We start from the raw sequence: 115,343 nt of genomic DNA, 5'->3' as shown, positions 1-115,343 counted from the left end.
CTGTAAACCCCCTTTACATTCCACGCTCTGCTGAAGTGATTATTTTACCAAAAGGGGAGTGCGTGCCATTGAGCGAGTTATGCGAGCAAATTAAAGCGCTCGATACATCACAACATACTATTGCCCCTTATTTACGCGTAAAACTTAAATCAAGTGATACCGACACCACCTTTAGAGAACAAATAGAGCAGGCACTTGAGGGTAAACACGTAAAATTTTGCGGCATTGAGCGGGTACGAGAACAAACCACAACAAGCGATAACAGCGCCGTATTTGAAGATTTAAGCGAAATTGAAATGCTCAACCCATTAAACTTATTAGAACAAGCCTTTGCAAACGACAAAGATATGGCCGGCCAAGCTGTACCAGATGAGCTAAAAACACTGTTAAACGATGTAATAAGTGAGCTGACGGAGCAAGAGCAACTATGAAAATAACCGCAGTTCGTATTCACAACTTAGCCTCAATAGTCGATGCCGAAATCGACTTTACTCAAGCTCCACTGAAAGATGCGGGCTTGTTTGCTATAACCGGCGACACAGGCGCAGGTAAAAGCACCTTTTTAGATGCTATTTGTTTAGCGCTTTATACTAAAACAGCACGCTTAAAAGGCGATAAAGGCAACTTAATTGATTTTAACGGCGACAGCATAAAGCTAAACGATGCGCGTAACTTACTGCGCAGAGGCAAATGGGAAGGCTTTGCTGAAGTTGATTTTGTTGGCCAAGATAAACAATTATACCGCGCACGCTACGTTATTACCCGCACCCACAAAAAAGCAACAGGCAAGTTAAAAGTAGCTGAGCATACGTTACTAACCTTGCCCGATGAAACCCTAATAGCCGATAAAAGCCAAACCATAAAAGAAGTAGAGAACAAAATAGGGCTAAGCTTTGATCAGTTTTCGCGTGCGGTATTGTTAGCACAGCACGAGTTTGCAGCCTTTTTAAAAGCCACAGGCGATGAACGCGCACAACTTTTAGAGTGTTTAACCGGCACCGATAAATTTAGCTTAATAGGTAAACGTATTTTTGAGCGTAATAAAGCGCTAAAAGATCAATATGAATTACTTAATGCAAGCCTTGCAAGCTACACCTTGTTAAGCGATGACGAATTAAGTGCTAAACAAACCCAGCGCGATGAGTTACTTAAAAAAATTGAGCAAACTAAAAAAACGCATGCAGCAACAGAGCAAGACTTAAATTGGTATAAGCAAGCAGCAAGCTTATCGCAGGCACTAGAACACGCAGTAAAGCAGCAACAACACGCGCAACAACAGCTTGATGCCATAGCAAAGCAAAGTGAGCAAGCTAAACAAGCACAAAGCGCCCTTGAAATAAAAGACAACCGCAAACGTCATGAGTACTTAACGGCGCAAAACAAAGCACTTAGTACGCAAATAAGCGATTTAAAAGCGATTGACCATGCTGCGCTTATAAAAGAGCAGGCCGCAACACTTACAACAAAGCAAAGCGAGTTAAAAACAGCGCAAGTGCAAAAGCAAACGGCAGAACCAATTATTGCAAAAGCCCGCGAGCTCGACAGCCAACTTGCTATACACGCACAAACCATTACAAACCTGACTCAGCAAAGCGAAAAAGAGCAGCAGCAACTTAGCGAATTACAAACGCAGTACACGCAAAGCCAACATGCACTTGATGAGGCAAACAAACTCAGCACTGGGCATCAAACGTGGCTAAACGAGCACACGCAGCTTAAACCATTGGCTAATGATTGGAATTATTACCAACATAGCTTTAATACGTATTTAAGTGCCAATGAGCAAATAAAGGCAACCGCTTCGCAAAACCAACAGCTGTTAGAAGAGCAAACTAAACAAGCGGCGCTGTTAGCAGAGCAAACTAAAAAAGTAGAGCTGCAAGAGCAACAACTTGCGCATCAACAAAAAGATCTTAACCAGCTAAGTGAGCAACAACGCCAATTTAATATTGAACAATGCGATAGCAAACTTAAAAATATTGAATATTTAAAAGATCAGCGCTTGCGCTACCAGCAGTTTAATCAAGAAATAAAACACAGCACACAACAACAAGCGGCGGTTGCGGCCAAGCTTGTACACAGTGAGCAAACGCAAACAACATTGCAACAAAGCTTAGCCTCGTGCGAGCAAGCACTTAAACACAGTGAATACGCATTAAACCAAGCTCGCCTGCGTGCCAGCGAAAACGTAGAGCATTTACGCACGCAGCTTACCCCTAACGAGCCATGTGTAGTGTGCGGGGCAAAAGAGCACCCGTATGCAAGCAGCCAAAACCCGCAATTAAATAACCTAATAGCCGATTTTGAAACAAGTTATAACCAAGCTAAGCAGCAACACGATAGCGCCCAAGCTAAGCTGCACCAGCACCAAACTCAACATGCTGTACTTGTCACTGAGCACGCCCAATACAGCCAAGCCATACAGAACGCACAGGCAAAGCAGCTAGAAATTAAAACAACAATGCAAGGGGCACGTACAGAGCTTAACGACTTAACAGCACAGCAGCTTGATGAAACATACGCGCAGCTCAGCAGTCAAAAGTCGCACTATTTTGAATCGCAAAAACAGCAAACAGCCCTGCAAGAAAAAGTAAATCAGCTAATAAATAACTTAAAAGCCGAGCAACATACACAGCAGCAATTGCATAATCAGCATGTTGAATTAACCAATAAGCTTGGCCAAATAAACACTAAACATGCAGAGCTAAATACGCAAGTTAACGAGCTTACTAGCACCCTTAATGCACAGTTTGAGCACAGTGACTTTTGGCAGCAATTGCAAAACAACATGCTTAATATGAGCGATTTAAGCCAGCAGGTTGAGCAGTACCAGCAAACACAAGTTCAGCTTGAACAAAGTCAAAAACAAATAGACAGCGCTAATCAGCAATTACAGCAACTCACACCGTTAATTGCTAAAAGTGAGCAAGCGCTTAAAGTTTTAAAAGACGATTTAGCCAAAGCGCAACAACTGCAAAACACCACACGCACAGAGCGCCTTGCTTTATTTAACAACGAGCCACTAAGTGCCGATGATTACCAAGCAAAACTTAATGCGCAGCTTGAGCAGTGCCAAAAGGCGTTACATACAAGCCAACAAGCCCACGACAGCGCAATTAAAAAACGCGATGAGCACGCTATAACACTCAAAAACATTGAGCAGCGCTTGGCAGAGCAAATTCAAGAGCAAAGCACACTTGAAGAGCGCTACAATGCCTGGTTTAGCGACTTTAAAGTGCAATATAGCGAGGTAAATCACGAACAGATCGCTATTTTACTAACTCTGACTAGTGAGCAAATAAAAGAGCAATTAATGCAGTTTGAGCAGCGTTTAGCAGCACTTACAGACGCAAATGCAGCGCTTAAGCAACAGCAAAAGGCGCAAACAGATCACCAAAATACTAACAAGCCCGAAAAAAGCGAAAGCCAATTAGCAGAGCAAGAAACGTCCTTAGCCAATGAGCAAACTGAGCTACAAAATAGTTTGCTTGGCACTAATACCGCGCTTGAGCAACACAATCAAAACGCCAAAGCACTTAAAGGCAAACACGCTGAACTTGCTACCCTTAAAAAGCAGGTAGAGCAGTGGCACGTGCTTAATAAAGTATTAGGGGATGCAACCGGTAAAACCATGCGTAATTTAGCGCAAACACAAACCCTTAAAATATTGCTGCATTATGCTAACAGCCATTTAAAAACCCTCAATAAACGCTACGAGCTCACTGCCATTGCGCAATCGCTCGATATAGCCATTATTGACCGCGATATGGCCGACGAACAACGCTCGGTTAATACGCTCTCTGGTGGTGAATCATTTTTAGTATCACTAGCACTGGCTTTAGGGCTTGCATCGCTTTCTTCAAACAAAGTGCAAATCAACTCTTTGTTTATTGACGAAGGGTTTGGTACGTTAGATAGCGAAACACTCAGCGTTGCTATGGACGCACTCGACTCATTACAAGCACAAGGCCGTAAAGTAGGGGTTATATCGCATGTGAGTGAAATGAGTGAACGCGTAGCCACGCAAGTACATGTAAGTAAAAAAAGTGGTGGATACTCCACTGTTGAAGTCTTATAAAGGAGTTAAAAAATGCCAACATTCACAGGCGAGCAAGCAACGCATTACAACGACCGCATTACCCGTTTAGTCCCTGGTTATGAGCTATTGCATCAACTTACTAATGCTCAACTTAAAGCAACCCTTAAAGATAACGCACATATTTTAGTCGTAGGCGCAGGCACAGGCAAAGAAATACTCGCCCTTGCCGCGCTTAACCCTACTTGGCAATTTACCGCGCAAGATACCTCAAGTGATATGCTCGCAATTGCTAAACAAGCGTTTGAAGAGCACGGCATAGCAAAGCGCGTTAATGTTATTGAAGGCGAGCTTGATAAGCTATCTACTAAGGCCGATGCGGCGCTATGCCTACTCGTAATGCACTTTTTAAAAGACGACGGCAGCAAAAAGCAGCTTCTAAAAAATATTAAAGCTAATTTAAATAAAGGCGCAAACTTATTTATTAGCGATTTAATGAAACCCGAAACCGACTTTGAGCGCGAAGCACAAATTACTGTGTGTGCCGATTTAGGCTTAAGTGATGCAGGGCAAGCCTACACAGCTCAAAACTTAGACAGTGAATTTTACCCATTTGATAGAATGCGTTTTAGCGAGTTACTTAACGAGTGCAAATACGGTATTCCTAAGCTTTATTTTAAAGCGCTCGGTTTTAGCGGATACGTTGTTTAACTTATCTTGAAGGATGCGGCCTGCACCATTTAACCGTATGTTTATGGCGCGGTATGGTTTTACATTCTTTATTAGAATCGGCACCTGGCTCGCTAACATATTGCGAGCTTGGTGCTACACTGGCACAGCCTACGGCCAATAATATCGCAAATACGGGTATTAATTTTTTCATTTCATCACCTATTAAAATCTGTATTTAAGCGCTTTGCAGTTACTGTTAATGCAGAGCGCTTATTTGTTTAATTTGCCACGTCACTCACCAATATGGCGGGTAGTTATGCATCTACAAAAATAACTTCGCCAGTAATAAAGCCATCAACCGAGCGCTCAAACGCTTTACCTACAAGCTTGCTTGGTACGGGTTGAAAACCTGGCATCATTTCGCCATATACGTCCCACGCTTCTTCAAGCACAGTAGGGTTAACCACATTAATACGCGTGCCACGTGGCATTTCTAGTGATACGCATTTTGCAAACGTATCTATTGCGCCGCTTGTTGTTGCATCGGCAATCGCAAAAGGTATCGGTTTAACGTTTAAAATACCGCTAATTAGCGTAAATGAGCCGCCATCAGCAATGTACTTTTGACCAATACGTACAAGGTTAATTTGCCCCATCATTTTGCTCATAATGGTCGTCATCCACTGCTCTTCGCTCATATCAGCAAAGGTTTCGTATTCGCATAAACCCACTGTATTTACTAGGGCATCAAAGTGGCCTACTTTTTCGTACAAAGCGGTAATTGACGCTTCACTCGTAATATCAACAATATGATCTACATCGCCCGAGCGACCCGCTGTAATTACTTTATGCTTAGATAAACCGGTCAATGCCGCTTGACCCATTTTGCCCAGTGCACCGATTAAAATTACTGTTTTCATTGTTTGCTCCAATCATTCAATTTAGTGTGTGGGGGGCATAGTAAGGGGGTAGCTCGACAATTAGAAACAACCTCTTCATGTAAGTGATACAAAAATAAATGGTAATGTGATACGTTAATAATGCTAAAACAACAAAGGCATTGGCATGAGTAAGTTAGACAGGCTAGATATAAAGCAGCTGCGTATTTTCCAGGCGCTCATTCGCGAAAAAAACGCATCAAAAGCGGCGAGTAAATTAGGCTTAACCCAACAAGCTGTGAGTGAGCAACTCAAAAAGCTGCGTGATGTATTTAACGACCAGCTGTTTTTAAGAAAAACCACCGGCTTTGTGCCAACGCCTTATGCAGAGGAGTTATCGGTAGATATAGACAAGCTGCTAAACGATTTTCAGGTATTATTAGCGCCTAAAATATTTGACCCAAAAACAGTTGATGGTGCGTTTGTAATAGCCGCTACCGACTACGCACAGCAAGTTGTTTTGCCAGCGCTTGTAAAAGAGTTAAGAGAGCAAGCGCCTAATTTAAAATTAATAATAAGAGACTTTGAACTCGATAGCCTGCACGATTTAATGGAAAACGGTAAAGTTGATTTAGCCATTGCCTTCCCCGACTACATCCCAAGTACTTACCCCATTATTAAGTTATTTGAAGAGCAACATATTTGCGTTACTTCAGCTAACTCATCAATAGCAGGCACAAAACCAACCCTTACACAAATAGCCAGTTACCCAAGCATTATAGCCTCACCTTCGCGCCCAAATTTTAAAGGCTCTATTGACGATTGGTTTAAAAGCTTTGATTTAACGCGCAATGTTGTTGTATCGGCACCGTGTTTTTCAATTGTGCCTATGTACCTAGAAACCACCGACTCCATCGCGTTTTTACCCTCACGCGCGGTAAGCTCCGAACTGGTAAAGATAGAGCTACAGCAGCTGCCAGCCCCGTTTGATGTAATAGCGGCGTGGCATCCACGCTACAATAAAAACCCACTGCATAAATGGGTAGTGTCAAAGTTAGTGGTTGAGTAATTTGGATATATTAATTCTGATCAAACGCTTAAGACAAGCTCATCCTAAAACGTAGGTCGGTTAAGCGAAGCGCCACCCGATGCGCTAATATCCACATCACCTAACATGTTGCTGTGCCCGCAAACTCAAGAAATCTCACCAAGTGCTTTCATCGCGGCCTGCGCTTTATCGGTTTGTACAAAAATATGATCGTGATAAAACGCAGCCACTACGTTAGCGCTAATATTATGCTCGGTTAATTTGGCCGATACCGCAGCGGTTAACCCAACAGCCTCAAGGCTTGAATGCACATTAAGGGTAATTAAATTATATTTAGCTTCATAAGTAATACCGGCTTTATTGGCGGTATCTGCATTTAAAATAAGGGTTAGGCCTTCTTCTTCAACGTAACTGGCAAGCGGGTTTAAATGAACGTAGTCGGCAAGGCTGCCAGCTAAACAGCAAAATATATATTCACCTTGTTTAAGCTCGGGGTTCATTGATTTTAATAATGTATTTAGCTCTAAAATTCCCGCCATGTTGAGTCCTTACATTTTTTATTAGATGTTTTAAGCTTGGCAACTAGCTCGCTTAATCGGGCTATTTTAATATTACTTAACTGCCGGTAATCAAAGTACGGGCACACGATAATGTTATTCGTTGTATCAATTGCAAACTCATCGTCTAACCAATTAAATTGCGCATTAAGCTTACCTTGCTGTAATAAGTTTTTAGCATGGGTTCGCCCAGCAATAATATGCAGTTGATTTTTATTTGTGGCGTTAATAATGGGCGCACTAAATAACAGCGCTGTTTTACTGTTTTTTTGCAGTAAAAATGTATCGCGATATGCTTGCCAGCTAGCGGCTTGTTTAGCAAAGCTGTAATACTCACTCGGTAACGCAAACAACACTTTAGCGTATACGTTAAACACTTTACGCCAGCCATTACCGCAGTGCTGGTTGATGGTATTTATTTGCTCGTTTATTACAGGCTCAACACTGTGTAGGGTTGCAAAGTAGGGCATAGGCGGCGCTTTTGCCACATAAACGGCTACGCTAAAGGCTTGCTCACCTAAGCCAATTAGTTGCTCACTCACACTAGCTCGCCTTTTTTTGCGCTAAAATACGGTCGAGGTTATTGGCAAAATTTTGGCGGTCGGTTTGGCTAAGCGGTGGTGGCCCGCCACTCATTTCTACGCCGCTTGAGCGCATGGTATCCATAAAGTCGCGCACGTTTAATAACGAGCGAATATTCTCTGGCGTGTAAAGCTCACCACGTGGGTTAAGTGCTTGGCCACCGTTATCTATAACTTCACTGGCAAGGGGTATATCGCCAGTAATAACTAAATCGCCTTTTTCTACACGCTTTACTATTTCGTCATCGGCCACATCAAACCCGCTCGAAACCTGTACGCGGCTTATAAATTTTGAAGGCGGAATACGCATTGCATGGTTAGCTACTAAAATGGTTGGTGTTTGCGTGCGCTCTGCGGCTCTAAAAAGTATTTCTTTTATTACCACAGGGCATGCGTCGGCATCTACCCATATTTTCATGCTTAAATCTTTTAATTGCTCTAGTATTTAGCTGATCCTATAGCAATTTATTTTAATCGGCTAGCAAACTTTATTGGCTTAGAGCCGTACAAACAACATCACTTTTAAAAAGGAGCTTTCATGAAGGCCATTACGACTATTTTACTCATTACAGGGTTATTTTTACTCACCGCCTGTACAAGTGCACCTGAGGGCATTACTCCGGTTAAAAACTTTGACTTAGAGCAGTACAAAGGTAAGTGGTACGAAATTGCCCGCCTTGATCACTCATTCGAAGAGGGTATGGAGCAAGTAACCGCGACTTACACCGTAAATGACGATGGCACAGTAAAAGTGCTCAACAAAGGTTTTATAACTAAAGAGCAAAAGTGGGATGAAGCACAGGGCTTAGCTAAATTTGTAGAAGGTACTGACACAGGCCATTTTAAAGTCTCGTTTTTTGGCCCATTTTATGGTGCTTACGTTATTTTTGAATTAGACCAAGACGACTACCAATATGCGTTTATTACAAGTTATAACCGCGACTTTTTATGGTTTTTATCGCGTACACCGACCGTTAGTGACAAACTTAAACAACATTTTATAGCTAAAGCCAACAAACTAGGCTTTGCTACAGAGCAAATTATTTGGGTTAAACAGTAGGTTATTTAGCTATGTAAAGGGGCTTTACAGTTGTTGAGCAAATGATTGTTACAGCTGTAATAAAACGATCACCTCACTGTAAGGTAAGTTAAATATGTTAGGGCTATATTAGCTGCACTTGCAACGAGACATGCAAGTGTTGGACATACTGAATATCCCCCTATTGTTGGCAAGCTTTATAGCTTGCCATTTTTTTGCCTAAAATTAAGGGTTTTCTTTGGATCAGGTTTTTACTAACTAAAGTGAATTTACTGCCAGTAATAGCCCTGATAAGCCAATCAGTAACATATTTAAAAAGCTAAATGGCTTAATCAACTTTTCTATAAAATTATAAAAAATCGTTATAATTAATACACTTAGCCCCATAAAGCCAAAAAATAGTAAAGCACCGTATCCCTGCTGCGTAACCACGCAGAACAATAAACTTAGTAAAATACTGATCCAGGCAACTATTAACAGCAAATTACTTTGCAGCTTAGAGGGACGCTTTGTAAACACCGTTTTAAAATGCGCTGGCTTTGCCAAAGCAAAACCATTAAAAGCAAACAAACAGAGGCTAAAGCTAAGTAAATCAATCATGCTTTTTGCCTCTTTTTATTATTGGCTAGGTTATTAGCTGTTTTTTTAGATGCGCTAGAAGCAGTACGTAATTTTTCGGTTTGTACTAAAAACAGTATGCTAAACAGTAAAAATACCGCATCGAAAATAAACAAGGCCCATTGTTTATTAAGTAAGTAGCTCACTATATTGCCCTGTGTGGTGAGCGCATTTATTGCCGGTACACTCAAACAGGCGAGGGCATTTATGGCTGCCATTACACGCCATTGCAGCCTATCGCGCTTTAAAAGTGCCATAACGGCAACCACTAACCACGCTAAAAAGAACGCTGTAACTTCTTTTTCACCACGCCCTGCTACGGTCGGGCTAAGTAATCTATTGGCAATAAAAAAGGCGCAGGTAGCCAGTGGTAAACCCATGATGGTGGCAAGGTTTAAAGCTTCAACTAACTGTAAGCCAAATGAGGCTTTACCCTTATTACGCTCGCGTATGCGTTTAGCCCACATTATGCAGCCAGAGCCAATCATTACGCAGCCTGCAATACCGCCAAGTACGTATAGCCAGCGCAGTAAAGGCGTAGCAAAGCGCCCTGTATGCATAGAGTTAAGTGATTCATAAAGTGCTTTACTACTGCTAAGTTCGTCATCAGTTTGTGCAACTAATTCGCCAGTAGCGCCACTAAACAAAAGCCGTGGAGATTGATCGCGAAGCGCCTTTGCAGGGCTTACCAATACCGTTACTGTTGAAGCGGCCATATTCGGTTTACTAACCTGAACACGCGTAATATCTGCACTAGGCCACTTAGTATAAACTTGATCCAAAATAGTGTTTATAGGGAGCAATTCTGCACTGCCTTGGGCGTTATTAGTCACGTTATTGCTAGGTGTTACATCGTTAAAAAAGCCACGCATACCCTTGTCGTACGTCGTTAACGCAGGGTAGGGGAACAACATAAATATAAGCGTAATAATGCCTGTGTAGGTAATCATTAAATGAAACGGTAGGGCAAGTACCGAGCTTAAATTATGCGCATCTAACCAGCTACGAGTCCCTTTATTGCGCCTAAAGGTAAACATATCTTTAAATATGCGCTTATGAATAACCACGCCGGAAATTATTGCCAGTAGCATAAAAAAGCTGGCAAAACACACTACCCAGCGCCCTGTTATGGCATCTAAATAATAAAGCTGATAATGTAACCGATAAAAAAAGTTACCGCCTTTACTTTCAACAAAAGGAGGCAGCGCTTGCATGGTGTTTGGGTTTAATTGGGTATTTACAAACTGGCTGCGGCGCTGCCCCGGCTCTTTAGGTTTTGCATAGCCATATACCAAATACGGTATTCGCTCTTCGGGCAAGGTAATACGCCAACTAGGGGAATTTGCAGCGTGCTGATTTAAATAATCAAAGCCCTTAATAATTTGCTGCCTTTGCGCGGCTACTCTGTCGGTTTGGGCTTGCACATTGTGTATAGCCGGCTGATTCCACAAGTTTATTTCGTCTCTAAAAAAGCTCGCTGTGCCTGCAAAAAATATTACGTAAATAATCCAACAGGTAAGTAAGCCCACCCAGGTATGTAGCCAGGTCATCGACCTAAAAAAACTGTCTTTCATAGCCAACCCTTCAGTAACGCCAATACAGCAACAAAAAAACATGTACTTAGTAAAATACTGATCCAAACAGTTTTTAACGACTTAACCGAAAACGCATAAATAAACACTGCGGCGTAAATTAAAATACTGATAGACACACACAGTAATACGGCATCTTGCTTAGGAATGGGCAGCAGCACACTTAATAATGAAATACACGCTGAGGTAAACGCATAGCCGCCCACTATGGCAATAATAAAACGCAAAAATACTAACACTCTATAGCTTTGGGCCACCTTTAGAAGCGCAGCTAGGTTAGTTTTGGTAAAAGGTGCTATGTGCAGAGGTGCCTGCATAGTTAACAAATCCCTTATTCAAATACGAGGATAAAAATAAGCCGTTATTATAAAGCTTACAAATACAAAAGATAGCGATTCTCATTTGTATATTCTAGATAATTTAACATTAGTGCCTAGCATGTTAGTAAAATACTGATCTCTGCCGTTTTAGGGTTATTGCTTAGCTAATTACGAAGGTTTACAGTGGTCAATACTGGCAAGCCAATGAGTAAATTTAAAATGAACAACCACGAAAAACTAAATTATGTAGAATTTCCCGCGTGCGATTTAACAGCTACAAAAAGCTTTTTTACTAACGTGTTTAACTGGCAATTTACCGACTATGGCCCAGAGTATACGGCATTTAGCGGCCAAGGGCTTGATGGTGGCTTTTTTAAAGCACCGCTTAAATCACTTACTCAACATGGGGCCGCACTGCTGGTGTTTTACAGTAACGACATTCACGCAACCTTTAAAAAAGTAGCGCAATATGGCGGCAAAATAGTAAAACCTATTTTTGAGTTCCCCGGTGGCTGCCGCTTTCATTTTACCGAGCCCAGTGGTAACGAATTTGCCGTATGGTCAGAAAACAATAAACATATCAGATAATTAGCTGTTATTTTTAGGTGAGATCACGATTTTACCAACTAATAACTAATTTGAGTAAAATAAACCGATTTTTTACCAACTCATTAGGTCTAAATGGCCATTTAGAACAAAATTCAAGCATTTAAGGCCAGATTTATATGGATCCGATCAATTTAATTGAGCAAGTTAGTAAATGCGTGATCTGTGAACCTCATTTACCGTTAGGTGCTCGCCCCGTTATACAATTTAATGCCAATGCGCGTATTTTAATTGCCGGCCAAGCACCGGGCATAAAAGTACACGAAACTGGCAAGCCCTTTAACGACGCCAGCGGAAACCGCCTACGCGATTGGCTTGGGCTAAGTGTTGATGAGTTTTATGATCCGCAAAAAATAGCTATTTTACCTATGGGCTTTTGTTACCCTGGTAAAGGTAAGTCGGGCGACTTACCCCCGCGTAAAGAATGTGTACCTGCTTGGAGAGCGCAATTACTGGCCGCTCTGCCAAATTTAGAGCTTACAATAGTGCTTGGTAAATACGCGCAGGCTTATCATTTACCGCATACTAAAAACAGGCCCTTAACCGAGTTAGTAAAATCGTGGCGTGAGTATTGGCCGGAGCATTTGGTGCTACCACACCCAAGCCCACGCAATAATATTTGGCTTAAAAAGAACCCATGGTTTGCACAAGATGTACTGCCAGAACTTGCTGAGCGCGTTGCTGCAATATTAAATGAAGAACCACAATGAACAGCTATAAATCAAACGGTTACATGCTTGTAAAGGGGCTTTACAGCACCGAAGAGCTAAATAAAATTAAGCTACTAGTTAATGCCTTTCATACAAAGTGGAAGGCTAATAACCGTGAGTTTTATCAATCCCGTGCAATTAATAGCTCAGGCATAACAAATAGTGAGTATTTAACGGCGCAGCAAAACGAAGCCTTATTTAGTTTAATAGCTGATAACAAATTAATTAAGCGTGTAAAACAGGCGATTAGTGAGCCACTGTTTTTAAATACTCAGTTATTTTTTAATCCCGTAAATGTTACACAAAAAAATTATTGGCATCGCGATATGCAATACCATTTAAATGTGCAAGAGCAACAAGCTGCGTTAAACGGGCCCGACGTAGTGCACTGCCGGTTAGCCCTTGAAGACGAACCAGGTATAGAGCTTGTGCCCCACTCGCATAAAAATTGGGATACACCAGAGGAGCTAAATGTACGTTTTGCAAAAAATAATAAGCTGCCAAGCGATAACTTAACTACAGGCAAAGTTATTAAACTTAATGCGGGAGATTTACTGTTGTTTTCAGCCAATATGATTCACCGAGGCTTATACGGCAAAAACCGTTTAGCACTGGATATTATTTTTTGCGAAAATGCACCACAGCTTACTGCCTTTATCAATGCAGCAAACACTCCAAGCTCGGCAATCGCTAATAAAACCGATAACCCACTGGTATTTTTTAACCCGCTTTAAACCCGCTATAACCCCATTTAACACAACACTTTTTCGCTTAACTATAAATATTACTAATAGTGTTGAATAAATAAACATCACTGTTATTTATTTTAAGACTCGTCAGTATGAAATAGACGCAAAATTATCCAATAAAAATAACCTCTATAATGGAGTTGCAGCTATGACAACTGAACACACACAGTCACACACACGTTTAAAACCTAGTTTTTTAAAACAAAAAACACTTACTTTATTTACGCTCAGCGCATTAAGCGTGGGTATGGCACAAGCTGGCGAGCAAAAAGTAAATAAAAGTGAGCTTGAAACCATTACCGTCACCTCGCAAAAGCGGGTGCAATCGCTACAAGATATTCCTACCTCTATTCAAGCGCTTTCTGGCGACTACCTCGAGCAAAACAGTGTTGATGATTTACTCGCCCTAAGCGAAAACCTACCTAACGTGCATATAACCGAAACCTCAAGCAGCAAACGTATTTTTGTACGCGGCATAGGCTCGGGTACTAACTCAGGCTTTGAGCAATCGGTTGCTATGTATAAAGATGGCGTGTATTTGGGGCGCGGGCATCAGGCTAAATTTCCATTTTTAGATATGCAGCGCCTTGAGCTTATAAAAGGCCCGCAGTCGGTTATGTTTGGTAAAAACGCCACAGCAGGTGCCTTTAGTATGGTTTCAAATTCGCCAACCGATGTACTTGAAGGCAACGTATCGGCAGAGTTTGGCTCTGATAACGAAAAGCGTTTTACCGGCGTTATAAATATTCCTATTAACGATGATTTAGCCATTCGTATTGCCGCGTTTGATCATTCTGTTGATGGCTTTTTATATAACCAAGCGCGCCAAAGTGATGAGCAATCTAACGACTCATCAGGTGCACGTTTATCAATAGATTGGCAAATAAACGATGATATAAACGCATTATTTAAATGGGAACACGGTGAGTTTGAATCGCATGGCTCGCGCTACCAATACATTATTGATACTCCCAATCGAGATTTACAAATAGCAAATGACCCTACTAACCCAGGCAATGTAGGGTATCGTTCACTTTTATTAAGCGACAACTCGGGCCTTGATTACACAAGTTCGGTATCGGGCGATGGTCACCCAGGTGGGCTTAATGAGCAAAGTAAAACCACGCTTGATAATGCATCACTTAAATTAACCTATAACTATGGCGAATACGAATTTACCTCTGTAACCACCTATAGCGAGTACGATTGGGACTCAACCTTTGACGCCGACTTTTCAGAAATCCCGCTTATAAAACAAGACTACTTAGAAACCTATAACCAGTTTACGCAAGAGTTTAGAGTAAGCTCGCCAACAGGGCGCACGCTTGAATACGTAGCGGGCATTTTTTACATGAGCAGCGAGCTTGAACACCCAAACGATATTTTATTTGGTGCATCGTTACTTATTCCTGATTTAGTGGGTACATCATTGGGCGTAAATGCGCTGTTTGATCAAGACCAACAAAGCTACTCAGCATTTACCGCCCTTACTTGGAATGTAAACGCGCAATGGCGCGCTAATTTTGGCCTGCGTTATCAAAAAGAAGAAAAAGAAGTAAGCAGCGCACAAAGTGTGTATAGCGTATTTGAGCCAAACACACCGCAAGCCGTACAACAATTTGCTAATGCCGCTGCGCCCACTATTGCAGGGCAGCTTTCGGGCGCGGGGGTACATAACCTTAACGCTAAGCGTGATGAGTCGCACTTATCACCCAATATTAGTGTGCAATATTTAGGGTTTAACAACACCATGTTATTTGCAAGCGCTGGCATAGGCTACAAAGCCGGTGGTTTTGATGGCTCTGGCTTAAATGGCTCACAAGGTAACACGGTTGATGAAAACTCAGGCTTTGAGTTTGACGACGAAAAAGCCACAAACTTTGAATTTGGCATAAAAGCCGAGCCAATTAAAAATACTCTACAAGTAAATGCTACACTGTTTTACACCCTGTACGATGACCTACAAGTATCTGAATTTAATGGTAATGCATTTGTAGTTAAAAATGCCGCCGAAACCAAAGTAAAAGGGATTGAGCTCGATTCGCGCTGGGCAATAAATCAAAGTTGGCAGCTATCGGCAAACCTTGCGGTGCTTGATTTTGAATACGAACAATACGCCAGTGCATCGCCAACGGTTATGCAAAGCGAGCTACTTAGCCAAGCGTTTCAAGATTTAACCGGGCAAACTGGCGCGTTTGCTCCCGATTACTCAGGCAATATAGCGATTGATTACAATACCGAGGTGTTTTCAAACCTTACCTTAAGTAGCAATTTAGCGCTTAACTTTAGTGACGATTACTTTTTAGAGCAAGATCTTGACCCAATAGCCAAGCAAAGTGCTTTTGAAAAGCTAAATTTACGCATAGAACTAGGTAGCAGTGAAGGAGATTGGTCGGTGGCGTTATTGGCTAAAAATTTAACCGATAAACAAACTTTTTCGCAGGCCAATGATGTGCCAGTAATTAGCTACGCACACCGTTTTTTATCAGAGCGTGGGCGCAGTTATCACGCACAATTTAATTACCGCTTTTAAGTTTGTCAGCAGGGATAAGTTGCTGGGCTAAACCTAGCAGCTTTTCTCGCATCCAACTATTTACTAAATCGTCATCAGCTTGTTCGTGCCAATACATGTGCACGGGCATTAACGGCACATCAAACGGCAAGCTAGTTACATGCACAGGCATTTGCTCTTTTAATACCTGCGCGTACGCGTTTGGCATTGTCATTATCATGTCGCTTTGGCTAATCACTTTAGTCGCCGCAAAATAATGTTCACATTTAAGCACTACATTACGGGCAAGTGCATGCTTTGCCAGCGCCATATCAATAATATCTACCTGCGCACCTTTTAACGACACCAACGCGTGCGATGCCTTTGCGTAATTTTGTACGGTTAAGTCATTTAATATTGGGTGATCGTGCCTACAAATTAGCGAAAAATGCTCATTACAAATAAAGGTGTTTTTTATGTGGTTACTGGTAGGGGTAAGTACATCAATGACTATATCGAGCTCTTGGTTTTCGAGTGATTTTTCCATATCAACATGCGACACCTGTCGGCTGTTAATCGTGATATTGGGGGTGTTTGTGAGTAGGTCGCTCATTAGCGGCGGAAAAAATATCGATTCTAAAATATCTCTAAAGCCAAATTTAATTTCGCGCTTAAAGGCGGCTATATCAAAAAGCCGTTCGTTATTTAAGGTTGACTCTAATACCTGCACCGACTCAATAACTTGCGCTATTATTTTTTGGCAAAAAGGTGAGGGCACCATACGCCGACCGTGGCGAATAAATAATGGGTCGTCAAACTTTTCTCTAAGGCGAGAAAGCGCATGGCTAACAGCAGGTTGCGTTAAATGCAGTTTATCCGCTGCAGTGGTAATACTGCCCTCTTGATATACCGTTTTAAGTATTACAAACAGGTTTAAATCTATCTTTCCATGCATAGTATTTATGTTTAACCATTAATTAACATCACTTCTATTTATCTTAAGCGAGACTAAACTAAAGTCAACAGAGTTTAATTTAGGATTATTATGAGCAATACACTAGAGCAGCAAGCCGCAAAAATGACCATAGGCAGCGACAAATTTAAACTTATTATGCCGCCTAAATTTAACACCCTAGAGGAGCAACGCAGCTACGAAAAACAACGCCTAGCCGCAGGCTTTAGAGTATTTGCCATGTACGGTTTTGATGAAGGACTTGCGGGGCACATAACACTTCGCGACTGCATAGAGCCCGATACCTTTTGGGTAAACCCTGTAGGTATGCATTTTGCGCATATTAAAGCGTCAGATCTCATTCGGGTTGATCATAAAGGTAATATTATTGAAGGCAGCACACCGATTAATAACGCCGCGTTTGCTATTCATTCACGCATACATATGGCGCGACCCGACGTAAACGCAGTAGCCCATGCCCATACACGTTATGGCCGTGCGTTTTCAGCATTAGGTGAGTTACTTAAACCAATTTCGCAAGATGCTTGCGTATTTTACGAAAACCACAGCGTATTTGATGTATTTAGCGGCGTAGTGGCCGACAGCGAAGAGGGCGATATGATAGCTAAATCACTGGCTGATCACTGCGCTGTTATTTTGCAAAACCATGGTTTACTTACCGTCGGTTCGTCGGTTGATGCCGCAGTTGCCAATTTTGTATTGCTAGATAGCTGCTGCCAAAGCCAATTATTAGCGCAAGCCGCAGGCGAGCCTAAGCTTATTTCTCACGATGTTGCGCTACACACTAAACAAGCCAATGGCTCAGAGCTAGTTACATGGGGGAATTTTCAGCCCATGTATCAGGTTGTTGCCGCAAAAGATAACAGCTTTTTAGATTAAAACACTGGCAATAGCTTAAGTTTGATAGACTAAAATTTGCGCGGTAATGGCCCACACACCCAAAGCCGCGTTTAAATACTATGCACTCACACGCAAATACACACATTATAAAGATACGTTGAGGGTTTTATGAATATAACAACAATTAAAAACCACGCCGATGTTGGCAATTTAAACCTTGCTGAAATATCACCAGAGCAACTTCCTCGCTCTACTTATCATGCCATTTTACAATCGGCAAAAAACTTTGGTGATGCAACCGCTATTGAATACATTTTAGATGGCGACTGCATTAGCGAAGCGCAAATTCCGTTTGCAAAAAGGCTTATTCATCGCATTTTAATGACCTTTAAAGGTAAAAGCTTTGCTAATCCGCACCGTAAAATGAGTTACAACGCGCTTGCCAATAACGTAACAGGGCTTGGCAATGCATTGCACTCGTTGGGTATTACAAAAACCGAGGTTACCTCGCTGGTATTACCTAACTTCCCTGAAACCTATGTATCGCTTTGGGCAGCAGAGGCCGCAGGCATTGCAAACCCCATAAACCCCTTGCTTGATGAGTCCATAATGAAAGAAATTATGATCTCAGCCAATACCAAAGTAATCATTGCCCTAGGCCCTGTCCCTGGTAGCGATATTTGGCAAAAAGTAATGGCAATTAAAGAGCATATACCCGGCCTAAAAGCGGTCATTAGCTTATTTGGTGACGACATAGCGTGCTCGCAAAATAATAAAGTACCCGTGTATGGGTTTAAAAAATTACTCGCGGCGCAAAGTACGCAAGCAGCTAATTTTACTTTGCCTGAGCAAAGCGATGTGTGCGCGTATTTTCATACGGGTGGTACCACCGGCCTACCAAAACTTGCCAAGCACTTGCACTTAAACCAGCTTACCAATGCAGGGCAGGTTAATTTACTTTCGCCAGTAAACGCAGGCGATACCATGCTAGTAGGTTTGCCCATATTTCATGTAAATGCGGCGGTAGCCACAGGCATAGCCTCGGTAATGAAAGGCTGTAAAATTTTACTCGCAAGCCCTTCTGGCTTTAGAGGTAAAAACATCATTCAAAACTTACTCACCCTAATTAATAATTACGATGTAGCCGTTATGACCGCCGTACCTACGGTTTACGCTGCTATGGTTGAGCAAATTACCTCGCAAAAAATATCGGTGCCACCGCTTAAAATGAAGTTTGCCATTTGTGGGGCCGCGCCGCTTTCATCAGATTTACAAGCCCTGTTTACTAAACTCACAAACACCCCACTGGTAGAGGGTTATGGCTCAACTGAGGGCAGCTCAGTAAGTACGTTAATGCCTGTAAACCCAATTAATAAAGAGGCTTCTGTAGGGCTGCCAATACCTGGTATTACGCTTAAAATTGCCGATATAAACGAGCAAGGTACGCTTGTTAAAATGTGCGATACACTCGATGTCGGCGAAATAATAATAACCGGTAATAACGTATTTCCCGGTTACGTAGAAGATGCGCATAACCAAGGCGCATGGGTAGTTGATGAAAACGGCCAACAGTATTTTAGAACCGGCGATTTAGGAAAAATAGATGAGAGCGGGTATGTATCTTTATGTGGTAGACAAAAAGAGCTAATAATACGTGGCGGGCACAATATAGACCCCAAAATGATAGAAGATGCCGCAACCAGCCACCCCGATGTAACACTTGCAGCCGCCGTGCCACGCCCCGACAGCTACGCAGGCGAAGTACCCGTACTTTACGTAACGCTAAGCCCAAATAGCACGCTTAAGCTTGATGATCTCACCGCGTATGTTAGCGCCAACATACCTGAGCGGGCAGCAATACCAAAAGCTATTTATATAATTGATGAAATACCGCTTACTGCCGTAGGTAAAATTTATAAGCCCGAATTGGTTTGCCTAGAAATAAAACAAACCATTACAGAGGCTCTTAGCGAGCAATTAATCAACAAAACCGTGCAAATAAATGTGTTTGCTGATAAAAAGTTAGGCATAAAAGCCACAATTTTAGTTAATGAAGATGAGTTAAACGCGCTGCAACAACAGATAAAAACGCTGCTAACCCCGTACTCATTTAACTACGAAGTGCTGGCATTAAAAACAACAGAGGCCGCCTAATTTGAACGCATCATTTTTAACAGAAATCATACTCCCACTCGCTCTTGCCCTTATTATGTTTGGCATGGGGCTTGGGCTTACAGTTGGCGACTTTACGCGGCTTTTTAAAAAGCCCTTAGCAATTGCTATGGGCTTACTAGGCCAAATTATTGCCATGCCGCTACTGGCTTTAGGTTTGTGTTATTTACTTAATTTACCCACGCCTATAGCAATAGGGTTAATGATTTTAGCCGCGTGCCCAGGTGGTACTATGTCAAACGTAGTGAGCCAGCTGGCAAAGGCTAATTTAGCGCTTTCGGTAAGCTTAACCGCTGCCTCAACCGCTATTAGCATTATTACCACCCCGTTTATTATTGGCTTTGCCATGCACCAATTTGCGCCGCAAGACGATGCTAACTTTTCTATATTAACTACATCGCTTGGGCTGTTTGTCATTACCTTAGTGCCTGTAGCCATAGGGATAAGCCTGCGCCATTTTAAAAGCGAATTTGCGATTAAAAGCGAGCCGTTTTTTAGGCGTTTTTCGTTATTTTTTATGCTCGCCATGATAGCCGCGCTAGTAATAAAAGAACGCGCCTTACTCATAAACTCGTTTGATGCTGTATTTTGGGCCTGCCTTGCATTAAATATTGGCTCAATGGTCATTGGCTTGCTCATAGCTAAGCTTTCAAACCTTAACCTGACCGATTCGCTTACACTTGGGATTGAGGTGGGGATTCAAAACGCATCGCTGGCTATTTTAATTGCTATAAGCTTTTTAAATAAGCCCGAATACGCAGTAACGGGCGGTGTATATGGCCTTGCCATGTTTATTGGGCCGCTATTATTAATTGCTGGGCTTAAGTTTAAAAACAAACGCTTTGTAAACGCTTAAAAAATAATGCGAAGCGCCAAATTTAGTTCACTAAGTTTGGCGCTTTTTTTATAGCTATTAACGTTTAAAAATAGGCTGTACTTGCCCGCGTAACCATATTAAAGCGTCGTCTTTATCAGTACTTTGATGCCAGTATAAATGCTGATAAATAGCAGGCATAGTAGTGGGCACGGGGCGTGCTATTAGCGTGTCGTCTAGCAATTGACTGGCAACCATTGAAGGTAAAGTAAGTAAAAATGGCGCGTCTTTTATTACCTCTTTCGCGGCAAAATAATTTTGACAACGTATAGCCACCTGCCTATTAAAACTCAATTGCAATAACGCAATATCTTCAATAACAGTGCCGGTTGCTCGATTAGATACCGCAACATGCTTAGCCGCTAAATAATTGTCTATATTGAGTTGGTTTTTAAGCGGGTGGTTTTTTTTCATGAGTACACAAAAGTGATCACTTGAGAGAACAGCGTGGCTAATGGGCGCTTTTATTGGCCGTGCTACATCAATTGCCATATCTATTTGATGATTAGCTAATTGCTTATGCATATCTTCACGGCTTAATTTTACGCTCGCTAAGCTTGCATTGGGAGCATGTTTTGCCAGTGCAAGTTGCAATTTAGGCAAAACAATAGGCTCTATTGCATCGTGCAGGGCTATTTTAAAAGTTTGCGCTGTGGTCGCTAAATTAAAGTCACCGCAGGCTTGTAGCACTTGGCGTAATTTTTCGAGTAAATCTATTAGCTCGGGAGCCATACGTTGGCACGCAGGGGTGGGGAGCATTAATTGCCCTTGGCGCTCAAATAACGGATCGTTTAATACACTGCGCAAACGTTTTATAGCATGGCTAACTGCTGAGGGCGTTATGTACAGCACCTTTGCGGTTTCGCTCATGTTTTTTTCACGGTATAGGCATTCAAATATTTTAAGTAAATTTAAATCTAACTGCTGAATATTTTTAGCTTCAATCATTATTACCCGCTCATACTATGAATGTAATTCACACTTAACTGGTAATATATTTCATTTAATTCATTGGGGCGAATGTTTTATGCTGGGTTAACTAAAAAATAAACAGGCAACCCTAATGAACTTTGAGCCAAGCCAAAAAAGCCAAGACTACTTAAAGCGTGTAACCGCCTTTATGGATGAACACGTATTGCCTATTGAGCAAGCAGTAGTTGCGCATAACCATGCTAAAAATAATTCAAACGATTGGACCACTTGGCAGTTAAGTGAGCACATTGAGCCATTAAAAGCGAAAGCAAAAGCCGCTGGCCTGTGGAACTTATTTTTACCCGATGCAGAACTAGCACAAGGCTTAACCTGCCTAGAGTACGCCCCTATTGCAGAGCAAATGGGTAAATGTTTATTTGCCTCAGAAATATTTAATTGTAACGCCCCCGATACCGGCAATATGGAAGTGCTTTATCATTTTGCAAACGATGAGCAAAAACAACAGTGGTTAACCCCATTATTAAATGGCGATATTCGCTCAGTATTTGCCATGACCGAGCCCGATGTCGCTTCATCAGATGCGACAAACATGCAAGCAACCATAGATGTTGATGGCGACGAGCTTATTTTAAATGGCACAAAGTGGTGGACCACCGGCCTTGGTCATCCTAATGCACAGGTGGCTATTTTTATGGGGCTTTCTAACCCCGAAAACGATAAACACAGCCAGCACTCCATGGTACTTGTGCCGCTAAACACACCCGGTGTAAACATTAAGCGCATGCTAAGTGCCTGTGGCGATTTTGATGCCCCCTACGGCCACGGCGAAATGGAATTTAATAACGTACGCGTACCAAAACAAAATCTTATTTTAGGGTTAGGCAAAGGTTTTGCCATTGCACAAGGGCGCTTAGGGCCTGGGCGAATTCATCATTGTATGCGCGCAATTGGCGCAGCAGAGCGCTGTTTAGAGCTCATGATTAAACGCGGGCTGTCGCGCAGTGCTTTTGGTAAACCCTTACTTAAATTAGGCGGTAATTTAGAACGTGTAGCGCAAGCGCGTATGGCGATAGATCAAGCTCGTTTATTAACCCTGCACGCGGCATGGAAAATAGACACTCAAGGCGTTAAACACGCCATGACCGAAATATCGAGCATAAAAGTAGTCGTGCCTAATATGCTGCAAATGGTCTCAGATATGGCAATACAAGTGTTTGGGGGCGCTGGGGTGTCGAGCGACTTTCCTATTGCCTCGTTTAATGCAATGGGGCGTATTTTACGCCTTGCAGATGGCCCAGACGAAGTACATATGGGCATGGTTTCGCGCCTCGAACTTAACAAATACCGCTAAGGCAACACCATGAAAACACGACTAATAATAACAGGTGGAGCCACAGGGCTGGGTAAAGCATTAGCCCTGAGTTACGCAAGTAATTTGGGCGCCAATTTACAAATTTGTATTGCCGATATAAACGCCGAGCGTGCAGCCACAACCATTAGTGAGCTGCAAGCACTAAAAAGCGATGCTTTTTTTTACGCCTGCGATGTAACCAAGCAAGCAGATGTAAAGGGGCTTTACGACATTATCCAAACCAAGTGGCAGGGCGTAGATATTGTTATAAATAATGCAGGCGTTGCCACGGGCGGCTCGCTTGAGGGCGAATCGCTTGAGCAATGGCAGTGGATTATGGATATTAATTTGCTCTCTATGGTGCGGGTGTGCCAAACGTTTTACCCCGCCTTTGTGCAACAAGGCGGTGGCTACTTTATTAATATAGCCTCACAAGCAGGGCTTACCCCTATTCCGTTTATGAGCAGTTATAACGCTGTAAAAGCGGCGGTTATAGGCTTTAGCGAAACCCTAAAGCTCGAACTCGCCCACGATAATATAGATGTAAGTGTTGTGTGCCCGAGCTTTTTTAAAACCAATCTTGATGAATCCATGCGCACCAGCGAGCCGGCCATGAAAACCATGCTTAACCGTGCCTTTGAGCGCTCCCCCATAAACGCAGAGCAAGTAGCCGATATTATTTATACGCAGTCGCTTAACCGCCCATTTTTAATTTTGACCCATAAATTAGGTAAACAGGCCTTTTTAATGAAAAAACTACTCCCCGTTGAGTGGTACATTAAAAACATGCTGAAAAAAACACGCTCTATGCAACGTTTAAAATCAAAATAATAAAGGCTAGCAATGAACACACAATTATTAGATCAAGCCAAAAACGTACGCCAAGGCGAAGAGCTCGACACAAAAAAAGTAGATGCCTGGCTTAAGCAACACATTACACAATTAACTGGCGAGCCAAGTGTTACTCAATATGCAGGGGGAGCATCAAACTGGACCTACTGCCTAGAGTATCCAGAGCAATCGCTTATTTTGCGCCGAGCACCCAAAGGCACAAAAGCCAGAGGCGCACACGATATGGGCCGCGAGTTTAAATTACAGCAAGCGCTAAAACCAGTTTACAGCTATGTGCCAAATATGGAGGCGTTTTGCGACGATGAAAACATACTCGGCACCGACTTTTACGTTATGGAAAAGCTTACGGGTATTATTCCGCGTAAAAATTTACCACGCGGATTAACCCCCACGCCCGAGCGCACCAAAAAGCTGTGCGAAAACGTACTCGACTGCCTAGTAGAATTACACAAAGTAGATTACAAACAGGCCAATTTAAGTCATTTAGGCAAAGGCGAAGGCTACACCCAGCGCCAAATTAGCGGCTGGAGCGAGCGCTTTACTAAAGCCAAAACTTGGAATGTACCCAGCGGTAAAAAAGTCATTAAGTGGCTTGAAAACAACATGCCAAGTAACGAGCGTATTTGCATAACACATAACGATTTTAGGTTTGATAACGTTGTGCTTGATGCAAACGACTACACCAACGTACTGGGTATTTTAGATTGGGAACTTGCCACCCTTGGCGACCCACTTATGGATTTGGGCAATACATTGGCTTACTGGGTAGAGCCAGAAGATGACTTTTTAGCCCAAGCCACGCGCCGTCAACCCACTCACTTAGAGGGTATGCTAACGCGCAAAGAAGTAGTGGCCTACTACTGTAAAAAAATGAATATAACCGTAGATGACTTTACCTTTTACGAAGTGTACGGGCTATTTAGACTTGCCGGCATTGTGCAGCAAATTTATTACCGCTATCACCATGGGCAAACTAAAAACCCCGCCTTTAAACACTTTTGGGTGTTTGTACATTACCTTTTATGGCGCTGTAAAAAAGCCATTAACAACCAAGGTAAAGTCTAATGTGCATTTTATATTTAGTACGCCACGGGCAGGCCAGTTTTTCGGCTGATAATTACGATACGCTCTCAACAAAAGGGCAACAGCAAGCCACACTACTGGGTGAATATTTAGCACAAAAGCAGCTTAAGCCCGATGCTGTATTTGCAGGCAGTATGCTGCGCCATAATCAAACCGCAGAGCTGAGTTTAGCAAGTGCTAATAATACGCCAGTGGTAATAAACGATGCGCGATTAAACGAGTACGATCACGAACATATTTTAGCCGTTTATAACCCACAGCTTGCCACCCCAAGCCAAGTTCGCGCGGCACTTAGCAAGCAAGCCGAGCCTATGGAATATTTTAAAACGGTATTTATTAGCGCCATACAGCAATGGGTACTCAATCCCGACAGCACTCAATATAACGAAAGCTTTAATGCATTTACTGCGCGTGTACTTGGCGCGCTTGAACAAATAGCCAATGAAAACCACGGTAAAAAGGTACTTATTTATACCTCTGGCGGGCCTATTAGCATTATAACCAGCCATTTAATGGGGCTAAAGCTCGAGCGCTTTATTGATATTAATTGGAGCTTAGTAAACGCAGGCGTAACCAAAGTAGTGGCGCGCGGCAAAGGAAAAAATCAAAAATTAACGATAAGTAGTTTAAATGAGCATCACTTTTTAGAGTGCCACCCACAACAAAAATTAATTACATACACCTAAGGAGCTAATTATGCGCAAAAACATACTAATAACAGGTGCAAGTTCAGGCTTAGGCAAAGGCATGGCAAAAGAGTTTGCAAAACAAGGTTGTAATCTTGCTTTATGTGCTCGGCGCTTTGAGCTATTAGAGCAGCTAAAAAGTGAGCTTGAACAGGTAAACCCAAATATAACCATTAGTATAAAAGTGCTTGATGTTAACGACCACGAGCAAGTATTTAGCGTATTTAACGCCTTTAAAGATGAGCTTAACGGCCTTGATAGAGTGATTATAAATGCTGGTATGGGCAAAGGGGCTTCTATTGGTACGGGTTATTTCAATGCCAACAAACAAACCGCACAAACTAACTTTGTGGCCGCACTTGCGCAGGCTGAGGCCGCAATGGAAATTTTTAGAGCGCAAAACCATGGTCATTTAGTGACTATTTCATCTATTAGTGCTGTACGTGGTTTTAGGCGCGCCATGACCGTTTACGCCGCCACTAAAGCGGCTATTACCTCATTAAGTGAAGGCATACGCATAGATGTAATGCACACGCCTATAAAAGTAAGCTGCGTACACCCAGGTTTTATAAGAAGCGAAATAAACGAAAAAGTAAAAACAGTGCCGTTTATTGTTGATACCGAAACTGGCTGCAAAGCACTGGTAAAAGCAATAAATAAAGAAAAAGCCAACAGCTTTGTGCCAAGCTGGCCGTGGGCATTCCTGCATTGGATTTTACGAATAGCACCGCTGAGTACAATTCGTAAAATGTCGTAAGGTTTTTAAATTTTAGGCATTAAAAAAGGTGGCAAATGCCACCTTTTATGTACGTGTTTACTTAACCTACGTTTAGGTTATTTGTAAAATTATAGTAGTGCAAAAATCTTTTGCAGCTGTGGCATGTACTCGCTCACAAGCTCAAGGTTGTTTTCGCTTACTAGTGGGTCTGTAGATTCTTCAGCCGCGCTTGAAGCCTTACCAAACGAGCCCATTAACGAGCTAGCGTCACTGCTTTTAGCACTTTTAAGGCTTTGCAGGCCACCCATTACTTTATTTGCTGTTTCTTGGTTTTCAGCTGAAAGACCCGATTTAAGGTTTTCGATGTAAGCCATAGATACTTCTGAGCCAACAGATACTAATTCTTCAGGCGAAAAACCGTAACGGTTAGTAATATCGGCAAAGCTTTTATATAAACCTTGCTCTTTAATCATGCTTAATGCGCTATTAGCAAGAGAGCTTTGCTCTTCAACATTTTGATCAGCAGAGCCACCTAGCATGCTTGCTAAATCTAGGTTTTTTAACGAATCTTGGCTGCTAGCCCAGCTAGAAACAGCCGGCAGTGCTTTCATGTAGCTTTGTAATTGACCTTCGCTAATATCTTCAGCAAGGCTTGAAAAACTCATTGCTAATAAGCTAAGTGATAAAATTATTTTTTTCATTGGGCGTTTCCTATTATTTAATTAAAGCCATTAAAAACTAAATGTAAGCGCTTGCCAATACATAACTAAAGTATTAGGTGTATTTAAGCTATAAAGTAGTATAAATACTTTAAAGTTCTATAACTTAAGCTGATTCAGCACAAATATAGTTACAAATGTTATACTGCATTTTTGTCGATAAGAGCTGAACGTAATGTTAACTATTTCAAATACTGTCACTATAGATGAATGGGAACTAGAGCTAACTGCTATACGTTCGCAAGGTGCCGGTGGCCAAAACGTTAACAAAGTAGCCAGCGCCATTCATTTACGCTTTGATATTAACCGCTCAAAGTTACCCGATTTTTACAAAGAACGTCTATTAAAGCTAAACGACTCTCGGATCACCAAAGAGGGCGTGGTGGTAATTAAAGCCCAAAGCTTTCGCACCCAAGAGCTTAACCGAGAAGATGCACTAAAACGTTTAAAAGATTTAATTTTAAGTGCAACCAAGGTAAACAAAGCCCGCCGCGCAACCAAGCCAAGCCGTAACTCGCAGCGCAAGCGCATGGATAAAAAAACCAAACATGGGCAAACCAAAGCCCTGCGCGGTAACATTAAGTTATAACTCACTAAGTTTATATGGCTTTACAGTAAAGTATGCTTAATTTACGCCTACAGCTAATAGTTAACAGTAGGCGTGAGTGGGTTATTCGTAGGTATGATGGCGGGTGGCACTAAAGCGATTTAATATATGGTGCATTACATACACCGCAGATAAACTGGCCACAATAGCCACCGCAACAGAGCTAAAGCGATACATGGCGCTATAAACAAGGTCTTGCCCGGGGCCTAGTGAGTTGCCAAACAAAATACCAAACGTGGTTAACACACCAAATCCTATGCCCGGTGCGCCGCCACCAATAATATGAAAACGGCTAAATACAAACGATAACGTCCACAGTATAAGCACCGGAAATAATAAAAAGTCAGAGTGATTATACAATAACACTTGCGCCAACAGCGCGGCATTACAGCCAATTAATGTACCAATAGCGCGCTGCCAACCGGCCATACCTGCGGCTTTCCAGCACAGCGAAAACAAAATTAATACCGATGAGGCTTGCGCCGATATTGAATCTTGTAAATCGAGGACTTGAAACGCCACAAACGAAAGCGTAGCAACCGTTGCGCATAATAATACCTCATGGCGAATGCTTTCTTTGGCTTTAGCGGGTACCGCCCTCACGGCACGCGCGGTTACATCAGGAAAAACACCATGCATAACAAACGCAATAACAATAGAGAGAACAGTAGCCAAACCATTACTTAAAATAAGCGGGTATACACTACTTGTACCGGTTACATAGCTTGAAAAGTGCAGCTGAATCGACAACCCAACCACGCCTAGTGCGCCAAATAAAAAAGCCGCACCTGAGCTCATTTGATAAAACAAAAAGCAAAACGCTAAAAATACAATAATGGTCATCAGTACCGGAAGGTGCGAAAACAAGCCCTGCATAATTAAAACCATTGGAATACTAATGGCGGCACTGGCTAAAAACTGGCGCACAATGCTTTTATTTAACACCGGCACTAAACCAAGTAGCAACATAGGGTAAACAGTAAAAAATATACCGTATGGCCAGTTCATTAATTTACTAATAGTAAACCCTATGGTGCAGCCACCGGCTATGCGCAGCGCTTGGCGTAAACCGTTTGAGTCTAATTGCGGTGCTTGGCTAACAGCTTGAGTCATACGGCCTCCATTAATAAATGTAGTGTAGCCAGCTAATAAACCTAATTTGAGCCGACGCTAACCATTGCCCGATTGTTGACTCTGGCAATAGTTGCACAGTGGCACGCGCACCACTTGGCATATTAGCAATTAATTTAGCGTTATCTGGCATCACTAAATGAATACGCTGGCGCTGAGCATCGCGCACCCAACGATTACTGGTTTCGGTACTACTAAGCGAGCCATTTGCACTGAGTTGTCCATCGCTTACGCCTGCCTCAAACGTGCTTATATGCGCGTTGTAAACCTCACCTGGGCGGCTATCAAATACCACTCGCGCCAAACTACCTGGTTTCATATTTAGTAATGATTTTTCTCTAAAATCGGCAACAAGGTCGGCCTTATTAGCCACTATAGCTAAAAGCGGGCTACCCGCTACCGCATATGCGCCATCAAGTAGTTGTAAGTTAGAAACCACACCAGCGCTTAGCGCACGCACTTGGGTGTACGATAAGTTAAGCTCGGCTTGTGCTAATTGGTTTGCAGCATGGCGAAGCGCTAAGTTTTGCGCGCCGCTTTCGCCTCGGGCAAGTACGGCTTCTGCCAATTGCGCTTCTAATGAGGCGACATTTGATTTACTTGCTTCAAAGTTAGCTTTAATGCTTTCAAGCTCTTGCTCTGAAATAGAGCGCTGCTTAAATAATGCTTCGCCACGGTTATTTAGTAATTGCTGTTCGTGCAGCTTTGCCTTGGCCGCCGAAATTTGCGCCTCCAGTGCTTTTACATTGGTATCTAAACGTTTGTTTTGTAATTTGGCGTCGTCAAGGGCGAGCTGTGCCTGCTCTAGCGCTAATTTATACGGGCCTGAGTCTATTTCAAACAATACATCTCCAGCCTTTACAATTTGATTATTGTTAACCAATACCTTAGTAACACGGCCACTTATTTGCGGGGCAATTTGCACCACAGGATGATAAACCCGCGCTTGCGGCGTTACCGGCATAAACATGTCGGCAATTAAATAGTAAATAAATATAACAACAAAACCCGCTAACGAAAGCCTTACATAACGAGTAAATTTTTGATCTGGTGTCATTGTGTCTCTTACTCTTTACTTTGATTTTTAATACAGTTTAGTGCGTTTTTTTCCATATTGACGATGCCATAAGCAAGCGCATCGAGTTGCTGTGTGCTTAGCCCGCTATATAGCTGGCTTTTAATATCAATGAGTTTTTCGTTTAGCGACTGTAAAATTGCCCCACCTTGCTCGGTAAAGTAAATTTTTTTACTGCGTTTATCGTGCTCATCAACTTTACGGGTAATTAATAGCTGCTCTTCTAATTGCTTTAATGTGCGAGTAAGCGAGGGCATTTCTATTCCTAAACTCTGCGCAAGCTCAAGCTGCGTTATGCCCTCGCCCAACATATTTATATGGGTTAGCGCCGTCCAGCGCGATTGCGTAAGCCCTAAAGGTTCTACAGCTAAAGTGATGGCCTCGCGGCACAGCCTATGAACCCGCCCCATGTTACCAATAATGGTTAAATCGAGCGTTTCGTGAAAAGGTTTTTGAGTAGTCATAACCACCTCAAATTAGTTAGCATGCTAAGTATTTTAGCATTAGTTAGCGTGCTAAGTAAATATTGAGGGGTGTTGCAAATAAAAAAGCCCCAATACTGGGGCTAAATAAATTTGTGGATTTAAAAATTAAGGAGGTTAGCAGGGGAGTACTGATCGGTAAGCACTTTTGTATTGGCAGGCCAATCTTGCTTGTTTTTGGTACTTTGCATATAGGTACTAATTGCTTTTAAATCTACATCGTATTTTTTTAAACGCGGGTTAAGTGCTTTAATACGCTGATTAATTTGCGCCTCAGTAGGCATAGAGTTTACACCCGCTAAAATAATACGGTTAGAGCGATTAGCACGGCTTACGTTAATAAAATCGCCAAACACGGCGTGGTAAGTTGCCGACTCATGTTCGTATAATTTACTGCTCGAAAACGTATTAGCGGCAATTACACCGCCCTCGGCCAATACGCTTTTCACCTCTTCAAAAAACTCTTTGGTGAGTAAGTGCTCAGGAATATAATCGCCGTTAAACGCATCAAGAATAATCCAATCGTACTTTTGCTTTTTAATGGCTGCGCGCTTTATAAATATACGCCCGTCTTGCACGCTTGAGGTGACCGCATCGTTTTCTATAAAGTTAAAATAGTTACGGGCTACTTTTAAAACGGCGGGATCTATTTCAACATTATGAATTTTAGCTGCAGGGTAAAGCGCATGAGTGACATTAGAAAGCGTACCGCCACCTAGGCCAATAATAAGCACATTTTTAGGGTTGTCGGTTACTAAAAGGCTGGCAAACGTAAGTTTTGTATAATTAAAAACGAGTTTGTCGGGGTTGTTTTTGTACATGCAGCTTTGGCTGGTTTGGCTACTTTTTGTATTAAACTTTAAGCAGCGAAGGTCATGTGTTTCATCAACAATAATATTGCGATATAAAGAACGCTCCTCGTGCACTACATTACTGTGCGCCGCAACCGAAAACAGTACCGCTAAAAATAATAAACAGTTACGCATGGGCAAGCTCCTTATTACCAGCAAGGCTATTAACAGTAATTGCCAGCACACCTAACAGGCCCAAGGTTAACGCAAAGGCACTTATAATGGTGTTTACATCAAACGCCAGTACAAAGTAAAACGAGGTAATAATAGTCCCTAAGGCGCTGCCCAACGTGCTTACAAAATATAAAATACCCGCAACTTGGCCACTTTTATGGCTGTCGGTGACTAATAAACGCACCGAGTAAGGCGAGATCATGCCTAAAATAACGGTAGGAATAAAAAACAACGCCGTAGAGGCAAGTAACGAGCCGTAGCGTGTATCTTCAATGTGGGTAAAAATAAATTCCATTATTGGCTGCGAAAAAAGCGCAATAGGCACCACCATAATACTGGCAGTTAAAAATATTAAGCCATATTTTGTAAGCGATGCATTTTTAGTACTTAGCTTACCGCCGAGTAAATACCCAAAAGAAAGGCTAAGCATAAATACGGTAATGATGCTGCCCCAAATGTGCACACTACTGCCAAAAAAAGGCGCTAAAATACGCCCGCCTAATAGCTCAATACCCATAATGCAAAAGCCACTGCAAAAGGCTAAAAAATAGATTAACGCGTTTGTTTTTATACTCATGTAATTATCGTTATGTAACCTAAAGAGATCTCCATACTAACGTGATGGCGGGGCAGTCGCTAGTGCATTAATTAATCGCTCTGTGATTTTTTAAAAAGTTGTTTTGTTATAAAGTAACACATGTTAAACTTGTTGTTATAATATAACACCTTCGATTTCCCTATTATCATGAAGTATTCTTTAATTTATTTAGCCTGCTTAGGCTTAAGTGCGCAAACAGTGGCGCAAGAGCAAAACGACGAAATTGAAAAAATATCGGTTACTTATAAACAAGCATACCGTGGCGATATTCCTCAAAAGCAAATGCCGCAATCTATTGTAAGTGTTAGTAGTGCTGCGCTTGATCAAAAAGGCATTACTAAATTACAAGACGCGCTCGATTTTTCGGCCAGTATTTCGCGCAAAAATAACAGTGGCGCATTATGGGATAGCTTTTCTATTCGGGGCCTTTCGGGTAACGAAAACATGCCATCGGGCTATTTAATTAATGGCTTTAGCGGTGGGCGTGGTTTTAGCGGCCCGCGTGATGTATCTAACATTGATTACATTGAAGTACTAAAAGGCCCAGGCTCAGCACTTTATGGGCGCTCAGAGCCCGGCGGTACTGTAAATATTGTGACTAAAAAACCTCAGTTTGAGCCGCAAGGTGAGCTAAAACTAAGCTTAGGCAGCGACAGTTTTAATCGCGTTGAAGGCGATTACACAAACGGCATTAACGATACCACCGCGTTTAGAATAAATGGCGCGTGGCAAGATAGCGACAGCTACCGCGATGAGGTGTACACCAATAAAAAGGTAATTACGCCGTCTATTTATCATCAAATAAACGCATCAACCAGTGTGACTTATGAGTTTGAATACGTAGATTTAGCGCAGTTATTTGACCGTGGTGTTGTCGTACTTGATAACGATTTTGACACCGTACCAAGCTCGCGTTATTTAGGTAACCCAAACGATGGCGACACGCAGGTGTATTCGCGCGGGCACCAAATTACTTTAAATCACGATATTAACGATGAATGGTCGTTAGTGGCCGGTGCAAACTACCGTAGCTCTACGTTAACGGGGTTTTCGTCAGATGCTGAGCTTTCACCATCGCGCCAATCGTTATTTGACGATGGCCGCACACTTACTCGCCAGCAGCGTTATCGCGACTACGAAGTAGAAGATTTAAGTGTAAAGTTTGAGCTAAGCGGCAGTGTAGACACAGCTGGTATTACGCATCATTTATTACTAGGAGCCGATGCATACAAGTACGATTTACGCACTGCGCTTTCTCGCTATCGAGGCGGTAACGGCACTTATACCGTTGATATTTTTGAGCCAAATTACGATGTAGAACGCCCAGCAGTAAGCCTGCTTTACGAAAACGACGAAGAGCAAAAAGCATACGGTATTTATGTTCAAGACCAAATGGATATTACCGATAAATTTAAGCTATTAGTGGGCCTAAGGTTTGACAGCGTAGACCAAGATATTTTAGAAACCAACAGCGGCGTGTTTTCAACAAGCTCTGAAAGCCAAGTAAGCCCGCGTGTTGGCGTAGTGTACGAGCTAAATAATGCTCTCACCTTTTACAGCAGTTACTCAGAAGGCTTTTTGCCACTGAGTGGCACAGATGCAAGCGGCGACCCGTTTGGTTTTGAATACAGCGACTCGTTTGAAGTTGGCGCTAAGTTTGAATACTTAGGGATAAACGGTACTGTGGCATTTTTTGATGCGTCTAAAAGTAATATGTTAGTGGCAGACCCTGTAAACGTTGGATTCTCTGCGCCTATTGGTAAAGCCGATAGTAAAGGGTTTGAGCTTGATTTAAATACCTATATTACTGATGCAACGGCGTTTAACTTATCGTACGCCTATATAGATGCCACCACAGCAAACGACATTATTAATGCCGATTGGGGCGTGCCAATTGGAAAAGGCAGCCCGCTGGTAAATGTACCAAAAAATAACTTAAACCTTACGCTTAGCCACCAAACAGCATTAATGGGTAAAGAGCTTGAGCTTGGTGCAAGCTACCAATACACCAGCAGCCGTTTAGGTGATGCCGCCGATTTAAGCTTTAGGCTACCAAGCTACCAATTAGTAGGCGTGTTTGGCAACGTTAACTTAACCGAGCAAACCGAGCTTAATATAAGTGTTAATAACATTTTTGATGAAGATTACGCAGAAAGCAGCTACAACGCTTTATGGGTTTACCCAGGTGCGCCAACTCAATTTAAAATGTCGTTAGCGTATAATTTTTAATAGCTAGCAAATTAAAGTTTTCATCCTAAAGCGTCTTAATGTAGTGGTTAAGGCGCTTTATATTTTTAAGCGCTTTTTTTATAAAGTGTGCATAAGTTTATTAAGCCAACCATCGGCCTTTGATGGTTTGTATATCATTACAATGCTTTCACTGTAGTGACTGTTAACCCCCTTTACAGTTATTTTTGTAAGCCCTAAATCGTCAATCACAAAGTTAGGTAAATACGCCAACGCCAAGCCACTTTGAACCACCTCTATTAATGCACTGTAATCGCTACATCTAAATACAATATTGCGCGGTGCAATATTATCTTGCCAGCCGTCGGAGCCTGTTCCTTGCTCTAAGCCGCACAGGGGTGAAAACAAAGGACATGCAAAAGCCGCCTGCAGTAATTGGTTTTTATTAAGCGTTAAAGAGCCAGTTTGTACTAGCTGATGCGAAGCATGCGCAGCCACACTAAACCCAGTATTAAATACATCAACCGCCACTAAATTAGCGTGTGAGCTGTTATTTAATGCCTCACGAGTTACTAGCGCAATATGCGCAGCGCCTGATGCAACTTGGCTTATGGCTTCACCTTCAAACACATTATTAATACGTACCGAGCAGGGCAGGTTACTAAGGGGTGTAAGCAGCTTTTTAAGGCCACTTTTAAGTAAAATAGCAGGGCCTGCAATAACTGCATTAAATTTATGATTATCGCTTTTAAAACGGCTAGTAAGCTGCTGGTAATTATGAACTAAATCACTACTGTGCTTAACAAACTCTTTGCCTTTATCATTAAGCACTAAGGTTTTGCCCACACGATTAAACAGCTCAGTGGCTAAGTTTGCCTCAACCTTTTTTAGCGTTTTAGACAGCGCCCCTGGGGTAATATTAAAATGCTTAGCGGTTGTATGCAGATTTTGCGAACCCGCCATATGAATTACTTTTTCAATGTCATCTAAATGCATAGCGCCAAATCGTATTGATTAAAAGGAAATAACTAACAACTTATTATCGATTATTTATACATAAAAATCAGCTTATAGTGACGTTATATTTATTTTTGAGCATTAACATGAAACACATACTGCTAATTTTTATTTTATTATCGAGTGCAGCGCACTCAAATACACCTCAACACAAAACCCACAGCTATAATGGCTTTCATGGCATGGCGCTTATATTAGCCGGCGATAAAGTACTTGCCAGCCACATGCCGTTATACGCCCCCCCACACGATTACCAAATAGTGTACGAAGTAACTACCAATGACACCCACCTAAAAATAATCAAAAAAGCACTGAACGAGTCACTAAAAAAACAAACTCAGATCACCATTTTACCAACCAAATTTGATTTAAATTTATTAATAAATAAGCTGACACCCACGTTAAATACCACTGTGTTTAATGGCCATTTTGAGCGCGGAGGTACGGCTTTGTTTTCGACAAAGCTGACTTTTAAAAATCCGTTATATGTAAAAAAGATCGCTATAACACAACCTGAAAAAGAAGAGTTTGATTTAATAAAGGTTTCAGCAGAGCAGGGGGTGGTGATTCATAAAATACAAAGTAAACCAAGCTATGACTCACTCAGTTTAGTAGCACTAACTAACGGAAAATATAATGGCCAGTTAAAATGTGATGCGCCAGTAACCACAGCGCTTGCAAGTAAGCTAAAGGCCTGTTTTAAAAGCGTACCAAGCTATTTAGAAACTCGCGATTTTGCAGTTAATTAAAAAATTATAGCAGCGCTTTAGCTTAAAAAGCGCTGCTATATAAATTACTTAACGTTAAGAGCATATACATTTGCCTGAACGTATTCGCCGTTTAACAATTTTATTTGCGTTAAAATGCGTGAGTACGCATCGCCTTCAAATTCATCGAGCACATGCCAGTGATCTTTTAAATTAGTTGAGCTAAACACATGGCCTTTTATCTCTTGACCTGTTTCGTCTAATACCAGTGCAGGAAAGCCCATTTTGGCGCCCCAGCCCTCGTTAATTAAATTGCCAACCACACTGCCTTGCTCAAACGTACCGCCAATATTGGCAAGAATATGTTCGTTCGGATGCCCTGGGCACAAGGTGCCATATACAAATAACGCTTCTAACACGTAAACTCCTAAATTAGGCTAATGATTATGTTTAGCTAAGCTAAAGCTTAACTAAATATGAAAAAAATCCCGAGTGAAATTTTACTTTTACAATGACACCCATCTTTATTTTTGCACTTTACGCAATAAGCATCTACTTTTTTAATTGGTTCATTAAAAGCTAGGTGCTACATGGCTATTGCAAGAAAACGCCAAATAAGTTTGGCAGATACAAAATATTATCACTGTATTTCGCGCTGTGTACGTCATGCTTATTTATGCGGCGAGGATTCATTAACGGGTAAATCCTACGAACATCGAAGGGGCTGGGTAGAACAAAAGCTATTTAGCCTCGCTAAAATATTTTGTATTGATATATGTGCTTACGCAGTTATGAGCAATCACACCCATATTGTGCTTTATGTTGATGATAAAAAAGCAAATAGGTTAAATGACAAAGCTATATTGCTACGTTGGCATAAGCTATGTAAAGGCACACCCCTTACACAAAAATTTTTACAAGGTGAGGCGCTTAGCAGTACAGAGCGATACTTTTTAAGCCAAACTATTATTCAATACAGAGAAAGGTTATCTAGCATTAGCTGGTTTATGCGCGTTTTAAACGAACATATTGCCCGAAAAGCAAATAAAGAAGACAAATGCACAGGCAGATTTTGGGAAGGGCGGTTTAAATCACAAGCTCTTCTTGATGAGGCAGCCCTTGCAGCTTGCATGGCTTACGTTGATTTAAACCCAATAAGAGCAAAAGTAGCTAAAACCCCCGAGAGCTCAAACTTCACCAGCGTGCAAAAGCGCATTCAGGGCGCTAAAAACGTAAAACAACCCAAACAACTTTTAAAATTTGCAGGTAAACCCTGTAAATTTATGCCTAAAGGTTTACCGTTTGAGCTTAAATGTTACCTCGAATTAGTTGAGCTGACGGGGCGTATTATTCGCAATGATAAACCTGGGTTTATTGAAAACACTCAGCTCACTTTATTAGAAAGAATAAACATAGCACCAGAGAACTGGTTAAAACTCACTAAAGACTTTACCCGCGTATTTCATGGCGCTGTAGGTAAGCCGCAATCACATGTAAATTACTGTGAGCATTTAAATAAAAAGCGACGAGTTAATTTTAGTAATTGCGAAAAGCTACTAGCCTAAAAAAACCTTCTTTCATTTAAAAAACAGCCTAAATGCTGGTTTCAGCGTGCCCTCAATTTAGTTAACTACATAAATAGCAGCACATTTTTAAAATAACCGCAGTATATGCCTTGAGCTTACATATTTTTAAATTAGCCATTTAATTAAGTCGATTTTTTGAAATAATTAAAGTGGGTGTCATGTTAAATAAATTATATTCTTGTGAAGAATTTAAGATGGGTGTCATTTTAATTGAGTTTATATTTCATATAAAACAGCCTCGCTACAAGAATTAAAAGTAAGGCAATTTTGCCAGCAGCTTAATAAACTTTAGCTTGCTAATAAAAGCGGCTTGTAGGGCGGTTAGTGTGTTTAAGCTTGCTCGCTAAAATTGGCTTGGTATTTTTTGGTTAATATCAAAACAATAACGGCCAGTAATAAAGGCACAAACGACGCCCATAAAACGGTGTGCCAACCGTACGCTCTTAATAACCCACCTGATGAAAAAGAGCCTACCGCCATTAAGCCAAACACTATAAAGTCACTAAACTATTGAGCACGGTTTTTTTCTTCTGGCTTGTGCGTTTCTAGCACTAATGCGGATGCCCCTAAAAAGCCAAAATTCCAACCTATGCCTAACAAGATTAATAGCGCGTAAAAGTGATATACACCTTCACCTAAAAAGCCTATAGCTGCTGAAATTGCAGTTAAAATAATACCAAAAACAGAAATACGAGCAGCCCCAAAACGTGCAATGAGCTTACCGGTAAAAAAGCTAGGTGCATACATAGCAATAACATGCCACTGCATTCCTAAGTTTGCTGACTCTTGGCTATGCCCGTGCATATGCATTGCCAAAGGTGCCGATGTCATTAAAAAGTTCATCACCATATACGATGCTGCACCACAAATAACCGCGCTTATAAATCGTGGTTGCAAAGCAATTGTTCTCAATGGTCTTCCTGAATATGCTTGATTTGCTAAAGGCTTAGCCAATTTAACGCCAAACAAAATAACACCAGCGAGAGCCGCGACAATGGCTTGCGTAATAAATGTGGCAGCAAACATTTTGTCTGACCACAGGTGCATGGTATGCGTAACTAACTGCGAGCCAATAACACCTGCAGCTACGCCACCGGCCATTACCATAAAAAGCGCTTGCGGGCGTTTATTTTCGGGCACGCCATCGGTTGCAGCAAACCGAAATGACAAAGCCACTGCCGCATAAGCGCCGCCCAATAGCGCAGACAAACAGTACAGCCAAAAGCTGTCTATATACAACGCAATAGTCGCTAATAGTCCGGTTAAAACACCCGCGCCAGTGCCTGCCATAAAGGCTGCACGCCGGCCATATTTTCGTGCTAATTCACCGGCGGGTAAAACACACAACGCCATTCCTAAAACAAAAATAGAAACAGGTAAAGTGGCTAAAAGTGCAGTAGGAGCAAGCAAGCTGCCCACTACCGCACCTGTTGCATATAGCACAACGCTATTAGCCCCAGAAAGTGCCTGGGCTAACATTAAACGCCATAAGTTAGCTGTTTGAACTTGAGGGTCGCTTTGCTCAAGCCTATCTGAGTCTATAGCGTTTAATTTTTCCATGATTTCACTTTTCTAAAAGTATTGAAGGCGCTTAAAAGCGATTTATGGTTGAGGTATTTAAATGTCTAACGCCACTAAAAAGCGCGATACCATGTTGTAAGCAGCAACCGTTGCTACCGCTTCTACTGTTTGCGTTTCGCCAAATAGTGCTTTTAAACGTTCAATAACGTCGCCATCAACATTTACTTTAGTGGTTGATTGCTCAGTAAGCTCAAGCAAAGCCAGCTCCTGCTCAGAGAATAACTCAGCATTTACTACCACACTTTTAAGAGCCGTTGCTTTTTCATCGCTACCGCCAGCCTGTATGTATGCAGGGTAGTGCACATTCCATTCAAAATCGGCTTTGTTTAATACCGCTACACGCAGCATAATAAGTTCGCGATACTCAAGCGATAAGCCAAAGTTTGCTCTAACGCGCCCTAACAGCTCATTCCAGCCTTTAGCTAAAGGAAAGCTTTTTAGTAGTACTCTATCTATGCCTATTAGTTCACCGTTTGGACGACGACCTTGCATTTCGGCTAGTAGTTCGGCTGGGGCTTGCTCGCCATCTTGCCATGGCGTTACTCTTACTTGTGACATAATGTTTACTCCTAATTAAACGCCACTTTAGTCATTAAAGTGGCTAACTTGGAGCGAAAGCTTACGGGGAATGAACGTACTTAACCACAGAGATTATCTTTTACCATGGTAAATATTTTCTTTATTGCTGTATTTTATCAAAGTACTCCTGAGCTTTAATCTCTTTTAGCCCGCGGGTTTCCTACCTCTTTAAACAGCCATTCTTTAAATGCGTGTATTCTTGGCAGTTCAGCACATTCGGGGCGGTAAATAACGTAATACGCCAAAGGCGATTCAAAATAAATATCAGGGAATAACCTGACCAATCGCCCTGCGGCTAGATCATCTTTAGCCATAACACTGCGTGCTAACGCCACGCCGTGACCATCAATAGCTGATTGCAATACAGCCGCTGAGTTATTTATTTGAATGCTTTTAGTGGTTAAAGGGCCTGTTACTCCGGCTTTTTTTAACCACGCCGACCAAGACGGAAACCCCGTATGGTCGTCCATTGATTGATCGTGTATTAGGGTTTCGTTCAATAATTTATCTATGGTGTTTAAGCGGTTTGAGTCTTCTAAAAACTTAGGTGAGCATACCGGGTATACCTCTTCATCCATTAGTTTTTCTGCGTTCAAGCCTTGCCAAGTGCCTACACCAAAGCGTATGCCTATATCTATACGCTGCTCAGTAAAATCAACAGGTTTTAAATTAGTATTTAAATTTACACTGGTTTGCGAGCATATCTCTTGAAAGAAATGCAACCTAGGTAATAACCACTTGGCGGCAAATGCGGGGCTTACTGCCACTGTTAACGCGCCACTTATGGCGTTGTCTTTTAAAATGTCTAGCCCTTGGGCAAGTTTATCAAAGCCTTCGCGTATTAGTGGCAGGGCACTTTGCGCGGTTTCGGTGGTTACTAGCCGTGTTTTACCTGAGCTCATTCTATGAAATAGCGGCGTGTCGAGCCACTCTTCTAATGTTTTTACCAGCTGCCCAACGGCTGCAGGCGTTACATTTAGCTCTTCAGCTGCCGCTGAAAAACTTTGGTGCCTTGCGCTTGCTTCAAACGCTTTTAATGCATTGAGGTGTATAGGTGATTTCATGCGATAAACTTTTTCTTTACTGATGATTCAGATTATCTCGTTTGTTAAAGCAAGTAAATAAGTAAAAAATACCGCCCAAGCCTACCAGCAAGTTACTTGCTATTAGGCAACCCAATACTTTTTATTTATATAACAAATACAGCGCTTAGTGGCGCTTGGAGCAATAAACATGACTAAGCAATTTTTAGGTAAAAAATTACTCGTTATTGGTGGTACTAGCGGAATGGGTTTTGAAACGGCTCGATTAATTTTAGAGCAAGGCGGCCACGCTGTTATTGTTGGCCACCGTAAAGAAAAAGCCCAAGCAGCAAAAAAGCAGTTATCAGCTTTAGGCACTGTTGAGGTGTTAACCGCTGATTTAACCAGCGACGAAGGCGTGCAAAACTTAATTAACACACTTTCACAAGACCACGCAAACGTGGATTTACTGGTAAATGCGGCCGGTGTGTTTTTCCCTAAACCATTTTTAGAGCACGAAGCGGCTGATTACGATCAGTACATGCAAATTAACCGCGCACTATTTTTTATTACACAAAAAGTAGCCGCTAATTTAGTGGCAGCAAAACGCGCAGGCGCCATTGTAAATGTGGGTTCTATGTGGGGTAAGCAAGCTATTGCCGCTACACCATCGTCAGCGTATTCAATGGCTAAAGCGGGCTTACATGCGCTAACGCAACATCTAGCAATGGAATTAGCAGCACACAACATTCGCGTTAATGCAGTATCGCCAGCGGTTGTACAAACGCCAATTTACGAAGGTTTTATTCCTAAAGCACAAGTAAACGATGCCCTACAAGGCTTTAACAGTTTCCACCCAATTGGCCGTGTAGGTACCAGCGAAGATGTCGCCAACACCATTGCGTTTTTACTAAGCGACAAAGCCGCTTGGGTCACAGGTGCAGTATGGGATGTTGACGGCGGCGTAATGGCAGGTCGTAACTAAATATCGTAAGCGCTAATGGGCTAAAGCTGCCCGTAGCTAAATTTAATCACTGGAGAACAAATATGGTTTATTTACAAATTACACTAAATGTTGACCACGGTAATAGAAAAGCAGCAGCAGAGGTTTTTAATACCTACAAAGCCCCATTTTTAGACACTGTAAGAGGCGCAGTTTCAAAAGAGTTATTAGCGCGTGATGAAGATGTACAGGTACTTCACGGCTTTGAAACTATTGAGCACGCTCATGAGTACTTAGAAAGCGATTTATTTAATGCAGATGTAGTTACCGCGCTCGCGCCACTACTTACTAATGAACCAGAAGTACGCATTTACTGCGTAGCTTAGTAAAAATTTAAGATAGGAAAGTAAAAAAATGTCACAAGATTGGAACGCGTACCGCACCGAAGTAATGAACACTGTAGGTGCGTTTGCTAAGCAAAGCCCAGATACCCTACGCGGATTAATGACAATGGATGGCGCTGGCGAAAAGACAGGCCACTTAACGCCTAAATTACATGAGCTAATAGCGCTCGCTGTTGCAGTAACAACACGTTGTGATGGGTGTATTGCGATGCACACTAAAAAAGCGGTTGAGCACGGCGCAACAATTGGTGAAATATCTGAAGCGTTAGGCGTCGCTGTAGCCTTAAATGCAGGTGCTGCGCTAACTTACAGTGCACGAGTACTTGACGCTCACGCACAATTACAAAACGCTTAATAAGCGTAAATTTATAGAGCAATAACTTATGTTATTGCTCTTATTTTATTTAGGTTGGACAAATGCGAGTCAATTCAGATTTTTCACAACAAGCTTCTATGCTAGCAAGTCAATATAGTTGGCAAACATCGCCTCAAGCGGGTGTTGAGCGAGTAATGCTCGACAGAATAGGCGCTGAAAAAGCCAGAGCAACAAGCGTAGTACGCTACGCGCCTGGGTCTACTTTTCCAAGCCATGCTCACCCCGGTGGTGAGGAAATAATGGTACTTTCAGGCACCTTTTCAGATGAGTCGGGCGACTATCCACAAGGTTTTTATTTACGAAACCCGCCTGGGTCTTCACATGCACCTAAAAGTAAAAGTGGCGCAACCATTTTTGTAAAACTGTGGCAAATGTGCGTAACAGAAGCCACCTCTGTGCGCATAAATACACACGATCCGGCTACGTGGATAACCCAAAATAACCGCCTAATATGCCCGCTTTATCAAGATGATAACGAAGTAACTAAACTGGTAAAGTTAACCCCGCAACAGCCCCTATTTGATAACCTAAAAGCACATAATGCCTTAGAGCTATTTGTACTGGGCGGCAGCGTAATACACAACGAGGTTGAATATACAAAAGGAAGCTGGCTAAGGCTGCCAAGCACGAGTAAAGCGTTAATATCTGCGGGAAATAACAGCGCTACAATTTACCTAAAAGTAGGTAATTTTATAAACATAGGCTGTGGAGGCTAAATAATGCGTACAAAAATTGCGATTATAGGCGGTGGGCTAAGCGGCGTGTATGCAGCTTACCAGTTAGAGCAATGCGGCATTACCGATTACATATTGCTTGAAGCCAGAGACCAATTAGGTGGCCGTATTATGGACTTTACAAGCCTGTCGCAAGCGACAACAAATAGCTTTGATCTTGGCCCAACATGGTTTTGGCCAGAGTTTCAGCCGCAATTAAATGCCATTATTAAAACCCTAAACCTAGAAACATTTGCCCAGTACGAGCAAGGCAATACGTTAGTAGAGCGCTCACATACACAACCGCCCACAGCAATACCCGGTTATACGCATGCGCCTACGTCTATGCGGTTAAAAGGTGGCATGGGCACCCTTATTAATGCCTTACATGCAAAGCTTAGCAACAAACACATAGTGACCGGCGCTTTGGTTAAAACAATTACCCACCAACACGGTAATATTGAAGTTAACTTTAGCACCTCAAAGACAACCGATCATAAAGTAAACGTTGAGCACGTAATGCTTGCGCTACCACCACGCTTAGCCGCAAGCCAAATAACATTTACCCCCGCATTGCCAAGCGATTTAGTAACGCAGTGGCAAAATACCGCAACCTGGATGGCACCCCACGCTAAGTATATTGCAGTGTACGATACGCCATTTTGGCGTAAGCGAACGCTCTCGGGCAGCGCCCGCAGCAGTGTTGGGCCAATGGCAGAAATACACGATGCATCAAATCCACAAGGCCAAGCGGCATTATTTGGTTTTATTGGTATACCCGCCGATGATCGAAAACGCATTAGTAATGAAGATTTAATCACCCATTGCAGAGCGCAATTAGTCAGGCTTTTTGGCACACAAGCCGCTACACCCAAAGCCGATATTATTAAAGACTGGGCACAAGACCCACTCACCGCAACACATTTAGATACACATGCGGCTAATACGCATACCCCAGCACCTTACATAACCGCGCAAAATGGCCCATGGCATCAAAATTTAGTCGGTATTGGCAGTGAATGGTCAGTGCAATTTCCGGGCTACGTTGCCGGTGCGGTTGATGCGGCAAATATAGGTGTTGAGCATTATTTAAAAAAGGTTAAAGCATGATGTGTAGAGGCTGAGGTTTGAGCTTAGTGCTTTAATGGATAGCTCATAACGGCAGCTGATGGGCGGTTATGAGCGTTCAAGAAACAGCCATCATTATAGTGATTTAAACAGATTAACTTATTCGTTTTTAAACTTCCTAAATATCCACACATTCAGCCCAATTAGCAACATAACAATTAATGTTAGAATTGGAGGCTTTGATTGTAATGGTAAAAACTCAGCAGTTACCTCTGGAATCATGTGAACATACACTGCGACAAACATAATAGATAGCGCTAATAGTGATGAGCAATAAAATACTTTTCTTATTATATTTTTTGTTAGAACCTTGGATAAAGTAAGCACAATCAAAAACCCTAAACCTGCTGAAATTTCACCTAATTGACCAGCCCACCTAGCTATCTCGGGTAATGGCAGTCCACTCAAAGCTATTTGTTTAGTAAACATAGTATTGAACGGCTCAAAGAACTTTACTGTGCCAGCCATAATTAAAAAAATAGCTAACAAGCCGGTTAATAGCTTTTGCATGATGGCCGAAGGGTTCATCGCTGAATGGCGTAACGCCAGCCACATTAACCCGACAATAACGAATACACTCGATATTAGTGATACTTCTAGTAATAATTGTTTCCCCATTTCATTTTTCCTATATTTTATGGTGAATTATTTCTCTTCAGATTCTAATAATACTTTGCTAACAAAAAGCCGAACTGTTGGTGCAACTACAGCTAAAAGCAATAGTGCAGAAGGAATAACTTCTCCTATAGAGTATGACCATGCACTCATAAATGAGACATCGTCAGACACCATTTTCCTGGCCATAATAGCCGTCATGCCCAAAAGCATTGAAGGTAAAACCATTGAGGCTATTAGCGGATATTTAAATTTTTGAGGGAATTTTTTCATATTGGTCACACCTTGAATAATTTAGAGGGCATATTTTAAAGCCTTGCCCTTATTTCAAAAATAGCTATTATTGAAATTTATAAATTCATATTTGAATGATTAGATATTATGGATGCAAAAGAGCTCGGCAATTTATATTGGTTTTGCCTGTCAGTAGAGTGTGGTGGTTACGCCCCGGCTAGTCTTTTAGCTACAGCCTCTGCCCCGACGCTTTCTAGGGCTGTGAGTCAGTTAGAAGAAAAAGTAGGTGAGAAACTCATTCATCGACATGCCAAAAAATTCCAACTCACTAATGCAGGTGAAGAATATTACCGACGCTTTGCTCCTATTTTCAAACAAGTTGATGAACAATGGCTCAACCTTTCTAATACACAGGCAACATTAACGGGTGAGATTTATGTATCGTGTCCAGAGCCTTTCGCTGATTATTTTCTTCAGAATCTAGCAATCGAATTTATGACAGAACATCCCGGTGTTAAAATCCACATTAGTTTCTCTTCTGACACTGAAAACTATATTGATGAACGTATTGATCTCGCGATTGTTACTACACCGAGCAATATACCTACATTAATTCAAAAACCCTTATTTCAAACTGAGCTAGTCTTAGCTGCATCACCCAAATACCTTAAAGCTCAAGGTATTCCCAATAATATAGAGTCATTACTTGAACATAATTTACTTGCAGGAAATACTATACCTTTTTGGGAATTTAAGTACCAAGGTGTAACTACAAAGCTACCTGTAATGGCTAAGTATTCAATAAATAGCCTCCGTTTAATGATTAATGCAGTTAAAGCGGGCATAGGGATAGGCTTGATACCGAAAGAAGTGTTAGAATTTGAAAAAGACGCAGTGCTACAGAGGGTATTGCCCGATGTAGAGTGCCCGAAAGGCAAAGCTTATATTGTATGGAGTGATCGTCAGTTGATTGCTAGTAGGGTGGTCGCATTTAGAGAAAAAATAATTCAAAAAATGGATAAACCATCAGACTTATTTAAATCCATAGTGAGTTAGTTTTGCTAGAACAGATTAAGTGCTAAATACATTAAAAAGATAAGTCTAATAGACCGCTATTGGCTATTATAGTATTGATGACGTTGATAAAAATAAGCGCTTAAAGTCAGTACAACTTCTCATTTTGCTTCTGGCTCTAACAATATTTTCGTCACAAGGAGTTTAATCGTTGGTGCGACAACTAATAATAGCATTATTGCAAAAGGGATAATTTGCTCAATAGAGTTAATCCATGCACTGATAAACGAAGCCTCATCAGGCAGGGTTTTATAGGCCATCACCCCAGACGTTCCTAGCAACATTGAAGATGACACCATAGAAACAGTAAGTGGATATTGATACTTACGCGGAATTTTTTTCATGCTTGCTCCAAGGTGTCATTAAAATTCAGCTTACTGAATAGAAAGTAAATAGCTAAGTCCTAATACAGAAATAATACCAAAGCTTGCCATGGTCCATTTTCTTCTATCTTTCTCTGCTATAACGACAAAAAAAAATAACAGTGCTTGAGAGTAGATAGCCGTATAACCCTTAGCTATTAGCTCAAGATTTACTATGAAAAATCTTTCAAGATAATATTGTCTGCGTAGCTTTGGTAAGCACCTTCAATCATCTTAGCCATATCGTCTGGGAAGAGTAAAAAGTCGCCTTTTTCAAGAGAGTCTATAATGCCTTCAGAGACAGACTCAGCACTTGCTAAGTTATCAAAGCCAGCTCTTTTTCCCATATCTGTTTCAATTGGGCCTGGGTGAACACTAAGTACCTGAACGCCTTTTTCGGCAAATGCGTCTTTCAATCCTTGTGTGATTGAGTAGGATGCAGCTTTAGATGCCGAGTAAGTGGTTTCCTGAAGAAAGTTTTTCATCGATACCACAGAATTCAGTTGGACTAACGCACCTTTATTACGTTCAAGCGCTTTTGCAAAGGCGTTAGCGATACGCACTAAACCATAAACATTAACGTCTATTTCCCTAGCTAAAGACTCAAAAATATTCTCTGCTAAAGGTGTAGTCGACAGCATTATACCTGCGTTGTTAACTACAAGATCGACATCAGTAGCCTCAGCTGCCGCTTTGTTAACTGAGTCGGTGCTTGAAATATCCGTCTGGATAGTTGCTACTTTTTCACCGTATTGCTTTTCTAATGCTTTAGTTGACTCAGGATTGCGCACACCAAGATATACTTTTTTGGCACCGTGTTGCAGAAGTGACTCAACAATGGCTTTACCTATGCCACGATTTGCGCCGGTAACGAAAGCTACTTTGTCTTTAATGATAAAACTCATTTGATATTCCTTTGGTTTAGTATCCGTTGCGATTGCTAAAGTTTTATCGCAACGGAAAATTGATTAGGCTGTAATACAGTATTTACTATAACTGTGCAGTTATAACTCGTTACTTTTTAGTCCATTCAAATTTATTAAACATTGAATCTACTGGTGTTTCAGCAATGTGGTTTACATAGTTGCTGATCACTTTTTGTGATAACCCAAGAATGATTTCTAATACTTGTTGCTGCGCGTAACCTGCGGCAAAGAAAGCATCGACTTGTTCAGGTGTTACGTTGCCGCGTTGGCGTACGATAGCTAGCGTGAAATCTTGAAGCGCTTGTAGTTTCTCTGTTGGCATCGCTTCTTGGTTACGTAACGCCTCAGTTAAAGCGGCATCAACTTTCATTGAGTGTGCAATACCAGTATGAGCTGGCACACAATAATGACACTCATGCTCAACGTTAATTGTTTGCCACACTACAGTTAATTCTTCTGCGTTGAATGATGTTGCTGTAAATAACTGATGTAGCTGTGTATAAGCTTTTAATATTTCTGGTGATTCAGCCATTGCTGCATATAAGCCAGGAACAACACCCATTTGCTTTTTAGCGCCCTCTAAAATTGCTTTGCTTTTTTCTGGTGCTGTTTCTACTGTGTGTAATGTAAATTTGCTCATTTTTAATCTCCAATGACATAGGTTGTTTAGGGGTTGTCCCTATATAAAAAGGGAATAAATCTTGAAGCCCCTTAGTTGATGGAGTGAACTATATACCCACCTGAACGATCGTTCAAGCTATATTTGAGCGATCGTTCAATTATTTTAAATATGTAAATATAATCTATTGTATTTAAATGGATATTTGTCTTGAAATATTTTTGCTTTATTAGAAGTCACCTCTGCTGAGTTTAACTTTACCTAAAGATAAAATATAACTATAATTGAACGACTGTTCATTTAATGTTTTTAGGTGAAGTTATGGCAAAGACCACAACATTTGATCGCCAAGAAGTGATAGATAAGGCAACCAATCTTTATTGGAAGAAAGGCTTTCATGCAACATCAATGCGAAACTTGCAAGACGCGGTAGACCTTCGCCCCGGTAGCATATACTCAGCATTTGGTAATAAAGATGGTTTATTTAAGGAAGCCTTAGCTAACTATGCTGATATGAGCCTGTCACTATTACAGCAATGTAAAGACGAACATGATTCGCCACTTCATGCACTAAAAGCCTTTATGAAGTTAATAATAGTAGAGTCACAAAATAGTGCTCCAAATGGCATTTGTATGCTGTCAAAAACTATTTCAGAATTAACAGATGAGAATCAAGATTTAATTGATGTAACGAAAGCACATCTAGTTAATATATCCTCAGCATTGGTCAAATTAATTGAAGAAGCACAGACATTAGGTGAGGTGGATAAAAATAAAAATGCTGAAGATCTTGCTACCCATGTACAAATTCAAATAACAGGTTTACGTACTTTTGCTAAAATTAATAAAGACAAAAATAAGGTTAGTGCCATGATAGACGATATTTTTACGCATTATCCTTTTTAATAGGAGTTAAGGGTTAATCATATAGGTCTAAAGGATCAAACCTTGGCGGCCTACAACATGCTCCTGATCCTCTGAAAATGGCACTCTCTAGCTACTCAACAACATTAAATACTGTAATAATTGGCAAAGTATTTTACTGTGTCGGATGGCGCTTCGCTTATCCGACCTACACTGGCATATACCTAACAGCTCAAGTTAATCCCCCAAATTATTAATTCTCTTCACCGCCTTACATTTAACAGCAAAGCCATTTACACATTTGAGCGGGTTGACTCTATAAACCCTTTTACATAATCAAGCTGTAAGTCGTCATCGCGCACGCCTACATTCACGCTTTTTTGCAGCCCTTTATTACCTATGCGGATGCCTTTTATGCCTAAACGGCTTTCGTGCGATGACACTAGCCACTCGGGTAATGCTGCCACGCCACGATTGGCAGACACTAATTGCAGCATCATTTCGGTGCTTTCTATGGGTACTCTGCGTCTGGGTTGCACGTTAGCGGGGTCTAAAAATCGGGTATATACATCTAAGCGGTTGTAGCCTACAGGCACGGTATAAAGTATTTGGTCTTCGAGGTCTTGCGCTGTAACAAACGCTTTGTTGTATAACGGGTTTTGCTCGCTCACGACAATACATAAATTGTAGTTAAACACAGACCTAAAGTTTAAGCCCTCTGTATTGACGGGGTCGGGGGTTATTAGCACATCTATTTCGTTGGCTTTTAGCGCTGCTATGCCATCAAATCTAAAGGCACTTTTTATTTCTACGTCTACCTCTGGCCATGCTTTTAAAAATTGCTGAATTTTGCCCATTAACCATTGCTCACACGGGTGGCATTCCATGCCTATACGCATGATTCCTCGCCGGCCTTGGGCAAACTCTTGCAGTACGCGCTCGGCGTGCTCAAATTCGGTGACCATTTTGTCTGCAAGTGAAAGTAAATAAAGCCCCGCCTGAGAATACACCAGCGTATTGCCTTTACGGTGCCACAGTTTTACGCCAAATCGGCGCTCTAATTTAGCAATAGTATGGCTCACAGCCGACTGGCTTAAGTTTAAACTCTCGGCCGCGGCGGTCACGCTTTTAAGGCGTTTAACCTCTTTAATAATGTGTAGATGATTACGCTCAAGCATTATGATTTATATTCATTCCAAAACCAGTTTTTACCATTGGTGTTCATAATGGTGTTTTGGTAATATTATCACATTACATACTCAAGTCTATGCACTTTGCTGTTGTGCTATGTATACACACCAGCAAAACGCCTAGCATTTAACGTATAACCGGGAGACACAGCTTATGTTTAGCGACTCTATCTATACCTTTATATTAATAGGTATAGGGGGCACACTAGTGTTAGATATTTACGCGGGGTTACTCGCTAAGTTTTTTGATTTACCTGCCACAAATTGGCGATTAGTCGGGCGCTGGGTAGGTCATATGAAGTCGGGGCAATTTTATCAGCCTGCACTACCTAAGGCCGAAAAAATACCGGGTGAGCTTACCATTGGTTGGGTTGTACATTACCTAATTGGCATAGCGTACGGGTTAATATTAATGGTGTGTGTAAACACGCAGTGGCTTGATTTGCCAACCATACTACCTGCATTACTTGTTTCGTGGTTTGGCATAGTTGCCCCCTTTTTTATTATGATGCCAGGCATGGGGGCGGGTATGGCCGGTGCAAAAACACCTAACCCCACCGTTACGCGCATAAAAAGCTTTGTAGGGCACACCATATTTGGCTTAGGCATGTTTTTAACCGCACTGGTTTTAGCATAATTTTAAGTAGGAAAGCAGACTATGAACATTTTAAATTTAAGCACCTATTCTACGCATATAAAAATAGTGGGCTTATTAGCTATTGTTATTTCAATAGCTGCGTGGAGCACAGATTTATTAGGCATTGTGTATGCGTGCCCCTATTGTAGAGTGCAGCGCTCAGTAATAGGCCTGTTAGGCTTATTATTAATAACGCCTGCGGTTACACACTGGATAGGCAAATATTTCTCTTTAGTAATTGGTTTTTTTGGCGCTACAGTGGCTGCTAATCAGCACTTTATGGGCTGGAAAAAAATATCAGCAGGCACCTTTGAATTTAAAGATAACCTGTTAGTTGACCCATTTATTTTATCGGCCTGTGCACTAACAGGTATTATTGGGCTCACTTATTTAGCAATAACAGCCGCAAAGTTACCTGCTAAAACGGCTTAACATTTAGTACCGTAGCTAAAACAAACAAGGCGCACTTTTTATTAAAAGTGCGCCTTGTTTTTTTATATATAAATTTAATTTAGTTACGTTAAATCTGTTTTTTCTATGCGCTTAAAGCAATCTACTTATTACCACCTATCTAAAAATAACTCACAGGCTTCTAAAAGCTTTTCCCGTGCAATGCCGTCTCTTGATTGAATAGAAAGGCCATTAATAAAGGTATCTAAAATTAGCATAAATTGCTCTACGGGCATTTCTTGTTGCCACTCTTGCTGGGCTGTTCCGCGCTCTATGCATTTTACAAGCGCTTTACGAATGTCGTTGCGTACCGACAGCGCCATTTGCTCAACTTCTTTATTTTCGTCGCCGCAATTTAAGCCAGATAAAACAATCATGCAACCCGATGGTTGCTTAGTTGAGGTTTGCATATGAATGGTTTTAAACACCATGTTTTTAATCGCTGCTTTTGCAGGAACCGACTCGTTTTCTAGCTCCGAAAAGGTCTCTCCACAGGTGCTGGTATAAAGTGCTAAACATTCACTGTATAGAGCTTGCTTTGAGCCAAATGCTGCGTAAAAACTCGCAGATGAAATATTGCCTAACACTTTGCGTAGCTCAGCTAAAGAAGTGGATTCGTAGCCTTTTTGCCAAAATAAATCCATTGCACTTTTTATTGCATCTTCACGGTTAAACTGGCGTGGGCGTCCGGTTCGGGCCATATAAATTACCTCAAGTAAGTAAATTTTAAATAAGTGTATTGTTAGTTAAAACACTCAAGCCCGAAATACTAAGTATTGTCGGGCATTGTGCTGATCATATCATAAGTTTTAAATACAGTTGCTGTGCTAAGCACCTAAGCGAGTAAAGTATTGCTCTACATCTAATGCTGCTTTACACCCAGAACCTGCAGATGTAATTGCCTGCCTATAATGGTTATCGCTTACATCACCTGCGGCAAATACGCCGGGAATATTCGTTAATGTTTCACCATTTTCAAACCCAGAATACACATTAATGTAGCCATCGCGCATATCAAGCTGATCTTTAAAAATATGTGTATTAGGCTGATGCCCAATGGCAATAAACACGCCATTAACGCTCAGTGTTTCTCTATTGTGCTCCGCTAACGTTGATTTAATAGTAATTCCTGTAACGCCGTTAGCGTCACCCACTATTTCATCAACCTGGTTATTCCACTTAATGGTTACTTTACCTTGCGCTACTTTATCAAATAGGCGCTGTTGTAAAACCTTTTCGGCACTGAGTGAATCACGACGGTGAATAAGCGTAACGTGCGAGGCAATATTAGCTAAATATAAAGCCTCTTCTACAGCGGTATTACCACCGCCAACCACAGCTACGCTTTGGTTTTTATAAAAAAAGCCATCGCAGGTTGCACATGCCGATACACCTTTGCCTTTAAACTCAGTTTCGCTTTGTAGGCCAAGGTACTTTGCCGATGCGCCCGTAGAAATAATTAACGCATCAGCTGTGTAAGTTTGCTGCCCTTTAAGCACAAATGGCCTTTGCTGCAGGTCAACATGTGTGATGTAGTCATGCACGATTTCGGTATTAAAATTTTCAGCATGTTCTTTAAACTGTCTCATCAGTTGTGGCCCCTGAATACCCGTTGGGTATCCTGGCCAATTTTCAACATCAGTCGTTGTTGTGAGTTGCCCACCCACTTCAAGGCCAGTAATTAGTAATGGTTTAAGGTTTGCTCTAGCTGCATAAATAGCTGCAGTGTAACCAGCAGGCCCTGAACCCAAAATTATCAACTTTCGATGTGTGCTCATTTACCACCTCTTTGGCGTACTAATCTTTTAAAATTAGCGCTTGTAGCTCTGGCGCAGGCATCATACCTACAGAGCGATTTATTTCTTTACCGTTTTTAAATACAACAACAGTAGGAATACTTCTTACCGCTAATTTGCCTGCAACTGATGGAAAATCATCAATATTAAGCTCACCCATAATAATATTTTCATCAGCGAGGTTATCGGCTACTTGCTCGTAAATAGGCGACATCATTTGGCATGGAGCACACCACTCGGCCCATAGTCTTACAACTAATTTGGCGTCTTTTTTGTTTAGCGATTCAAAGTTTTCATCATTTAATTTAATTACTTGGTTAGTCATTTTTGGCTCCTAGTTAAAAGTAAAAATCGACCCACAGTGACACACCTATATTTCGCCTAACAGGTCATTTATATATGCAAACTACGCATAATAAATATCAGAGCTATAAACGTGTTTTAAAAAGATGCTATTTAAAATAAGAGGAACAAACTCTTAAAAATATCAACTTAAAACACATTACCCAGAACACTTGTGGATCGATTGATCCGAAATTTACACTCAAGAATAGCGAGTGTCAACAACTTATAGAACACTCATTCCACAAATAAGTGGAATTAACACTCAAAAAGCCGCACTCATAAATTAATTTGAAGCGACTTTGTTTTTATTTTTTAAATTAAAGCAATAGGTTATAAAGTAAAAAACAACGCAGCTAGGAGCTGAAATTTAAAATAATTAATTTATGGTTTATGAGTAAAGAGTAGGGAAGGTGAGCAATATACATTCTGAGGTTGTGAGTTTTTCTTAAATAATTTGAATAATAAATGCGATTTAAAAGCATAATAATGAACGCACATTGTATTTATTATGCTATTTGAAGGTTTAGAGGCCTACGACGGCGCTGCGCCTTTCCATTAAAGTTACATTGCGCCATACGCCATGCAGTTGGCCTAATTTTTCTCGGTTTCCAACTTGCCTAAAACCATTACGAGTATGTAGTGTAATGCTGCTTATGTTTTCAGGGAATATACTGGCTTGTAGCATCCATATACCGTTTTTTTCTGATTCTTTAATGAGTGCACAAAGTAATGCGTGCCCCAAGCCTTTACCTTGGGCTTGGTTTGCAACATATACACTTACCTCGGCAACGCCCGAGTAAACCTCACGGCTTGAAACCGCAGATAACCCGGCCCAGCCAAGCACCTTTTCATCCTCAACTGCAACAAGACGACAACAGTTGAGCATAGAACTATTCCATTGTTCCCAATTTTTAGCTTCAGTTTGAAAGGTCGCGTTGCCGGTATCAATGCCTTGCTGATAAATATTTTGAACGGCTAAAAAGTCGTTCTCTGCAAATGGCCTTATGATCACAGTATTTCCTTAAAACTATTATCATTCTTTAAAATTAGCGCTTACTTATAAATGAGTTAACGGCTAATTTTAATTACCGCTAACATATCGTCTTCGTCCTCATCGAGACCCACTTCCTCAAACCCAAAACTTGAATAAAAATCTTTAGCTATTGAGTTTTGCGGGTTATAACAAATCTCGATTTGTTCAAGCTTAGAAATCGTTTTAATCTCTTCAATTGCCATAGCCAGTGCTTTGCGCCCAATGCCTTTATTTTGATAATACCAACTCCATTAAGTATGTGTTCTAAATTTTACGCCGAAAAAACAATTCAGTTCTAGGCGTAAATTGATGTAAATGGTTGTTCCCTTTACGAAATTTAAAACAAAGAAATGGGTTGTTTTAGCAAGTAAAATAGAGCAGCTATTTATTGGAGTTGGTATAAGTTTGATCTACCATAAAGCGCCAAATAGAAACCTTTTTAGGGGTTTCTTGTACCCACATAAAAAATCCAACTGGCAGAGCATTTAAGTAAATCGCTTTACAGGTATACCCACTATTATAGTGCCCCTCAACTAACGACCACATATTACACGCTACGTATTCTTCTTGCGTTTTAGTAACATCCAATTCGCATATGGCTTCATAGTTATCGGCGGTGATGTCTTCCAGTGACAGATTCATGTTTTTCCTTTAGAACAACTTTGTGCAATTAGTAAGCTATCAGTGTATGTACCTATAATCAATCAAATGAAGATATTGATTTTTATACACCCAATATTAGCCAAATTAATAATCTACAAATCTATTTAAAACAAAAAGGCCGCAGTAAATAAATACTGCGGCCTTTGTTTTTAGCTAAACTTTTTTAAATTAGCTACGTTTAGTAAGCGCCTGCGCTGTAAATAAGCTCGTAGCTGTGGCTGTAAATCTCAAGGATGTTACCAAACGGGTCTTCCATGTAGATCATGCGGTACGGCTTTTCGCCAGGGTAGTAGTAACGTGGCTCTGGCATACGTTTTTTACCACCTGCAGCAACAATACGCTCCGCTAAGCCTTCTACATCTGGGTCTTGTACACAAAAATGGAAGATACCGGTTTTCCAGTATTCAAAGTTGTCGTTAGGGTTTTCTTGGTCTTTAAATTCAAAAATTTCTACACCAATACGGTCGCCTGTTGAAAGGTGCGCTATTTTAAATTTTTCCCAATTTGGACCAAATACATCGGTACACATTTCGCCAATGGGGCTGTTATCTTCAGTGATCACGGTAGGCTCCATTATGGTGTACCAGCCCATCACCTTAGTGTAAAACTCTACGGCTTTTTCAACATCAGGTACTGAAATACCAATGTGCGAAAAACTACGTGGATATGTATGACTCATAATGCTTCCTCTTTAACGTGTGACTTATCTTGTGACTAGTTGATGGAGTTAGTTTACGAATTGACCAATATTAAGTAAAATTATCATTAATCATCATTTTGAGTACGTTTTGTAATGATAAACCCGACATGGTTAAACACGTTTTGTACGTTGGTTGAGGTAAATCATTTTACCCAAACCGCCGAGCGCTTATTTATGACCCAATCGGGCGTAAGTCAGCATATTAAAAAGCTAGAGCAGCAAGTAAACTGCGCGCTATTAGAGCGCCACGGCAAACAATTTACCCTTACCGTACATGGGCAAAATTTGTATCAGCAAGGCAGTTTGTTATTAAAAGAATGGCAATTTTTAGAACAACAATTAAAAGATGACTCGCCTTACAGTGGCCTAGTAAAAATACAATCGCCTGGTAGTTGTGGGTTACAATTTTATAGCCAATTATTAGCATTACAGGCTGAGCATACCGAGCTTAATATTGATTATCGCTTTGCACCTAATACCAGTGTAGAGCAAGCGGTGGCAAACCACAGTGCCGACATAGGCTTTTTAACCCAAGCCCCCACGCTTAGCGAAGTTACCAGCCACAAAATTGGCCAAGAAGCTTTATTATTAGTAACCCCAGCACATATTAAAAACCCAACATGGGAGGTTTTATGTGAGCTTGGCTTTATTGGCCACCCCGATGCAAAACACCACGCGCAGCTATTACTTAGCGAAAACTACAGCGAGTTTGAGCATATTGATCAAATTAAGCGTACGGGGTTTTCTAACCAAATAAGTTTAATACTCGAACCGGTAAGTTTAGGGCTAGGTTTTACTGTTTTACCTGCTTATGCGGTGGGCGCATTTAATAAACCAGCACTTATAAAAACGCACCATTTAGCTAATCCAATCAGCGAAAATATTTATGTGTGTCATCATCGAAACAGGCCAATGGCAAAGCGCATGCACACGGTAATTGAGGCGATAAAAGCGGGGGAATAGTTTTTTAAAAAGGCAGTACAGCCAGCTTTTATTTACTGTACTGCCTTTTTGGGTTTTAGCGTGTTTAAACTTTAAACATATAGGCGCTTACATACGCCTTATTTTTAAATACCAACCATAAAGTAAGCGCTATAAGGCCAATACTTAGCTGAATAACACCTAAGTTTTTAATTAATGTTTCTGCATTAAGCGATACAAGCGCCATGCCTATTGCACCTGCAATCATAGAACAAAACTGAATAACGGCCACAGCAGAGCCCGTGTCCGTTGTTTGTTGCTCTAACATTAAATTAGTACCGGGCACGCGGGTAATAATAACGGTTAGGGTGGCTATTGCTGCTAATGCACCAAATACCCAAGGCGATAAACCACCTATAAAAATGGTACTTATACCGCATGCTGTTAGGGTTAAAAAACTCGCAGTAATTATTTTTTTTACCGATACACGTTTAGAAAGCCGCATATAAATCGTTGGCCCAAACGAGGCGCACACAGCATTCGCTGCAAAGGCGTAACTAAAGGTTTGCTCAGACAAACCAAAACCGTTGATATATACATAAGAGCCCGCCGCTAAAAACGACATTAACGCCATAGGCACAATAGTAAAAACAGCCAATAGCGATAAAAATGGCGGATTTTTAACTACTACAGCTAATCGCCCCCACGACTGAAAAACAGAGCCGGCGTAGCGTGTATGTAAGGTTTCGCGGTAAAAAAAGGTAAATAACATAGCCACCGAGCCAAACACGGCTAAAGCAGCAAACATCATATGCCAATTAGCAATTTTTAATAGCAATGCGCCCAGCACAGGCGCCACCATAGGGGCAATAATAACCAGCGACATAATAGTGGCGATAATTTTTTCTCGCTCGCGGCCATCGTACAAATCTTTTACTATTGCCGTGGCTACAACCGTTACTGCACTTCCGCCAAAGGCTTGTAATAAACGCGCGCCTATAAGCATTTCTACAAAATTAGATAACGCACAAAGCACACTGCCTATTACGTATATTCCAAGGCCCATAAGCAAAATAGGTTTACGGCCAAATTTTTCACTTAATGGGCCCCAGAACAATAATCCTATGGCGTAGGCTGCAAAATATACGCTAAGTGTTAAGTTAACCATGGCTTGGTTAGTATTTAGTTTCTCTACCATAGTAGGTAAAGCAGGAAGATATAAATCGGTAGTTAAAGGGGGAAATGCACTAGGGCGTGTTGATCTTTGATGGTTGAATTTGCAGCAGTATGTTTGGTTTTTAGGCAAGGCGGAGCCTATGAAGTGTGGTTATTCCCCATAAATAGGCGATAACGCAGCATAAATGCCAAACATGCGCTGCCCTTCGGGTTCTGCCTAGGGGCGATAAACTCTTTGTTACTCGGTTTTTACTTAGCCCACTAGGTTACAAACCTCGCGCCGCGATTTAATCGCCCCTAGATTGAACAAATTTCAATCCGCAAAGATCAACACGCCCTAAAATAACAAAAAAATTAACGTGCCAGTTTTGCCTAATACAGGCTGCTCTACTTTCAAACTAAACTCCAAAAAAAACAAAGTAACTGACTAATACACAATCTTGCTTATAAATAACGTGGTAAATGCAAAGCACGACTGCACTCATTACCTACTTAATAGACTCCTTTTGTATGCTCCACGTTATAAGTAGATTTTATATACTCTTAGCCCATGTGTATATTGCTCATTTTTTATGTTCGTTTTTTATGGCTGTCTATTACTTTACCAGTAATAGCCAGAGAGTTTAATTTATGCTGTACGCTTAGGCTTTTGCTTAATAGCGAGTATGGTTTGCTTAGCTTGCAAATACACTTTGTGCACTGCAAAGGTTAATAAGCTCATAAGTACCATTAAGCACAACGTTGGCCAAAGCGACTGTGTATGATAACCAAACACGCCCATAAGCCAGCAAATTAGCACCCATTGAATAATGTAAAGGGCCGTTACATGTTTGCTCGCATATAAAAGAGCGCGTGTAATAGGGCCATTAAATTTATTGGCAATGGCATATTCTATTAAGGCTAATGCACATAAATTTAAACCAACTAAATAAATAATACCGCCACCATTTAAGTGAAAAAAGTTACCAAACTGGCCTTTAAAATCAATAAATAACCACACTGAACCAATCACTAATAATGCGGCCCCTAACTTTGCACACACATTAAATAAATACGCTGCATTACGCTGGCTATTTATATATACACGCCCAAGCACGTAGCCGGTTAATATAGCGCTTACCCACGGAAATACCGGAAAATAAACTTGGTAGTTATTAGCAAAAAACAAATCACTAATGTAAGGCGAAAGCGCAAACTGCTGCCCCCTAACAAACTGGCTTACAAGTGCAATAGCCATGGCTAAACATGCAATCCATGTGGTTTTCCAGCGGGCAATATTAAGCGCGCCAAACAGCACTAAGCTCACCCCAGAAAGTTGTAAAATATCACCGGTTAACACCATAAATTGTAACTGCCCAGCACTGAGCGGGCTTTGCCAGCCATAGGCATTTATAAATGCCTCGGGCATGGTATTAAATACCTCAATGGGTAGCCAAAATTTTGCCACATTCATTAAATAGGCAAGTAGTAAAAGCTGTATACCACGCTTAATTAATAACATGGGGGTTTGCCTGCGCGAAAGCGCCATAGACAGCCCCATTGCCACTAAAAACGAGGCGGTGCCTTTGCCAAGTATATGGATAACAGCCCCAAATAGGCTCTCACTTTGAAGCGTTGTGCTCGAGTACATCCATAAAGTGTGTACCAAAATCATAATAAAAACGCTCGCACCTCGGGCAAGGTCTATCGTTTTAAGACGTGTGTTCATTGGTTTTAATATCCTTTTTAGGGCAGGTTTGGCATTTGTTATAACCAGCTAAATAATAACGACAGCACGTTAAGCGATCGGCCGTTAATTTAAATGGGGTGTTTAAATTAAAGTGATTGCTGATTAAATTGTGTAGCTGCTGATGGCAATGTGTAGTGTAATCAGCGCTTGCTAAATGTAAGCTATGGGCGCGCTCAAATGCGCTGTTAAGGGTGTCGATTAACAACCGCCCTTGCTCCTTTTTGCCCAGCGCATAATCGGTATTTATCCACTTACCTACACAGCTAATAAACTCAAAAAGTGCAGTGTTTTGATCAGCTTTACTTAATATAGGCGCGCCTGTGAGGTTAAACCCTCGGCTATAAGCGCCATTAATTTTAAGCTGTAATTGCATGGGGTTATGTGCATTTTGTTTAGAAGTATGCCAATAACAATAGGCATACATAGTTTGCCAACAAAGCTGCAAATATAAATGCCGGCTAATAAATTGCCCAGGCGCATGTGGGTAGTGCGCCTTGCAATGAATCGCTAATGTGCGCACTAAATCTAAGCTTGGGTGAGCCGCAGTAGCTGGCTCACTTGGGCAAAATAAAAAGTGCGCAAGGGTTACAGGCTTAGCCATACAGCTTTGCCGATACTGGGTTATTTAAACTTCCGGCAAACTGTAAACTGCCTGCTGGGTCGGTTAAATCAACCATTTGTTTATTATTGCCAAGCTGCAAGCGGTTTAAGCAAGAGTGTGCAAATTCATCACTAAAAAAGTCATACTCTTTAAAACGCGCATTTAAGGCAGGGTTAGCCTGTTGATACGCTTTAACACTTTGCGCAACGCCGTGCCAAAAGTCGTGCTCGGTAATGCGCTCTTCTCTTACTAAAATAGCCACAAGGTATCTAAAAAAGCAGTCAAATACATCGGTAAATATGCTCAGTAACTCAAGCTCTTTTGGCATAGCAATATGAATACGCGACACTTCCTCAGGTAAAGGTTCAGTGCTATTAAGCAGCGCGACTTCTTCGCCTATGTCTTTCATGTAAGCGCCCACAGGGACTGAATTTTTAAGTTTTAAAATAAGGTTTTCGCCGTGCGGCATAAACACTAATTTATGGGCATAAAAACAATGCACTAACGGAAGAAGATAGGCGTTAAAATAGTGTTGCAGCCAAGCATGTGTGCTTAAACCACTTTGATCTATTAATGCACCTGCCATACTTTTACCGTCGTTATCTAGGTGCAGTAGTGCGGCCATGGTGGTGAGCTGCTCATTATTTTGTAAGTTATGGTTTGGGTTCTCGCGCCATAAACAGGCAAACATTTTACGATACGGTGTATCGCCCAATGCGCTTTGCTCAAAGGTATGATGCGCATACCCTAAGGTGGCGTACTCTCTTAGTGCAGTAAAATTGCACGCACTGAGCGCGGGGTCGTAGTTTACTTTATTAAATACCCAATCATTTATAGCCGGGGTTACCGCCATATAAGCGCGCGAAAGCCCGCGCATAAAACCCATATTTAAAATAGACAGCGCCACTTTTAAATACGGCTTATGCGGGTGTGAGCAGTTATATAACGTGCGAATAGATTGTTGCGCTTGATATAAATCGTCGCCTTCACCTAAGTAAACTAAGCGGTTATTGGCAAACTCGTTGGCAAACACCACACTTAATTTATGTTGGTATTGCCACGGGTGCGCTGGTATTAATAGGTAGTCGTCGGGGTTTAGGTTTTGCGCTTTTAGCGCTTTGGTAAACGCATCACGGGTGGTTAAATCAAGCTCACCACTAATATGGCTTGGGTAATCACTAAAGTATTCACTATAAGCAAAATCACATACTGTTTTATGCGCCGCTAACCACAATACTTTAAACGGTTTACCCACCTCTGGCGCATAGCGTAAAAAGTCGGTTTTGCTAAAACCAATACGGCCATTATTAGCCACAAACGCAGGGTGGCCTTCGCTCATTGCGGCCTCTATTTGTTGTAGCCCTAATTGCGCTAGTTCGGCTGCGCTAAGGATGTTGTTTTCGCGTTTATAACAGGCACTGGCAAGTGTGGCGTTAAGCTCTTCAAGGTAGGTGGCTAAACGCTCGCCAGTTAAACCCAGCGCAGGGCCTTGCACGCTAAAAAAGTGCAGTACATCAAGCTCTGCTTGCTCGTTGTTAAGGTTATAAAAGCATAAGCTTGGCTCGTCTATATCTATATGATTAAGCGCCATAGCACGGCCATTAAATATAAAATAACCCCCTTCAATATTTACTTTAAAACCTTGTGGGGTTTGCTCTGCAACCAATAAGCGCTCGTGTACCAGTTCGCTAATGGCTTTACTTTGTAAGTGCCTGTTAGCCCACTGCCAGTGGTCAAACTTTACATAGTCGGTGTTTATTGGCATTTGCGCTTTGTGATGTAAATTAACGTGCGTTTCAAATGCAGCTTTATTACAAAACCCAAGGTAGGCGTTTTTATCACCAAGGGTTATTTGCTTAGTATGCACAAAGCCTAAACGCTTATTTAAGGTATGAATTTTACTATTGGCAATATCGGGCTCTACTACTACGCGTGCATCGGCATTATGAGTAAAAATACTGTGCAATACGCACTGCATTATTTCAAAACTAAAATGGCGTTTAGGCTGTGTATTTGGGGCAAGTAAAATATGCATGCCGGTATCGTTTGGCAGTACCTCATAGGCAGCTGCGAGTAGTTTGTCGTGCTTTGGGCTGTAAAGCTCAACTAAGGCAAGCAGCTCATTATTTTGCTCAATAACATAGGCATGATGGTGCGGGTGGTTAATTATATCTTGGTAGGCGCTGCACATTTGATCGTGTGTGTGTTTACTCATACCCCAAAAATGGGCGTAAGGTAGTGTAAGCCACTGGCAAATTATGGGCATATCGCTTTGCTGTAGTAACCGCATAGTCACATTACCGGTGTGTTGTAACGTGGTTACAAAAGATGAAAAATACATAAAAACTCCTAAATCTTTTTAAATATTAAGTGGCTGTGTGTGCAGCTTGGCCAACAAATTTAACGCGCCATAGCAAAATAGCGCCAAGGCTTGCAAAGCCAATGGCAGCAAAGTAAAAAGGCACGGTGGTATTAAAATATTCCACACTCATACCCACTAATAACGACGCTAAAATAACGCCAATATTTTGCGCAACATGCACTTTGGCAAAATCACTGCCGTAGTGAGCAGGCTCGCTTTTAGCAAATAGCATCACTTCTAATAAAACCATGACCTGAAATAGCGCTATACCGTATAAAACGCGAGAGCTGACAACTAACCACGCCGACTCTTGCGCCTGTAAATAAAGCCCAATAGCGCCAAAAATAAGAGCACACAACAATGTACTGGTGCGGCTAAGCGTAGGAAAAGGTAAGTGCTGCCTAAAGTGGTTAAACAACAGCATAAGTAGGGCTGCAAAAGCAGGAATGGCGTACACAAGCGCACTTTGGAATGCACTGCTTTGAGCGCTCATACCTTGCCAATGGGTCGTAAAAAACGGCCTAATTAAAAACGCGCTAAAGTAAACCACCACGCTTATAAAGCAAAATTGCCAAATAAAATACGGTGTACGAGTGCGCGGTTTTTCGCTTTCAATCGCGTGCTGATAAATACCTAGCTTTAAGCTCACCATTAAATAGGCGCACAGCAGCACTTGTATAACATCGCCCGCAGCACTTAATAACAATGCATAACGCGGTGTATTTATACTAAAAAAGTACCCGCCCACTAACGCACCGCCAATAGCACCAAAGTGCATAAGTACCGAAAACAAGCCAATAATAGAAAGGTGCTTACTTTGTTGCTCTAAACGCAGTGCAAACGGGTAAATAAGCAGGTAACTGGCTTTAAGCACCAACATAAGCTGATAATAAAACCAAAATTCCCACACGTTAGTTGCAAAATAACAAAGTAAACCAAAGCAGGCGGCAATCACTTGCGTTACAAGCCAAAGAGCCAGCTCGTGGTATTTTTTGGCAACCTTTGCCCACAGTGGCAGCGCGAGCATAACGGTAATACAACAGTTAGCTACAAACACGCCAATAAGTGTGGGGTTACTTACGGAAAATTCGCTGGCAAAAAATTGCGGATAAAACGGCAGTAATAAGGTGTCGCACACGACCGAAATAACCGTAAGCAAAATAAGCGCTAAACGTAAACTCATGCGGCGTTACTCTTTTGCTGTGAATGGGTTTCTACATCGCTTAAATCAAAACACTGAAAAGCAATTTTTTGTTCAACCTGATACGGCGCATAACCGAGTATTTCGCGCAAAATTATACTGTTGCGATAACACGCCATGCCTAAATCGGGGGTTACAAAACCATGGGTGTGCTGCTCTGCATTTTGTACAAATATACGTTTTTGTTCGCTATCTACCGCATACTCGCGGCTAACTAAATAGCGGCCTTGCTCATCTTCTGGGAGTTGCTGTGCAATGGGGTTTAAAAAAGCAGGGCGCTTGTATTTAAAGCCCGTGGCACAAATTAAGTAATCGGTTTTTATTTCAAAGGCTTCATTTAGCTCTTGATGATAAAACTCAGTGACTAAGCGACCAGCACTTTTACGTGTATTGGTAAGCTTGCTGTTAGTTTTAAATGTGGTAGATATGGGTCCATCTAGGCTTTGCGCGTAAAGGGTGTCAAAAATGTCATTAATTAAATCGCCATTAATGCCTTTAAATAAGTTTTTTTGATTTTGATTAAGCCAATCTCGTTGCTCAGTTTTTAAATTATAAAAGTAATCAACATACTCAGGAGAGGTCATCTCAAGGGTGAGTTTAGTGTATTCCAGCGGAAAATAACGCGGCGAACGCGCAATCCAATCTAGTTGTAAACCTTGTGGCACTGCTTGTTGTAATAAGGTGTGATAAATTTCAGCCGCACTTTGCCCAGCTCCTACAACCGTAACGCGTTTAGCCGTTTTTAGATCATCAAGGCGGTGGCAAAAATCGCTACTGTGCAGTACGTTATTTGAATTACTTTGCACTGCGCAATCAGGAATATATGGGGCAGGGCCGGTGCCAAGCACTAAGTGGCGTGTAACATAGTGTTGCTCCCCATTAGGGGTTTTACAGGTAACGGTATAGCACTCACTTTGCTGGCAAAATTCAACCTTTGTTACACTTTGCTCAAAGCTTACGTTACTAAGCTGCGAGCACACCCACTGGCAATAGAGGTTGTACTCTTTACGCAGTAAAAAAAAGCTCTCGCGAATATAAAATGGGTATAAGCGATTATTAAGCTTGGCATAATTTAAAAAACTGTACTTGCTGGTAGGGTCTGCAAGGGTCACCAAGTCAGACATAAACGGGGTTTGCAAGGTAACACCTTCTAGCATCATTCCAGGGTGCCAATCAAATTGGCTACGCTGCTCTAAAAATAAGCTTTTCACGTCCTCCAGTGGCTCACTTAAACACGCTAACGACAAATTAAACGGGCCAAGGCCAATGGCTATAAAGTCATAAGGTTGGTTACTCATTATTTTTGCTCCTTGTACGTTTGCCACGCAATAGTGCTAATTTGTTCAAGCACGGCGCGCACATCGGTCAATTGGCACTGGGCATTAAGTAACGTAAATTTAAGGTAATGACGGCCGTTAATTTTGGTGCGCGCAATCATGGCTTCACCAGTATTTAAGAATGTTTGGCGTACGTGCAGGTTTAGGGTGTCGAGTAAATCGGGGTTATGTTTTAGCTCCTCTGGCGCAAAGCGAAATACCAGCGCGCTGAGCTCTGGGTAATTTATAACTTCAAAATCAGGGTGGTCGTTAAGCACAATATGGGTTTGACGAGCAAGGCCAATTACTTTATCGAACGCTCGCCCAAGTGGCGCTTCGCCCATGGTGCGCAGTGTTAACCACAGTTTTAAGGCATCAAAACGGCGTGTGGTTTGTAAGCTTTTATCAACTAAATTTGGTGTGCCATTGCCGGCCTCAGCAAGCGGGTTTAGATAGTCGGCGTAAAGGGTAATATGGCTAAAGTGGCGTTTGTCACTTAATAAAAAAGCACTGCAGCTAACCGGTTGCATAAACGATTTATGGTAATCAATGGTAATTGAATCTACTTGTTCTATGCCGTTTAAAGCACTTCGGTGATGCTCACTCACCAATAAACCACCGCCGTATGCGCCGTCAACATGGCACCAAAGCTGCTCTTTTTTAGCAAGTTTTGCTATGTCTTCAACAGGGTCAATTGAGCCAAAATCGGTTGTACCTGCGGTAATTACCACAGCGATAGGTAAATCGCCCTTAGCTTTAGAATCCGCAATTGCGTGGTTAAGTGCGTCCATATCCATTTGCATTTTATTGTTTGTAGCCACGGGCACTACCGCGTTATAGCCAAGGCCCAGTAATGCCGCTGCCTTTTGAATACTAAAATGCGCAACCTCAGAGCAATAAATACGAAAACGTGAGGCTACTTCAGGCAAGCCTTGCAGTTTTACTTCATGATTAGGTGCATAGCGGCCCACTGCGACTTCGCGTGCAACAAGCATGGCCATTAAGTTCGATTGCGTACCACCACTGGTAAAAACACCATCAGCAGTGCTAGGTAATTTTGCTTTTTCACAGCTCCAATCTATTAATTTTTGTTCAATAAGGGTCGCGCCAGCGCTTTGATCCCAGGTGTCTACCGAGGTATTGATTGCGCCAATGATGTGCTCTGCTACAACTGCAGGGTACGTAACGGGGCAATTTAAATGCGCCATATAACGCGGATGATGAAAATACACAGCGTGATCTAAATACACACTTTTAAGCTCGTTTAATACGGCAGGAAAATCAGCAAGAGGTTTGGCTAAATCTACATCATTTACAGTAGCGGCAAGCGTATTAACCGCCACGCCAGAAAACGGCTTTTGCGCTTTAGCCATAGCTTGTTGTACAGCCGAAAGCCCCTGCAACGACGCTATTTGGTAGTTAATAAACTGATCGAGATTAAATTGAGGAGGTAACCCGTTTTGCTCAAATATTGCTTTATTTTCGACAGGGCTGAGCTGCGCCGATTGTAATTGTGACATATTCGCTCCTTGGTTGTACTTGTATTGGGGCTGAGGATCTTAATAGTAACAATTTGCATTTACAATAATGATTAAGGGTTAGATATAGGTTTATTTTCACAATTAGGAGTGACTGATTAGTTATAAGGAATTACTTTTAAAACTAGCAAAGTGTATAAAATGAGCTATGTGAAGGTGCCAAAATGCGTGCTAAATAATGACAGTTTGTAAAATAGTGCGATGGTTTAAATATAAGAGTTGAGAAATGGGGGGTAGCTAAAAGCGAACGTATTATAAGTGGGCAGTAGCACTATAAGAAGTAAACCCCCTTTACAACTCGGCTAAACCTTAAGTGCTAAAGAGGGATATAACAGTAAAAATGCAGCTTAATTGATATCTTCAAGCTTATTTTTTAAATCCACTAGATCGGTGGCTACGGTGGTTGGCTGAATTTCCCACGGATCAAAAATAGAATCCTCAGAGCGTTTTATCCATGCTCCGCGCATACCATGTGAAATAGCGCCGGTAATATCAAACGGGTTACTCGAAATAAGCCACGTGTTTGCGCCCGTTGAATTGGTCTCGCGTAAGAAATGGCTGTAAACACCTGGGTTTGGCTTAAATGTTTTCATATCGTCGGCACTTACTACACCTTCAAAAAGCTCACTAATACCTGCAGTTTCGAGCAATTTATTAACCGCGTCCGCAGCGCCATTAGAAAATGCAAACAATCGGTAATTTTGCGCTTTAAGTTGCTCAAGGCCTTTTTTAACATCGTCAAAGGCCGGTAAAATTTTATACTGCTCAAGCAATTGCTGCTTCTGATCGTCACTAAGCTGCGTTTTATGCGCTAAACACGCGTAATCGAGGGCATGTTTGGTACATAACGAAAACGGTATATAGTTTTGCATCAACCCACGCCTAAACGAATACTCTAATTGTTTTTCGCGCCATGTATTTGAAAAGTTTTGCGCGTTATTGCCTATCATACCTTCAAGTAAAGACAGCACGCCGTGAGTGTTTATAAGCGTACCGTATACGTCAAATGCGAGTGTGGTTGCCATGTTTGCTCCCAATAATTTTAAATTACTTGTAGATTAGTCGCTCTGAGCTTAACTTACTTTGAACGATTGCTCAAATTAATAAAGTTTACAACACGATTGCAGCGCCTATTATTTAAAAACGATACAAATTAAAGGACTAAATAACATAGTATGAAAATATATTTTTTAATTTACGACAAAGTTGAAGAGCTGGATTTAGTTGGTTCTTGGGAACTAATAGGCCTGCTGGCAGAAAAGGGGCTATGTGAAAAACCCAAATTAATATCGCTAAATTCTATGACTCCCTCAGGTGAGCACGGCATGCGTTTTAGTGCTGATTATCATTTTACTGACCCAGTGCAGCCCGATGTATTATTTGTACCTGGCGGTAGTGGTGCACGTATAGCAATGGAAGACCTTGACGTTATTAATTATCTTAAAAAAACAGCTGAAAACTGCCACAGTGTTTTATCTATTTGCACTGGTATGTATTTAATGCAAAAAGCGGGGCTATTTAAGCATAAAAAAGTAACCACCCACTGGGCTTTTTTAGAGCACCTTAAAAAAGATAACACTGTAACCGTAGTTGAAGATCGCTTTGTAAAAGATGGCAATATTTGGTCTTGTGCGGGTGTTTCAGCAGGTATGGATATGTGCCTTGCTTTTATTGCTGATTATTTTGGTGAAGATGTTGCCTCCACCATACAGTTAGACGCAGAATACTATCCGTCACCAATTATTTATGGTGACGCGCATAAAAATAGCGCCACATCTAATTACATTAAAAAGCTGCGTTAAAGCCCACTTTATAACTTTATGTTGGGCTTTGCTGCTCTTAACCCAACATACGCTTTGTAAACCCCCATTACACTTTGATTAAAAAAGCACAAGGCGCTTGCAGCGTGCTGATTAAAATTAATAAAACTTATAGGTATCAAGCGCTAAAATATCCATTTCAATATCACTAAAGAGTTTTTCAACTTGCTTGCCGCCTGCGCCCATAGCAGCAAAGAGTGGTAAAAAATGCTCTTGGGTAGGGTGGTTAAATAACACATGGGGTGCATCGGCTAAGTAATTTAAAAGTGCGGGCGTGTCTTGCGCTAAAAGCTTATATTCAACCCATTGGGTAAACGCTTTTACCATTTGAACACGGTTAGGTGTAGCAGGGGTTTTAAACACTTCTCGTAGGTTGTGGCTAATGCCGCCAGAGCCAATAATTAATATATTATCGTCACGAAGTGGGGCAAGTAACTGCCCATATTCATACATGGCTTTTGCGCCTAGTTGAGTATTTATAGATACTTGTACAATAGGAATATTTGCCTGCGGGTACATTAAGCGCAGTGGTATCCATACACCATGATCCCAGCCTTGGCGTTCATCGAGTATTGCTGTGATGCCTTTATTTTTAAATAGCGTTGCAATATTACCCGCAAGCTCAGGATGACCTGGCGCAGGGTATTTAATGTTATACATATGCGCAGGAAAATTGTAAAAGTCGTGAATGGTTTCAGGCGCACGCCCTGCGGTTATTACAATGTTATGAGCCGCTTCATCGTGGGCCATATCAAAGTGCGCCGAAAAAATAACAATAGCGCGTGGCGTGTTGAGTGACTTGCCAAGCGCTTTTAAAAAGTCGGACGTTGGCGATTGCTGTACGGCCATAATAGGTGAACCGTGAGAGATAAATAGTGCAGGTTGAGCCATGGTAATACCTAAGGAGTTTATTAATATACCCGTATTTTATTGGGTTTTATTTTGTTAATAAATAAAGCGCCCATTGAGATATTATAAATACAGTATTGTTAAACTGATTTTTATTTACCCCCTCGTTAAAAAGCCGATGCGTAAACATCGGCTTTTAAATTAACACTAAATAAGCGATAAGGCGTATTAGTAGTTAATTGCACCACCATCAACGTTAATACATTGTCCGGTCATAAAATCGCTGTCTTCACTGGCTAAAAAGTAAACAGGGCCAAGTAAGTCTTCAGGCTCCATCGCACGTTTAATTACTCGTGAGCCTAGAGTGCTATTTTTAGCTTTATCAAACTGTGCGTTATTTTTAACGCCTTCGCTTTCGGTTAAGCCAACTAATAGGCAATTAACTAAAATATTATCGTTAGCAAGCTCAGTGGCCAACGCACGTGTTTGCCCAACAACCGCGCCTTTAGATGCCACATAATGGCAAAACATAGGTGCACCACGTAAAAATGTACCCGATGCAATGTTAATGATTTTACCGCGGCCTAATTTACGCATGCTAGGCAACACTGCTTTAGTACACTGAAAAGGCCCGCGGGCATTTACGCGCATAACTAAATCCCATTCGTCTTCAGATATTTCCCAAAATGGCTTAAGCTCAAGCGCAGCAAATATAGCGGCATTGTTAACTAATATTTCAACCGGACCAAATTCAGCTTCGGTTTGTTTTACCATGGCATCTAACGATTCACTATTCGTTACATCTACTTTGCAGCCTATTGCTTGGCCGCCAGCGGCAATAATTTCAGCTACGGCTGCGCTTGGGTCGGCTAAATCAGCAAGCACAACTTTAGCGCCTTGTTGAGCTAAACCTTTTGCATAAGCAGCGCCAATACCTTGTGCTGCACCAGTAACGATGGCTACTTTGTTGTTTAATCTTTTCATGGCTTTATCTCTTAGTCATTAATAAAAATATAAGCGTGCTTATTCACGTACAGCGATACTGCATTATTAATAAACCCGACTTGGCGTTAGAATGGATAAAAAGAAGCGTGATTGCTGCAGTAGCACGTATTAACTCCATTTTGTTGTAAATAAATAGTTATTTACGCAAAAAAATGTGTTTATAACGCTATAAAAACTCACTAACTGTGCAAAAATGCGATGTGTGGACTTTAACTGTTTTTATAAACATAATTAATACGATCTTTATTTAAAAATTATAAACAAGGCATTGCTAATAATGGATAAGCTAACCACCATGAAGACTTTTGTAAGTGTTGTACAAGAGGGGTCTTTTTCTAAAGCTGCCGATAAGCTCGACATATCGCCGCAACTTGTAAGCAAGTATGTGTCTGCGCTAGAAGAGGGGCTTGCTACCCGATTACTGCACCGCACCACGCGCAAAGTAAGCACTACCGAGGCGGGAGATCACTATTTTACCCGCTGCTTACAGGTGCTAGACGATATAGATGACATGGAAAATTCGCTCGATAACCTAAACGAAAATGTCTCTGGTGTGCTCAGTATTAGTGCCCCTATGTCGTTTGGGGTAAAGCACTTAGCACCGCTATTGGTTGAGTTTCAAAAGCGTTATCCAAATTTAAAATTAGATCTAAACCTTACCGACCAGTTTGTTGATATTGTTGAGCAAGGTATTGATATAGCGCTGCGCATTGGGGTTTTAAAAAGCTCATCACTTATTGCTAAAAAAATAGCGCCTATTAGGTTAGCGGTGTTTGCCTCTCCTTCTTATTTAGCGCAGCACGGCACGCCTACTACCTTAGAAGAGCTGCAATCGCATAACTATTTACGCTACGCACACACCGAGCCTACCAAAAAGCTACGTGGAGCGAACGAGCTTAAAAACGAGTTAAAGCTTGAAAGTAACCTAGTTGCTAACAATGGCGACCTGCTACTCAATGCCGCTATAGCAGGTGGCGGTATTGCCATGCAGCCAACATTTATAGCTGGTGAGGCGCTGGCACAGGGTAAAGTAGTACGTATATTAAAAGACTACGAGCCTGAGCCAATAGGGCTTTATATGGTGTACGCAAACAGGCAGTTTTTACCCAGTAAAGTGCGCGCGTTTGTTGATTTTGCGAGCAATTATTACACCGATACACCTTATTGGGATTTAGGAGAGTGAGATGTCAATCACCAACCAATTAGCGTTATTTGTTGATGTAGTACAGCAAGGCTCATTTGCAAAAGCCGCGGCGCTGCACGATATGGACAACTCATCGCTTTCAAAGCAAATTAAAAAGCTAGAAAGCAGTTTAGGTATTCAGTTACTTAATCGCTCTACGCGCTCGTTTTCGCTTACCTCCGCAGGGGAGGAAATACTCCAGCAAGCGCATATTTTAATTGATACGCTCAGTGATATTCATAGCATTGCCGACTCTTACCAAGCAAAACCTAAAGGTATTTTGCGTATTACCTCGGGCATGTTTTTTGGGCAGCAGTATGTGCAGCCTGCCATTAATTTATTTATGCAAAAATACCCTGAGGTAAAAATAACCCTCATGCTTGATGATAAGCGCAACGATATTATTGCCGATCATTACGATTTAGCATTTAGAATTGGCAAATTGAATGACTCCAATCTAATGGCAAAAAAAATATCTGATATGCACTTTGCTTTGGTTGCTTCTAATGACTTTATTGCACGCCATGGTATGCCAAGCACACCCGAAGAACTTATCGCCTTACCTGCAGTGGTTTATGGCAATGGCGATGTAAGCCTAGATCAAATTAAATTAAGCACCCAACCTCATGGTGATGAATACAAAACTCATAAAATGAAAGGCAACTATAAGGTAAGCGATGTACGCGCCATGCTTGATGCCACAAAAGCGGGTTTAGGGTATGTGATGCTAGATTTATTTAACCTAGAAAAACCCATAGACGAAATGGGGCTAGTGCCGCTATTAACTAATTATAAGCTTAGCGCATCGGGCACCGGTATTTATGCGCTGTATCCGCACCGTAAACAAACGCCACTAGTGAGCGAATTTATAAAAACTGTACAAGAGTATATTGGCAGCCCTGCATTTTGGGTAAAACATATTCCTAATTACAACCAGTTATATAAATAATAGCCACAAAAAAGCCCCGTTAGGGGCTTGGGTATACTCAAAAAAACTATATTAACTAAAGACCTTAAAAGCCTTCTAACACCACTTTACCTTTAGCGGTTTGCGATTCAAGGTGCTGATGCGCTTTGCGTAAATTGGCTGCGTTAATTTTACCTAAGTGCTCACCTACCGTAGTTTTAATTAGCCCTTGGTCAATCATAGTGGCTACGTTGTTTAAAATAACGTGTTGCTCTTGCATGTCGTCGGTTTTAAATAACGAGCGAGTAAACATAAGCTCCCAATGTACCGACACGCTTTTGTTTTTAAATGGCACAATATTAAGTGTTTCAGGGTCATCAATAAGGACAAATTGACCTTGTGGCTTCACTACTTTTTCAATTTCAGGTAAGTGCTGCTCTGTATTGTTTAAGCTAACAACGTAATCCACTTCGCTTAAGTTTTTAGCTGCAAACTCTTCACTTAACAGGTTACGGTGATTAACAATAGTGTCGGCACCTAAATCTTCTAACCACGATATTGTTTCAGCACGAGAAGCACTGGCAATAATATTTAACTTAGTGCGCTGCTTTAATAGCTGCACCATTATTGAGCCCACACCACCGGCGGCACCAATAACTAAAATGCTTTTAGAATCATCGTTTTTAGCTACATTTAAACGGTCAAACAATAATTCCCACGCAGTAATGCTGGTAAGCGGCAATGCTGCGGCTTCGCCATACGAAAGCGAACTTGGCATATGGCCAACAATACGCTCGTCAACTAACTGAAACTGCGCGTTACTGCCTGAGCGCGTAATGTCGCCTGCGTACCATACTTTGTCGCCTGGCTTAAAAAGCGATACGTTTTCGCCTACCGATTTAACAACCCCAGTTGCATCCCAACCAATTACTTTATACTCGCCCTCAGCTGCTGGCATTGCTTGGCGAATTTTAAAATCAACCGGATTAACCGATACCGCTTTAACTTCTACTAAAATATCGTGGCCGTGTGCTGTTGGCGTTTCAAGTTCAATGTCTTGTAATGATAATTCGTTTTCGATAGGTAAACTTTTTTGATATCCGATTGCTTTCATGGGAGTTGCCTCGTTAGCTAGTTAATACTCTGTGTTGATGACGCTATTTTGGCTTTATCAAGAGCATTAAAAAAGAGACAAAACACCCAATTATTATGGAAATAAAACTCCATAATAAAATAGGTAAATAATTAAAATTCCATTGCACATAGCTGTTATCGTTTTAAATTAATAATACCTTATTAACTGTAACGGGGGTTTACAGTTAGGTTATATTTAGCTCAGTTAATTTATTCCATACACTTTCGCCACCGGGGTGCAAAGCCGCATGATACCTATACGCATAGTAAGTTATTGGCACGCAGTGGTGCTCACTCCCTACAACTACCAATGTATTATTTTTAAGCTCGTTTGATATAACGTAGTCGGGCAGCCAGGCAATACCATTGCCTGCAACAGCGTGCACTTTTAAAAGCTCAGTCATGGATGAAACAAACACCTTTTTAAGCTTAGCGCCCGATATAATAGGCTCTAACTGCCGCCCCATGTAGGAGTCGAGGCTGTAGGCTAAATGCGGTATAGGCGCTGCGCTTTCTAGGTTATATAAGGCTTTGCCTTGCTCGTCACAGGCGCTAACAGGTAACAACTTAGCATTACCTATTTTTTGATGACTAAACGGCGGCAGTTTAAGGCGTTCGTTATCAAAGGCAATAAGTAAGTCGCATTCACCTTGCTCTAGCGCTTCGGTGGCTTTATCTACGTCTATAGCCTCTAAATTAAGTACAATGTCGCGCTCATCTTGTGTTTGAAAGTTAGCGAGTTGTAAGGTTAAAAAACTCGCTAAAGAATGTGCGGCTGCAACCTTTACAGAATAATTTTGCTGCACCGATAACTCCTCAAGCATGCTAACCGAGGTATTCATTTGGTTAACTAAATTACGCGCCGTTATATGAAATATTTTACCGCTTGGGGTAAGGGTAATAGGCAAGTTTTCTCGGTCGATTAGGGCTGCGCCAAGGGCGTCTTCAAGGGCTTTTATACGCCGACTAAATGCAGGTTGCGTAATATGCCTAAGCTTTGCCGCTTGCGAAAAGCTTTTTGTGTGCGAGAGCGTTAAAAAATCTTCTAACCATTTACTTTCAATATTCATAGCGACCACTTAGTTATGCAGTTTGTGCATGGGTGGTAAAATAATAGCATTATTCAAACTAAATAAAACACTATAAATTAAGCCTATAAACTCAATAACCGGAATGCTATCATGCTTAGAACTCTTGGCGTACTAGGTGGAATGGGGCCTTTGGCTACTGCCTCATTTATGAATCAGGTAATTGCGCTATCGCCCGCTAAAAATGATCAAGAGCACATACCTATGTTTATAAGGAATATCCCGCAAATTCCTGACAGAACAAAATTTTTAATGGGTCTTGAAGATGAAAACCCATTTTTTGAGCTTAAAAAGGGCTTTAAAGAGCTAACAAGCTTAGGTGTAAGTTGTATTGTTATTCCGTGTAATACCGCGCATTACTGGTACGACGCGCTCACTAAAAATGCCGATGTACACACCATTAGCATTGTAAAAAGTGTTATAAAACAAGTAAAAGCCACGGGCAAACAAAAGGTTGGTATTTTAGCCACTACCGCTACGCTTAATATGGGCATTTACCAAAATGCGTTTAAGCAGCACAATATTGATTTTGTTGAACCAAACACTCAACAACAAGCAGCCATAATGGATGGCATAACCGCCGTAAAAGCGGGCGATTTAAATAAAGGTCGCCACTTGTTAAGCAAGGCATACGACTTAATGCTTGCTCAAGGTGCTGACTGCGTGTTGTTTGGCTGTACAGAAATACCGCTTGTGTTAAATGAACAAGCCAAACACTCGCCAGACACCTGCCTAGATACCATTGCTATTTTAGCGCAAGAGTGCGTTAACTGGGCATATGCTAACGCCCATCAATCAACGCTTTCAAGTGTGGCATAGAAAATATCAGTTTAAACTAGAGCTAATTAATTTAACTCTTTTGCAAAGCGTTTTCGATAGCGCTTTGTAAGCTTTGCAGCGCGTATTTGGTCACTTATTAAAGTAAAAATAGCCGAGGCATTTGCTTTAACGCGTTTGCCTTGGCCCACTCGGCGAATTTGCCTTTTTACCAGCGCCATAGTGGCAAGCCCTGCAAGGGTTTTGTCTTGAAAAGTAACGCGCGGCATAAGCAGGTTTTGCGTTGGCTGTGTTTGCCAGCTATTAACTAAATCTGGCTGATAGGCCAGTGCTGTGGCCATACCAACGAGCGCTACGCCTGAGCTAATTACTCTATTTGCCACATCTAATCGGCTAATGCCACCGGTGGTCATAATGGGTATGGTTGATTGCTCGCTAATAGCTTTGGCAAATTCCAAAAAGTACGCCTCACGTGCAAGTGTACGCTCATCGCCTGTTTGTCCTTGCATTGCGGGTGCTTCGTAACTTCCGCCTGAAAGCTCTACAAAATCAAGCTTTAATGCACTAAGCATATTAACAACTGCTTGCGCATCATGCGGTTCAAAGCCGCCGCGCTGAAAATCGGCTGAGTTAAGTTTTATGGATACCGAAAAACCGGCGCGGCATTGCGCTTTAATACTGCGTGTTATTTCAAGTAATAATCGCGCGCGATTCTCAAGGCTACCGCCCCATTCGTCATCACGCTTATTAGTTAGTGGAGATAAAAACTGCGCTAATAAATAGCCATGTGCAGCGTGTATTTGCACGCCATTAAAACCTGCTTTTTCGGCCTGTTGCGCTGTATGGGTAAAACGAGCGATAACATCACTAATCTCGCTTTTATCCATAGCTGTTGGCTGGGCAAATAAGTGAGAGTGCTTACCCATATTAAGCGCAATATCAGAGGCACTTAGCGCTTTACCGCCCATTTTTTTAAATACTTGGCGGCCAGGGTGATTTATTTGCATCACAATTTTACAGTCGTTTTGTTGCCCTAAACGAGCAAGCTCTGCAAAAGGCGTTATATCGGTTTGCTGCTCAAGGGCAAGGCCGCCAGGCCCTGTCATTGCAAGGTGGTCAACCATAACATTGCCGGTAATAATTAACCCGCACCCGCCTTTTGCCCATTCGTTGTATACATTTTTAAGCACTTGCGATGGCGTTAGGTCGGCCTCTGCGAGGTTCTCTTCCATAGCGGCTTTTACTACTCGGTTTTTAAGCGTTAAACCGCTTGGTAGTGTAAAGGGCGTAAATACAACAGATTGTTCAAATTCAGACATACATATAAACCATAAATTGACATTACAGGCACTATAACCTTAAAGTCAGCTTTAAGGTCAACCCGCTTTTTATAGTAGAGGCAATAATGAAAATAGGTGAACTAGCTAAGCACTCGGGTATTGCAGCAAGCACCATACGGTATTACGAAAGTATAGGGCTGCTGCCACCCGGTACGCGAAATAACAACGGGTATAGGCAATACGACAAAGCCAGTGTAGAGCAGCTTAAAATGATTAAGTTTGCACAAAGTTTAGGGTTTTCGCTTGAAGAAATCCCCTCCCTGCGTAAGCCTAATGAGGAGCTAGATCACAACGCCATTATTGAGCGCCTTGGTGAAAAACAACATGAAGCTAATGCACTAATAGAGCAGCTACAGCGTAAGTCAGAGCGTATTGGTAATTTAATTACACTGCTTAATGCAAGTTGGTCTAATGGAGAGTGTATTGGCGATGAAAAAATAAATGAGTTATTGAATGAGGTGGAGTATTAAAGGCGAAAGCGAGTACATGTGAGCTTTAGTTGAATTAGTTTGGCGGCGCTTTACCATGAAAATTGTTATAAAGCTTTTGTAAGTTGGCAGGCACTAGAGGCCAACCAACCGCAATAGTATGAGAACTGGCGCCCCAAAATAATGTTTCTACGTAATATACGTCTATGTATTCAATTACTTTTGCCTCAGCGTTTACTAGCTTTTCAGCCATAAAACTTAAATAACGCTGGGCTTGCTCCACATAGCCAAGAGCAAAAGCGTGTGTTGTGGCTTTAGAAAACGCCTCCATTTTAAACGTGGTTTCATCTTTATCATATATGCTCAGCAACGCTTTAACTTCAGGGAATTGAGCAATAATTTCGTGCAATAAGTTATAAATTACAACATCCGTTTTCATCAATTGAACTCCGTGCTTAAAAGTCCAAAGCATTTTAGATCGTGAAATTGCCCTTTCCAAAAACCACTTTGGCGCCTTGTGCCTTCTTCACAAAAGCCAAGCTTTATTAAAAGCGCCTCTGATGCGTTATTTCCTGGTACTGTGTCGGCTTGTATTCGATTTATAGCACCGCAACTTAGCAATCCATCAAAGGCAGCTTTTATAATCATATGAATAGCCTCAAAAGCATAGCCTGTACCCCAATACTGGCTATTAAGGTCGTAACCAATAAATGCGTGCTTCATTGGTACTGACCAACTATTAAAACCGCAAGTACCTATTAACTCATCAGTATTTTTTAAACGGATAGCCCAGCGGATCCCTTCTCCATTTTTATACCGAATATTGAAAAATTCGATTAACTTATCGGCCTGAGAAACTTGAGTAAAGGGCGCCAGATCATAGTATTTAGTAACACCTTGGTCTGAAAAAAGAGCAAAAATAGCGTCTCTATCCTCATAATTAATGGGGGTTAACGCTAACCTTTGCGAATTGAGTAAGGGAAAAACCATTAACCTTCCTTTTAATGTATAAAACAGTAGAGATAAATCGAACTTAATCCAGCTCTAATTGGGCTTTTTCTACGCTTTCGTTTGGTAACTCTTTTTGAACCGATACACCTAGCTCTTTAAATTCTGAAGCTTGTTTAATTAAGTTACCTTTACCACGGTAAAGCTGTGAAAAGGCTTTATCGTAGCTTTCTTTTGCGCGGTCTAGTTGTTTGCCAACACCTTCCATACTCGTTAAAAAGCCATTGAGCTTGTTATAAAAGCGCTCTGCACGATTCGCCAGCTCTTTAGAGTATTTGGTTTGTTCTTCGAAGCGCCACAGCTGTTTAACAATATTAAGGCTTGTAAGCAGAGTAGTTGGTGTAGCAACTAAAATGTTTTTTTCGATAGCTTGTTGGTAAATATCGCTTTGATATTTAAGCGCCTCTACAAATGCAGATTCTATAGGCACAAACATAATAACTACTTCAGGCGAATTTATACCAGGGAGACGATCGTACGATTTACTGGCAAGCTCGTTAATACGCGCGGTAACAGCATTTACATGCTCTTTAATTGCTTGGCTAGCCTCTAGCTCATTTTCGGCATTAACGTAGCGGGTATAAGCATTTAGCGATGTTTTAGCGTCAATCACTAAGTGGCGGCCTTGAGGTAAATACACCACTACGTCGGGGCGCAGTCGACCGTCTTCGGTATTAAACGATACTTCGCGTTTGTAGTCGGTACCCGCGCGCAGGCCTGCGCTGTCGAGTACGTTTTCGAGCATCAGTTCACCCCAATTACCTTGGGTCTTTTTTTGCCCTTGTAAGGCATTACTAAGTTTATCGGCTTGCTCGGTAATAGCTTGGCTTTTAGCTTGCAAGTGCAGTAGCTCAGTTTTAAGGGCAGCACGTTGTTTTAAATCTTCAACGTGAATCGATTCCATTTTATCTCTAAAGCCTTTTAGCTCGCCTTGAACTGGCTTTAATAGTTGCTCAATGCTTTCTTGGTTTAGCGTTTTAAAGCTTTGCGATTTTTCTTCTAAAATTTTATTAGCTAGGTTTTCAAACTCTTTTTTAAGCACATTTTTGCTTTGCTCTATTTGTGCAAGCTGCTCGGTAAAGTTTTGCTGCTTTTGCTCAAGCGTAGTTCGCATATTATTAAGCTCAATATCGCGCTGGTTATATTGCTCTCGCAAGGCACTAAGTTCGCCTTCGGCTTTACGCCAAAAATGGTTGTATTGAACACTTTGTTTTTCTTGCTCGCTAAAGCGAGTTTTAAAATGCTGCGCTTCATCGCGTTGCTCTTGATGTGATTGCTCGAGCAGCTCGTGCTCATCAAATAAGGCCGTGTATTGCAGCTGTTTATTGTCGTACTGGTTTTGTAATAACGATAACTGTTGCTGTTGCTCGCTAATGTGTTGTTTTAATTTATTACGAGAAGGGAGCGACACTAGGCCATATAGTACGAGCCCTGTTGCAAGCCCTGCGCTGGCACTTAACCAATCAATATGCGTTAATAGCTGAGTAAACATAAAATAAACTTATAAAATTTAGAGACATGCCATCATAACGAATAAAGGTAGTGGGGGGTAGGGGCGTAACATTTACTAAAGGCATAAAAAAAGCCAGCTAAAAGGGCTGGCTCAATCATTACTAAATTTAGTAACCAATCAGGGAAATCAACATGAAGCTTGTGATAACTGCAATTAATCAACAAGCGTAATAGTAGACGCCACTCATTAAATTAAGTTCACATAAAAATATAAATAATTATAAAAACTAAAATGTGGGCATAAAAAAAGCCAGCTTAAAAGGAGCTGGCTCAATCATTACTAAAATTAGTAATTAAACGGGGTAAATCAACATGAAGCTTGTGTTAACTGCAATTAATCAACAAGCATAATAGTAGACGCCGCACACAAAATTAAGTTCACATAAAAATATAAATAATTTAAAAATTAAAATGTGGGCATAAAAAAAGCCAGCTTAAAAGGAGCTGGCTCAATCATTACTAAATTTAGTAACCAATCAGGGAAATCAACATGAAGCTTGTGATAACTGCAATTATTCAACAAGCATAATAGTAGACGCGCCCTTTTAAATTTAGTTCAAACAATTTATAAAAATGTATTTTAAGGTGTTAAATACAGGCATAAAAAAAGCCAGCTAAAAGGGCTGGCTCAATCATTACTAAATTTAGTAACCAATCAGGGAAATCAACATGAAGCTTGTGATAACTGCAATTATTCAACAAGCATAATAGTAGACGCGTGTTTTTAAATTTAGTTCAAACTATTTATAAAAAATGCAATTTAAGGTGTTAATTACAGGCATAAAAAAAGCCAGCTAAAAGGGCTGGCTCAATCATTACTAAATTTAGTAACCAAACAGGGAAATCAACATGAAGCTTGTGATAACTGCAATTATTCAACAAGCAATATAATAGACGCCGTTTGGTTAAATTAGTTCACATGCTAAGTAAAAAAATTAGCTTTTTATAAGTGATAACATTTGCTGCTCATCAAACGAAGTAAAGCTCATTGATTTATCGGTAAATAATGCATCAACAAGCGCTTGCTTATCTTGCTGCATTTTAAATACCTTTTGCTCAATTGAGTTACTCATAATTAATTTATAAACAAACACTGGATTTGTTTGGCCAATACGATAAGCACGATCGGTGGCTTGTTTTTCAACAGCAGGGTTCCACCATGGGTCAAAGTGAATAACGGTATCGGCTTGAGTTAAGTTAAGCCCAGTACCGCCTGCTTTTAAACTGATTAAAAACACCGAGGTTTTGCCACTGGTAAATTCGCCAATAACTTTGTCGCGATGACGCGTTTGCCCAGTTAGCATACTAAAGTTGATATTTATATCGTTTAAACGCTCTGCAATTAAATCGAGCGCAGAGGTAAATTGACTAAAAATAATCACTTTACGACCAAGGCTTAGCATTAACGGCAAATGCGTAGTTAGCCATTCTAATTTTGCTGAACCTGCTTGTGTTTCTGGCTCAATTAATTTTGGATGACAACAAATTTGCCTTAGCTTTAGTAGCGCTTCTAAAAATGCGAGCTTACTTTTTTGTGCGCCTTGCTCAGCAAATAAGTCGATGAGTTTTTCTTCTAGGGCGCGCGTAATACCTTGGTACATATCTTTTTGCTTAGGTTCAAACTCAAACTCTTTTAACAGCTCTGTTTTTTGTGGCAGCTCTTGAGCTACCTGCGCTTTTGTGCGGCGTAATATAAACGGCATAATAAGCGCTTTTAGTTGCTCAGCTCGCTCTGAATCGGCTTCGCGCTCAATAGGTGTTTGAAAGTGCTGTTTAAAGTGCGCTTGCGAGCCAAGTAATGAAGGCATTGCAAAGTCGAGTAACGATTTAAGCTCAAACAAATTATTTTCGATAGGCGTGCCGCTTAAACATAACTTAAAGTCGGCATTTAAACGCTTAACTAAGCGCGAGACTTGTGCAGTATCGTTTTTAATATATTGCGCTTCATCTAAAATAATATTTTCAAAATAAAGTGGCGAATAATAAGCAATATCACGCTTTAATAATGGGTAAGTAGTTAAAATACATTGCGCTTGCGCTAAATGTTGTAAAGGCTCATTACGTTGCGAGCCAAAAATAGTGGTTACTTTAAGACTTTTAGCAAATTTGATTATTTCGTTTTGCCAATTACTTACCAAACTTGTAGGGCACACTATAAGGGTAGGGCCCGCTTGCGGGCGATTAAAACTGCTGGCTAAAAAGGCAATAACTTGCAGCGTTTTACCAAGTCCCATGTCATCAGCTAGTATGCCGCCTAATTGGTGGCGCTTTAAAAAACTAAGCCAATCAACGCCTTGTTGCTGGTATTCACGTAGTGTTACCGAGTCATTTAAACCGTGTAAGGGCACCACTGGCATTGCCTGCTCGGTGTTGTTTAACTCATCAAGATAACGCTCAAGAGAGTCATCATGAAGGTCTATAGTAACTGCGGTATGCTTTACCAGCTCAGGTAAATAAGAAAGCGGGATATTAAATTCATCGCGTGTTTTTACAAATTCAAAGCGTTGTTTAAATTCGGTCAGTAAATTAATGGCGGCTTTACTAATAACACCAAATTGACGCCCAACAGGGTAGTAATAAAACAGCTCACTTTGACGATTTAACGATTGATACGTGGCATCATCGGTATTAAAAAGTACAGCGGCTTTGGCATCGCTTAATTGCACTTTACAATGCATTTGGTGACCTGCAGCACGGTTTACATCGAGTGTAACGTGCCCTTGGGGGTCGGCTACATTTACTTTAGTTTGAGTTACCTGCCAGCCACGCTTTTTAAAGCCAGGGAATACTTCGTAAACAAGCCAATGTAAATGTATAGGTGATTGTTTATTAAATATAAACTCACTTTGTAAACCCCCTTTACAAAACTCAAAACCTAAATTTACTAACTCATTTGTTACTGTGTTTTCAAATGCACTATTTATTAAACTCGCTGGTGCTGTTCCCGCTAAATAATTTTTATTTTTATATTTAAATAATAGCGAAACTTTAAGCCCTTGCTCATCCATAGTGGCTTTTAAAACAGCATTACCAAGTTGCTTAACATTGACTTGTTCGTTATTCGGATGCGGAATAACACCGGCGCCAAAATTGTCGGCAAGTTGTTTATAAATGCGATCAAAATTAGCATCGTGAAGTGCGGGAATTGATTGTAAATGTGCTATTTCGTCGGCGCTAAGCTGTGTTCTGATCCGGCCGACTTTAAAGTGATCGAGGTCTAAATAAGCGGGCGGCGTGGTTTTTATCAATGCCCAATTTTTACTGTGTTCAAGCTCAATAATTAACTGCGATAACTCGTTTTGTTGCTGCCAATTAAAGTTAAGCGATTGCCCAGTTTGCGCTTTAATAGCAACACGAGAGCGTTGTAAAAATAAACGGTCGGTGGCAATTAATTGTTGTAAAGCGCTAAAGCCCCATTGACCTTTTAGCTCTAAATTACCTACTGCATTTTGCGAGCGAATCCAACTAAAGAGTCTAAAGTCACTTTCGAGCAAATCGTTTGGCGTTACAAAGCTATTTAATTGTTGCTCAGTTAAATTGCGCCCTAGCGTGTAATTATTATTTTTGTCGTAATTGGCAATTTTTGGCGTTAAAAATACTTTATTGTTTTCAATGTCTAATACAAATAAAAGAACTTGCGAAGGAGCTTTAGCATCAACACTTTTAAGTGCTGTCAGCTCACTAAACCAATCGTTAATAAAGTAGTCTTCTCCGTATTCACCTGAGTGCTCTATTTTAAGTTTAAATAATACAGCGGCTAAGTGCCTACATTTGGTTTTAGCATTACAGGTACAATGCGTATCAACAGAGTAACCAGTAGGTACTTTACTGATCTCAATGCGTTGGTTAAATGTTGATCCGGTGTCGCCTTGTACGGTTGAATCAATAACAGCAAAATCACTGCTGTGCTCTAACCAACTAATTTGGCCGTTTTTATAATACTCTTTGCCTTTATCGAGCACGTTGGGCCTAAACAACTTTTTTATAAAGCGCTCAGAAAGAGGGAACAAGGTTGCCTGCTCATTTTTTATTTCTTCAAAAATAGCCAGTAAATCATTTTTTGATAAGTTAGCAGACATGTCACTCTAAGTATTAAATTTTTAAAATAATTCTGCCAGTATATTCTTTAACTGCGCACAGCAAAAGCAATATTAACGTTATATAAACTGGTTGGAGCTGCTAGGTTAGTAAAAAATCGGTTTGTACGTACTTTATGGCACTTTATCTGCCAATATGAGAATAGGTAAACAGCAAACATACATGTTACAAACAATTTATTAACAATGCAGGGGCTTTACAGATCAGTTTTTTACTAACAAATTAAGATCCAGCATCAAATAGTAAGAAAAACTAAATTCAGTTAGTAAAAATGTGATCTTTAGAGCAAAAATGAGGGATTTATAGGTTATAAATAGCAAAAAAGATCAGGATTTTACTAAGTAAAAAGCCCATTAGATCAGAATTTAACTAACCTAACAGGCTTTTAAGATCACTATTTTACTAAGTAATACTGGGCTAATTAAACGCGCTTAACAGCTTAGTAAGTTGTTCTAAGCGTTTGTCAGTCAAAACTTTATTATCTATTTTAATAGATACGTCACCACTTTTTAAATTGCGTTGTACGTTTATAAAGTTGTTTTCAAATACAGCTTCACGTTTAGCAACCGCGCTAGGCTCGGTAGTTAAACGTTTAGTAATTGCCATAGCGCGCTTGTCGTCGCTTGTAATGGCGTTAATTTCATCGTCTGTATGTAATTCGCTAACTAGGGCGTTAAACGCCTGCTCGTCGCGCTCCTTTGCACTAACAAGCTTTTTAGCGACTTCTCTGCCTACGTGATTAGCCGTTGGGTAAAGTGAAATTACATCAGCGGGGATTTGCTCGTACGCTTTAATGGCATCTGCAATTGCGGTGTGCGATACACCTTCAATAGCGGCAATTTCGCGATAAGAGCCTTTTTTACCTTGCTCAATAAGATCGTTTTTAGTTTGTTGATAAGCTTGCCCTAGTTCCCAAAGGCTTGGGGCTATGTACTGATCTGAAGATACAGCTAAAATTTTAGCGTCTTGATCGGTAAAATCAGGAGAGCTTAAAACTAAATAATCGGCATTTCCTAAAATACATGCCTTTCGACGACGTGAACCGGCAAGTACTAAGTTAGTATTTCCCTGATCCCAAAGTAAAGCAGGGTGTTGATTACGTCCATCTTCACTGATTGCAGGTAAAATATCAGAAACCGACTTTTCGTTTAATAGCGCTTGTACACGGCGATTTTTACCGTAAACCGCGGTGCTAGATTCAATATCTGCATGAGCAATAACTTTACACACTAAAGTTATTTCGCGTGTAGGGTCGCTTGGCGCAGGCATTCTTATTACATCACCAGCGCTTGCTTGCTCAAGTAATGCATCGAGGCTGCTATTGCCTACGGCAGTTGCAAATGGATCTAAGCGGGTGTCGTTTTTACGTTTTGTAGCCATTTTTATATAACATCCTTACTTAGTGTTGTTAAGTGACGATTGGGTTGACTCCCAATTAGAACGAATAAGCATTTCTAATTCGTCCACAACATCTTTAATATTTTCTTGCGCGCGCAATAAAGACTCGCGACTTGCTAAACTATCCGATGCTTTTTGATCAAATATGGTATTAAAAGACGATGAACTAGCCGTAATTGCCGAGCTGTGATTAATTGGGTAGCTCATTACTTGGCGGCCAAACGCACTACGTACATCTTTAACAATATCGCGCTGTGAATGATTACCCTTAACGTAATTGGTCACTAAAAACTGCATAAAGTCCCAACCTTCATGACCAAGTGCCGCTACTGTGTGGTAAATCTCACCTAAACGCTTTAAATATTTATTGTTAGCATCAAAATCTACAGCTTCAGGATGAACCGGAATAAGCATCGCCGTAGAGGCCATTAAAGCATTATAAAACATAAAGTTAAGTGTAGGAGCGGTATCGATTAAAATAATATCAAATTCGTCTTTAACCGGCTCAATAACTTTTTCTAAAAGCTTATGATAATGACGTGTTTGTTCGTAATTAGAGGTGTCTTTTAAAAGTGTTGCGGTCTCGTGTTCAAAGTAAAAGTCATCCATACCTGAGGGTAAAACACGAATATTTGGAATATGCGTAGTCACAAAAGCACTAGAAACAAACTCTGGCCAGGTTTCGCCTTCGTCTAAATCAATACAATCACGCATTAAGTCACCTACCGTAACAGGGTCATGATCGTTAGAAGGGAAAAAGCTAGAAGACGAACCTTGAGGATCTAAATCAATAATACCAATACGATAACGTTTGATATTAGTCGTCGCCAATGCAGCAGCAATATTAACCATACTGGTTGTTTTACCACAGCCACCTTTAAGTGAATTAATAACAATAACTTGGAGTTTATCGTTAGCAGTACGGTGATCTGGCTGAATATCCATGATATCGGCCATCGCAAAAATATTTACTAACGTGTACGCATAGTGCCCATTTGCACCACGCTTAATATTTAAATCATCAAAGTCACCATTGTCATGACGACGTTTTAAGGTACGATTATTACACCCTAATAAATCTGCTGCCGCTTTTTGGGTGTAAGTTCTTAATTCTTTTTCTTCTGATTTAAGATGAGCGCGATAGTGTTGTATGCGTCCTTTTAAAGATTTTTCAGCAACTTCGGCTGTTGCTTTTAAAAGCCGGTAAGTACTTAGCGCGTTATTATTGATAGACATACTTTCTTCCTCAAAGTTAGGCAGTTAGTATAATGTCCATTCAAATAGCTGTAAACAACTATTTAAGGCGACATGCATTTTAATAACAAGACATTTAAAAATATTTTTACACCTTTAAGATTGCTTAGTATAAATAAAGAAGTTTAAAGGTGGTTAAATATATAAGGTAATAAAGGTTAAGGGTGTATAATAGCTATATAACTATATGATATTTATAAATAATGTTAAAAAAAGCAGATCACCTTTATACTTGGTTAAGATCAGATCTTTATCTACATGCAGATCAGCTTTTTACTAAGCCTTATTTAAATATTAGAGTTATGCACAACTTACTCAATAAGTTATGTACAAAATGACTGTATGAGATCAGTTTTTTACTAAGTAAATTATAAAGTTATACACTTAAGCCTACGAAGAACAGGGCGTTTAATTGGTATAGATCTGATCTGTAGTAAGTACAGATCAGATCTATGCTAACTCGAAGTGCTGTTATCCACAGCAGGTATTTATTTTACTAACGTTTGTCGTGTAAAAAGTTTAAAAATAGCGCTTTTAATGGACAAAAAATAAATTGAGTTAGTAAAAATTTAGCTTGAGAAGCTTATCTTAGTAAAATAGTGATCTGAAATTAAGCTTATCACTCCCTACTTAGTATAATAATGATCCGTTACGTTTATTTATAGTCGGATCAGTTTTATACTAACTTAAACATTTAACTTTTGTTGCTTAATGTGTTGTTATTAGCTGTCGCAATAAAAAATGGAAATCAGAACAATGAGCCGAAAGGTCAACATCTCGGTAGATAACTTGCCCGATACACTTAGGGGCCAAATACACGGGGTGGAAAGTGCAATAGATAACGAAAGTTTAGCACTATTTACAGATAACAAAGATGTGCGAATTTCTATCGAAAATGCCGCTCATGGGTTACGTGCTTATTCAAACACGTTTAACCACTATGATTTATGGGGGCGTTTTGTACGTTCTGGGCATAAAAAATTGCCATTGGAAGAAGCTCCTAAAAAAACAATTATTACGCGTAAAATATCCGAAAAAGTAGATGGTATTTTATATGACGGCGAAATAAAAATTACACCGGCCGTTGTAAGCACGCGTAAAGATGGCGAAGACGTAGAATATTTAGTGTGGCCATCGGATAGAGAAGAAAAAGTTGAGCGCGCGTTAATTCGCCTTGCATCGAAAGGTAAAATCGTAAAAATCAATTTTAAGTCCGGTATTCAATATGCCGTGGTTTTTTCGATGAACGAATTAGCCCAAGAACTTAAAGCGGTTGGCCAATCAATGCCATACCCACAAATTAAAGAATCACTTGAAGCACTTCAAGGTTCTAAACTTTCATTTAAATACTCGGCTACTGATACTAAAAATACAGATATTGATGACTCTTTTTATGAGTCAAACATGAACTTTTTATCATCTCTTCATTTTAGTGGTAAAAAAGGCCAAGGCGGCAACGTTAAATGTGTTGCATGTTTAAATGCATTTGTTCATAACATGATTGATAACCTTGAATACAAAGGGTATTACTTTAACAGTGCGCAAGAGCTAAAACGTGGTTTATCGCGTTGGATGATGCTGCGTTTATACCACCTTTGGCGTTATGCCGCGCCTGGTAAAACGTATCATTTTAGATTGCTATCTATTATGGAAAAATACGGCTCTATTTATTCAACCGACGATATCACAGAAAACAAATTAAAAGCATTACGCCGTGATATGACCACAACAATGAAAGATTTGATTGAAAAAGGGGCTATTTCAGAATACAGCATTACTAATGTAAAAGATGATAAAACCGGTAATATTATTGATTACACCTATGAAATGCATCCTTCTGATCAGTTTTGTGATGAGATACTCACGCTCAATAAGCACAATAAGCGTATTGAGATTCAAGGTGGTAAACGAATTGTCGAAAACGCAGTTTTAATTGATGAAGATAAAATAGAAGAAATAGTCGAAAAATAACAACGGTTAAAATAATAGACTACTTACCAAAAAGGCCACACTATGTGGCCTTTTTAACATAATTATTTATCTACTTGTTCTAAATAAAGTCTATCCACTAAAAAGTCATACTCTTTTTTTCTCGGGTGAGACTCTGGTTTTTGATAATCTGGCAAAGTACCTAACTTAACATCGGGCTGTGGGTTAATTAAAATAAACGGCAATGCTGCACTTACGTGATACCTATTTTCTGCGGTATACCTAACATTAACTTGGGGACTTACTCGGGTAGGGCGGCGAATTCTTAACTTTTCTTTTTCACCTAAACTAGCTACTCGCATTTGCTCTTGTGCAACAAGGGACTGCCATTTTTGTTGGTCTATCATTCTTGGGTTTCTATAACCTGCGGATTTATCGAGCATTTCAAGCGCCATTTTTTTAGTTAGAGTTTTAGTAGCATGCTTATGCATCCAAGTAAATCGCACTGAAAAAGGGGACTCACTTTGAAAGTGAATTTTTCGATAAGCTGCAAGAGTGATTAAATTTGGAACCGCGTTATGAACAGCTTCAAATCGAGCATCGTTATTATCGATAGCCAAAACACACTCCTTAAAAGCAGCCTTAGCTTTATTAACTTGTTGTATTCGGCTAGTTAATGCTGCGACCTCTGCATTTTTTAGAACCAAAAGCCCAGGATGACGCTTTAGTACTCTACTACTTAAACTTTCTTTTTTATAAATATCAGTAAATGAGTTTAAAATTGCCCTATGAGCAATTTCGCCGGTTAATTTTTTTACAGGAATTGACTCGGGAATTATATTTTCATCAACACTATTTATATCTGGTAGCTGATAATACTCAGCCTTTGAATATTCACAGACACGTAATTCATCAATCAACAACGACGTTAATTCATTCATTAAATCAAACTGACTTCTTATTTGTACTTTAGAAACCATAACCACCTTAAGAACACATCTTACTTATCTAATTATAAAGTTTAACCTTTTGCTCTGGTTCTTTAAAGTTTATTTATTTTATTAAAGCTAAGATTACCATTAAATCAAATTAAGTATGATGTGTTCTTTAATGCTGTTTACTTATGCTAGTGAGATTCGGTGCTTGAATATTTGCATATAACATAAAGAATTAGTGAACCCAGGCGTGATCAATACACTTATGTTTATTTAAAAATTTGTTGTAACGCAGGTAATTGTCAGGGCGGTTTATGCTTTTATATATTATCGCTCTGTGTAAAATAGTTATTGAGCCTTTAGTTTAAGGCCAGAAATCAATTTTTTGGTTCGCCACTTTAGATAGTGTTGGGCACTCATTGTATAATGCTTATAAGTGATACTTGTAATACAGCGCTGGGCCCCTGTGATGGGAAAGGATGCTCTGTCAAGATGAAACTTAGTATTTAAAGTAGTCGTTCATACAGACTGTTTTTAGTAGCCCTAATTAGAGTACTGGCATCGTCTAACAACCTGATCACAGCTGTACAGAATAAAGTGGACTTATTACTATAGCCTTACATAACCCTGAATCACTTACCACACACTCAAGATAAATTCTAGCCACTTGATTGATTTAATTGAATTACCACTGTAAAGCTAAGATTACATTCAACCCACTTTAAGTATGATGTGTTCCTAATAAAGCTGTTAACTTTAAGGCTTTGAATTCAATTTGGTTTGGGATGGTTAAAAAAACGCCTTCATATATTTAACTTATTGTATTTAAATAAAAATAGTAAAATTAAAACGCGCTTAAAACTAAGCATGAACAGCCTTAAAATCACAAATAACCTTATATATATTTAACTCATAACAAATTAGTTGGTAAATAGTGAATATAGTCCTTGAACTTAGGGCCATGCATACGTTAATTTCTTTATATCAGGTAAAGTAGGAATGAGGAAAGAACATGCAATCGTGGAACCCAAATAGCTGGAGAGAACTGCCAATACTGCAGCAGCCACAGTACCCAGATCAAGAAGAACTGAAAACAGTAGAAAGCCAGTTAAAGAGTGCTCCGCCACTTGTTTTTGCAGAAGAAACAAGAAGCCTCTTTAAGCAATTAGAAGATGTATGTGAAGGTCGTGCATTTTTACTTCAAGGTGGCGACTGTGCCGAATCATTTAGCGACTTTAATGCCGCTAATATTCGCGATACATTTAAAACCATTTTACAAATGGCAGTTGTTTTAACATACGGCGGTAAATGCCCAGTTGTTAAAATTGCACGTATGGCTGGCCAATACGCTAAACCACGCTCTGCAGATTTAGAAACTATTGACGGTGTATCTTTACCATCTTACCGTGGTGATATTGTAAATAGCTTTGAGTTTACAGAAGAAGCACGTATTCCCGATCCACAACGTTTAATGAAGGCATACCACAATAGTGCTGCTACATTAAACTTACTTCGTGCATTTGCACAAGGTGGCTTAGCAGATTTACACCAAGTGAATCGCTGGAACATGGGCTTTGTAGCCGCTAATCCGCAAAAAGAGCGATTCCAACAACTTGCTGACAAAATTCAAGACGCACTTGAATTTATGGAAGTATGTGGCATTAATTCTACTATTGCGCCAAGCCTTAAAGAAACCGACTTATACACGTCTCACGAAGCGTTATTGCTAGGCTATGAAGAAGCACTAACTCGTCGCGATCACCTATCTGGTGACTGGTACGACTGTTCTGCGCACTTTGTGTGGATTGGTGAGCGTACGCGTCAATTAGACCATGCACACATTGAGTTTTTCAAAGGTATTAAAAACCCTATTGGTGTTAAAGTTGGTCCAGGAATGGACCCAGATGACCTAATTCGTTTAATTGATGCAGTAAACCCAGATAACATTCCGGGTCGTTTAACGCTAATTACACGTATGGGTGCCGACGTACTGCCAGAAAAACTTCCAGCACTTGTAAGACGCGTTCAGCAAGAAGGCCGTAAAGTTATTTGGAGCTCGGATCCAATGCACGGTAACACTGAAAAAGCGACATCAGGCTATAAAACGCGTAGCTTCGATAATATCATGCGCGAAATTAGCCAGTTTTTTGCTGTACACAAAGCTGAAGGTTCATACGCAGGTGGTATCCACTTAGAAATGACTGGCCAGCACGTTACAGAGTGTACCGGTGGTGCATACGGTTTATCTGACGATGACCTAGCGCAACGTTACAAAACACAATGTGACCCGCGTCTAAATGCAGACCAAGTATTAGAGGTAGGCTTTTTAGTAGCTGACTTATTAAAAGACGCTCGTAAGTAATAAATAAAAAACTAAAGCCGCATTATGCGGCTTTTTTTAGCAAAACAGTAAATTAGTTGGTTAGTACTTACGTCGTTCAAGGTTACTGTCTATTAGGATTTTTGCAGATATTTCCTCTACAGAATGATGGGTAGAATTAAAGTATGCAATTTTATGTCGCTTATAAAGCATTTCAACTTCACGCACTTCAATTCGGCATTGTCTTATTGATGCGTATTTAGAATTTGCCATACGACGATGCCTAATTGCAGCCAAACGCTCAGGGTCAATAGTTAACCCAAATAACTTATGTTTGTAAGGGAGTAAACATTTAGGTAGTCCCTCACTCTCTAAGTCGTCTTCAGTTATCGGGTAATTTGCAGCCTTAATGCCGTACTGTAAGGCTAAGTACAAGCTTGTTGGTGTTTTACCGCTTCTGCTAACACCTACTAAAATAATATCGGCTTCAGAAAAGTTTTTAATATTTCCGCCATCATCATTCATAAGGGCATAGTTAACCGCATCTATTCTAAAGTCATAACTTTTTTCATGAATAGAGTGGGTACGATGCATTTTTGGCACTGGCGCAACATTAAGCTCTTTTTCTATTTTTTCACTGTAAGTAGACAAAAAATCATACGCGATTGCATCGGCCGATTTAATAATTTCACTTAAGTTGTGATTTACGAAGGTAAAGAATACAAATGGCTTCTCACCTTCTTTTGCAGCAGTTGCGTTTATTAACGCTTTAATTTCATTTGCTTTTTCTTCTGTTTCTACAAAAGGAATAGTTTTATGATTAAATTCAACCGGAAACAACGACAAAGTCGCGTGACCAAACACTTCGGAGGTAATAGCAGTGCCGTCTGATATATAAAAAGCAGTTCTCATAGTTAACCTTTTTATTACGTTTAATACCTAAAATGGCTTACTCACGGTTTACGTGAGGTCTAATGCCAGTGTAGAATGAAGGTGACCTTTATAAAAGGTTTTCTTTCTTAACTCTCACAGTTACAACTACAATTTGTTTTTTGGAGAAAGACCCGTGCAAGAATACGTTCTCTGGTATCAAGAGCTTGGTATGCAAGATGTTCCTCGTGTTGGCGGCAAAAATGCCTCACTGGGTGAAATGATTTCAAACCTCGCTAACGCAGGTGTACAGGTTCCGGGTGGTTTTGCCACTACAGCCGACGCTTTCAATGAGTTTTTAGAGCAATCTGGACTCAATGCAAAAATTCACGACATTTTAGATACACTTGATGTTGATGATGTAAATACACTCGCTAAAGTCGGTGCCGATATCCGTCAATGGATTATCGATACCCCATTCCAACCTAACCTAGACCAAGCCATTCGCGACGCATACAGCCAACTTCATGGCGATACATCAGCCGATGTATCATTTGCAGTACGCTCATCAGCCACCGCTGAAGATATGCCAGATGCATCATTCGCAGGCCAACAAGAAACCTTCCTTAACGTTCGTGGTATCGACTCAGTAATGGTCGCTATTAAACACGTATTTGCTTCTTTATTTAACGACCGCGCCATATCGTACCGTGTTCACCAAGGTTACGATCATCGTGGTGTTGCACTATCTGCTGGTATTCAGCGTATGGTACGTTCAGATAAATCAGCATCAGGTGTTATGTTTAGTATTGATACAGAGTCTGGTTTTGAAGACGTTGTATTTGTTACTTCAAGCTACGGTTTGGGTGAAATGGTTGTACAGGGCGCAGTAAACCCTGATGAATTTTATGTTCATAAACCAACATTACAAAAAGGGTTGCCATCAGTAGTACGTCGTAATATTGGCTCAAAAGCCATTCAAATGATTTACTCAACAGATGAGGCACACGGCAAACAAGTAGAAATTGTTGACGTAGAGCCAAGCCTTTCAAACAAATTTTCAATTACAGATGAAGAAGTGCAAGAACTTGCAAAACAAGCTGTAATAATCGAAAAGCACTACGGTCGTCCTATGGACATCGAATGGGCAAAAGACGGAAACGATGGCAAATTGTACATAGTACAAGCGCGCCCAGAAACCGTTCGCTCAAACGAAGATGCCAATATTATGGAGCGTTTTCAATTAAATGGCACAAGCAATGTAATTGCTGAAGGCCGCGCAATTGGTCATAAAATTGGTAGTGGTGTTGTTCGTGTGCTTGATTCAATTAAAGAAATGGACCAAGTACAAGAAGGCGACATTTTAGTTACCGACATGACCGACCCAGATTGGGAACCTATCATGAAGCGCGCCGCTGCCATTGTTACAAACCGTGGTGGGCGTACGTGTCACGCAGCAATCATTGCCCGTGAACTCGGTATTCCTGCGGTAGTTGGCTGTGGTAACGCAACCGATTTAATTAAAGCAGGCCAAGAAGTAACAGTATCATGTGCTGAAGGCGATACAGGTTACATCTACGAAGGTATTTTAGATTTTGAAATATTAACGTCGCGCGTTGATAAAATGCCAGAACTACCAATGAAAGTGATGATGAACGTAGGTAATCCAGACCGCGCGTTTGACTTTGCACGTTTACCACATGCAGGTGTTGGCCTTGCACGTGTTGAATTTGTAATAAACCGCATGATTGGTGTTCACCCTAAAGCGCTATTAAATTTTGATGCACAATCTCCTGCGTTACAAGCTGAAATCACCGACATTATTGCCGGATACGAATCGCCGGTAGAGTTTTATATCTCTAAATTAGTAGAAGGTATTTCAACGCTAGGCTGTGCCTTTGCACCAGAGCGTGTAATTGTGCGTATGTCTGATTTTAAATCAAACGAATATGCAAACTTAGTAGGTGGTGAGCAGTACGAACCTGAAGAAGAAAACCCAATGATTGGTTTTCGTGGTGCTGCACGTTATATCTCTGAAGACTTCCGTGATTGTTTTGCCCTTGAGTGTGAAGCAATTAAACGCGTAAGAAACACCATGGGTATGACCAACATAGAAATCATGATCCCGTTCGTACGTACCCTTGAAGAGGGTAAACGTGTTATCGAATTACTAGAAGAGCATGGCCTTAAACGTGGTGAAAATGGTCTAAAAGTAATCATGATGTGCGAGCTTCCTTCAAATGCATTACTTGCGGATGAATTTTTAGAGATGTTCGATGGTTTTTCTATCGGCTCTAACGATTTAACTCAGCTAACACTTGGTCTTGACCGTGACTCAGGCCTAATTGCACATTTATTTGATGAGCGTAATCCTGCGATTAAAAAGCTACTTTCTATGGCAATTAAAACCGCTAAAGAAAAGGGCAAGTATGTAGGTATTTGTGGTCAAGGTCCTTCAGATCATGAAGACTTTGCAGCATGGTTAGTAGAGCAGGGCATTGATTCTGTTTCACTAAATCCAGATACAGTACTAGAAACATGGTTATACCTAGCAGACAAACTTGCTAAGTAATCATCAGTATCCGTAACAAATAAAAATGCCAGCTATTAAGCTGGCATTTTTGTATGTGGCATAATTTAGCGTGCTAATTTTTTATCTAAATAATTACACGATTTAGTTAAGGCTTTTTGGCATAGTTTTAAATAATGCCTCGCTTTTGGGTAATAAAACGAAAAGCACAGTAACCCCGCCATAAAAAATATTAGTGACGGGCCTGGAACTACAGCAAAAAATAGCCCCAGCAAAATAAACAACACACCTATGATCTGTAATAGTAATTTTTTCATATAAATCTCTACACATTGGTTTAACTTGATTATAAATACAGAACCTCAAAATACGATAAAAAGAGTGTTACAAACTGTAAAATCTTCAATTTCTATTAGCCATCACCATGATATAATTACACAAATGCCTTAAATTATCGCCGTCATGATAGCAACAATTACACAGCAAGATGCAGCGACCGAGCTTGTCGCAAACTACTTAAGTACACTGAAAAATCAGGGGTTTAGTGGAGACACCGATGCAAGCTATGCAACGCGTTTAACCGCCTCTACCGATAACAGTATTTATCAGCAAATCCCACAAGGTGTTATTTTTCCTAAAACCGAAAAAGACATTCAACTGGCATTGCAAACAGCATCTCGCGACCCATTTTTGTCGCTTACTTTTGGCCCTCGTGGTGGTGGTACAGGTACTAATGGGCAATCACTCACACCAGGAATAGTGGTTGATTTGTCTCGCTACATGCGCGAAATACTCGAAATTAACGTTGAAGAAGGTTGGGTTAGAGTACAAACAGGTGTAATTAAAGATCAATTAAACGACTTTTTAAAACCGTACGGCTTTTTCTTCTCACCCGACTTATCAACCAGTAACCGAGCAACCATTGGCGGAATGATCAGTACTGATGCATCAGGTCAAGGTTCATTAGTGTACGGTAAAACCAGCGACCATGTTTTAGGACTTACTACCTATTTAGTCGATGGCAGCCCAATGGTGACATCACCAATAGACATAGAAAAAGCCAAAGTAATAGCCGAGCAAGAATCATTAATCGGTAGCCTTTACAAAACAGTATTGGAAATTTCTTTAAATGAGCGCCAAGCTATTTTAGACAAGTTTCCTCGCTTAAATCGCTTTTTAACCGGCTATGACCTAGAGCATGTGCTAAGTGATGACTTACAAACTTTTGATATGAGTAGGCTAATTACCGGATCAGAAGGCTCACTAGGTATAGTTACTGAAGCTAAATTAAACCTAACTCCCATAGCCAAATTTAAAACACTGATAAATATTAAATACGACAGTTTTGATTCGGCACTTCGCCACTCTCCCTTTTTAGTTGATGCGCGTGCAACATCGGTAGAAACAGTCGATAGCAAAGTATTAAACCTGGCTCGCGAAGATATTATTTGGCATTCAGTATCGGACTTAATAACCGATGTACCAAATAAAGATATGCAAGGACTCAATATGGTTGAGTTTAATGCAGTATCACCTGAAGATATAAAAGACAAAGTAAACACACTTTGCACATTATTAGATGAATGCGTAGCAAATCAAACCAATGGTGTTATTGGCTATCAATTAACTAGCAGTAAAAGTGACATTTTAAAAATTTATGCAATGCGTAAAAAATCTGTCGGATTACTCGGTAATGTCAAAGGCAGCCAAAAGCCATTGGCCTTTGCTGAAGATACCGCCGTACCGCCAGAAAACTTAGCCGACTACATTGTAGAATTTAGAGCATTACTCGATAGCCATAATTTACAATACGGTATGTTCGGCCATGTTGATGCGGGTGTTTTACATGTACGCCCGGCGCTAGATATGTGCGACCCAGAACAAGAAAAACTGCTTCGTAAAATTTCAGACGAAGTTGTAAAACTCACCGCTAAATACAGCGGCTTAATGTGGGGCGAACATGGTAAAGGTTACCGAAGTGAATACGGCCCTGAGTTTTTTGGCGAGCATTTATTTAAACAACTACGTAAAATAAAAACAGCGTTCGACCCTAATAACAGAATAAACCCTGGGAAAATATGTACTCCTATAGAAAGTGAGGACTCACTAGTTAGTGTAGATGGGCAAAAACGTTCGTACTTCGATAAGCAAATTTCTATCGATGTAAAAACAAGTTTTAACAATGCGATGACCTGTAATGGTAACGGGATTTGTTTTAACTACGACGAAAATTCTCCCATGTGTCCTTCATATAAAGTAACCGGCGATCGCAGGCATTCGCCAAAAGGCCGCGCAACATTAATGCGAGAATGGTTACGACTTCAAGAGACTAAAAATGTAGATTTACTCGAAGTAGAAAAAGAGCTTAACAAAGGCGAAGTTATTACCTGGTGGGAGCGTTTTGTTCATAGCCGTGAAAAAAACAAAGGTGTTTACGATTTTTCTCACGAAGTAAAAGAGTCAATGGATGAATGTTTAGCGTGTAAAGCGTGTACAACATCTTGCCCTATAAAAGTGGATGTACCTACTTTTAGAGCACGCTTTTTAAATTATTATCACAGTTATTACGCGCGCCCACTTAAAGATTATTTAGTCGCTAACATTGAAAGTTCGGCGCCTGTAATGTCTAAATTTGCACGCGTGATCAACCCAATTGTTAAAACAAACTTAGTAAGTAGTTTAATTAAAAAAACAGTAGGGTATATAGATACACCCCAATTAAGTGTGCCTTCACTTGAAAAGCGCGTAGCAAAAGCACATAAATTTGATTTTGAATTATTAAATTCACTTTCAAGCGATGAACAAAATGACTATGTGCTAATAGTGCAAGATCCGTTTACCAGCTTTTACGAAGCCGAGTTAGTCCAAAGTTTTATAACACTTATCACCGCGCTGGGTAAAAAGCCGATGCTATTACCGTTTAAACCTAATGGTAAAGCCCAACACGTAAAAGGGTTTTTGCATGAGTTTAAAGTAACCGCAAAAAATGGCGCAGATTTTTTAAATAAACTCGCTGATATTAATTCGCCTTTGGTTGGTTTAGATGCATCGTTAGTTATGTGTTATCGCGATGAATACAAAACCATTTTAGAAAATAATCGCGGCGAGTTTCATGTACAACTTGCCCATGAATGGTTACAAACTCAATCGTTTAAATCATTATCGGCTAAACAAAAAACTGACACTGAATTTACATTACTGAGCCACTGTACAGAAACAACCGCTTTACCAAAAGCGGCAAGTGTATGGAAAACAATTTTTACTGATATTGGTTTAACCCTAAATACAACCAATACTGGGTGTTGTGGCATGGCCGGTACTTATGGCCATGAAGCACAAAACCAAGAAAATTCCCGTGCACTGTACGAAATGAGTTGGAAACCAATAGTAGATAAAAATAATCCAGAGCAACTTTTATCTACCGGTTTTTCGTGTCGCAGCCAAGTAAAACGTTTTGAGCAATTTAAACCAAAGCACCCAATAGAGTTGCTCGCTCAGGTACTTAGCTAGTAAAAGTTAAAAATAAAAAAGGCGTAACTTAAAAATAAGTTACGCCTTTTTTATTAATACCAATTCGCTTAGTTAAGTGATTTATTTTAAAGCTAAAAAACGTGTTTATACCAAAGCAATAAATTCGCTAATTTTTATAAACGCTATTTATATTTTTTAACGAAGCTATCTGCAATTGGCTTTGTACTTATACCATGTATAAACACGCTAAATAAAATAGTGGTCATTGCAATAGTGGCAATATCGTATTTATTTTCTATTTGCGTGTCTATTACCATTAAAGTAAAAACAATAGATGCCAAACCGCGTGGCCCAAACCATGCAAAAGTAAAACGTTCCTTCCAATTAAGTGCTGTAAATTGTAACGATAACATAACCGGAATTATTCTAATTAATGTAGTGCTTAGTAAGGCATACACAATTATATTTGTATTTAATTTGGGTATTACTAAATACGCACAAACAAATCCAAATAAACACCAAATCATTAACGAAGTAAAATCAGCAATGTGCTCTGAATCTTCTATTAGCTCAGCGCGAATGTCAGTTTTAGAAAATTTATCAAATAACAAACCTGCTATAAACACCGCTATAAACCCGCTGCCATGAAAATATTGTGTGATAGAAAACACCGCCATCGCAAAACCTAAAAGTAAAAATGGGCTGGTGCTTTTTGCAAAGTAATGGCGCTGCATTGCAAAATTTAATGCCGGAATAAATATCGCTATAGAAAAACCAGCAATCAATAATGCTAAGCCAAGCTCTCTTGAAAACACACCTAATGTATGTGAAGCAGTAATAGCAGAGTCAGGGTTTTTAGCTAATAAAATAAAAATTAAAAATACGGGTACACATAAGCCATCGTTTAATCCGCTTTCGGTATTTATACCTTCCCTGATTTTTTCGGGCACTTGTGTACTTTGCAATAACCCTTTACTCAAAGCTGCATCGGTTGGTGTAAGTATAATTGCCAGCAGTGCCGATTGAATTAACGACAACTCTGCAAATAAAAATAAGCTAACACCAATACCGCACAATAAAGTTAAGGGTAGGGCAACGAATAGTAATAGGCTAGGGTATTGAAAACTATGCCTCAATACACCTAACTTAGATTTAGCCGCATCAGAAAATAAAAATATACTTAGCGTTAGCTCTATCAGTGGTAATAAATAATCTATTCCTGTTTTTAATTTTTCGCCTTCATTAGGAAGTAAAAACGCCAAAAACATGCCGCCAATAACAAAAAACATAGGGCCTGTTATTTCTGTGCGCTCTAACTGCCTTATTGAAATTGAATAAACTAAAAATAAAAAACCAATAAATGCTATTACTATGTATTCCATTAAATTTTCCTTTTAACGCCTGATTTTGCTCGCTCTTTAATATTTGTTTGAATGTAAATTTGATCGGTTGTCGCAATTTTTGAATGGCCTAAATCTTCCGATAAATGTTTTAGCGGTCGAGTTTGCGCATCATGTGTTGCACCCGTGTGACGAAGCCAATGGGCTGTGGCCGCTTCAAGTTGTTCTGCATCATCTTTAAACCCGTCATCAAGTAACGATTGCTGAGCTAAATCAAAACTTTGCTGCACTAAACGCCTAATTTGCCTAACGGTCATCCCACCTTGGCCACGAATTTTATGCACCAATGGCTCAGATTCATCAACGCGTGGTAGGGCGGGTAACCCTCTGTATAATCGGTAACGTTTTAAATACTCAACAAAATCATCACTTAACGTAACATCTCGCAACTTATTACCTTTACCCATAATACGTAAAAACCAAAAACCGTCATTATCTTGCCAAAAGTGTGACATAACTGGCGACCACTGCGGGCGCTCTGATAATTCTGATATACGTAAATATAGCCCTTTTAAACACGCGAGCGTAAATAGGTTACGTTCAAGCTCTGGTTTTTTTTCACATAAATCACGTGTTACGCCAAATACATATTCCCATTGTATGTCACTTAAGGTGTCTGGGATCTGAATTTGAGATTGAACTACCAAATAGGGGCTATTTTTTTTCACTACAGGTACAAAGTTAGCAAACGTTTTTTCTTCTAAAATAGAAAACTTATAAAATACATTTAGCGCAGTAAACATAGCCGCTAATGTTTGCTGGCTCGCAATTGAATCTTTTAATATAAAAGGGCGCCAATTTTGATTTAATCGACGAATACCTTGTTCATCTTTGTAACGCCATTGCACCGAAGTTGATGCCCATTTTTTATCTGGCTCAGCCATAAAATCAACATACGCTTCAATGTCTTCGCGCTTTAAACTAAATACAGATTTTTCGGCAATTAGCCAAGACCACAAATAAAATCGTTCAAGCTCATTACGAAAACGATTAAATGTTGCCTCAGATTTTCGGCCGTACACATATAAAAATTGGTATAAAAATTTAAGATCGTCCTTTGATTCAGTTACAGTCAAGCCAACTTGCTGTATAAAGGATGCAAGTTCTGGGTATTCTGAGTTTAGAGTACCGTCGTCAAGATGAGCAATTTGGTATCTTAATTGTTTTAACGTATCAACTAAAGCGACAAGCATAATGTATAAATATTCAATAAAATAATAGACTTACAGTTTAACGTTAAAGTCCGATACTGTCTAGTATTGGACATAGTGAAAGTGTATTTATTTATACATAGTTGTGTATTGGTATAAATCTTATTAAGGAAAGTTTTATGAAAAAATTTATAGTGTTAGGCCTACTTACAATAACTGTATTACTAACAGGTTGTGCTACCACAGGCAGTGCTTCACCTAGCGAAAAACGTGCTTTAGTTCAAAGCATGAAAAACAATACCCTCGACAAATTATATGCACAAAAACCCGATGTTAAAAAACAAATTGCCAATTCTGCCGGTTACGCCGTATTTGATAACGCAAACGTAAATGTCGTTTTAGCTAGTTTTGGTGGCGGGTACGGTGTAGTAAAAAATAACTTAACGGGTAAATCAACCTACATGAATATGGGTGAAGCCGGTTTAGGGCTTGGTTTAGGCGTTAAAGATTTTAACGTTGTTATGGTTTTTCATAACCAAGCGGCAGTAAATAGATTTATTGAACACGGTTGGGCCTTTGGCGGAAACGCAGATGCAGCAGCAAAATACGAAGATAAAGGTGGAGCACTGGTTGCAGAAGCCATTGCCGACCAAGTTACCGTATATTCTTTAACCGAAAATGGCCTTGCACTTCAAGCAGTACTAAAAGGCACTAAATTTTGGGTAGATTCTGAGCTAAATTAACACCTAATTACTCTCCTAAAAGCGGGCTGGTTTGTATAATCACGCTCGCTTTCTTATAAACTAGTTAATTTAACATAACGTAATTTATGGGTTGTGATGAGTTATCTCATACAAAACCTACCTTAACATTACAATATTTGTATACTCAGAAAATGCGTGAAGTTAATAAGACTCTTATAACCAAAAGGCACACCATTATAACTAAAGTGGTGTTACAATGATTGTACATAAGGCAATTACAGGAAGATATTATGGCAGCCCAATCATTAGTATTAAACAAACTCTCAATCCAAAACCAGTTTGGAGAATACGTTAACTCCTCTACTCTAGAATCTAGCAGTATAGTTAGCGGTTATGCTTATAAATTTTTTGATGTTTATTGTCATACATGTACCTCTGAATTCATTGCACATAGAGGTGATGGTTTTAGCGCTACAAGTGGTAGCGAAGGTATTTATAATTTTATGTGCCTATATTGTGGACAACAAGATAATGTAAAATTATCTAAAATAAACTCTCACTTTAGGTTTTAAAGATAAAATATCGTTTAATGATCTACAGTTTAATCTCTCAAATAAAGGGCTTTTTCGCCCTTTCATTTAATGTTACTTTCCGTATTTTATTAGTTTACAGTCAAATATATTTTTTAACTTAATGGCTTCAATTCAATTTTTTGCATTGATAAATTTTTATCAAATGCCTCAGCCAACTTTTCAGTTTCACTAAAAACGGTATTCCAATATTTTATACGTGTGTCTGCATCAAGATCTGTAAAGTCATTTCTGTCTGGAATTTTTCCGTAAGGTAAAGCCGCTATAAATTCTTTTGATGGGGTGATCATCACCACGTTATCGTAATTTTGTGGTGCCACTTTACGTTTTAAATTTTTATCAAACCACCCTGCTTTTGGCTCGCTATTAAAATGCGGATATAAAATTAAGCCTGGGTTATTAATTTTTAAATCAAAGTGGTAGTCAATTATTCCGCCATCGCGATAAATACCGGGTGGCGAGCCTGCAATATTTTTTATGCCTTGCATAACAAGGGGTATAGAGCCTGATGCAAGTAAGGCATCTTTTAAATTTGTTTGGCTAAGTGGTATGTTTTGGGTTTTAAAATTATAACTGTCGGTTATTGATAAATTGCTGTTTGGCGCGCCAAAAATAAATCGCTCGTACTGCGAGCCTAATAATTTTCGGTTAACCCGATTAAGCATATAGCTTTTTGATAAACCTAAAAGCTGTATTAATTTATTTTCACTAGCAATAAAGCCATTCGATTTTGCCACTATAAAATGCGCTTTAAAAATAGGATTATTTAAAATTTCGGTTACGCCATGCTCCCCAAATACATCATCTAATAATGCGCGGGCTTTTAGTGTAATTTCAGCAGGTGTTGGTTTATTACTAGAATAGCGCGTTTGCGAATACGATTTTGCTAAACGCTCAATGGCAGCAACGGGGTCGTTTTGTGCAAAACAGGCTGATCGAAATGCGCCAGCAGAAGAACCAATTAAGTTAAGTGGTTGGGTTCGTTTTTTAAAAAACTCACCAAAAATATATTTGTCTAAGCCAAATAATGTAAACCATTTAGGCCCGCCACTTGCCCCTAAAAAAGAGGTAAATAACTCGGGTTTAAAGCCCTGCTCGTTAATAATTTTTGCTGCTGTTTTACCTGCGTGAATGTCGATCATTAAATCAGTTTACCTTATTATTCTTATATTTTAGTGCTGTTCACATAACCCAAAACCGAATAATTATGCAAAATTAAAAAGCGGTTTTATGTTGCCATAAAACCGCTTTTTATCGTTAAAATTGCTAAAAATACGGGAATCTATCCCAAATGCCGCTTTCGCATTTACCCTGTACTTTAACGTCTTTTACTTTAAATTCGGGCTCTATGCCTTTTTCTCTTTGTGTGTTGTAGTCGCGATTAACAGACAAAATAGTGGGCGTGAGCAATATAATAGCGATTACGTTAACCACTGTCATTAACCCTAATGCTATATCGGCTAAATCCCAGACTTCTTTTAGAGATGCTGATGCGCCCCACAGCATCATTGATAAATAAAGTAATGTATAAATTGTGCGCCCTACTTTGTTATCGAGCTTAAATAAATGCAGGTTACTTTCGGCGTAAGCATAGTTGGCCACTACCGAGGTAAAAGCAAATAAGGTTATGGCTGCCGCAACAAAGTACACACCGCCTTGTGCTAAATGTGCGGTCATGGCGCTTTGGGTTAAACGTATGCCTTCCATTTCGCCGCTTATATCTACATCGGCCAATAAAATAACTACCGCGGTACAGCTACAAAGTACAATTGTATCGAAAAACACGCCAAGCATTTGTATATACCCTTGTGTAACTGGGTGATTAGGCATTGGGCTTGCGCTTGCTGCAGCATGCGGCACACTACCTGCGCCGGCTTCGTTAGAATATAATCCGCGTTGTATACCGTTTTTAATGGCAGCGCCCATTGCTCCTGCGCCGGCTTCTTGTAAACCAAAGGCAGATAAAAACACATCTTTAAGCATGGCAGGCACTTGCGGTAAATTCATAATCGTAATAATAACCGCCGCGGCTACAAATAATATGCCCATTAATGGCACTACTCGCTCAGCAAAGCGAGCAATGGCTTTAAAGCCACCTAATATAATTGAGCCTGCTAATACGGTAATAACTAACCCAGAATAAAAGGTAGGTACTTGAAAAGCATAGTTAAGGGCGTCTGTTATGGTATTGGTTTGCATGGCACTAAAGGTAAAGCCATAACCTAAAAATAAACACGCGGCAAACACAATAGCAAAGGCACGGCTGCCCAAACCTTGTTGAATATAATAGGCGGGGCCGCCTCTAAATTCGCCACTACTATCGCGTACTTTATACACTTGCCCTAATACACTTTCGGCAAAGCCGGTTGCCATCCCGAGTATGGCTATAACCCACATCCAAAATATGGCGCCGCTTCCGCCTAGTGAAATTGCAACAGCGACCCCAGCTAAGTTACCTGTACCTACACGGGCACACAAGCCAGTACACAACGCTTGAAATGATGAAATGTCGTCTTTTTTACACTTGCTACTGCCTTTTAACAGGCTAAACATGTGTTTAAATTTTACTATTTGAATTGCTTTTAAACGTACCGAAAACCAAATACCTGCAAACAGTAGTATGTAGATTAGTATTTGGCCTTCTCCCCATAATAGGCCATTTACACTTTTTACTACGGTATCGAACATGGGCTAATCCTTTTGTATTTATTATGTTTTTACTCAGCGCGCAGTTGAGTAATTGGCATTTAATAATGCATGTTAGCCATAGATTAAGGCAGCTAAGCTGCCTTAGTATGTTGACTTAGTGGTAGGTTATTTACTTTGCAGGTGTATGCCAGCAATCATGCATCTAACCGAACCTCCCGCCGACTCTATGGTTGGTATAGGTAACGGAACAAGTTTAGCTGTTTTTTGTATTGCTGCTTTTTGCTCGGTTGTAAGTGCATTAAACGCCGTTTGTGAGAGTGCTAAAATACGACCATTTGTACCTTGTAACTCTATTGCGTTGCCGCAAAAGCTACTTATTTGCTCATTAGATAAGTTTATTACTTCTAAATGGCTTTGTATAAAATGGCTAGTTAATTGTTTGTGCTGACTATTTGGCACCATATTTAAGCTGATCATGACAAACTCTGTGGCTACACACATTAATACATTAGTATGATAAACCGCAGTGCCTTGCTCATCGTAGGCGTTAAATACAACTGGTTTTAGCTTTAATTGCTCGCACACTGTATTAACCACGGTTTTAGTAGTGCGCTTAGATTCTACTGCATAAGCAAGCTTATGGGGGTGGTCAATAACAAGCGATCCTGTGCCTTCTAAAAATGCATTTTCTTTCGCTAAAAATGAATAATCAGTCACAGACAACACTTTATAGTGATTAGTCAAAAAATCAATAATATCTTTTCGATATTCTAACCTTCTGTTTTCTGCGTACATTGGGTACATAACTAGCTCGCCACTTTGATGGGTAGAAAACCAATTATTTGGAAACACAGAATCGGGCGTGTGTGTATGTTCGTCTTCAAAAAGATGAACCGTTACACCCTCGTTTTGTAATAATTTAACCGCATTAGTGACTTCGTCAAAGGCAAGCTGGCTCTGGTTTTGTGAGTTACAGGTACTTTGAAACGTGTTGTCTAACATGGTTTGTGGGTTAGATGTAAAGTGATGCGGGCGCACCATCACCACCGCTGTTGGTGCTTGCTTTATGAGGCTCATGCGACTTGCTCTTGCTTAGGTGTTTTAGATGTTTGTGTACTATTTAGTACCGAAAATAAATTACGCGGATCAGCTTGTTGTGTAATTAAATCAAGTAGTTCAAACTCACCCGCAGCCACCAGCGCGTCTTTAATATACACCATCGCGGTAAAGTCTTCGCTTGCAAAGCCTACCCCATCAAAAATAGTAAGCTCGTCGTTACTTGTACGCCCAGGTGTTTGTTTATTAATTACTTTATGAAACTCTGTTACGGCAAAGGTTTCGTTCATTTGCTGTATTTCGCCCTCTATTCTGGTTTGCGGTTCGTACTCTACAAACACATTTGCGCGCGTTAATAATTGTGAATCAAGCTCTGTTTTACCAGGGCAATCCCCACCAATGGCATTTAAATGCACGCCCTGGGGGATCATATCGCTGGTTAAAATAGTGGCATTTTTTTTATCGGCTGTGCAGGTGGTAATAATGTGCGCGCCTTGTACGGCTTCTTCTGCGCTATTGCATAGAGTTACATTTAAGCCGTAACCACTTAAGTTGTTGTAGGCTTTTTGTGAGGCATTTTTATCAATATCGTATAAACGAATGTGAGTAATGCCTAATACGGCTTTAAAAGCTAATGCCTGAAACTCAGACTGTGCACCATTACCAATTAATGTAAGCGTTGTTGAGTGCTTAGGCGCTAAGTACTTTGCCACAAGCGCCGATGTAGCCGCTGTACGTAAGGCTGTTAGTAAGCACATTTCGCTGATCATAACCGGATAGCCGCTATCAACATCCGATAAAATACCAAACGCGGCCACGGTTTGAAGTTCCTTAAAGGTGTTTTTTGGATGACCATTTACATATTTACAGCTAAACATTTTACCGTCGCTTACGGGCATAAGCTCTATTACGCCATCAGGAGAGTGCGCTGCATAACGTGGTGATTTATCAAATTCGTCCCAGCGAGCAAAGTCGTGTTCTAATCTTTGGGTAAGCTCAAGCAATACGTTTTCTATTCCGACTTTATTTATAAGTTTGGCCATTGCCTGTACGCTAACAAATGGAACACCTTGTTTAGGTTGTGCGATAAAATGACTCATAAATACCTCTTTAATGACTAAATAAATTAATTGAAATAAGTTTATAGGCCAGAGGTGTTACTTAAAATGCTAAAAGTTTATACAAATAATAGTATTTTTTAGCAAACTGCTATGCAATAAAGTACAAATTTAGTAATTTGTAATAAACACATAATCCAAGGCGTTTTATGACCCCTTACATTTACGACTCATTAGATAACGCATTAATAGCCGAATTACGAAAAGACGGCCGCGCTTCTATTTCAGCCCTAGCCGATGTTTTAAAGGTGTCGCGCGGGACAGTGCAAAATCGCTTAGACCGTTTAGTCTCATCTGGCGCTATATTAGGCTTTACGGTGCGTGTACACGAACACATAGAAACCGAAGCTGTAAGAGCAATAATGATGGTGGAAGTGGTGGGTAAATCTACATCGCAGGTAATTAAAACCATGCGCGGCATACCAGAGCTAACAAAGTTACATACAACCAACGGCGCTTGGGATCTAGTGGCTGAAATACAGGCGGAAAATTTAGGTGAGTTTGATGGCGTACTCAGGCAAGTACGCGAAATAGAAGGCATTTTAAATAGCGAAACCAGTATTTTATTGTCATCTACTTAGGTTTAATTAACGCCATGTTTTACTTAAAGTATTTTAGACAATACTCGGTTTATGTATTAGGTATTGGAGTAGGCAATGAATAAGCTTTCAATTCGGTATTATTCGCAAGATATAAAGCGCCACCAGCACAATTACCATCAACTCGTTTTACCCCTACACGGGGAAATTTTTATAACGTTAAATAATGACTATAAAACAACGGTGAGTACGGGCAGTTGTATCGTTATAGAGAAAAACGTAGTGCATGCCTTTACGGCCGATGAAGCCGCGCGTTTTATTGTGGCAGATTTAGACGCGCTCCCTGAAAACCTTATTAACCTTTTATGCCCTAAAATTTCAATAGATAGCCGTTTATTAAGTTACTTACAGTTTATAGAGCAACAACTGCTCGTTGTTAGCGATGAAAAGCTTACTAATTCAACTTTTGATTTATTTTACTTATTACTTTGTGAGCAAAGCAGCCACAGTAATATTGATAAGCGAATAGATAATGTAATAACCACTGTTAAGCAAAATTTAGCCTACCCCTACACGTTAAAAGAGCTGGCCGATATAGCCTGTTTAAGCGTTACACAATTTAAAACTGTGTTTAAAAAAAGTACCACTATGAGTGCGCTGCAATATTTAACTATGTTGCGAATGCAGCACGCGCGCGCCCTTTTAACCCATTCAGACTTACCGATTGCTTTAGTAGGCGAACGCATTGGTTATAACGATGCCTCTGCGTTTAGCCGCCGGTTTAATGTATATTTTGGACAGCCACCTAAAGCGTTTGCAAAGCAGTAATATAGATAACCTAAACACGAAATAATAAAGCAAGCTCAAGCAGAGCGTAGGTTAAATAGCGTCAGAGCAAACAATAACACCGTCTTTTTAGCATATTTTTAAAAACCTATATTGATACACTCAGTACATAGTATTTACGGAGGGTAATTAATGGCAACACACATAGGGTTTTTAGCAATATTTTCATGGGGGCTTTTAGCATTACTAGGTAATTTAACCAAAGCACTCCCGGCTTTTCAGTTACTTTTTATGTGCTTTGCACTTTCTTTTATTATTTTATTAGTAAAACGTTTTGCTACAAAACAGCCATTATTAACCCCTCCAAAGCTTTCTAAAAAACAAATTGTAATAGGTGTTACCGGCTTATTTGGTTTTCACTTTTGTTATTTTATGGCTTTAAAATACGGTCCTTTAATAGAGGTAAGCTTAATTGTGTACCTTTGGCCATTATTACTGGGTGTATTTGTGGCTACCCCTGGGTCTAAATTTAAAGCAATATTGGGCGGATTACTGGGGTTTTTAGGCACGCTTAGTTTAATTACCGATGGCAGTGGGTTATCTATTAATAGTGAGTATTACTTAGGGTATTTTTTTGCAGGATGCTGCGCTGTATTGTGGTCTAGTTATTCTTATTTAATGTCGCAATTTAATAGCCATGTAGATGACATAGGCTGGCTTTCGCTTATTGTGGCTGTGCTTGCCCTATGTGCACATTCTTATTTTGAAACAACCGTTATTAGTTTGTCTGTTTCACAATGGCTAGCCGTTATTTTATTAGGATTAGGCCCAGTGGGAGGTGCATTTTATTTATGGGATTATGGTTTAAAATTTGGTAACCGCTCGCTATTAGCTTCGTTAAGTTTTTTAACGCCGGTGCTTTCTACTTTTATTTTAATACTCGCCTCGCAGGCTCCCTTTAGTTGGTCAGTGTTTATTGCTTTAGCGCTTATTTTATTAGGCGCGGCGATTAGCAATAAAAAGTCATCGATAAGTTTAAAAAAAGCAGAGCTTTAATTTTTCCTCGGCACTTTACCAACGCTTAAACTTAAGTGGTAATTTAAGTTTAAGCGTTAATACACAGCTACATAGCGTAGCTGTGTGCGTAATCTACTATACGTGCGTTTTGGCTTTTTAAATAAGCGCGGCCTGCTTTTACACCTAGCTTATGATCAAAGCGTAAGTCGTCGTTTGAGCTACCTAATAATTTACTGTGCAGCTTTTCGTCTGCAAAAATTTGTATAATTTCTACATCACTAGGCGGGTTGGCAATAAACGTTAGCTCGTCTAGGTATGCTTGTTCATGTTGAATCAAGTAATCAAGTGTTTTTGGGCAGTAGCCTGATGCACATGCAAATGTTCTAAGCTTTTGAACCCATGCAGTTTGCGCCTGAAAATGCTCATCAACGGTTCTAATTACCACGATTTTTCGTGCGCCACGGTTATAAGCTTCGCGTACAGGCAGTGGCGCAGCTAAGCCGCCATCTAAATAAAAATCTTCACTTGATTGCTCTGCAGCTAAATGCGCTTCGTTTGCCGCTTTTGTACCTAACCAAGGAGTAAGTTTAACGCCTTGTTTATACAAAAAAGGTAATGCGCTCGATGCTTTTAACAAATCTCGCCATTGCTTACCTTCGCCTGTAGGTGAAAGGTAATAGGCTTTTCTGTCGCGTGCATTGGTTGCCGTTATAAGCAGCTCTCGCTCACCTAGGCTGGTTTTTGCTGTTTTAAAATCAAGGGCTCTGTTTACTTCGGTGGTTTTTTCAAAGTACCAGTCTAAATCAACAATGTGCTTACCCATTAAGCCACGCCCTAGTTGAAAAAAGCGTTTGTTACGCGAAAGCCCTCTAATTAAGCGTTTAGCGTAACCTTTTTGACGCGCTAAATAGCTTGTTAAATTTTGCGAGCCGGCAGAGGTGCCAATAAATAAATCAAATGGGTCGTAGTTTTGCTCTAACCATGCATCTAATACACCGGCTGTGAATATCCCTCGTTGTCCGCCACCTTCAGCTATCAGAGCAACTTTTGGCTGCGCTGTATGAGTAACTGAATTAGCCGATGCGGTTGTTAGAGCGTTCACGGTGTACCTTCCTTTATTTTATGATGTTTGGTTAATAACTACATTATAAAAAATAAAAGTGATGTCTTAAAATTGATTGTTTAAATCAGTTTGATTGAAAAAACAGAACGATAAATAATGCAAAATGGGCCTTATCCTTGGCAACCTAAGTATGTTTAATTATCGAAAGTGTTTGTTCAGACATCACTTAAAGTTAATAATTTTGTATTCACTTTTAATGATGTCTACATAGTAGCAAGGCTTGTGTGTACGCTTGCTTAACTAAACACTTCCTTTTTTAATTAATGCTTTATTTCCATTAAAATTTCTAGAGCTCGGTGGCGCTTTTCGCTGTCGTAAACATCGTTGGTAAATATAAACTCATCCACTTCTAGCTCTTTCGCTATCATTTGTAATTTATGTTTTATACTCACATGCCCGCCAACAACGCTTAAGCTTAAAAAGTTTTCTACGTGGGCGCGCTCTTGCTCACTCCATAAACCTTCCATACTCTCTACCGGTGGCTTTAGCCACAGCTCTTTGCCGCGTATTAATTCAAGCACGCGTTGCTTTGAGGTGGTAGATAGGTACTGCGCTTCTTCATCGGTTTCTGCTGCTACCAGCGGTAAGGCAAGCATTACATAGGGTTTATCGAGTACATTTGAGGCTTTAAATTCTCGCTTATATAGCGCAATGGCATCGTGTACAAAACGCGGAGCAAAGTGCCCTGCAAATACATAAGGCAACCCTTTTTGCGCGGCCAATTGGGCGCTAAACAAACTTGAGCCTAATAACCAAAGCGGTACGTTTGTGTCCTCCCCCGGAATAGCACGTATAGGGTGTGTGCCATTGTATGGGCCTAATAATGTTTGCAGCTCTGTTACCTCCCCTGGGAAGTTTTCTGCGCGGCTCATATCATTATTTAGCGCACGGCTAGTTACTGGATCACTACCTGGAGCGCGGCCAAGGCCTAAATCTATTCGTCCAGGGTATAAACTCTCTAACGTACCAAATTGCTCAGCCACAACTAAGGGAGAATGATTCGGCAGCATTATTCCGCCAGAGCCAACACGTATACGCTGAGTTTTACCTGCAATGTGACCTACTAATATTGAGGTGGCAGCACAAATTATACCGGGCATATTGTGATGCTCGGCTAGCCAAAAGCGATTAAACCCTAATTGGTCGGCACGCTGGGCGTATTTAGTGGTTTTATTGAGCGTATGAGAAACGCTCTCCCCCTTGATCATGGGGGCAAGCTCTAATAACGAAAAGGGAATGGAAGATAACAAAATAGCAGCTCCTTAAAATGCATGCTAACAATGGGCTTCATCATCAGCATAAAACACTTAAATGGGTCTGCTATTTATTCAATTCAAGTTAGGTAACGGATAAAAGCAAAATAGCGTTAGGCTGTTTTGCTCTAAGGTATTTATGCAAGCTCAGGGCTTTGCTGGCGCTCTTTTTTATAACCCTCTGAGTCTACGCCTTTTCTCCAATAACCAGAGGAAACTATATTACTGCGCGGTATATTAAAATCCTGGGTAAGTAAGGTTTTTGCTTTGCGCACTAACCCTGCCTCTAATGCCATAAATACAATAGGTGGCTCGTTTGTGTGTGGCAAATTGTTAAGCGCGCTGAGCATATCGGTATCTGGGGTATCTGTAATTAACCAATTAACATCGCGCTGCGTTTGTAAATCAATAATGTCTTGCTCTGTAGGGGCATGCACAAACGCGTCAATTTTTGCGCTGGCGGGTAACTGCTGCATGTACCCTTTTATTGCATTAACTGAGGTTAAATCGCCTAGCAATACATAATGCGGATGCTGGTAATTATCAAGCTTTTTAGGGCCAGGGCCCGCTATGCCAACCTCGTCACCTACTTTTGCAGTTATAGCCCATTGTGTAGCCGGACCTTGGTGCATGTTTATTACAAAGTCGAGCGTTAGCGCGCCCGTTACATCATCCACATCTCTTATTGTGTAAGAGCGCATGCACGCGGTTTTTAAATTAAAATCAACTTTACCATTTTGGGGAATAAGCACTTTTACATAGCTGCCAATATGCGCTTGCGTTAAATCCGAAAACTCATCTGAGCCTACAACAATGCGCTGTAAATGCGGTGTTATTTGTTCAGTACTTAGTACCGTAGCTTTGCGAACTTGTTTACCCATTTAAAATCACCTCGTTTAACAAAATAGTTAACTGCTTTTTAAAGCAAGCATTGCACAACGCCCCGTTGGTTGATAAAATCAACTATAACAAACTAATTGATATTGTCAACCATTAGAGAGCTTATGAACACGCTTTTATCAAATACCCTATTTGAGCTGATGCAAAATTACCGCGTAACAATTCGCGAGGCTATTAACGCAGGCGACCTTGGTATTAATGCTATGCACGTGCGTTGTATACACATTATTGCCAGTACATCTAACTGTACCGCTAACGACATTGTGACTAAAACACAGCGCGACAAAGCCCAAATTGCCCGCTTAATTAAAGATCTCATTGCCTTAAACCTTATTAATAAGCAAGCAAGTGAGCACGACAAACGCTGCTTTATTTTGTCGCTCACCGAACAAGGCAATACATTATTTGATAAGTTATTAGCCTCTGAGCAGCAAATAAATGATCAAATGTGTAAAAACTTAAACCCGCAGCAAATCAAAGACTTTTTAGATACCGCGCAACAAATGATCAAAAACATGGCGTGATCTGTCTTTCATTTCTTGGCATAACTTACACAAAACGCATATACTGTACACTTATACAGTATATGCGTTTTAGGTTGTGTTATGTTTGTTATTCCCGTTTATATAGAAGCTGGTGTGTGTGGGTTTGAATCGCCCGCGGCGCAATACGCTGAGCTCGGTGTTTCTCTTGATGAGCTATTAATAAAGCACCCCGACGCCACCTTTATTGGTATTGCCTCGGGTAATTCCATGCAAGAGGTGGGGATTTTTGAAGGCGACTTACTGCTTGTAGACCGTGCTGAGCAAGCCGATAACGGCGATGTTATTGTTGCTAACTTAAATGGCTTATTTGTGTGTAAGCTATTAGATAAAACCAATGCACGGTTACTCTCTGCATCGCCTCTACATAAGCCGGTACAACTAACCTCAGCTGATGAGTTTCAGTTAGAGGGAGTGGTTACACTATCGATTAGAATGCACCGCCCAAGCCCTGAGCTATTAAAATGTACGCCTTAGTCGATGCCGTTGCATTTTATGCCAGTGCCGAAAAAGTGTTCGACCCCGCTATTCGCTCTAAACCTGTGGTGGTTTTAACTAATAATGATGGCTGCGTATGTGCGGTATGCCCGATAGCTCGGCGCTTAAACATTCCTAAATTTGGCCCTTACTTTAAAGTTAAGCACCTGCTTGAACAACACAAGGTGGTTGTACGTTCGAGTAACTATGAGTTGTACGCCGATTTAAGCGCCAAAATGATGAACGTAATTGGCCGCTTTTGCGACACACAATACATATACAGTATTGATGAGTCGTTTTTGCACTTTAATGGCTACACACCCCTTATACAAAACTGGCACGAGTACGGGCATACAATAAGGCGCACCGTTTGGCGCGAAACTAAACTCCCTGTGGGTGTTGGTTTTGGCCCAACCCCTACTTTGGCAAAAGCAGCTAACCATGCAGCTAAAAAGCTAAGCGGGTTTGATGGGGTGGCCGTTATAAATAACGAGCAAAGCCGCCAAGCAATTTTACAAAGAATGAGCTGCGCCGATGTATGGGGCATAGGTAAGCGCCTAGCTAAAAAGCTTAATATAATGAACATACATACCGCGTGGGATCTGGCACAGCAAAACCCTAAAACCATGCGCCGCGCATTTAGTGTGGTGGTAGAGCGTACCGTAAGTGAGCTAAATGGTGTAGCGTGCTTAACATGGGACGATGTACGCCAAGATAAGCGAGAAATATATTCTACTCGCAGCTTTGGTGAGCGGATCAGTGAGCCTACTGCACTTAAAACCGCCCTTATTAACCACGTAACCACGGTTGCCAGTAAACTACGAGGGCAGCGCTCATTAGCAAAACAGCTTTATATATTTGCCGCCACTGGCAAACACGAAGACCGCTATTGTAAAAAGTCGTTTATATATAAATTTGCCACCCCCACTAACGATACCTGCGTAATGGCCAATGCAGTATCAGAAGTATTTACTCATATTTACCAGCCAGGTGTACGGTTTTATAAATGTGGTGTAGGCGCTTTAGAGCTTACCTCGGTGCAGTATCAGCAAACTGATTTATTTAGCCAAAGTGCCGATAACCCTAAATTAATGCAGTGTCTTGATACAATAAACAACCGCTACGGAAAAGGCATACTCACCCTAGCCAGCAGCAAACTAAATCAAGGCTGGCATATGAACAGAGATTACTTATCGCCCCAATACACAACGCGCTGGCACGATATACCGCAAATTCATTGTAAGTAAGTTAATCAACCTGCCTTGTAAATGTGCACTCTACTGCGGGGGTATTCTGCGTATATTTGAGCGTTGTAACACTGGTAAACTTAATGCTTTGTCTGATAGTTTTTTCGTTATTGGGGTCAATACAGCGGCTCATTTTTAAGCTGTTATCAACACCATCACTTTTGTATTTATACGAGCTAGTTACAAAACAAAAATTTGGCTTTTTAGTTGTACGGGTGCCGTTGTGTAAACTTTCAAACGCAATATGCTCGCCTAATTTAAAACCCGCGTCTGGGTAAACTGGGTTAATTAAACTCAACTGACTATCCACACACAGTGGGGAGT

113 protein-coding genes and 2 pseudogenes (1 of these 115 running past the window's edge) are annotated in these 115,343 nt (G+C 40.5%); 48 read left to right on the top strand and 67 right to left on the bottom strand.

Annotated elements, in window-relative coordinates; all coding sequences use genetic code 11:
• The 3 genes in view from PSH54_RS00575 to PSH54_RS00565 are tightly spaced (at most 12 nt apart) and all read left to right on the top strand, a layout consistent with a single transcriptional unit that may run on beyond the window.
• A protein-coding gene (locus tag PSH54_RS00575) for an exonuclease SbcCD subunit D C-terminal domain-containing protein (RefSeq protein WP_273605170.1) crosses the window boundary here: on the top strand, positions 1–431 show its end. It extends 817 nt beyond the left edge of the window; 431 of the gene's 1,248 nt are visible here — the last part of the coding sequence; the start codon falls outside the window, past its left edge; its stop codon occupies positions 429–431.
• Positions 428–4,078 carry an SbcC/MukB-like Walker B domain-containing protein gene (locus tag PSH54_RS00570; RefSeq protein ID WP_273605169.1) on the top strand — a complete coding sequence of 1,217 codons (3,651 nt, stop codon included), beginning with the start codon at positions 428–430 and terminating at the stop codon, positions 4,076–4,078. Before PSH54_RS00575 ends, PSH54_RS00570 begins: the two co-directional genes overlap by 4 nt.
• 12 nt (positions 4,079–4,090) lie before the next feature.
• Positions 4,091–4,747, top strand: coding sequence for a class I SAM-dependent methyltransferase (locus PSH54_RS00565; protein ID WP_273605168.1), 657 nt, complete (start codon positions 4,091–4,093; stop codon positions 4,745–4,747).
• 1 nt (position 4,748) lies between these two features.
• Here the strand turns inward: PSH54_RS00565 and PSH54_RS00560 are convergent, their stop codons facing one another.
• Positions 4,749–4,919, bottom strand: coding sequence for a hypothetical protein (locus PSH54_RS00560; protein ID WP_273605167.1), 171 nt, complete (start codon positions 4,917–4,919; stop codon positions 4,749–4,751).
• 103 nt (positions 4,920–5,022) lie between these two features.
• Positions 5,023–5,628, bottom strand: coding sequence for a short chain dehydrogenase (locus PSH54_RS00555; RefSeq protein WP_054982054.1), 606 nt, complete (start codon positions 5,626–5,628; stop codon positions 5,023–5,025).
• Positions 5,629–5,773: 145 nt separating this feature from the next.
• On the opposite strand from PSH54_RS00555, the gene PSH54_RS00550 reads away from it, so the two are divergent.
• Positions 5,774–6,655, top strand: a complete 882-nt coding sequence (locus PSH54_RS00550) for a LysR family transcriptional regulator (protein WP_273605166.1) — start codon at positions 5,774–5,776, stop codon at positions 6,653–6,655.
• A gap of 125 nt (positions 6,656–6,780) precedes the next feature.
• Here the strand turns inward: PSH54_RS00550 and PSH54_RS00545 are convergent, their stop codons facing one another.
• From PSH54_RS00545 to PSH54_RS00535, 3 genes are read right to left on the bottom strand one after another with little or no spacing between them, the layout of a single operon-like run.
• Positions 6,781–7,173, bottom strand: coding sequence for an ACT domain-containing protein (locus tag PSH54_RS00545; protein WP_138579611.1), 393 nt, complete (start codon positions 7,171–7,173; stop codon positions 6,781–6,783).
• Positions 7,158–7,733 carry a DUF6942 family protein gene (locus PSH54_RS00540; protein ID WP_273605165.1) on the bottom strand — a complete coding sequence of 192 codons (576 nt, stop codon included), beginning with the start codon at positions 7,731–7,733 and terminating at the stop codon, positions 7,158–7,160. The genes PSH54_RS00545 and PSH54_RS00540 overlap by 16 nt, the downstream gene beginning before the upstream one ends.
• Position 7,734: 1 nt before the next feature.
• Positions 7,735–8,190 (bottom strand): YaiI/YqxD family protein, encoded by a 456-nt coding sequence (locus tag PSH54_RS00535; RefSeq protein ID WP_004588273.1) that lies wholly within the window; start codon positions 8,188–8,190, stop codon positions 7,735–7,737.
• A 120-nt stretch (positions 8,191–8,310) separates the two neighbouring features.
• On the opposite strand from PSH54_RS00535, the gene PSH54_RS00530 reads away from it, so the two are divergent.
• Complete coding sequence (locus PSH54_RS00530) at positions 8,311–8,832, top strand: lipocalin family protein (protein WP_004588274.1); 522 nt, start codon at positions 8,311–8,313, stop codon at positions 8,830–8,832.
• Between the two features lie 237 nt (positions 8,833–9,069).
• Here the strand turns inward: PSH54_RS00530 and PSH54_RS00525 are convergent, their stop codons facing one another.
• The 3 genes from PSH54_RS00525 to PSH54_RS00515 are packed head-to-tail and all read right to left on the bottom strand — an operon-like array spanning position 9,070 to position 11,338.
• Positions 9,070–9,411, bottom strand: coding sequence for a DUF3325 domain-containing protein (locus PSH54_RS00525; protein WP_273605164.1), 342 nt, complete (start codon positions 9,409–9,411; stop codon positions 9,070–9,072).
• Positions 9,408–11,003, bottom strand: coding sequence for a PepSY-associated TM helix domain-containing protein (locus tag PSH54_RS00520; RefSeq protein WP_248462102.1), 1,596 nt, complete (start codon positions 11,001–11,003; stop codon positions 9,408–9,410). Before PSH54_RS00520 ends, PSH54_RS00525 begins: the two co-directional genes overlap by 4 nt.
• A complete protein-coding gene (locus PSH54_RS00515; protein ID WP_010556117.1) occupies positions 11,000–11,338 on the bottom strand; it encodes a hypothetical protein in 339 nt (112 codons plus the stop codon). The genes PSH54_RS00520 and PSH54_RS00515 overlap by 4 nt, the downstream gene beginning before the upstream one ends.
• Before the next feature lie 222 nt (positions 11,339–11,560).
• Between PSH54_RS00515 and PSH54_RS00510 the strand changes: the two genes are divergently transcribed.
• The 4 genes from PSH54_RS00510 to PSH54_RS00495 all read left to right on the top strand — a co-directional run bounded on the left by PSH54_RS00510 (position 11,561) and on the right by PSH54_RS00495 (position 15,939).
• Positions 11,561–11,929, top strand: a complete 369-nt coding sequence (locus PSH54_RS00510; protein WP_273605456.1) for a VOC family protein — start codon at positions 11,561–11,563, stop codon at positions 11,927–11,929.
• A gap of 137 nt (positions 11,930–12,066) precedes the next feature.
• Positions 12,067–12,657, top strand: coding sequence for a uracil-DNA glycosylase family protein (locus PSH54_RS00505; protein ID WP_273605163.1), 591 nt, complete (start codon positions 12,067–12,069; stop codon positions 12,655–12,657).
• Positions 12,654–13,391 (top strand): phytanoyl-CoA dioxygenase family protein, encoded by a 738-nt coding sequence (locus tag PSH54_RS00500; protein WP_273605162.1) that lies wholly within the window; start codon positions 12,654–12,656, stop codon positions 13,389–13,391. The genes PSH54_RS00505 and PSH54_RS00500 overlap by 4 nt, the downstream gene beginning before the upstream one ends.
• Before the next feature lie 163 nt (positions 13,392–13,554).
• Entirely contained in the window at positions 13,555–15,939 is a 2,385-nt protein-coding gene (locus PSH54_RS00495; protein ID WP_273605161.1) for a TonB-dependent receptor, read from the top strand.
• Here the strand turns inward: PSH54_RS00495 and PSH54_RS00490 are convergent.
• Positions 15,923–16,852: a LysR family transcriptional regulator gene (locus PSH54_RS00490; protein WP_024033009.1), complete on the bottom strand. Its 930-nt coding sequence runs from the start codon at positions 16,850–16,852 to the stop codon at positions 15,923–15,925. The two genes, PSH54_RS00495 and PSH54_RS00490, sit on opposite strands and share 17 nt — an antisense overlap.
• Before the next feature lie 90 nt (positions 16,853–16,942).
• On the opposite strand from PSH54_RS00490, the gene PSH54_RS00485 reads away from it, so the two are divergent.
• From PSH54_RS00485 to PSH54_RS00475, 3 genes are all read left to right on the top strand, one after another.
• The gene (locus PSH54_RS00485) at positions 16,943–17,749 is read left to right on the top strand and encodes a class II aldolase/adducin family protein (RefSeq protein ID WP_138579629.1); all 807 of its coding nucleotides are present in this window, start codon (positions 16,943–16,945) and stop codon (positions 17,747–17,749) included.
• Positions 17,750–17,878: 129 nt separating this feature from the next.
• Complete coding sequence (locus tag PSH54_RS00480; protein ID WP_273605160.1) at positions 17,879–19,864, top strand: AMP-binding protein; 1,986 nt, start codon at positions 17,879–17,881, stop codon at positions 19,862–19,864.
• A gap of 1 nt (position 19,865) precedes the next feature.
• Complete coding sequence (locus tag PSH54_RS00475) at positions 19,866–20,738, top strand: bile acid:sodium symporter family protein (RefSeq protein WP_126009617.1); 873 nt, start codon at positions 19,866–19,868, stop codon at positions 20,736–20,738.
• Positions 20,739–20,795: 57 nt separating this feature from the next.
• On the opposite strand, the gene PSH54_RS00470 is transcribed toward PSH54_RS00475, so the two are convergent.
• Positions 20,796–21,704 carry a LysR family transcriptional regulator gene (locus tag PSH54_RS00470; RefSeq protein WP_273605159.1) on the bottom strand — a complete coding sequence of 303 codons (909 nt, stop codon included), beginning with the start codon at positions 21,702–21,704 and terminating at the stop codon, positions 20,796–20,798.
• A gap of 115 nt (positions 21,705–21,819) precedes the next feature.
• Here PSH54_RS00470 and PSH54_RS00465 point away from each other — a divergent pair, with 115 nt between their 5' ends.
• From PSH54_RS00465 to PSH54_RS00445, 5 genes are read left to right on the top strand one after another with little or no spacing between them, the layout of a single operon-like run.
• On the top strand, positions 21,820–23,040 hold the full coding sequence (locus PSH54_RS00465) for an acyl-CoA dehydrogenase family protein (protein WP_029772866.1): 1,221 nt from the start codon (positions 21,820–21,822) through the stop codon (positions 23,038–23,040).
• 9 nt (positions 23,041–23,049) lie between these two features.
• On the top strand, positions 23,050–23,871 hold the full coding sequence (locus tag PSH54_RS00460; RefSeq protein WP_273605158.1) for an SDR family oxidoreductase: 822 nt from the start codon (positions 23,050–23,052) through the stop codon (positions 23,869–23,871).
• A 12-nt stretch (positions 23,872–23,883) separates the two neighbouring features.
• The gene (locus tag PSH54_RS00455) at positions 23,884–24,957 is read left to right on the top strand and encodes a phosphotransferase family protein (protein ID WP_273605157.1); all 1,074 of its coding nucleotides are present in this window, start codon (positions 23,884–23,886) and stop codon (positions 24,955–24,957) included.
• Positions 24,957–25,661, top strand: a complete 705-nt coding sequence (locus tag PSH54_RS00450) for a histidine phosphatase family protein (protein WP_264389965.1) — start codon at positions 24,957–24,959, stop codon at positions 25,659–25,661. Before PSH54_RS00455 ends, PSH54_RS00450 begins: the two co-directional genes overlap by 1 nt.
• 10 nt (positions 25,662–25,671) lie before the next feature.
• The gene (locus PSH54_RS00445; protein ID WP_273605156.1) at positions 25,672–26,418 is read left to right on the top strand and encodes an SDR family oxidoreductase; all 747 of its coding nucleotides are present in this window, start codon (positions 25,672–25,674) and stop codon (positions 26,416–26,418) included.
• A gap of 89 nt (positions 26,419–26,507) precedes the next feature.
• Here PSH54_RS00445 and PSH54_RS00440 read toward each other — a convergent pair whose 3' ends face one another.
• Positions 26,508–27,080, bottom strand: a complete 573-nt coding sequence (locus tag PSH54_RS00440) for a hypothetical protein (protein ID WP_004586261.1) — start codon at positions 27,078–27,080, stop codon at positions 26,508–26,510.
• A 193-nt stretch (positions 27,081–27,273) separates the two neighbouring features.
• Here PSH54_RS00440 and arfB point away from each other — a divergent pair, with 193 nt between their 5' ends.
• Positions 27,274–27,687 carry an alternative ribosome rescue aminoacyl-tRNA hydrolase ArfB gene (gene arfB / locus PSH54_RS00435; protein ID WP_024033019.1) on the top strand — a complete coding sequence of 138 codons (414 nt, stop codon included), beginning with the start codon at positions 27,274–27,276 and terminating at the stop codon, positions 27,685–27,687.
• An 81-nt stretch (positions 27,688–27,768) separates the two neighbouring features.
• Here arfB and PSH54_RS00430 read toward each other — a convergent pair whose 3' ends face one another.
• The 5 genes from PSH54_RS00430 to PSH54_RS00410 all read right to left on the bottom strand — a co-directional run bounded on the left by PSH54_RS00430 (position 27,769) and on the right by PSH54_RS00410 (position 31,995).
• On the bottom strand, positions 27,769–28,818 hold the full coding sequence (locus PSH54_RS00430) for a DUF2955 domain-containing protein (protein ID WP_004586263.1): 1,050 nt from the start codon (positions 28,816–28,818) through the stop codon (positions 27,769–27,771).
• A 10-nt stretch (positions 28,819–28,828) separates the two neighbouring features.
• Entirely contained in the window at positions 28,829–29,893 is a 1,065-nt protein-coding gene (locus PSH54_RS00425) for an HlyD family secretion protein (RefSeq protein WP_273605155.1), read from the bottom strand.
• 8 nt (positions 29,894–29,901) lie between these two features.
• Positions 29,902–30,375 carry a MarR family transcriptional regulator gene (locus PSH54_RS00420; RefSeq protein WP_054982034.1) on the bottom strand — a complete coding sequence of 158 codons (474 nt, stop codon included), beginning with the start codon at positions 30,373–30,375 and terminating at the stop codon, positions 29,902–29,904.
• Positions 30,376–30,494: 119 nt separating this feature from the next.
• Positions 30,495–31,379 (bottom strand): spermidine synthase, encoded by an 885-nt coding sequence (locus tag PSH54_RS00415; protein WP_273605154.1) that lies wholly within the window; start codon positions 31,377–31,379, stop codon positions 30,495–30,497.
• Entirely contained in the window at positions 31,372–31,995 is a 624-nt protein-coding gene (locus PSH54_RS00410) for a fused MFS/spermidine synthase (RefSeq protein WP_004586267.1), read from the bottom strand. The genes PSH54_RS00415 and PSH54_RS00410 overlap by 8 nt, the downstream gene beginning before the upstream one ends.
• 168 nt (positions 31,996–32,163) lie before the next feature.
• Between PSH54_RS00410 and PSH54_RS00405 the strand changes: the two genes are divergently transcribed.
• A complete protein-coding gene (locus PSH54_RS00405) occupies positions 32,164–34,245 on the top strand; it encodes a TonB-dependent siderophore receptor (RefSeq protein WP_273605153.1) in 2,082 nt (693 codons plus the stop codon).
• Positions 34,246–34,323: 78 nt separating this feature from the next.
• On the opposite strand, the gene PSH54_RS00400 is transcribed toward PSH54_RS00405, so the two are convergent.
• Entirely contained in the window at positions 34,324–35,199 is an 876-nt protein-coding gene (locus PSH54_RS00400) for a LysR family transcriptional regulator (RefSeq protein ID WP_273605152.1), read from the bottom strand.
• Between the two features lie 107 nt (positions 35,200–35,306).
• Here PSH54_RS00400 and PSH54_RS00395 point away from each other — a divergent pair, with 107 nt between their 5' ends.
• Positions 35,307–35,969 (top strand): hypothetical protein, encoded by a 663-nt coding sequence (locus PSH54_RS00395; protein ID WP_273605151.1) that lies wholly within the window; start codon positions 35,307–35,309, stop codon positions 35,967–35,969.
• Between the two features lie 44 nt (positions 35,970–36,013).
• Here the strand turns inward: PSH54_RS00395 and PSH54_RS00390 are convergent, their stop codons facing one another.
• Positions 36,014–36,346 carry a gamma-glutamylcyclotransferase family protein gene (locus tag PSH54_RS00390; protein ID WP_273588554.1) on the bottom strand — a complete coding sequence of 111 codons (333 nt, stop codon included), beginning with the start codon at positions 36,344–36,346 and terminating at the stop codon, positions 36,014–36,016.
• A 171-nt stretch (positions 36,347–36,517) separates the two neighbouring features.
• Here PSH54_RS00390 and PSH54_RS00385 point away from each other — a divergent pair, with 171 nt between their 5' ends.
• The gene (locus tag PSH54_RS00385; protein WP_273605150.1) at positions 36,518–37,492 is read left to right on the top strand and encodes a transposase; all 975 of its coding nucleotides are present in this window, start codon (positions 36,518–36,520) and stop codon (positions 37,490–37,492) included.
• A gap of 351 nt (positions 37,493–37,843) precedes the next feature.
• On the opposite strand, the gene PSH54_RS00380 is transcribed toward PSH54_RS00385, so the two are convergent.
• The 4 genes from PSH54_RS00380 to gcvA form a co-directional block, all read right to left on the bottom strand.
• Entirely contained in the window at positions 37,844–38,005 is a 162-nt protein-coding gene (locus PSH54_RS00380; RefSeq protein WP_273605149.1) for a hypothetical protein, read from the bottom strand.
• 15 nt (positions 38,006–38,020) lie between these two features.
• Complete coding sequence (locus tag PSH54_RS00375) at positions 38,021–39,073, bottom strand: MFS transporter (RefSeq protein WP_273605148.1); 1,053 nt, start codon at positions 39,071–39,073, stop codon at positions 38,021–38,023.
• Between the two features lie 57 nt (positions 39,074–39,130).
• Positions 39,131–39,652: a carboxymuconolactone decarboxylase family protein gene (locus PSH54_RS00370; RefSeq protein ID WP_096042631.1), complete on the bottom strand. Its 522-nt coding sequence runs from the start codon at positions 39,650–39,652 to the stop codon at positions 39,131–39,133.
• Between the two features lie 155 nt (positions 39,653–39,807).
• Positions 39,808–40,737, bottom strand: coding sequence for a transcriptional regulator GcvA (gcvA, locus tag PSH54_RS00365; RefSeq protein WP_096042630.1), 930 nt, complete (start codon positions 40,735–40,737; stop codon positions 39,808–39,810).
• A gap of 169 nt (positions 40,738–40,906) precedes the next feature.
• Here gcvA and PSH54_RS00360 point away from each other — a divergent pair, with 169 nt between their 5' ends.
• From PSH54_RS00360 to PSH54_RS00340, 5 genes are all read left to right on the top strand, one after another.
• Positions 40,907–41,680 carry an SDR family NAD(P)-dependent oxidoreductase gene (locus PSH54_RS00360; RefSeq protein ID WP_273605147.1) on the top strand — a complete coding sequence of 258 codons (774 nt, stop codon included), beginning with the start codon at positions 40,907–40,909 and terminating at the stop codon, positions 41,678–41,680.
• A 62-nt stretch (positions 41,681–41,742) separates the two neighbouring features.
• Positions 41,743–42,024: a hypothetical protein gene (locus PSH54_RS00355; RefSeq protein ID WP_096042628.1), complete on the top strand. Its 282-nt coding sequence runs from the start codon at positions 41,743–41,745 to the stop codon at positions 42,022–42,024.
• A 28-nt stretch (positions 42,025–42,052) separates the two neighbouring features.
• Complete coding sequence (locus PSH54_RS00350) at positions 42,053–42,397, top strand: carboxymuconolactone decarboxylase family protein (protein ID WP_096042627.1); 345 nt, start codon at positions 42,053–42,055, stop codon at positions 42,395–42,397.
• Positions 42,398–42,459: 62 nt separating this feature from the next.
• Positions 42,460–43,134 (top strand): cupin domain-containing protein, encoded by a 675-nt coding sequence (locus tag PSH54_RS00345; protein ID WP_273605146.1) that lies wholly within the window; start codon positions 42,460–42,462, stop codon positions 43,132–43,134.
• A 3-nt stretch (positions 43,135–43,137) separates the two neighbouring features.
• Positions 43,138–44,241 (top strand): flavin monoamine oxidase family protein, encoded by a 1,104-nt coding sequence (locus tag PSH54_RS00340; RefSeq protein ID WP_055254279.1) that lies wholly within the window; start codon positions 43,138–43,140, stop codon positions 44,239–44,241.
• A gap of 117 nt (positions 44,242–44,358) precedes the next feature.
• Here PSH54_RS00340 and PSH54_RS00335 read toward each other — a convergent pair whose 3' ends face one another.
• On the bottom strand, positions 44,359–44,877 hold the full coding sequence (locus PSH54_RS00335; RefSeq protein WP_054982021.1) for a hypothetical protein: 519 nt from the start codon (positions 44,875–44,877) through the stop codon (positions 44,359–44,361).
• 27 nt (positions 44,878–44,904) lie between these two features.
• Positions 44,905–45,147, bottom strand: a complete 243-nt coding sequence (locus PSH54_RS00330) for a hypothetical protein (RefSeq protein ID WP_054982020.1) — start codon at positions 45,145–45,147, stop codon at positions 44,905–44,907.
• A gap of 108 nt (positions 45,148–45,255) precedes the next feature.
• Between PSH54_RS00330 and PSH54_RS00325 the strand changes: the two genes are divergently transcribed.
• Positions 45,256–46,164 (top strand): LysR family transcriptional regulator, encoded by a 909-nt coding sequence (locus PSH54_RS00325; RefSeq protein WP_054982019.1) that lies wholly within the window; start codon positions 45,256–45,258, stop codon positions 46,162–46,164.
• Between the two features lie 119 nt (positions 46,165–46,283).
• Here the strand turns inward: PSH54_RS00325 and PSH54_RS00320 are convergent, their stop codons facing one another.
• The 3 genes from PSH54_RS00320 to PSH54_RS00310 all read right to left on the bottom strand — a co-directional run bounded on the left by PSH54_RS00320 (position 46,284) and on the right by PSH54_RS00310 (position 48,110).
• Positions 46,284–46,526 carry a hypothetical protein gene (locus PSH54_RS00320; RefSeq protein ID WP_054982018.1) on the bottom strand — a complete coding sequence of 81 codons (243 nt, stop codon included), beginning with the start codon at positions 46,524–46,526 and terminating at the stop codon, positions 46,284–46,286.
• Positions 46,527–46,717: 191 nt separating this feature from the next.
• Entirely contained in the window at positions 46,718–47,449 is a 732-nt protein-coding gene (locus PSH54_RS00315) for an SDR family oxidoreductase (RefSeq protein ID WP_054982017.1), read from the bottom strand.
• 109 nt (positions 47,450–47,558) lie between these two features.
• Positions 47,559–48,110 (bottom strand): carboxymuconolactone decarboxylase family protein, encoded by a 552-nt coding sequence (locus PSH54_RS00310; RefSeq protein ID WP_054982016.1) that lies wholly within the window; start codon positions 48,108–48,110, stop codon positions 47,559–47,561.
• A 300-nt stretch (positions 48,111–48,410) separates the two neighbouring features.
• Between PSH54_RS00310 and PSH54_RS00305 the strand changes: the two genes are divergently transcribed.
• Positions 48,411–48,995, top strand: a complete 585-nt coding sequence (locus PSH54_RS00305; protein WP_054982015.1) for a TetR/AcrR family transcriptional regulator — start codon at positions 48,411–48,413, stop codon at positions 48,993–48,995.
• Between the two features lie 251 nt (positions 48,996–49,246).
• Here the strand turns inward: PSH54_RS00305 and PSH54_RS00300 are convergent, their stop codons facing one another.
• Complete coding sequence (locus PSH54_RS00300) at positions 49,247–50,131, bottom strand: LysR family transcriptional regulator (protein WP_096042624.1); 885 nt, start codon at positions 50,129–50,131, stop codon at positions 49,247–49,249.
• A 166-nt stretch (positions 50,132–50,297) separates the two neighbouring features.
• Here PSH54_RS00300 and PSH54_RS00295 point away from each other — a divergent pair, with 166 nt between their 5' ends.
• Together PSH54_RS00295 and PSH54_RS00290 are read left to right on the top strand one after the other, a co-directional pair.
• Entirely contained in the window at positions 50,298–50,780 is a 483-nt protein-coding gene (locus PSH54_RS00295; protein WP_064385904.1) for a DUF2938 domain-containing protein, read from the top strand.
• A gap of 21 nt (positions 50,781–50,801) precedes the next feature.
• Entirely contained in the window at positions 50,802–51,212 is a 411-nt protein-coding gene (locus tag PSH54_RS00290) for a hypothetical protein (protein WP_138579673.1), read from the top strand.
• A 128-nt stretch (positions 51,213–51,340) separates the two neighbouring features.
• On the opposite strand, the gene PSH54_RS00285 is transcribed toward PSH54_RS00290, so the two are convergent.
• From PSH54_RS00285 to PSH54_RS00255, 7 genes and pseudogenes are all read right to left on the bottom strand, one after another.
• Positions 51,341–51,931, bottom strand: coding sequence for a TetR/AcrR family transcriptional regulator (locus PSH54_RS00285; RefSeq protein ID WP_054982011.1), 591 nt, complete (start codon positions 51,929–51,931; stop codon positions 51,341–51,343).
• 126 nt (positions 51,932–52,057) lie between these two features.
• Entirely contained in the window at positions 52,058–53,008 is a 951-nt protein-coding gene (trxB, locus tag PSH54_RS00280) for a thioredoxin-disulfide reductase (RefSeq protein WP_273605145.1), read from the bottom strand.
• 19 nt (positions 53,009–53,027) lie between these two features.
• Positions 53,028–53,351 carry a thioredoxin family protein gene (locus tag PSH54_RS00275; protein ID WP_064385909.1) on the bottom strand — a complete coding sequence of 108 codons (324 nt, stop codon included), beginning with the start codon at positions 53,349–53,351 and terminating at the stop codon, positions 53,028–53,030.
• A gap of 543 nt (positions 53,352–53,894) precedes the next feature.
• Positions 53,895–54,383 carry a GNAT family N-acetyltransferase gene (locus tag PSH54_RS00270; protein WP_273605144.1) on the bottom strand — a complete coding sequence of 163 codons (489 nt, stop codon included), beginning with the start codon at positions 54,381–54,383 and terminating at the stop codon, positions 53,895–53,897.
• A gap of 56 nt (positions 54,384–54,439) precedes the next feature.
• Positions 54,440–54,643 (bottom strand): annotated as a pseudogene (locus PSH54_RS00265) (GNAT family N-acetyltransferase); the annotation flags it as partial.
• Between the two features lie 160 nt (positions 54,644–54,803).
• A pseudogene (locus PSH54_RS00260) lies at positions 54,804–55,046 on the bottom strand (GNAT family N-acetyltransferase); the annotation flags it as partial.
• A gap of 199 nt (positions 55,047–55,245) precedes the next feature.
• On the bottom strand, positions 55,246–55,746 hold the full coding sequence (locus tag PSH54_RS00255; protein WP_273605143.1) for a lactoylglutathione lyase family protein: 501 nt from the start codon (positions 55,744–55,746) through the stop codon (positions 55,246–55,248).
• 114 nt (positions 55,747–55,860) lie between these two features.
• On the opposite strand from PSH54_RS00255, the gene PSH54_RS00250 reads away from it, so the two are divergent.
• The gene (locus PSH54_RS00250; RefSeq protein ID WP_273605142.1) at positions 55,861–56,730 is read left to right on the top strand and encodes a LysR family transcriptional regulator; all 870 of its coding nucleotides are present in this window, start codon (positions 55,861–55,863) and stop codon (positions 56,728–56,730) included.
• A 64-nt stretch (positions 56,731–56,794) separates the two neighbouring features.
• Here PSH54_RS00250 and PSH54_RS00245 read toward each other — a convergent pair whose 3' ends face one another.
• The 8 genes from PSH54_RS00245 to PSH54_RS00210 form a co-directional block, all read right to left on the bottom strand.
• Positions 56,795–57,994 carry a multidrug effflux MFS transporter gene (locus tag PSH54_RS00245; protein WP_273605141.1) on the bottom strand — a complete coding sequence of 400 codons (1,200 nt, stop codon included), beginning with the start codon at positions 57,992–57,994 and terminating at the stop codon, positions 56,795–56,797.
• A 498-nt stretch (positions 57,995–58,492) separates the two neighbouring features.
• Positions 58,493–59,572 carry a heparan-alpha-glucosaminide N-acetyltransferase domain-containing protein gene (locus PSH54_RS00240; RefSeq protein WP_273605140.1) on the bottom strand — a complete coding sequence of 360 codons (1,080 nt, stop codon included), beginning with the start codon at positions 59,570–59,572 and terminating at the stop codon, positions 58,493–58,495.
• On the bottom strand, positions 59,556–60,194 hold the full coding sequence (locus PSH54_RS00235) for a hypothetical protein (protein ID WP_273605139.1): 639 nt from the start codon (positions 60,192–60,194) through the stop codon (positions 59,556–59,558). The genes PSH54_RS00240 and PSH54_RS00235 overlap by 17 nt, the downstream gene beginning before the upstream one ends.
• Positions 60,187–62,535, bottom strand: a complete 2,349-nt coding sequence (locus PSH54_RS00230; protein WP_273605138.1) for a GNAT family N-acetyltransferase — start codon at positions 62,533–62,535, stop codon at positions 60,187–60,189. Before PSH54_RS00230 ends, PSH54_RS00235 begins: the two co-directional genes overlap by 8 nt.
• A gap of 25 nt (positions 62,536–62,560) precedes the next feature.
• On the bottom strand, positions 62,561–63,739 hold the full coding sequence (locus PSH54_RS00225; RefSeq protein ID WP_273605137.1) for an MFS transporter: 1,179 nt from the start codon (positions 63,737–63,739) through the stop codon (positions 62,561–62,563).
• Positions 63,736–65,055, bottom strand: a complete 1,320-nt coding sequence (locus PSH54_RS00220) for a lysine N(6)-hydroxylase/L-ornithine N(5)-oxygenase family protein (protein ID WP_273605136.1) — start codon at positions 65,053–65,055, stop codon at positions 63,736–63,738. The genes PSH54_RS00225 and PSH54_RS00220 overlap by 4 nt, the downstream gene beginning before the upstream one ends.
• Positions 65,055–66,593 carry a pyridoxal phosphate-dependent decarboxylase family protein gene (locus PSH54_RS00215; protein WP_273605135.1) on the bottom strand — a complete coding sequence of 513 codons (1,539 nt, stop codon included), beginning with the start codon at positions 66,591–66,593 and terminating at the stop codon, positions 65,055–65,057. Before PSH54_RS00215 ends, PSH54_RS00220 begins: the two co-directional genes overlap by 1 nt.
• A 365-nt stretch (positions 66,594–66,958) precedes the next feature.
• Entirely contained in the window at positions 66,959–67,636 is a 678-nt protein-coding gene (locus PSH54_RS00210) for a haloacid dehalogenase type II (RefSeq protein ID WP_273605134.1), read from the bottom strand.
• Between the two features lie 150 nt (positions 67,637–67,786).
• Between PSH54_RS00210 and PSH54_RS00205 the strand changes: the two genes are divergently transcribed.
• Positions 67,787–68,413, top strand: a complete 627-nt coding sequence (locus PSH54_RS00205; RefSeq protein ID WP_126009659.1) for a DJ-1/PfpI family protein — start codon at positions 67,787–67,789, stop codon at positions 68,411–68,413.
• 117 nt (positions 68,414–68,530) lie between these two features.
• Here PSH54_RS00205 and PSH54_RS00200 read toward each other — a convergent pair whose 3' ends face one another.
• The gene (locus tag PSH54_RS00200) at positions 68,531–69,322 is read right to left on the bottom strand and encodes a DODA-type extradiol aromatic ring-opening family dioxygenase (RefSeq protein ID WP_273588542.1); all 792 of its coding nucleotides are present in this window, start codon (positions 69,320–69,322) and stop codon (positions 68,531–68,533) included.
• A 186-nt stretch (positions 69,323–69,508) separates the two neighbouring features.
• Entirely contained in the window at positions 69,509–70,264 is a 756-nt protein-coding gene (locus tag PSH54_RS00195) for an SDR family NAD(P)-dependent oxidoreductase (protein WP_273605133.1), read from the bottom strand.
• 298 nt (positions 70,265–70,562) lie between these two features.
• Between PSH54_RS00195 and PSH54_RS00190 the strand changes: the two genes are divergently transcribed.
• Together PSH54_RS00190 and PSH54_RS00185 are read left to right on the top strand one after the other, a co-directional pair.
• Positions 70,563–71,468, top strand: a complete 906-nt coding sequence (locus tag PSH54_RS00190; protein ID WP_248450141.1) for a LysR family transcriptional regulator — start codon at positions 70,563–70,565, stop codon at positions 71,466–71,468.
• Position 71,469: 1 nt separating this feature from the next.
• Positions 71,470–72,417, top strand: a complete 948-nt coding sequence (locus PSH54_RS00185) for a LysR family transcriptional regulator (protein ID WP_054981994.1) — start codon at positions 71,470–71,472, stop codon at positions 72,415–72,417.
• A gap of 64 nt (positions 72,418–72,481) precedes the next feature.
• On the opposite strand, the gene PSH54_RS00180 is transcribed toward PSH54_RS00185, so the two are convergent.
• Both PSH54_RS00180 and PSH54_RS00175 read right to left on the bottom strand, forming a co-directional pair.
• Positions 72,482–73,489 (bottom strand): zinc-binding alcohol dehydrogenase family protein, encoded by a 1,008-nt coding sequence (locus PSH54_RS00180; protein ID WP_273605132.1) that lies wholly within the window; start codon positions 73,487–73,489, stop codon positions 72,482–72,484.
• A 205-nt stretch (positions 73,490–73,694) separates the two neighbouring features.
• Positions 73,695–74,579 carry a LysR family transcriptional regulator gene (locus PSH54_RS00175; RefSeq protein ID WP_024033046.1) on the bottom strand — a complete coding sequence of 295 codons (885 nt, stop codon included), beginning with the start codon at positions 74,577–74,579 and terminating at the stop codon, positions 73,695–73,697.
• Between the two features lie 111 nt (positions 74,580–74,690).
• Between PSH54_RS00175 and PSH54_RS00170 the strand changes: the two genes are divergently transcribed.
• A complete protein-coding gene (locus PSH54_RS00170) occupies positions 74,691–75,416 on the top strand; it encodes an aspartate/glutamate racemase family protein (RefSeq protein WP_004586294.1) in 726 nt (241 codons plus the stop codon).
• Between the two features lie 26 nt (positions 75,417–75,442).
• Here the strand turns inward: PSH54_RS00170 and PSH54_RS00165 are convergent, their stop codons facing one another.
• Positions 75,443–76,693: an NADH:flavin oxidoreductase/NADH oxidase family protein gene (locus tag PSH54_RS00165; RefSeq protein WP_273605131.1), complete on the bottom strand. Its 1,251-nt coding sequence runs from the start codon at positions 76,691–76,693 to the stop codon at positions 75,443–75,445.
• Between the two features lie 86 nt (positions 76,694–76,779).
• Here PSH54_RS00165 and PSH54_RS00160 point away from each other — a divergent pair, with 86 nt between their 5' ends.
• The gene (locus PSH54_RS00160) at positions 76,780–77,184 is read left to right on the top strand and encodes a MerR family transcriptional regulator (protein ID WP_248532934.1); all 405 of its coding nucleotides are present in this window, start codon (positions 76,780–76,782) and stop codon (positions 77,182–77,184) included.
• Between the two features lie 34 nt (positions 77,185–77,218).
• Here PSH54_RS00160 and PSH54_RS00155 read toward each other — a convergent pair whose 3' ends face one another.
• The 6 genes from PSH54_RS00155 to PSH54_RS00130 all read right to left on the bottom strand — a co-directional run bounded on the left by PSH54_RS00155 (position 77,219) and on the right by PSH54_RS00130 (position 86,394).
• Complete coding sequence (locus PSH54_RS00155) at positions 77,219–77,581, bottom strand: DUF7674 family protein (RefSeq protein ID WP_273605130.1); 363 nt, start codon at positions 77,579–77,581, stop codon at positions 77,219–77,221.
• Positions 77,581–78,132, bottom strand: a complete 552-nt coding sequence (locus PSH54_RS00150; RefSeq protein ID WP_273605129.1) for a GNAT family N-acetyltransferase — start codon at positions 78,130–78,132, stop codon at positions 77,581–77,583. The genes PSH54_RS00155 and PSH54_RS00150 overlap by 1 nt, the downstream gene beginning before the upstream one ends.
• Positions 78,133–78,175: 43 nt before the next feature.
• The gene (rmuC, locus tag PSH54_RS00145) at positions 78,176–79,642 is read right to left on the bottom strand and encodes a DNA recombination protein RmuC (RefSeq protein ID WP_004586298.1); all 1,467 of its coding nucleotides are present in this window, start codon (positions 79,640–79,642) and stop codon (positions 78,176–78,178) included.
• A 955-nt stretch (positions 79,643–80,597) separates the two neighbouring features.
• On the bottom strand, positions 80,598–83,741 hold the full coding sequence (locus PSH54_RS00140) for a DEAD/DEAH box helicase (RefSeq protein ID WP_273605128.1): 3,144 nt from the start codon (positions 83,739–83,741) through the stop codon (positions 80,598–80,600).
• Positions 83,742–84,177: 436 nt separating this feature from the next.
• Positions 84,178–85,140, bottom strand: a complete 963-nt coding sequence (locus PSH54_RS00135) for a transcriptional regulator (protein WP_273605127.1) — start codon at positions 85,138–85,140, stop codon at positions 84,178–84,180.
• 15 nt (positions 85,141–85,155) lie between these two features.
• Positions 85,156–86,394, bottom strand: a complete 1,239-nt coding sequence (locus PSH54_RS00130; protein ID WP_004586301.1) for an AAA family ATPase — start codon at positions 86,392–86,394, stop codon at positions 85,156–85,158.
• A gap of 774 nt (positions 86,395–87,168) precedes the next feature.
• Here PSH54_RS00130 and PSH54_RS00125 point away from each other — a divergent pair.
• Entirely contained in the window at positions 87,169–88,383 is a 1,215-nt protein-coding gene (locus PSH54_RS00125) for a hypothetical protein (RefSeq protein WP_004586302.1), read from the top strand.
• Positions 88,384–88,445: 62 nt separating this feature from the next.
• Here PSH54_RS00125 and PSH54_RS00120 read toward each other — a convergent pair whose 3' ends face one another.
• Positions 88,446–89,321 carry a DNA replication terminus site-binding protein gene (locus tag PSH54_RS00120; protein ID WP_273605126.1) on the bottom strand — a complete coding sequence of 292 codons (876 nt, stop codon included), beginning with the start codon at positions 89,319–89,321 and terminating at the stop codon, positions 88,446–88,448.
• A 967-nt stretch (positions 89,322–90,288) separates the two neighbouring features.
• On the opposite strand from PSH54_RS00120, the gene PSH54_RS00115 reads away from it, so the two are divergent.
• Entirely contained in the window at positions 90,289–91,638 is a 1,350-nt protein-coding gene (locus PSH54_RS00115) for a class II 3-deoxy-7-phosphoheptulonate synthase (protein ID WP_024032363.1), read from the top strand.
• 60 nt (positions 91,639–91,698) lie between these two features.
• Here PSH54_RS00115 and ppsR read toward each other — a convergent pair whose 3' ends face one another.
• Positions 91,699–92,508, bottom strand: coding sequence for a posphoenolpyruvate synthetase regulatory kinase/phosphorylase PpsR (ppsR, locus tag PSH54_RS00110; RefSeq protein WP_004586305.1), 810 nt, complete (start codon positions 92,506–92,508; stop codon positions 91,699–91,701).
• 154 nt (positions 92,509–92,662) lie between these two features.
• Between ppsR and ppsA the strand changes: the two genes are divergently transcribed.
• Positions 92,663–95,038, top strand: coding sequence for a phosphoenolpyruvate synthase (ppsA, locus tag PSH54_RS00105; protein WP_054981983.1), 2,376 nt, complete (start codon positions 92,663–92,665; stop codon positions 95,036–95,038).
• Between the two features lie 65 nt (positions 95,039–95,103).
• Here ppsA and PSH54_RS00100 read toward each other — a convergent pair whose 3' ends face one another.
• Positions 95,104–95,313 carry a PGPGW domain-containing protein gene (locus tag PSH54_RS00100; protein WP_154945509.1) on the bottom strand — a complete coding sequence of 70 codons (210 nt, stop codon included), beginning with the start codon at positions 95,311–95,313 and terminating at the stop codon, positions 95,104–95,106.
• A 145-nt stretch (positions 95,314–95,458) separates the two neighbouring features.
• Here PSH54_RS00100 and ydiJ point away from each other — a divergent pair, with 145 nt between their 5' ends.
• A complete protein-coding gene (gene ydiJ / locus PSH54_RS00095; protein WP_273605125.1) occupies positions 95,459–98,506 on the top strand; it encodes a D-2-hydroxyglutarate dehydrogenase YdiJ in 3,048 nt (1,015 codons plus the stop codon).
• A gap of 143 nt (positions 98,507–98,649) precedes the next feature.
• Here the strand turns inward: ydiJ and PSH54_RS00090 are convergent, their stop codons facing one another.
• Together PSH54_RS00090 and PSH54_RS00085 are read right to left on the bottom strand one after the other, a co-directional pair.
• Positions 98,650–99,849 carry a cation:proton antiporter gene (locus tag PSH54_RS00090; RefSeq protein ID WP_273605123.1) on the bottom strand — a complete coding sequence of 400 codons (1,200 nt, stop codon included), beginning with the start codon at positions 99,847–99,849 and terminating at the stop codon, positions 98,650–98,652.
• Positions 99,849–101,060, bottom strand: coding sequence for a tyrosine-type recombinase/integrase (locus PSH54_RS00085; protein ID WP_024032368.1), 1,212 nt, complete (start codon positions 101,058–101,060; stop codon positions 99,849–99,851). The genes PSH54_RS00090 and PSH54_RS00085 overlap by 1 nt, the downstream gene beginning before the upstream one ends.
• 137 nt (positions 101,061–101,197) lie before the next feature.
• Here PSH54_RS00085 and PSH54_RS00080 point away from each other — a divergent pair, with 137 nt between their 5' ends.
• Complete coding sequence (locus tag PSH54_RS00080; protein ID WP_256846496.1) at positions 101,198–101,761, top strand: YSC84-related protein; 564 nt, start codon at positions 101,198–101,200, stop codon at positions 101,759–101,761.
• A gap of 251 nt (positions 101,762–102,012) precedes the next feature.
• Positions 102,013–102,294: a hypothetical protein gene (locus tag PSH54_RS00075; protein WP_273605122.1), complete on the top strand. Its 282-nt coding sequence runs from the start codon at positions 102,013–102,015 to the stop codon at positions 102,292–102,294.
• Between the two features lie 113 nt (positions 102,295–102,407).
• Here the strand turns inward: PSH54_RS00075 and PSH54_RS00070 are convergent, their stop codons facing one another.
• The 4 genes from PSH54_RS00070 to PSH54_RS00055 form a co-directional block, all read right to left on the bottom strand.
• Positions 102,408–103,454 carry a patatin-like phospholipase family protein gene (locus PSH54_RS00070; RefSeq protein WP_273605121.1) on the bottom strand — a complete coding sequence of 349 codons (1,047 nt, stop codon included), beginning with the start codon at positions 103,452–103,454 and terminating at the stop codon, positions 102,408–102,410.
• A 124-nt stretch (positions 103,455–103,578) separates the two neighbouring features.
• Positions 103,579–105,000, bottom strand: coding sequence for an alanine/glycine:cation symporter family protein (locus tag PSH54_RS00065; RefSeq protein ID WP_273605120.1), 1,422 nt, complete (start codon positions 104,998–105,000; stop codon positions 103,579–103,581).
• 126 nt (positions 105,001–105,126) lie between these two features.
• A complete protein-coding gene (gene ctlX, locus PSH54_RS00060) occupies positions 105,127–106,038 on the bottom strand; it encodes a citrulline utilization hydrolase CtlX (protein ID WP_273605119.1) in 912 nt (303 codons plus the stop codon).
• Complete coding sequence (locus tag PSH54_RS00055) at positions 106,035–107,117, bottom strand: ornithine cyclodeaminase (RefSeq protein WP_273605118.1); 1,083 nt, start codon at positions 107,115–107,117, stop codon at positions 106,035–106,037. The genes ctlX and PSH54_RS00055 overlap by 4 nt, the downstream gene beginning before the upstream one ends.
• 167 nt (positions 107,118–107,284) lie before the next feature.
• Here PSH54_RS00055 and PSH54_RS00050 point away from each other — a divergent pair, with 167 nt between their 5' ends.
• The 3 genes from PSH54_RS00050 (at position 107,285) to PSH54_RS00040 (ending at position 109,516) form a co-directional block, all read left to right on the top strand.
• Positions 107,285–107,716 (top strand): Lrp/AsnC family transcriptional regulator, encoded by a 432-nt coding sequence (locus PSH54_RS00050; RefSeq protein ID WP_256846491.1) that lies wholly within the window; start codon positions 107,285–107,287, stop codon positions 107,714–107,716.
• 75 nt (positions 107,717–107,791) lie between these two features.
• The gene (locus PSH54_RS00045) at positions 107,792–108,502 is read left to right on the top strand and encodes an AraC family transcriptional regulator (RefSeq protein WP_273605117.1); all 711 of its coding nucleotides are present in this window, start codon (positions 107,792–107,794) and stop codon (positions 108,500–108,502) included.
• Between the two features lie 150 nt (positions 108,503–108,652).
• A complete protein-coding gene (locus tag PSH54_RS00040; RefSeq protein ID WP_273605116.1) occupies positions 108,653–109,516 on the top strand; it encodes a DMT family transporter in 864 nt (287 codons plus the stop codon).
• 67 nt (positions 109,517–109,583) lie between these two features.
• Here the strand turns inward: PSH54_RS00040 and PSH54_RS00035 are convergent, their stop codons facing one another.
• The 3 genes from PSH54_RS00035 to PSH54_RS00025 all read right to left on the bottom strand — a co-directional run bounded on the left by PSH54_RS00035 (position 109,584) and on the right by PSH54_RS00025 (position 112,734).
• On the bottom strand, positions 109,584–110,579 hold the full coding sequence (locus PSH54_RS00035) for a patatin-like phospholipase family protein (RefSeq protein ID WP_029772994.1): 996 nt from the start codon (positions 110,577–110,579) through the stop codon (positions 109,584–109,586).
• A gap of 281 nt (positions 110,580–110,860) precedes the next feature.
• The gene (locus PSH54_RS00030) at positions 110,861–111,850 is read right to left on the bottom strand and encodes an LLM class flavin-dependent oxidoreductase (RefSeq protein ID WP_273605115.1); all 990 of its coding nucleotides are present in this window, start codon (positions 111,848–111,850) and stop codon (positions 110,861–110,863) included.
• 140 nt (positions 111,851–111,990) lie between these two features.
• Entirely contained in the window at positions 111,991–112,734 is a 744-nt protein-coding gene (locus PSH54_RS00025) for a siderophore-interacting protein (RefSeq protein WP_273605114.1), read from the bottom strand.
• 123 nt (positions 112,735–112,857) lie between these two features.
• On the opposite strand from PSH54_RS00025, the gene PSH54_RS00020 reads away from it, so the two are divergent.
• From PSH54_RS00020 to PSH54_RS00010, 3 genes are all read left to right on the top strand, one after another.
• A complete protein-coding gene (locus PSH54_RS00020) occupies positions 112,858–113,277 on the top strand; it encodes a MarR family winged helix-turn-helix transcriptional regulator (protein ID WP_004586326.1) in 420 nt (139 codons plus the stop codon).
• A gap of 81 nt (positions 113,278–113,358) precedes the next feature.
• Positions 113,359–113,772: a S24 family peptidase gene (locus PSH54_RS00015; RefSeq protein ID WP_004586327.1), complete on the top strand. Its 414-nt coding sequence runs from the start codon at positions 113,359–113,361 to the stop codon at positions 113,770–113,772.
• Positions 113,760–115,019, top strand: coding sequence for a Y-family DNA polymerase (locus PSH54_RS00010; RefSeq protein ID WP_096043006.1), 1,260 nt, complete (start codon positions 113,760–113,762; stop codon positions 115,017–115,019). The genes PSH54_RS00015 and PSH54_RS00010 overlap by 13 nt, the downstream gene beginning before the upstream one ends.
• A gap of 1 nt (position 115,020) precedes the next feature.
• Here PSH54_RS00010 and PSH54_RS00005 read toward each other — a convergent pair.
• A partial coding sequence (locus PSH54_RS00005; protein WP_273605113.1) for a hypothetical protein occupies positions 115,021–115,343 on the bottom strand: 323 nt, incomplete at its 5' end.

This window comes from Pseudoalteromonas sp. Angola-30 (assembly GCF_028599215.1).
Taxonomy (GTDB): Bacteria; Pseudomonadota; Gammaproteobacteria; order Enterobacterales; family Alteromonadaceae; genus Pseudoalteromonas; species Pseudoalteromonas atlantica.
Note: the sequence above shows the minus strand (reverse complement) of the source record. Positions and strands in the feature narration are given on the sequence as shown.

Bases quoted from the DNA above. Each gene is read 5' to 3' on its own strand.
- PSH54_RS00195 (WP_273605133.1), bottom strand. From the start codon at position 70,264: ATGAAAAGATTAAACAACAAAGTAGCCATCGTTACTGGTGCAGCACAA.
- PSH54_RS00180 (WP_273605132.1), bottom strand. From the start codon at position 73,489: ATGAAAGCAATCGGATATCAAAAAAGTTTACCTATCGAAAACGAATTA.
- PSH54_RS00465 (WP_029772866.1), top strand. From the start codon at position 21,820: ATGAACTTTGAGCCAAGCCAAAAAAGCCAAGACTACTTAAAGCGTGTA.
- ctlX (WP_273605119.1), bottom strand. From the start codon at position 106,038: ATGAGCCTCATAAAGCAAGCACCAACAGCGGTGGTGATGGTGCGCCCG.
- PSH54_RS00560 (WP_273605167.1), bottom strand. From the start codon at position 4,919: ATGAAAAAATTAATACCCGTATTTGCGATATTATTGGCCGTAGGCTGT.
- PSH54_RS00350 (WP_096042627.1), top strand. From the start codon at position 42,053: ATGTCACAAGATTGGAACGCGTACCGCACCGAAGTAATGAACACTGTA.
- PSH54_RS00140 (WP_273605128.1), bottom strand. From the start codon at position 83,741: ATGTCTGCTAACTTATCAAAAAATGATTTACTGGCTATTTTTGAAGAA.
- PSH54_RS00570 (WP_273605169.1), top strand. From the start codon at position 428: ATGAAAATAACCGCAGTTCGTATTCACAACTTAGCCTCAATAGTCGAT.
- PSH54_RS00525 (WP_273605164.1), bottom strand. From the start codon at position 9,411: ATGATTGATTTACTTAGCTTTAGCCTCTGTTTGTTTGCTTTTAATGGT.
- PSH54_RS00410 (WP_004586267.1), bottom strand. From the start codon at position 31,995: ATGAGTATAAAAACAAACGCGTTAATCTATTTTTTAGCCTTTTGCAGT.
- PSH54_RS00050 (WP_256846491.1), top strand. From the start codon at position 107,285: ATGACCCCTTACATTTACGACTCATTAGATAACGCATTAATAGCCGAA.
- PSH54_RS00230 (WP_273605138.1), bottom strand. From the start codon at position 62,535: ATGTATTTTTCATCTTTTGTAACCACGTTACAACACACCGGTAATGTG.
- PSH54_RS00420 (WP_054982034.1), bottom strand. From the start codon at position 30,375: ATGACTACTCAAAAACCTTTTCACGAAACGCTCGATTTAACCATTATT.
- PSH54_RS00070 (WP_273605121.1), bottom strand. From the start codon at position 103,454: ATGATCGACATTCACGCAGGTAAAACAGCAGCAAAAATTATTAACGAG.
- arfB (WP_024033019.1), top strand. From the start codon at position 27,274: ATGTTAACTATTTCAAATACTGTCACTATAGATGAATGGGAACTAGAG.
- PSH54_RS00415 (WP_273605154.1), bottom strand. From the start codon at position 31,379: ATGCGTAACTGTTTATTATTTTTAGCGGTACTGTTTTCGGTTGCGGCG.
- PSH54_RS00535 (WP_004588273.1), bottom strand. From the start codon at position 8,190: ATGAAAATATGGGTAGATGCCGACGCATGCCCTGTGGTAATAAAAGAA.
- PSH54_RS00090 (WP_273605123.1), bottom strand. From the start codon at position 99,849: ATGGAATACATAGTAATAGCATTTATTGGTTTTTTATTTTTAGTTTAT.
- PSH54_RS00210 (WP_273605134.1), bottom strand. From the start codon at position 67,636: ATGGCAACCACACTCGCATTTGACGTATACGGTACGCTTATAAACACT.
- PSH54_RS00170 (WP_004586294.1), top strand. From the start codon at position 74,691: ATGCTTAGAACTCTTGGCGTACTAGGTGGAATGGGGCCTTTGGCTACT.
- PSH54_RS00055 (WP_273605118.1), bottom strand. From the start codon at position 107,117: ATGAGTCATTTTATCGCACAACCTAAACAAGGTGTTCCATTTGTTAGC.
- PSH54_RS00495 (WP_273605161.1), top strand. From the start codon at position 13,555: ATGACAACTGAACACACACAGTCACACACACGTTTAAAACCTAGTTTT.
- PSH54_RS00275 (WP_064385909.1), bottom strand. From the start codon at position 53,351: ATGACTAACCAAGTAATTAAATTAAATGATGAAAACTTTGAATCGCTA.
- PSH54_RS00200 (WP_273588542.1), bottom strand. From the start codon at position 69,322: ATGGCTCAACCTGCACTATTTATCTCTCACGGTTCACCTATTATGGCC.
- PSH54_RS00335 (WP_054982021.1), bottom strand. From the start codon at position 44,877: ATGGGGAAACAATTATTACTAGAAGTATCACTAATATCGAGTGTATTC.
- PSH54_RS00015 (WP_004586327.1), top strand. From the start codon at position 113,359: ATGTTTGTTATTCCCGTTTATATAGAAGCTGGTGTGTGTGGGTTTGAA.
- PSH54_RS00165 (WP_273605131.1), bottom strand. From the start codon at position 76,693: ATGTCTGAATTTGAACAATCTGTTGTATTTACGCCCTTTACACTACCA.
- PSH54_RS00250 (WP_273605142.1), top strand. From the start codon at position 55,861: ATGATAAACCCGACATGGTTAAACACGTTTTGTACGTTGGTTGAGGTA.
- PSH54_RS00425 (WP_273605155.1), bottom strand. From the start codon at position 29,893: ATGACACCAGATCAAAAATTTACTCGTTATGTAAGGCTTTCGTTAGCG.
- PSH54_RS00460 (WP_273605158.1), top strand. From the start codon at position 23,050: ATGAAAACACGACTAATAATAACAGGTGGAGCCACAGGGCTGGGTAAA.
- PSH54_RS00255 (WP_273605143.1), bottom strand. From the start codon at position 55,746: ATGAGTCATACATATCCACGTAGTTTTTCGCACATTGGTATTTCAGTA.
- PSH54_RS00300 (WP_096042624.1), bottom strand. From the start codon at position 50,131: ATGCTTGAGCGTAATCATCTACACATTATTAAAGAGGTTAAACGCCTT.
- PSH54_RS00375 (WP_273605148.1), bottom strand. From the start codon at position 39,073: ATGGAAAAATTAAACGCTATAGACTCAGATAGGCTTGAGCAAAGCGAC.
- PSH54_RS00520 (WP_248462102.1), bottom strand. From the start codon at position 11,003: ATGAAAGACAGTTTTTTTAGGTCGATGACCTGGCTACATACCTGGGTG.
- PSH54_RS00120 (WP_273605126.1), bottom strand. From the start codon at position 89,321: ATGGTTTCTAAAGTACAAATAAGAAGTCAGTTTGATTTAATGAATGAA.
- PSH54_RS00240 (WP_273605140.1), bottom strand. From the start codon at position 59,572: ATGAACACACGTCTTAAAACGATAGACCTTGCCCGAGGTGCGAGCGTT.
- PSH54_RS00310 (WP_054982016.1), bottom strand. From the start codon at position 48,110: ATGAGCAAATTTACATTACACACAGTAGAAACAGCACCAGAAAAAAGC.
- PSH54_RS00480 (WP_273605160.1), top strand. From the start codon at position 17,879: ATGAATATAACAACAATTAAAAACCACGCCGATGTTGGCAATTTAAAC.
- PSH54_RS00205 (WP_126009659.1), top strand. From the start codon at position 67,787: ATGAAAATATATTTTTTAATTTACGACAAAGTTGAAGAGCTGGATTTA.
- PSH54_RS00445 (WP_273605156.1), top strand. From the start codon at position 25,672: ATGCGCAAAAACATACTAATAACAGGTGCAAGTTCAGGCTTAGGCAAA.
- PSH54_RS00155 (WP_273605130.1), bottom strand. From the start codon at position 77,581: ATGAAAACGGATGTTGTAATTTATAACTTATTGCACGAAATTATTGCT.
- gcvA (WP_096042630.1), bottom strand. From the start codon at position 40,737: ATGAAATCACCTATACACCTCAATGCATTAAAAGCGTTTGAAGCAAGC.
- PSH54_RS00530 (WP_004588274.1), top strand. From the start codon at position 8,311: ATGAAGGCCATTACGACTATTTTACTCATTACAGGGTTATTTTTACTC.
- PSH54_RS00100 (WP_154945509.1), bottom strand. From the start codon at position 95,313: ATGAAAAAATTACTATTACAGATCATAGGTGTGTTGTTTATTTTGCTG.
- PSH54_RS00320 (WP_054982018.1), bottom strand. From the start codon at position 46,526: ATGAAAAAAATTCCGCGTAAGTATCAATATCCACTTACTGTTTCTATG.
- PSH54_RS00555 (WP_054982054.1), bottom strand. From the start codon at position 5,628: ATGAAAACAGTAATTTTAATCGGTGCACTGGGCAAAATGGGTCAAGCG.
- PSH54_RS00505 (WP_273605163.1), top strand. From the start codon at position 12,067: ATGGATCCGATCAATTTAATTGAGCAAGTTAGTAAATGCGTGATCTGT.
- ydiJ (WP_273605125.1), top strand. From the start codon at position 95,459: ATGATAGCAACAATTACACAGCAAGATGCAGCGACCGAGCTTGTCGCA.
- rmuC (WP_004586298.1), bottom strand. From the start codon at position 79,642: ATGTTTACTCAGCTATTAACGCATATTGATTGGTTAAGTGCCAGCGCA.
- PSH54_RS00215 (WP_273605135.1), bottom strand. From the start codon at position 66,593: ATGTCACAATTACAATCGGCGCAGCTCAGCCCTGTCGAAAATAAAGCA.
- PSH54_RS00135 (WP_273605127.1), bottom strand. From the start codon at position 85,140: ATGGCTACAAAACGTAAAAACGACACCCGCTTAGATCCATTTGCAACT.
- trxB (WP_273605145.1), bottom strand. From the start codon at position 53,008: ATGAGCACACATCGAAAGTTGATAATTTTGGGTTCAGGGCCTGCTGGT.
- PSH54_RS00515 (WP_010556117.1), bottom strand. From the start codon at position 11,338: ATGCAGGCACCTCTGCACATAGCACCTTTTACCAAAACTAACCTAGCT.
- PSH54_RS00450 (WP_264389965.1), top strand. From the start codon at position 24,957: ATGTGCATTTTATATTTAGTACGCCACGGGCAGGCCAGTTTTTCGGCT.
- PSH54_RS00185 (WP_054981994.1), top strand. From the start codon at position 71,470: ATGTCAATCACCAACCAATTAGCGTTATTTGTTGATGTAGTACAGCAA.
- PSH54_RS00175 (WP_024033046.1), bottom strand. From the start codon at position 74,579: ATGAATATTGAAAGTAAATGGTTAGAAGATTTTTTAACGCTCTCGCAC.
- PSH54_RS00285 (WP_054982011.1), bottom strand. From the start codon at position 51,931: ATGGCCCGAACCGGACGCCCACGCCAGTTTAACCGTGAAGATGCAATA.
- PSH54_RS00160 (WP_248532934.1), top strand. From the start codon at position 76,780: ATGAAAATAGGTGAACTAGCTAAGCACTCGGGTATTGCAGCAAGCACC.
- PSH54_RS00025 (WP_273605114.1), bottom strand. From the start codon at position 112,734: ATGGGTAAACAAGTTCGCAAAGCTACGGTACTAAGTACTGAACAAATA.
- PSH54_RS00400 (WP_273605152.1), bottom strand. From the start codon at position 35,199: ATGCATTTAGATGACATTGAAAAAGTAATTCATATGGCGGGTTCGCAA.
- PSH54_RS00545 (WP_138579611.1), bottom strand. From the start codon at position 7,173: ATGGCGGGAATTTTAGAGCTAAATACATTATTAAAATCAATGAACCCC.
- PSH54_RS00075 (WP_273605122.1), top strand. From the start codon at position 102,013: ATGGCAGCCCAATCATTAGTATTAAACAAACTCTCAATCCAAAACCAG.
- PSH54_RS00130 (WP_004586301.1), bottom strand. From the start codon at position 86,394: ATGTCTATCAATAATAACGCGCTAAGTACTTACCGGCTTTTAAAAGCA.
- PSH54_RS00010 (WP_096043006.1), top strand. From the start codon at position 113,760: ATGTACGCCTTAGTCGATGCCGTTGCATTTTATGCCAGTGCCGAAAAA.
- PSH54_RS00385 (WP_273605150.1), top strand. From the start codon at position 36,518: ATGGCTATTGCAAGAAAACGCCAAATAAGTTTGGCAGATACAAAATAT.
- PSH54_RS00125 (WP_004586302.1), top strand. From the start codon at position 87,169: ATGAGCCGAAAGGTCAACATCTCGGTAGATAACTTGCCCGATACACTT.
- PSH54_RS00370 (WP_096042631.1), bottom strand. From the start codon at position 39,652: ATGTCACAAGTAAGAGTAACGCCATGGCAAGATGGCGAGCAAGCCCCA.
- PSH54_RS00550 (WP_273605166.1), top strand. From the start codon at position 5,774: ATGAGTAAGTTAGACAGGCTAGATATAAAGCAGCTGCGTATTTTCCAG.
- PSH54_RS00115 (WP_024032363.1), top strand. From the start codon at position 90,289: ATGCAATCGTGGAACCCAAATAGCTGGAGAGAACTGCCAATACTGCAG.
- PSH54_RS00190 (WP_248450141.1), top strand. From the start codon at position 70,563: ATGGATAAGCTAACCACCATGAAGACTTTTGTAAGTGTTGTACAAGAG.
- PSH54_RS00405 (WP_273605153.1), top strand. From the start codon at position 32,164: ATGAAGTATTCTTTAATTTATTTAGCCTGCTTAGGCTTAAGTGCGCAA.
- PSH54_RS00395 (WP_273605151.1), top strand. From the start codon at position 35,307: ATGAAACACATACTGCTAATTTTTATTTTATTATCGAGTGCAGCGCAC.
- PSH54_RS00085 (WP_024032368.1), bottom strand. From the start codon at position 101,060: ATGCTTGTCGCTTTAGTTGATACGTTAAAACAATTAAGATACCAAATT.
- PSH54_RS00290 (WP_138579673.1), top strand. From the start codon at position 50,802: ATGAACATTTTAAATTTAAGCACCTATTCTACGCATATAAAAATAGTG.
- PSH54_RS00565 (WP_273605168.1), top strand. From the start codon at position 4,091: ATGCCAACATTCACAGGCGAGCAAGCAACGCATTACAACGACCGCATT.
- PSH54_RS00315 (WP_054982017.1), bottom strand. From the start codon at position 47,449: ATGAGTTTTATCATTAAAGACAAAGTAGCTTTCGTTACCGGCGCAAAT.
- PSH54_RS00020 (WP_004586326.1), top strand. From the start codon at position 112,858: ATGAACACGCTTTTATCAAATACCCTATTTGAGCTGATGCAAAATTAC.
- PSH54_RS00305 (WP_054982015.1), top strand. From the start codon at position 48,411: ATGGCAAAGACCACAACATTTGATCGCCAAGAAGTGATAGATAAGGCA.
- PSH54_RS00490 (WP_024033009.1), bottom strand. From the start codon at position 16,852: ATGCATGGAAAGATAGATTTAAACCTGTTTGTAATACTTAAAACGGTA.
- PSH54_RS00295 (WP_064385904.1), top strand. From the start codon at position 50,298: ATGTTTAGCGACTCTATCTATACCTTTATATTAATAGGTATAGGGGGC.
- PSH54_RS00065 (WP_273605120.1), bottom strand. From the start codon at position 105,000: ATGTTCGATACCGTAGTAAAAAGTGTAAATGGCCTATTATGGGGAGAA.
- PSH54_RS00470 (WP_273605159.1), bottom strand. From the start codon at position 21,704: ATGATTGAAGCTAAAAATATTCAGCAGTTAGATTTAAATTTACTTAAA.
- PSH54_RS00220 (WP_273605136.1), bottom strand. From the start codon at position 65,055: ATGAGTAACCAACCTTATGACTTTATAGCCATTGGCCTTGGCCCGTTT.
- PSH54_RS00485 (WP_138579629.1), top strand. From the start codon at position 16,943: ATGAGCAATACACTAGAGCAGCAAGCCGCAAAAATGACCATAGGCAGC.
- PSH54_RS00325 (WP_054982019.1), top strand. From the start codon at position 45,256: ATGGATGCAAAAGAGCTCGGCAATTTATATTGGTTTTGCCTGTCAGTA.
- PSH54_RS00500 (WP_273605162.1), top strand. From the start codon at position 12,654: ATGAACAGCTATAAATCAAACGGTTACATGCTTGTAAAGGGGCTTTAC.
- PSH54_RS00330 (WP_054982020.1), bottom strand. From the start codon at position 45,147: ATGAAAAAATTCCCTCAAAAATTTAAATATCCGCTAATAGCCTCAATG.
- PSH54_RS00045 (WP_273605117.1), top strand. From the start codon at position 107,792: ATGAATAAGCTTTCAATTCGGTATTATTCGCAAGATATAAAGCGCCAC.
- PSH54_RS00455 (WP_273605157.1), top strand. From the start codon at position 23,884: ATGAACACACAATTATTAGATCAAGCCAAAAACGTACGCCAAGGCGAA.
- PSH54_RS00345 (WP_273605146.1), top strand. From the start codon at position 42,460: ATGCGAGTCAATTCAGATTTTTCACAACAAGCTTCTATGCTAGCAAGT.
- PSH54_RS00440 (WP_004586261.1), bottom strand. From the start codon at position 27,080: ATGAAAAAAATAATTTTATCACTTAGCTTATTAGCAATGAGTTTTTCA.
- PSH54_RS00355 (WP_096042628.1), top strand. From the start codon at position 41,743: ATGGTTTATTTACAAATTACACTAAATGTTGACCACGGTAATAGAAAA.
- PSH54_RS00040 (WP_273605116.1), top strand. From the start codon at position 108,653: ATGGCAACACACATAGGGTTTTTAGCAATATTTTCATGGGGGCTTTTA.
- PSH54_RS00150 (WP_273605129.1), bottom strand. From the start codon at position 78,132: ATGGTTTTTCCCTTACTCAATTCGCAAAGGTTAGCGTTAACCCCCATT.
- PSH54_RS00360 (WP_273605147.1), top strand. From the start codon at position 40,907: ATGACTAAGCAATTTTTAGGTAAAAAATTACTCGTTATTGGTGGTACT.
- PSH54_RS00340 (WP_055254279.1), top strand. From the start codon at position 43,138: ATGCGTACAAAAATTGCGATTATAGGCGGTGGGCTAAGCGGCGTGTAT.
- PSH54_RS00430 (WP_004586263.1), bottom strand. From the start codon at position 28,818: ATGACTCAAGCTGTTAGCCAAGCACCGCAATTAGACTCAAACGGTTTA.
- PSH54_RS00510 (WP_273605456.1), top strand. From the start codon at position 11,561: ATGAACAACCACGAAAAACTAAATTATGTAGAATTTCCCGCGTGCGAT.
- ppsR (WP_004586305.1), bottom strand. From the start codon at position 92,508: ATGAGAACTGCTTTTTATATATCAGACGGCACTGCTATTACCTCCGAA.
- PSH54_RS00225 (WP_273605137.1), bottom strand. From the start codon at position 63,739: ATGAGTTTACGTTTAGCGCTTATTTTGCTTACGGTTATTTCGGTCGTG.
- PSH54_RS00080 (WP_256846496.1), top strand. From the start codon at position 101,198: ATGAAAAAATTTATAGTGTTAGGCCTACTTACAATAACTGTATTACTA.
- PSH54_RS00235 (WP_273605139.1), bottom strand. From the start codon at position 60,194: ATGGCTAAGCCTGTAACCCTTGCGCACTTTTTATTTTGCCCAAGTGAG.